100 protein-coding genes and 7 pseudogenes (2 of these 107 cut by a window edge) are annotated in these 114,200 nt (G+C 70.8%); 59 read left to right on the forward strand and 48 right to left on the reverse strand.

Features of this window, described 5'->3' with window-relative positions:
- The 4 genes from LIU39_RS01765 to LIU39_RS01780 form a co-directional block, all read right to left on the reverse strand.
- Positions 1–548, reverse strand: the start of a protein-coding gene (locus LIU39_RS01765; RefSeq protein ID WP_227043776.1) for an MBL fold metallo-hydrolase. Its footprint begins 1,888 nt before the window's first position; 548 of the gene's 2,436 nt are visible here — the first part of the coding sequence; the start codon lies at positions 546–548; its stop codon lies off the left edge, out of view.
- Positions 549–621: 73 nt separating this feature from the next.
- Positions 622–1,209: a non-canonical purine NTP pyrophosphatase gene (locus LIU39_RS01770; protein ID WP_227043778.1), complete on the reverse strand. Its 588-nt coding sequence runs from the start codon at positions 1,207–1,209 to the stop codon at positions 622–624.
- A 12-nt stretch (positions 1,210–1,221) separates the two neighbouring features.
- Positions 1,222–2,103 (reverse strand): SDR family oxidoreductase, encoded by an 882-nt coding sequence (locus LIU39_RS01775; RefSeq protein WP_227043780.1) that lies wholly within the window; start codon positions 2,101–2,103, stop codon positions 1,222–1,224.
- A 202-nt stretch (positions 2,104–2,305) separates the two neighbouring features.
- Positions 2,306–2,980 (reverse strand): DNA methyltransferase, encoded by a 675-nt coding sequence (locus LIU39_RS01780; protein WP_227043782.1) that lies wholly within the window; start codon positions 2,978–2,980, stop codon positions 2,306–2,308.
- A gap of 375 nt (positions 2,981–3,355) precedes the next feature.
- Between LIU39_RS01780 and LIU39_RS01785 the strand changes: the two genes are divergently transcribed.
- From LIU39_RS01785 to LIU39_RS01800, 4 genes are all read left to right on the forward strand, one after another.
- Positions 3,356–3,937 carry an O-methyltransferase gene (locus LIU39_RS01785; RefSeq protein WP_227043784.1) on the forward strand — a complete coding sequence of 194 codons (582 nt, stop codon included), beginning with the start codon at positions 3,356–3,358 and terminating at the stop codon, positions 3,935–3,937.
- Positions 3,934–5,979 carry a DUF2264 domain-containing protein gene (locus tag LIU39_RS01790; protein WP_227043787.1) on the forward strand — a complete coding sequence of 682 codons (2,046 nt, stop codon included), beginning with the start codon at positions 3,934–3,936 and terminating at the stop codon, positions 5,977–5,979. The genes LIU39_RS01785 and LIU39_RS01790 overlap by 4 nt, the downstream gene beginning before the upstream one ends.
- Before the next feature lie 886 nt (positions 5,980–6,865).
- Positions 6,866–7,273 (forward strand): hypothetical protein, encoded by a 408-nt coding sequence (locus LIU39_RS01795; protein ID WP_227043788.1) that lies wholly within the window; start codon positions 6,866–6,868, stop codon positions 7,271–7,273.
- A gap of 396 nt (positions 7,274–7,669) precedes the next feature.
- Entirely contained in the window at positions 7,670–8,548 is an 879-nt protein-coding gene (locus tag LIU39_RS01800; RefSeq protein ID WP_227043789.1) for a COG4705 family protein, read from the forward strand.
- Positions 8,549–8,921: 373 nt separating this feature from the next.
- On the opposite strand, the gene LIU39_RS01805 is transcribed toward LIU39_RS01800, so the two are convergent.
- Complete coding sequence (locus LIU39_RS01805; protein WP_227043791.1) at positions 8,922–9,563, reverse strand: methyltransferase family protein; 642 nt, start codon at positions 9,561–9,563, stop codon at positions 8,922–8,924.
- A gap of 736 nt (positions 9,564–10,299) precedes the next feature.
- Between LIU39_RS01805 and LIU39_RS01810 the strand changes: the two genes are divergently transcribed.
- From LIU39_RS01810 to LIU39_RS01825, 3 genes are all read left to right on the forward strand, one after another.
- Positions 10,300–10,614, forward strand: coding sequence for an ArsR/SmtB family transcription factor (locus tag LIU39_RS01810; RefSeq protein WP_227043794.1), 315 nt, complete (start codon positions 10,300–10,302; stop codon positions 10,612–10,614).
- The gene (locus LIU39_RS01815) at positions 10,611–11,027 is read left to right on the forward strand and encodes an SRPBCC family protein (protein ID WP_227043796.1); all 417 of its coding nucleotides are present in this window, start codon (positions 10,611–10,613) and stop codon (positions 11,025–11,027) included. The genes LIU39_RS01810 and LIU39_RS01815 overlap by 4 nt, the downstream gene beginning before the upstream one ends.
- A 466-nt stretch (positions 11,028–11,493) precedes the next feature.
- A complete protein-coding gene (locus tag LIU39_RS01825) occupies positions 11,494–11,913 on the forward strand; it encodes a GMC oxidoreductase (protein WP_227043797.1) in 420 nt (139 codons plus the stop codon).
- 164 nt (positions 11,914–12,077) lie between these two features.
- Here LIU39_RS01825 and LIU39_RS01830 read toward each other — a convergent pair whose 3' ends face one another.
- Entirely contained in the window at positions 12,078–13,262 is a 1,185-nt protein-coding gene (locus LIU39_RS01830; RefSeq protein ID WP_227043799.1) for a serine hydrolase domain-containing protein, read from the reverse strand.
- A 339-nt stretch (positions 13,263–13,601) separates the two neighbouring features.
- Here LIU39_RS01830 and LIU39_RS01835 point away from each other — a divergent pair, with 339 nt between their 5' ends.
- Positions 13,602–14,924: an MFS transporter gene (locus LIU39_RS01835; protein WP_227043801.1), complete on the forward strand. Its 1,323-nt coding sequence runs from the start codon at positions 13,602–13,604 to the stop codon at positions 14,922–14,924.
- A gap of 51 nt (positions 14,925–14,975) precedes the next feature.
- Here LIU39_RS01835 and LIU39_RS01840 read toward each other — a convergent pair whose 3' ends face one another.
- On the reverse strand, positions 14,976–15,578 hold the full coding sequence (locus LIU39_RS01840) for a TetR/AcrR family transcriptional regulator (RefSeq protein ID WP_227043803.1): 603 nt from the start codon (positions 15,576–15,578) through the stop codon (positions 14,976–14,978).
- A gap of 137 nt (positions 15,579–15,715) precedes the next feature.
- On the opposite strand from LIU39_RS01840, the gene LIU39_RS01845 reads away from it, so the two are divergent.
- The 4 genes from LIU39_RS01845 to LIU39_RS01860 are packed head-to-tail and all read left to right on the forward strand — an operon-like array spanning position 15,716 to position 19,745.
- On the forward strand, positions 15,716–17,302 hold the full coding sequence (locus LIU39_RS01845; protein ID WP_227043805.1) for an AMP-binding protein: 1,587 nt from the start codon (positions 15,716–15,718) through the stop codon (positions 17,300–17,302).
- A gap of 31 nt (positions 17,303–17,333) precedes the next feature.
- A complete protein-coding gene (locus LIU39_RS01850) occupies positions 17,334–18,530 on the forward strand; it encodes an acyl-CoA dehydrogenase family protein (RefSeq protein WP_227043807.1) in 1,197 nt (398 codons plus the stop codon).
- 37 nt (positions 18,531–18,567) lie between these two features.
- Positions 18,568–19,362 carry a CoA transferase gene (locus LIU39_RS01855; RefSeq protein WP_227043808.1) on the forward strand — a complete coding sequence of 265 codons (795 nt, stop codon included), beginning with the start codon at positions 18,568–18,570 and terminating at the stop codon, positions 19,360–19,362.
- Positions 19,359–19,745, forward strand: coding sequence for a CoA transferase (locus LIU39_RS01860; RefSeq protein WP_227043810.1), 387 nt, complete (start codon positions 19,359–19,361; stop codon positions 19,743–19,745). The genes LIU39_RS01855 and LIU39_RS01860 overlap by 4 nt, the downstream gene beginning before the upstream one ends.
- Positions 19,746–19,780: 35 nt before the next feature.
- On the opposite strand, the gene LIU39_RS01865 is transcribed toward LIU39_RS01860, so the two are convergent.
- From LIU39_RS01865 to LIU39_RS01890, 6 genes are all read right to left on the reverse strand, one after another.
- A complete protein-coding gene (locus LIU39_RS01865; RefSeq protein ID WP_227043813.1) occupies positions 19,781–20,848 on the reverse strand; it encodes an ABC transporter ATP-binding protein in 1,068 nt (355 codons plus the stop codon).
- A complete protein-coding gene (locus tag LIU39_RS01870; protein WP_227043815.1) occupies positions 20,845–21,891 on the reverse strand; it encodes an iron chelate uptake ABC transporter family permease subunit in 1,047 nt (348 codons plus the stop codon). The genes LIU39_RS01865 and LIU39_RS01870 overlap by 4 nt, the downstream gene beginning before the upstream one ends.
- Positions 21,888–23,087, reverse strand: a complete 1,200-nt coding sequence (locus tag LIU39_RS01875; protein ID WP_227043817.1) for an ABC transporter substrate-binding protein — start codon at positions 23,085–23,087, stop codon at positions 21,888–21,890. The genes LIU39_RS01870 and LIU39_RS01875 overlap by 4 nt, the downstream gene beginning before the upstream one ends.
- On the reverse strand, positions 23,087–23,563 hold the full coding sequence (locus tag LIU39_RS01880; protein WP_227043820.1) for a hypothetical protein: 477 nt from the start codon (positions 23,561–23,563) through the stop codon (positions 23,087–23,089). Before LIU39_RS01880 ends, LIU39_RS01875 begins: the two co-directional genes overlap by 1 nt.
- 315 nt (positions 23,564–23,878) lie before the next feature.
- Positions 23,879–24,790 (reverse strand): SAM-dependent methyltransferase, encoded by a 912-nt coding sequence (locus LIU39_RS01885; protein WP_227043822.1) that lies wholly within the window; start codon positions 24,788–24,790, stop codon positions 23,879–23,881.
- A complete protein-coding gene (locus tag LIU39_RS01890) occupies positions 24,787–25,665 on the reverse strand; it encodes a phytanoyl-CoA dioxygenase family protein (RefSeq protein ID WP_227043824.1) in 879 nt (292 codons plus the stop codon). Before LIU39_RS01890 ends, LIU39_RS01885 begins: the two co-directional genes overlap by 4 nt.
- Positions 25,666–25,765: 100 nt before the next feature.
- Here LIU39_RS01890 and LIU39_RS01895 point away from each other — a divergent pair, with 100 nt between their 5' ends.
- Entirely contained in the window at positions 25,766–26,434 is a 669-nt protein-coding gene (locus LIU39_RS01895; protein WP_227043826.1) for an adenosylcobinamide amidohydrolase, read from the forward strand.
- Here LIU39_RS01895 and LIU39_RS01900 read toward each other — a convergent pair.
- The gene (locus LIU39_RS01900) at positions 26,414–28,204 is read right to left on the reverse strand and encodes an ATP-binding cassette domain-containing protein (protein ID WP_227043829.1); all 1,791 of its coding nucleotides are present in this window, start codon (positions 28,202–28,204) and stop codon (positions 26,414–26,416) included. The two genes, LIU39_RS01895 and LIU39_RS01900, sit on opposite strands and share 21 nt — an antisense overlap.
- A 290-nt stretch (positions 28,205–28,494) precedes the next feature.
- Here LIU39_RS01900 and LIU39_RS01905 point away from each other — a divergent pair, with 290 nt between their 5' ends.
- Positions 28,495–30,777 carry an FdhF/YdeP family oxidoreductase gene (locus tag LIU39_RS01905; RefSeq protein ID WP_372463787.1) on the forward strand — a complete coding sequence of 761 codons (2,283 nt, stop codon included), beginning with the start codon at positions 28,495–28,497 and terminating at the stop codon, positions 30,775–30,777.
- A gap of 92 nt (positions 30,778–30,869) precedes the next feature.
- Here the strand turns inward: LIU39_RS01905 and LIU39_RS01910 are convergent, their stop codons facing one another.
- From LIU39_RS01910 to moaA, 3 genes and pseudogenes are all read right to left on the reverse strand, one after another.
- Entirely contained in the window at positions 30,870–32,135 is a 1,266-nt protein-coding gene (locus tag LIU39_RS01910) for a molybdopterin molybdotransferase MoeA (protein ID WP_227043831.1), read from the reverse strand.
- Positions 32,135–32,392, reverse strand: a pseudogene (locus LIU39_RS01915) (DUF6457 domain-containing protein); the annotation flags it as partial. The pseudogene LIU39_RS01915 and the gene LIU39_RS01910, both read right to left, overlap by 1 nt.
- A gap of 177 nt (positions 32,393–32,569) precedes the next feature.
- A complete protein-coding gene (moaA, locus tag LIU39_RS01920) occupies positions 32,570–33,646 on the reverse strand; it encodes a GTP 3',8-cyclase MoaA (protein WP_227043833.1) in 1,077 nt (358 codons plus the stop codon).
- A gap of 619 nt (positions 33,647–34,265) precedes the next feature.
- Between moaA and LIU39_RS01925 the strand changes: the two genes are divergently transcribed.
- From LIU39_RS01925 to LIU39_RS01935, 3 genes are all read left to right on the forward strand, one after another.
- The gene (locus LIU39_RS01925) at positions 34,266–36,557 is read left to right on the forward strand and encodes an FdhF/YdeP family oxidoreductase (protein WP_227043836.1); all 2,292 of its coding nucleotides are present in this window, start codon (positions 34,266–34,268) and stop codon (positions 36,555–36,557) included.
- Positions 36,558–36,653: 96 nt separating this feature from the next.
- Entirely contained in the window at positions 36,654–37,580 is a 927-nt protein-coding gene (gene fdhD, locus LIU39_RS01930; protein WP_227043837.1) for a formate dehydrogenase accessory sulfurtransferase FdhD, read from the forward strand.
- A 1-nt stretch (position 37,581) separates the two neighbouring features.
- On the forward strand, positions 37,582–38,511 hold the full coding sequence (locus tag LIU39_RS01935; RefSeq protein WP_227043839.1) for a LysR family transcriptional regulator: 930 nt from the start codon (positions 37,582–37,584) through the stop codon (positions 38,509–38,511).
- Between the two features lie 35 nt (positions 38,512–38,546).
- On the opposite strand, the gene LIU39_RS01940 is transcribed toward LIU39_RS01935, so the two are convergent.
- The 4 genes and pseudogenes from LIU39_RS01940 to LIU39_RS01955 form a co-directional block, all read right to left on the reverse strand.
- Positions 38,547–41,048 (reverse strand): ATP-dependent Clp protease ATP-binding subunit, encoded by a 2,502-nt coding sequence (locus LIU39_RS01940; protein ID WP_227043841.1) that lies wholly within the window; start codon positions 41,046–41,048, stop codon positions 38,547–38,549.
- A 110-nt stretch (positions 41,049–41,158) separates the two neighbouring features.
- Positions 41,159–41,983: a family 1 encapsulin nanocompartment shell protein gene (locus LIU39_RS01945; RefSeq protein ID WP_227043843.1), complete on the reverse strand. Its 825-nt coding sequence runs from the start codon at positions 41,981–41,983 to the stop codon at positions 41,159–41,161.
- A 20-nt stretch (positions 41,984–42,003) separates the two neighbouring features.
- Positions 42,004–42,984 (reverse strand): Dyp-type peroxidase, encoded by a 981-nt coding sequence (locus LIU39_RS01950; protein ID WP_227043845.1) that lies wholly within the window; start codon positions 42,982–42,984, stop codon positions 42,004–42,006.
- 234 nt (positions 42,985–43,218) lie between these two features.
- Positions 43,219–43,796 (reverse strand): annotated as a pseudogene (locus LIU39_RS01955) (DUF1345 domain-containing protein).
- A gap of 181 nt (positions 43,797–43,977) precedes the next feature.
- Between LIU39_RS01955 and LIU39_RS01960 the strand changes: the two are divergent.
- Positions 43,978–45,738: an FUSC family protein gene (locus tag LIU39_RS01960; protein WP_308409332.1), complete on the forward strand. Its 1,761-nt coding sequence runs from the start codon at positions 43,978–43,980 to the stop codon at positions 45,736–45,738.
- Positions 45,739–46,161: 423 nt separating this feature from the next.
- On the opposite strand, the gene LIU39_RS01965 is transcribed toward LIU39_RS01960, so the two are convergent.
- A complete protein-coding gene (locus tag LIU39_RS01965) occupies positions 46,162–47,055 on the reverse strand; it encodes an NADP-dependent oxidoreductase (protein ID WP_227043848.1) in 894 nt (297 codons plus the stop codon).
- A 70-nt stretch (positions 47,056–47,125) separates the two neighbouring features.
- Between LIU39_RS01965 and LIU39_RS01970 the strand changes: the two genes are divergently transcribed.
- From LIU39_RS01970 to LIU39_RS01980, 3 genes are all read left to right on the forward strand, one after another.
- Complete coding sequence (locus LIU39_RS01970; protein ID WP_227043851.1) at positions 47,126–47,767, forward strand: TetR/AcrR family transcriptional regulator; 642 nt, start codon at positions 47,126–47,128, stop codon at positions 47,765–47,767.
- A 196-nt stretch (positions 47,768–47,963) separates the two neighbouring features.
- Positions 47,964–48,428: a winged helix-turn-helix transcriptional regulator gene (locus LIU39_RS01975; protein WP_227043853.1), complete on the forward strand. Its 465-nt coding sequence runs from the start codon at positions 47,964–47,966 to the stop codon at positions 48,426–48,428.
- A gap of 95 nt (positions 48,429–48,523) precedes the next feature.
- Positions 48,524–48,922, forward strand: a complete 399-nt coding sequence (locus LIU39_RS01980; RefSeq protein ID WP_227043855.1) for a nuclear transport factor 2 family protein — start codon at positions 48,524–48,526, stop codon at positions 48,920–48,922.
- Between the two features lie 957 nt (positions 48,923–49,879).
- Here LIU39_RS01980 and LIU39_RS01985 read toward each other — a convergent pair.
- Positions 49,880–50,689 carry an AAC(3) family N-acetyltransferase gene (locus LIU39_RS01985; protein ID WP_227043858.1) on the reverse strand — a complete coding sequence of 270 codons (810 nt, stop codon included), beginning with the start codon at positions 50,687–50,689 and terminating at the stop codon, positions 49,880–49,882.
- Positions 50,690–50,914: 225 nt separating this feature from the next.
- Positions 50,915–51,178: a hypothetical protein gene (locus tag LIU39_RS01990; RefSeq protein WP_227043860.1), complete on the reverse strand. Its 264-nt coding sequence runs from the start codon at positions 51,176–51,178 to the stop codon at positions 50,915–50,917.
- 859 nt (positions 51,179–52,037) lie between these two features.
- Between LIU39_RS01990 and LIU39_RS01995 the strand changes: the two genes are divergently transcribed.
- The 4 genes and pseudogenes from LIU39_RS01995 (at position 52,038) to LIU39_RS02010 (ending at position 54,835) form a co-directional block, all read left to right on the forward strand.
- Entirely contained in the window at positions 52,038–52,895 is an 858-nt protein-coding gene (locus LIU39_RS01995; protein WP_227043862.1) for an isocitrate lyase/PEP mutase family protein, read from the forward strand.
- A 106-nt stretch (positions 52,896–53,001) separates the two neighbouring features.
- On the forward strand, positions 53,002–54,039 hold the full coding sequence (locus LIU39_RS02000; protein WP_227043864.1) for a bile acid:sodium symporter family protein: 1,038 nt from the start codon (positions 53,002–53,004) through the stop codon (positions 54,037–54,039).
- 116 nt (positions 54,040–54,155) lie between these two features.
- Positions 54,156–54,239: pseudogene (locus LIU39_RS35455) on the forward strand (urease accessory protein UreF); the annotation flags it as partial.
- 35 nt (positions 54,240–54,274) lie between these two features.
- A complete protein-coding gene (locus LIU39_RS02010; protein ID WP_227044220.1) occupies positions 54,275–54,835 on the forward strand; it encodes a GTP-binding protein in 561 nt (186 codons plus the stop codon).
- On the opposite strand, the pseudogene LIU39_RS02015 reads toward LIU39_RS02010, so the two are convergent.
- Together LIU39_RS02015 and LIU39_RS35460 are read right to left on the reverse strand one after the other, a co-directional pair.
- Positions 54,754–54,966: pseudogene (locus tag LIU39_RS02015) on the reverse strand (tetrahydrofolate dehydrogenase/cyclohydrolase catalytic domain-containing protein); the annotation flags it as partial. The gene LIU39_RS02010 and the pseudogene LIU39_RS02015 sit on opposite strands and share 82 nt — an antisense overlap.
- A 279-nt stretch (positions 54,967–55,245) precedes the next feature.
- Positions 55,246–55,365: a CGNR zinc finger domain-containing protein gene (locus tag LIU39_RS35460; protein WP_227043866.1), complete on the reverse strand. Its 120-nt coding sequence runs from the start codon at positions 55,363–55,365 to the stop codon at positions 55,246–55,248.
- Between the two features lie 191 nt (positions 55,366–55,556).
- On the opposite strand from LIU39_RS35460, the gene LIU39_RS02025 reads away from it, so the two are divergent.
- From LIU39_RS02025 to LIU39_RS02035, 3 genes are all read left to right on the forward strand, one after another.
- Positions 55,557–57,002 (forward strand): purine-cytosine permease family protein, encoded by a 1,446-nt coding sequence (locus LIU39_RS02025; RefSeq protein ID WP_227043868.1) that lies wholly within the window; start codon positions 55,557–55,559, stop codon positions 57,000–57,002.
- 50 nt (positions 57,003–57,052) lie between these two features.
- The gene (locus LIU39_RS02030; protein ID WP_227043869.1) at positions 57,053–58,219 is read left to right on the forward strand and encodes a C45 family autoproteolytic acyltransferase/hydrolase; all 1,167 of its coding nucleotides are present in this window, start codon (positions 57,053–57,055) and stop codon (positions 58,217–58,219) included.
- Positions 58,220–58,342: 123 nt separating this feature from the next.
- Complete coding sequence (locus LIU39_RS02035; RefSeq protein WP_227043871.1) at positions 58,343–59,047, forward strand: alpha/beta fold hydrolase; 705 nt, start codon at positions 58,343–58,345, stop codon at positions 59,045–59,047.
- A gap of 12 nt (positions 59,048–59,059) precedes the next feature.
- Here LIU39_RS02035 and LIU39_RS02040 read toward each other — a convergent pair whose 3' ends face one another.
- The 7 genes from LIU39_RS02040 to LIU39_RS02070 form a co-directional block, all read right to left on the reverse strand.
- Entirely contained in the window at positions 59,060–59,815 is a 756-nt protein-coding gene (locus LIU39_RS02040) for a polysaccharide deacetylase family protein (RefSeq protein ID WP_372463788.1), read from the reverse strand.
- 353 nt (positions 59,816–60,168) lie between these two features.
- On the reverse strand, positions 60,169–60,702 hold the full coding sequence (locus tag LIU39_RS02045) for an SET domain-containing protein-lysine N-methyltransferase (RefSeq protein ID WP_227043876.1): 534 nt from the start codon (positions 60,700–60,702) through the stop codon (positions 60,169–60,171).
- Between the two features lie 202 nt (positions 60,703–60,904).
- Entirely contained in the window at positions 60,905–61,585 is a 681-nt protein-coding gene (locus LIU39_RS02050; RefSeq protein ID WP_227043878.1) for a restriction endonuclease, read from the reverse strand.
- A gap of 166 nt (positions 61,586–61,751) precedes the next feature.
- Positions 61,752–61,961, reverse strand: a complete 210-nt coding sequence (locus tag LIU39_RS02055) for a hypothetical protein (protein WP_227043880.1) — start codon at positions 61,959–61,961, stop codon at positions 61,752–61,754.
- 253 nt (positions 61,962–62,214) lie between these two features.
- The gene (locus LIU39_RS02060) at positions 62,215–62,406 is read right to left on the reverse strand and encodes a hypothetical protein (protein WP_227044222.1); all 192 of its coding nucleotides are present in this window, start codon (positions 62,404–62,406) and stop codon (positions 62,215–62,217) included.
- A gap of 50 nt (positions 62,407–62,456) precedes the next feature.
- Entirely contained in the window at positions 62,457–62,732 is a 276-nt protein-coding gene (locus tag LIU39_RS02065; RefSeq protein ID WP_227043881.1) for a hypothetical protein, read from the reverse strand.
- 107 nt (positions 62,733–62,839) lie between these two features.
- Positions 62,840–63,655 (reverse strand): S1 family peptidase, encoded by an 816-nt coding sequence (locus LIU39_RS02070; protein WP_227043884.1) that lies wholly within the window; start codon positions 63,653–63,655, stop codon positions 62,840–62,842.
- Between the two features lie 243 nt (positions 63,656–63,898).
- On the opposite strand from LIU39_RS02070, the pseudogene LIU39_RS02075 reads away from it, so the two are divergent.
- The 5 genes and pseudogenes from LIU39_RS02075 to LIU39_RS02095 all read left to right on the forward strand — a co-directional run.
- A pseudogene (locus LIU39_RS02075) lies at positions 63,899–64,137 on the forward strand (phosphotransferase-like protein); the annotation flags it as partial.
- A 177-nt stretch (positions 64,138–64,314) separates the two neighbouring features.
- Positions 64,315–65,760, forward strand: coding sequence for a glyceraldehyde-3-phosphate dehydrogenase (locus tag LIU39_RS02080; protein ID WP_227043885.1), 1,446 nt, complete (start codon positions 64,315–64,317; stop codon positions 65,758–65,760).
- Positions 65,761–65,868: 108 nt separating this feature from the next.
- On the forward strand, positions 65,869–67,599 hold the full coding sequence (locus LIU39_RS02085; RefSeq protein ID WP_227043888.1) for a SpoIIE family protein phosphatase: 1,731 nt from the start codon (positions 65,869–65,871) through the stop codon (positions 67,597–67,599).
- Positions 67,600–67,999: 400 nt separating this feature from the next.
- Positions 68,000–70,654 (forward strand): ATP-dependent Clp protease ATP-binding subunit, encoded by a 2,655-nt coding sequence (locus tag LIU39_RS02090; protein WP_227043889.1) that lies wholly within the window; start codon positions 68,000–68,002, stop codon positions 70,652–70,654.
- Positions 70,655–71,595: 941 nt separating this feature from the next.
- Entirely contained in the window at positions 71,596–72,357 is a 762-nt protein-coding gene (locus LIU39_RS02095) for a GNAT family N-acetyltransferase (RefSeq protein WP_227043890.1), read from the forward strand.
- 103 nt (positions 72,358–72,460) lie between these two features.
- On the opposite strand, the gene LIU39_RS02100 is transcribed toward LIU39_RS02095, so the two are convergent.
- Complete coding sequence (locus LIU39_RS02100) at positions 72,461–73,003, reverse strand: hypothetical protein (RefSeq protein WP_227043891.1); 543 nt, start codon at positions 73,001–73,003, stop codon at positions 72,461–72,463.
- Between the two features lie 302 nt (positions 73,004–73,305).
- On the opposite strand from LIU39_RS02100, the gene LIU39_RS02105 reads away from it, so the two are divergent.
- Complete coding sequence (locus LIU39_RS02105) at positions 73,306–74,172, forward strand: universal stress protein (protein WP_227043892.1); 867 nt, start codon at positions 73,306–73,308, stop codon at positions 74,170–74,172.
- A 17-nt stretch (positions 74,173–74,189) separates the two neighbouring features.
- Here LIU39_RS02105 and LIU39_RS02110 read toward each other — a convergent pair.
- Positions 74,190–74,980 (reverse strand): annotated as a pseudogene (locus LIU39_RS02110) (SDR family oxidoreductase).
- A gap of 133 nt (positions 74,981–75,113) precedes the next feature.
- Complete coding sequence (locus tag LIU39_RS02115; RefSeq protein ID WP_227043893.1) at positions 75,114–75,269, reverse strand: DUF6131 family protein; 156 nt, start codon at positions 75,267–75,269, stop codon at positions 75,114–75,116.
- Between the two features lie 384 nt (positions 75,270–75,653).
- Here LIU39_RS02115 and ctaD point away from each other — a divergent pair, with 384 nt between their 5' ends.
- The 5 genes from ctaD to LIU39_RS02140 all read left to right on the forward strand — a co-directional run bounded on the left by ctaD (position 75,654) and on the right by LIU39_RS02140 (position 80,925).
- The gene (ctaD, locus tag LIU39_RS02120) at positions 75,654–77,360 is read left to right on the forward strand and encodes an aa3-type cytochrome oxidase subunit I (protein WP_227043895.1); all 1,707 of its coding nucleotides are present in this window, start codon (positions 75,654–75,656) and stop codon (positions 77,358–77,360) included.
- Positions 77,357–77,746, forward strand: a complete 390-nt coding sequence (gene ctaF, locus LIU39_RS02125) for an aa3-type cytochrome oxidase subunit IV (RefSeq protein ID WP_227043898.1) — start codon at positions 77,357–77,359, stop codon at positions 77,744–77,746. Before ctaD ends, ctaF begins: the two co-directional genes overlap by 4 nt.
- A gap of 42 nt (positions 77,747–77,788) precedes the next feature.
- On the forward strand, positions 77,789–79,423 hold the full coding sequence (qcrB, locus tag LIU39_RS02130; protein WP_227043899.1) for a cytochrome bc1 complex cytochrome b subunit: 1,635 nt from the start codon (positions 77,789–77,791) through the stop codon (positions 79,421–79,423).
- Between the two features lie 191 nt (positions 79,424–79,614).
- Positions 79,615–80,187: a TetR/AcrR family transcriptional regulator gene (locus tag LIU39_RS02135; protein WP_227043900.1), complete on the forward strand. Its 573-nt coding sequence runs from the start codon at positions 79,615–79,617 to the stop codon at positions 80,185–80,187.
- A gap of 39 nt (positions 80,188–80,226) precedes the next feature.
- Positions 80,227–80,925, forward strand: a complete 699-nt coding sequence (locus LIU39_RS02140; RefSeq protein ID WP_227043902.1) for a nitroreductase — start codon at positions 80,227–80,229, stop codon at positions 80,923–80,925.
- Positions 80,926–80,976: 51 nt separating this feature from the next.
- On the opposite strand, the gene LIU39_RS02145 is transcribed toward LIU39_RS02140, so the two are convergent.
- A complete protein-coding gene (locus LIU39_RS02145; RefSeq protein WP_227043903.1) occupies positions 80,977–81,879 on the reverse strand; it encodes a hypothetical protein in 903 nt (300 codons plus the stop codon).
- Between the two features lie 356 nt (positions 81,880–82,235).
- Here LIU39_RS02145 and LIU39_RS02150 point away from each other — a divergent pair, with 356 nt between their 5' ends.
- Both LIU39_RS02150 and LIU39_RS02155 read left to right on the forward strand, forming a co-directional pair.
- A complete protein-coding gene (locus LIU39_RS02150) occupies positions 82,236–82,451 on the forward strand; it encodes a hypothetical protein (protein WP_227043904.1) in 216 nt (71 codons plus the stop codon).
- 559 nt (positions 82,452–83,010) lie between these two features.
- Entirely contained in the window at positions 83,011–83,655 is a 645-nt protein-coding gene (locus LIU39_RS02155; protein WP_227043906.1) for a TetR/AcrR family transcriptional regulator, read from the forward strand.
- 15 nt (positions 83,656–83,670) lie between these two features.
- Here the strand turns inward: LIU39_RS02155 and LIU39_RS02160 are convergent, their stop codons facing one another.
- Entirely contained in the window at positions 83,671–84,522 is an 852-nt protein-coding gene (locus LIU39_RS02160) for a DUF6214 family protein (RefSeq protein WP_372463773.1), read from the reverse strand.
- A gap of 314 nt (positions 84,523–84,836) precedes the next feature.
- Between LIU39_RS02160 and LIU39_RS02165 the strand changes: the two genes are divergently transcribed.
- Entirely contained in the window at positions 84,837–86,231 is a 1,395-nt protein-coding gene (locus LIU39_RS02165) for an FAD-dependent oxidoreductase (protein ID WP_227043912.1), read from the forward strand.
- A 27-nt stretch (positions 86,232–86,258) separates the two neighbouring features.
- On the opposite strand, the gene LIU39_RS02170 is transcribed toward LIU39_RS02165, so the two are convergent.
- Positions 86,259–86,651, reverse strand: coding sequence for an ArsR/SmtB family transcription factor (locus LIU39_RS02170; protein WP_227043915.1), 393 nt, complete (start codon positions 86,649–86,651; stop codon positions 86,259–86,261).
- 370 nt (positions 86,652–87,021) lie between these two features.
- On the opposite strand from LIU39_RS02170, the gene LIU39_RS02175 reads away from it, so the two are divergent.
- Positions 87,022–87,675, forward strand: a complete 654-nt coding sequence (locus LIU39_RS02175) for an HhH-GDP family DNA glycosylase (RefSeq protein WP_227043916.1) — start codon at positions 87,022–87,024, stop codon at positions 87,673–87,675.
- Between the two features lie 37 nt (positions 87,676–87,712).
- Here LIU39_RS02175 and LIU39_RS02180 read toward each other — a convergent pair.
- Positions 87,713–90,103, reverse strand: a pseudogene (locus LIU39_RS02180) (phosphoketolase family protein).
- Between the two features lie 144 nt (positions 90,104–90,247).
- Here LIU39_RS02180 and LIU39_RS02185 point away from each other — a divergent pair.
- Both LIU39_RS02185 and ligD read left to right on the forward strand, forming a co-directional pair.
- Complete coding sequence (locus tag LIU39_RS02185) at positions 90,248–90,574, forward strand: hypothetical protein (protein ID WP_227043919.1); 327 nt, start codon at positions 90,248–90,250, stop codon at positions 90,572–90,574.
- Between the two features lie 951 nt (positions 90,575–91,525).
- Positions 91,526–92,440: a non-homologous end-joining DNA ligase gene (ligD, locus tag LIU39_RS02190; protein WP_227043922.1), complete on the forward strand. Its 915-nt coding sequence runs from the start codon at positions 91,526–91,528 to the stop codon at positions 92,438–92,440.
- A gap of 21 nt (positions 92,441–92,461) precedes the next feature.
- Here ligD and LIU39_RS02195 read toward each other — a convergent pair whose 3' ends face one another.
- The 3 genes from LIU39_RS02195 to LIU39_RS02205 form a co-directional block, all read right to left on the reverse strand.
- Complete coding sequence (locus tag LIU39_RS02195; RefSeq protein WP_227043924.1) at positions 92,462–93,346, reverse strand: SCO6745 family protein; 885 nt, start codon at positions 93,344–93,346, stop codon at positions 92,462–92,464.
- 240 nt (positions 93,347–93,586) lie between these two features.
- Positions 93,587–95,170 carry an FMN-binding glutamate synthase family protein gene (locus LIU39_RS02200; RefSeq protein WP_227043926.1) on the reverse strand — a complete coding sequence of 528 codons (1,584 nt, stop codon included), beginning with the start codon at positions 95,168–95,170 and terminating at the stop codon, positions 93,587–93,589.
- A 124-nt stretch (positions 95,171–95,294) separates the two neighbouring features.
- Positions 95,295–96,113 carry a SigB/SigF/SigG family RNA polymerase sigma factor gene (locus LIU39_RS02205; protein WP_227043928.1) on the reverse strand — a complete coding sequence of 273 codons (819 nt, stop codon included), beginning with the start codon at positions 96,111–96,113 and terminating at the stop codon, positions 95,295–95,297.
- Positions 96,114–96,489: 376 nt separating this feature from the next.
- Between LIU39_RS02205 and LIU39_RS02210 the strand changes: the two genes are divergently transcribed.
- The gene (locus LIU39_RS02210) at positions 96,490–96,678 is read left to right on the forward strand and encodes a DUF6381 family protein (RefSeq protein WP_227043929.1); all 189 of its coding nucleotides are present in this window, start codon (positions 96,490–96,492) and stop codon (positions 96,676–96,678) included.
- Between the two features lie 141 nt (positions 96,679–96,819).
- Here the strand turns inward: LIU39_RS02210 and LIU39_RS02215 are convergent, their stop codons facing one another.
- Positions 96,820–97,662 (reverse strand): VOC family protein, encoded by an 843-nt coding sequence (locus LIU39_RS02215; RefSeq protein WP_227044224.1) that lies wholly within the window; start codon positions 97,660–97,662, stop codon positions 96,820–96,822.
- 875 nt (positions 97,663–98,537) lie between these two features.
- Here LIU39_RS02215 and LIU39_RS02220 point away from each other — a divergent pair.
- The 4 genes from LIU39_RS02220 (at position 98,538) to LIU39_RS02235 (ending at position 100,907) form a co-directional block, all read left to right on the forward strand.
- Positions 98,538–99,080 (forward strand): type 1 glutamine amidotransferase domain-containing protein, encoded by a 543-nt coding sequence (locus LIU39_RS02220; protein WP_227043931.1) that lies wholly within the window; start codon positions 98,538–98,540, stop codon positions 99,078–99,080.
- Between the two features lie 178 nt (positions 99,081–99,258).
- On the forward strand, positions 99,259–99,675 hold the full coding sequence (locus LIU39_RS02225; RefSeq protein WP_227044226.1) for a DUF2795 domain-containing protein: 417 nt from the start codon (positions 99,259–99,261) through the stop codon (positions 99,673–99,675).
- A 78-nt stretch (positions 99,676–99,753) separates the two neighbouring features.
- The gene (locus LIU39_RS02230) at positions 99,754–100,407 is read left to right on the forward strand and encodes a phosphoribosyltransferase (protein WP_227043933.1); all 654 of its coding nucleotides are present in this window, start codon (positions 99,754–99,756) and stop codon (positions 100,405–100,407) included.
- A gap of 32 nt (positions 100,408–100,439) precedes the next feature.
- The gene (locus LIU39_RS02235; protein WP_227043935.1) at positions 100,440–100,907 is read left to right on the forward strand and encodes a DUF5709 domain-containing protein; all 468 of its coding nucleotides are present in this window, start codon (positions 100,440–100,442) and stop codon (positions 100,905–100,907) included.
- Positions 100,908–100,949: 42 nt separating this feature from the next.
- Here the strand turns inward: LIU39_RS02235 and LIU39_RS02240 are convergent, their stop codons facing one another.
- Positions 100,950–101,606 carry a DNA polymerase ligase N-terminal domain-containing protein gene (locus LIU39_RS02240; RefSeq protein ID WP_227043937.1) on the reverse strand — a complete coding sequence of 219 codons (657 nt, stop codon included), beginning with the start codon at positions 101,604–101,606 and terminating at the stop codon, positions 100,950–100,952.
- A 157-nt stretch (positions 101,607–101,763) separates the two neighbouring features.
- On the opposite strand from LIU39_RS02240, the gene LIU39_RS02245 reads away from it, so the two are divergent.
- From LIU39_RS02245 to LIU39_RS02280, 8 genes are all read left to right on the forward strand, one after another.
- Positions 101,764–102,135: a VOC family protein gene (locus LIU39_RS02245; protein WP_227043939.1), complete on the forward strand. Its 372-nt coding sequence runs from the start codon at positions 101,764–101,766 to the stop codon at positions 102,133–102,135.
- A 162-nt stretch (positions 102,136–102,297) separates the two neighbouring features.
- Complete coding sequence (locus LIU39_RS02250; RefSeq protein ID WP_227043940.1) at positions 102,298–103,401, forward strand: NADH:flavin oxidoreductase/NADH oxidase; 1,104 nt, start codon at positions 102,298–102,300, stop codon at positions 103,399–103,401.
- A gap of 207 nt (positions 103,402–103,608) precedes the next feature.
- The gene (locus LIU39_RS02255) at positions 103,609–104,694 is read left to right on the forward strand and encodes a WD40/YVTN/BNR-like repeat-containing protein (RefSeq protein WP_227043942.1); all 1,086 of its coding nucleotides are present in this window, start codon (positions 103,609–103,611) and stop codon (positions 104,692–104,694) included.
- 95 nt (positions 104,695–104,789) lie between these two features.
- Entirely contained in the window at positions 104,790–105,467 is a 678-nt protein-coding gene (locus tag LIU39_RS02260; protein ID WP_227043944.1) for a uracil-DNA glycosylase, read from the forward strand.
- Positions 105,468–105,489: 22 nt separating this feature from the next.
- Positions 105,490–106,548 (forward strand): LURP-one-related family protein, encoded by a 1,059-nt coding sequence (locus LIU39_RS02265; RefSeq protein ID WP_227043946.1) that lies wholly within the window; start codon positions 105,490–105,492, stop codon positions 106,546–106,548.
- On the forward strand, positions 106,541–107,566 hold the full coding sequence (locus LIU39_RS02270; RefSeq protein ID WP_227043948.1) for an N-acetylglucosamine kinase: 1,026 nt from the start codon (positions 106,541–106,543) through the stop codon (positions 107,564–107,566). Before LIU39_RS02265 ends, LIU39_RS02270 begins: the two co-directional genes overlap by 8 nt.
- A 95-nt stretch (positions 107,567–107,661) precedes the next feature.
- Complete coding sequence (locus tag LIU39_RS02275) at positions 107,662–108,606, forward strand: sirohydrochlorin chelatase (RefSeq protein WP_372463775.1); 945 nt, start codon at positions 107,662–107,664, stop codon at positions 108,604–108,606.
- 400 nt (positions 108,607–109,006) lie between these two features.
- The gene (locus LIU39_RS02280) at positions 109,007–109,363 is read left to right on the forward strand and encodes a nuclear transport factor 2 family protein (protein ID WP_227043951.1); all 357 of its coding nucleotides are present in this window, start codon (positions 109,007–109,009) and stop codon (positions 109,361–109,363) included.
- Between the two features lie 15 nt (positions 109,364–109,378).
- Here the strand turns inward: LIU39_RS02280 and LIU39_RS02285 are convergent, their stop codons facing one another.
- The 3 genes from LIU39_RS02285 to yczR form a co-directional block, all read right to left on the reverse strand.
- Entirely contained in the window at positions 109,379–110,443 is a 1,065-nt protein-coding gene (locus tag LIU39_RS02285) for a lactonase family protein (RefSeq protein ID WP_227043953.1), read from the reverse strand.
- A 153-nt stretch (positions 110,444–110,596) separates the two neighbouring features.
- Positions 110,597–112,096: an FUSC family protein gene (locus LIU39_RS02290; RefSeq protein ID WP_227043956.1), complete on the reverse strand. Its 1,500-nt coding sequence runs from the start codon at positions 112,094–112,096 to the stop codon at positions 110,597–110,599.
- A 220-nt stretch (positions 112,097–112,316) separates the two neighbouring features.
- Positions 112,317–113,804, reverse strand: coding sequence for a MocR-like transcription factor YczR (yczR, locus tag LIU39_RS02295; protein ID WP_227043958.1), 1,488 nt, complete (start codon positions 113,802–113,804; stop codon positions 112,317–112,319).
- 296 nt (positions 113,805–114,100) lie between these two features.
- On the opposite strand from yczR, the gene yczE reads away from it, so the two are divergent.
- A protein-coding gene (gene yczE / locus LIU39_RS02300) for a membrane protein YczE (RefSeq protein WP_443742993.1) crosses the window boundary here: on the forward strand, positions 114,101–114,200 show its start. The gene runs 485 nt beyond the window's last position; only the first 100 of its 585 coding nucleotides appear in the window; its start codon is at positions 114,101–114,103; its stop codon lies off the right edge, out of view.

Consider the following 114,200-nt stretch of genomic DNA (forward strand, 5'->3'; position numbering starts at 1 on the left):
GGCGTCCCCTCCACGCTCCGGGTCTCCTCAATCGGCTGACATGGCGTCAGGAGGAGGTCGAGCGGCGGCCCTGAACCGAGCAGCCGCTCCACCCATGCGGGCGTGACCAGACTGTCGACCATGTGCCACACGAAGGAGTCCGATGTGCGGATGGCCAGGCCGTGTTCCGGCCCGGCGAACGTCGAGGGCGTCCATACCAGTTCGAGCCCCGGGCGGGGGATGAGCGTCATCCAGTCATGCACCACGGTCGTATCGGTGAACCCGAGCCGGCGCAGTGCGTGGTGGATGCGCGGATCATCGGGGTGCAGCACCGGCAGCGCCCGGTCGAGCAGGGCCAGGGAGGCGATGTCGAAATGGTCGCGGTGGGAGTGGGAGATCCACACCGCGTCCGGTCGTGGAAGGGCCTGCGGCACGACGCGACGCGCCGGCGCGTACCCGAGAAGCCCGCCGCGGTAGCACTCCTGCAGGTGCGGATCGCACAGCAGGCTGAAGTCGTGCGCCCGTACCAGTACCGTCGCGTGCCCCGCGATCTCGATGGTGACAGGCATGCCGTTCTCCTCCTCGCTTCCGTGACAGGTGGCCCGCCTTACAGGCGGCGCAGGACCAGGGGGTGCCTGGGCGTCACGCGACGACGTTCAGGCGGGCGGCCAGGCCGCGGAAGGCCCGCCCACGGCAGTACAGGGCGGCCTTCTCCTGCGGTGTCATCTGACCGAGCGTGCGTCCATCGCCCTCGTCCGGTACGAACACGGTGTCGTAGCCGAACCCGGAGTCCCCGTAGGGCCGCTCGGCGATTCGGCCGAGCGTCACGCCCTCGTTGAACATCCGGCGACCGTCCGGGTAGCGCAACAGGGCCACGGTCCGTACCCGCGCCTCGCGCCGCGGTGCCGCCACGCCCGCCAGCTCGGCGAGCACCTTCGCCACGTTCTCCGCGTCGCTCGCCTTCTCGCCCGCGTAACGGCCCGAGCGCAGCCCGGGGGCGCCCCCGAGGGACGCCACTTCCATCACGGTGTCGTCGGCGATGGCGGGCAGCCCGGTCGCCATGGCCACCGCGGTGGCCTTGAGGTGGGCATTCTCCTCGACCGTCGCACCGTCCTCGATCACGTCCGGCAGCCACGGAGGACGAGGCAACAGTTCCAGGCAGCCGTCGAGCAGGGCGGCCATCTCAAGGGCCTTGGCCGGGTTGGCGGTTGCCAGAACGACTTGCAGCACGGGAAGTCTCCTTCAGGCGGGAGTGACAGGGTGCGGGGCGTCCTGCCGTCCGGGCAGCACCTCGGGTTCCGATCGGCTGTGCCCCATGGCCAGGTAGCCGCCGTCCACCGGCAGGTCGGCACCGGTGATGAACGTCGCGCCCGGCCCGCACAGGAACAGCACCGCGGCGGCGATCTCCGCCGGCTCCCCCACACGCCGCAGGATGTGGTGACCGCCAAGGACCGGACCCCATCTCTCACGGTCTCCGCCCGTCATCCGCTCGACTTCCGGGGTCCACACCAGGCCCGGTGACACGCTGTTCACGCGGATGCCGCCGTCGGCCAGGTCGAGTGCCTGGCAGCGGGTCAGCGCCAGCAGTGCGCCCTTGCCCGCGCTGTAGGTCCACTGGCCCGGCTGCGCGATGTGCCCCGAGATCGACGCCACGTTGACCACCGCGGCGCCCCGGGCCCTGCGCAACGCGGGAGCCAAGGCCGCCGTCATCAGCGCGCTGCCCTTGACGTTGACCCCCAGGCTCCGGTCCCACTCCTCGGGCCGGGCCTGCTCGGCGCGGGCGAGAAACGTGGCAGCGCAGTTGACCAGAGCGCGAACCGGCAGTCCCACGGCTTGGGCCGCACGCGCCGCCGCCCGGCAGTCCACCTGCCGTGAGATATCGCCCGTCACCGTGGTGACCGCCGTCCCCGCCAGTTCCTTGGCGGTCTCCCGCATCGTCTCGGCGTCCCGGTCCACGAGCAGGACATGCGCCCCCGCCGCGGCGAAGGCACAGGCGGTGGCGCGACCGATGCCCGAGGCTCCACCGGTGACCACGCAGACCGTGTCCGCGAAGTCCCCATCGGGCCGCTGCGTGCCACGGGTTATGGATCCCGGCTCGCACTCCGGCTCACGCGGCGATGTCATGGGGCCCCTGATGTCGACGAAGAGCGGAATTCCCATTCTGGGCAAATCGCCCAGAAGTCATCGTGTTCGCCCCGTACGAGCTCCGCAACCGCACGGGCGCCGCCCTGCTGAACGTCGGCGCTCCGGACCGCCACACCCTGGCGCCCGGCCGGAAGGAGGGGCACGGCGTCTGCGCGCGTCAACGTGCCGGGCCTCCGGCCGGTCAGGGCTCGTAGCGGAACACCAGCACATGGGTGTGGTGGTAGCCGGGGGCCGCCTTCTCGGGGCCGGTGTGCACGAACACGATGTCCTCGGACAGGTGGAACAACTCGCTCAGCAGCGTGCCGAACTCCCACACCAGGGGCCGGGTCCATTTCCACTCCGGACGGCGCGCCTGGGAGACCTCGACCACCACCGCGGCCCCCGGGAGGAGGAAGCGGGTGAGTCCCGCGAAGATGCGGCGGGCGTCGCCGAGATGGGTCGCGGGTGCATCGGCGCCCTGTGAGGTGCGGAAGCTGGTGTAGGGAGGACTGGTGAACAGCAGCGAGAATCCGGGCCAGGATCCGGTGGGCACGTCCTCCGCGGAGGCGACGACGAGTCGCGAGGGATCGGGCAGCCGTGGCCGGGTGAAGTCGGCGCGTTGGCTGTCGCGTTCGAAACCGACCGCTTCCCGGCCCAGGCGCTGGGCCACCGCCAAGGTGGTGCCGAAACCGCAGAACGGGTCGAGGACCCACTCACCGGGACGGGAGAAGTTGGCGATCACGTATTCAGCCAGCGGCTCGGGGAACCGCATGTCCGTGAGGCCGTCATAGTCGAGGGGTTCCAGGGTTCCGTCGATGGCCCGCCAGGAACGCCGCGCGGGTGAGGGGTCATCGGCTGTCACCAGCTGATCGGGCATGTGCTCGCACCTCACAAAGACAGGGGTTGCCGCTCGGCGCGTCGCCACGACGCCCTCCGCGGCGGAGACCTCGCCTCGAACATCTCCGACCGCGGCACGGTGCGCCACTGCTCTTCCCCTGTCCGGCGGAGAGCGTGCCCACGGTGTGTCACAAGCCGTGTGCGCGAACGGTGCGGCGCGGAACCGCCCCCCGCGGTGCGGCACATCGGCCAGGGCTCGGGCGAGAACCTCAACAAAACAGACTTACTTCTACTTGTCATGTAATTTCGATCTGCAGTCTGCGGCTGCACACCGGTTGCACCCGGCCGCTTCAACCACCGCCGCCCGGCCCGCCGCCCGGCCCGCCGTCCGCGGCTCCCCAGGCAGGAAGGTCACATGGACGACAGCCCCCTTCACCACCCCGCCGCGGCCGCCGGGATCCGTGCGCGCAACACGGCCCTGGGTTTCCACGGTTCCTGCCAGGACCGCACGGGTGCGCTGCTGCGGACCCTCGCCGCACTGAAGCCCGGCGGCCGCCTGTTGGAACTCGGCACGGGAACCGGCGCGGGGACCGCCTGGATCCTGGACGGCATGTCATCGGACGCACACCTGGTCACCGTGGAACGCGATCCGGAACTCGCCGCAGTCGCGAGCGACCTGCTCCGGTCGGACCACCGCGTGGAGTTCACCGTCGACGACCTCCACGAGTGGATGCCGCAGCAGCGAGGGCAGACGTTCGACTTCGTGTTCGTCGACTGCCGCCTGGCCAAGCAGCACCACGAGACCGTGCTGGGCCTGCTCCGGCCAGGGGCCGTCTACGTCGCCGACGACCTGCACCCGGGCACCGGCTGGGGACCGCAGGATGTGGTGGCGCGGGACGAGTACCTCGCCACTCTCGCGGCCGATCCCCGCTTGCGGCCGACCCTGCTCGACTGGTCCAGCGGCCTCGTCGTCGCCGCCGTCGACGGGCACGGATGAGGCCGCCGGGCAGCCGGCGGACGACGAGCGGTCCTCCCGGGCGTCCGGGGCGCCTCGTGCTGCCGCCGGAGGACCGGATCCGCTCACCCCGCACGGGCTGGACCCGGGCGCACTGGGAGGCCGTCGCGGACCACCTGTTGGACTCCTTGCGGCCGTATGTGAGTCCGCTCGGGGCCTCGGTGCGGCCACCGGGGCGGCCGAGTTGGTCCGGGCCGCGGGTCGACGGCCTCGAAGGGTACGCCCGGAGCTTCCTCCTGGCCGCCGTCCGCCTCGCAGGTGCCGATGGTATGGACCCTGGTGGCCGGACGGAGCCATGGGTGCGGGGGCTGATCGCGGGGACCGAGCGCCACGGCCCGGAATCCTGGCCGGACATCGCCGACTTCAGCCAGCCGATGGTCGAGGCGGCGGTGATCGCGGTTGCCCTGCATCTGTCGAAGCCGTGGATCTGGGACCGGCTCGCCCATGGAGTCCAGGAACGCGTCGCCCACTGGCTCATGGGCACGGTGGGCCGCCGCACGCGGCACAACAACCACCTGCTCTTCCAGGTCGTCGTGGCGGAGTTCCTCCACTCCGTGGGAGCCCTGGACGACCGCAGCGGCATCGAGGCCGCACTGGACCGCGTCGACGAGTGGTACCGGGGCGACGGGTGGTACCAGGACGGCCCCAGCTGCCGAAGCGACTACCGCGACACCGACGGGACCGTGCGGGCCCCGGCATCCGTCTACGACGCCGGCGAACGCTTCGACCACTACAACGCCTGGGGCTTCCACCTCTACACGTTGCTGTGGACGCGCATCGCCGGACCGCGGGGCGACGATCGCGCCGCGGTCTACCGTGACCGTCTGCGCGCCTTCCTGGCCCAGTACGTACTCCTCTTCGGCTCGGACGGAGCCCCGGTTCACCACGGACGATCGCTCACCTACAGGTTCGCCTGCCTCGCCCCGCTCTGGGTCGGTGCCTGGGAGGACGCCACACCGCTGTCCCCCGGCGTCACCCGGCGGCTGGCCAGCGCCACACTGCGCCACTTCGTGGAGCATGAAGTACCCGATGACCACGGGCTGTTGACACCGGGCTGGTACCGGGCCTTCCGGCCGATGGTCCAGGACTACAGCGGACCGGGAGAGCCGTACGCGGCGAGCAAGGGCCTGCTGGGCCTGCTGCTGCCGCCGGACCACCCCGTGTGGACCGCGGCCGAGGAAGCCCTGCCCGTCGAGTCCGGCGACTACGCGACGGCTCTCCCTGTGCCCGGCTTCCTCGTGCACGGAACCCGGCGTGACGGTCTCGTCCGGCTGCTGAACCATGGCAGCCATTACCTGACGCCGCCGCCCGCCACGCACCGGGACGACCCGCACTACGCCAAACTGGCCTACTCCACGCGCACCGGGCCGGAAGCCGGAGGAGACACGCGCACAGCGCGGTTCGACAACCACATCGCCCTCGTCACTCCCACAGGAGACGTCTCGCGGCGCGAGCGCATCCACCGTGTGGTGGTCGCCGACGGCCACGCCGCCTCCTGGCATCAGCCGCGGACCGGCGACAGCACCACATCGAGCGCGGGCCGGATCGACAGCGTGTCGGTCGTGTGCGGCCCTTGGGAGATCCGTGTCCACAGGGTGACCGCGCCGGCCGGTCTGCTGCTGCGCGAAGGGGGCTACGCCCTCGCCTGCCGGGAGCGTCCCCTGTCCCGCGTCGCGAGCCGCCGCGCCGTCGCCCGGCGCACCGACGGCCTGGCGAGCGGCATCGTCGGCCTGCACGGATGGGACACGGCGCAGGTGCGGCACGAGTCCGGGACCAATGCCTTCGGGGAGCATTCGTGCGTCCCCTACCTGACGGCGGTCACCGGCGCAGCGGAAGGCTCGGTCCACGTCTCGGGGATCGTGCTCAGCGGAGCCGCTGGTGGGCCGCTCGATGAGGTGCTCCGGCATGACATCACCGTCGCTGTCGACGCCGGCACCGTGCACCTGCGCGTGGCGAGGCACGGCGGCTGGCTGATCCGGCCGGGAACGTCGCGGCCGGTGACCGCCGAGGACAGGCATCCATAGGCCGGCATCCACAGGCCCTCACCAACCTCGGGCTGCCCCCACCCTCCGTGTCTGTTCGCGAATCCCGGCCCGGCTCACTCGGCGGTCACCGCGCTCGGGCACCGCCGCCGGCGCCGCCACGTGGAGCACAGGGATGAATGCCCCGCGTTCGGAATCCATGCGGGCCACCTCACTGCGTGGCGGCACGGGTGCGCGGCTTCCGGGACGTCCGGCACGGGACCAGGAAGCCCTGCCCCAACGGTTCCGGGCAGTGCTCCACCGGGCGATGGCCAACAAAATGAGCCGCGAACTCACAGGAGAAACCACCCCAACCGGCGAATTGACAGCGGCGAATCACCCAACATGCCCTGAACACTGACCAGATGGCGCCCTCTGGAACTCCTGACGAGATGAACTTCGAGGTGGTTGGACCACCCGAGGCTGTTGATCCGGGGGTACGGAGCAGCCCGGCCGAAGCCGTGGGAAGTCGACGACGAGTTGTGGGCGATGGCAGAGCCGCTGTTGCCCAAGGTGACAAGTTGTGGGCAGTGGCAGAGCCGCTGTTGCCCAAGGTTGGGCGTCGGGCACGGCATCCCGGGCGCAAGCGGCATCCGGACGGCTGGCGTTCAGGGCACCCTGTTCGCCATCCAAGGTCCCTGGCCCCGCGCCTATCCGCGCGGGCCTCCAGCCGGCCCTACGAACGACTCGCCCGACTCACCACACAGGACACGCTCCAAGCCGGCACCCGCCGCCTCGCCGCCTTTGCGAGACCCTGACGAACGGGAAGGCAACGCCCACCCACGACGTACCGTCTCATCAGTCGAGAATCAGCTGATCACCGGGCAATTCCGGTAATTGGCAAGGCAGTTAAAGATCCCCACGAAAGGGACGGAACACAATGCTCGACATGAAGAGGCGTTCCCTGCGCATAGCCGCCATCGGCGCGATGGGAGCGGCCGCGGTCGCCCTGGCCACGTCTCCCGCCTTCGCCAAGGGCGGCATCGACCTCACCGTCACACCGCGCACCGTGGCCGTCGGGCACACCGTCAAGGTGGCGGCCGGTGGCAACGATGACGCGGCAGCGTACCTGCGTACCTGCATCCAGCAGCGCACCGGCACCCACGGCACGTGGCACACCGCCACCTGCGGCAAGCTGTCCGGCGCCCGGGAGGACGCGAAGGCCAACGCGTCGGTGAAGGCGGCGCACCGTGGCGCCCTTCAGTTCCGCGCCGTGCTGTACGGGTCCGAGACTCCGCACGACAAGCACCCGGTCGTGGAGCGGACCTCACCCGTCAAGACGGTCACCGTTCGCTGACACGCGGTACGCAGTGGGCCCGACGCGTCCGTCACACGCGGCGGGCCCGCCCCGCACCCACCCTCACACCCGCGCCCCGCCCCGCCCCTCTCGCCGGACCCCTTTGGGGTGCGGGGCATGACAGACCCGTCGATCGACCCGGGCCAAGAGCATGCCCTGTGTGGCCCACGCGGATTCGCCGGCGCACGGCACCCGATGACACTCGATGGCGCGCACACCCAATTTTGTCTACAGCAACGTAGACCGTCTACATTGCTGTAGACACGTGGCGAGTCCACGGCGCCCGGCCGCACGCTCCACACGGGCCGGACGCCCGATGCCACCCTCCGCCGTCACACGAGAACCGATGACGCTCCGCCCTCACGGTGCAGTGCCCACGGTCAACAGGAGTGCGCTTTGCGACAGTCGGAGTCCCTCACCGTGCCGGATGCCTCCCTTGAGGGACGGCAGGTGATGAAGAAGCTCCCCGAGATCACTCTGGCCTTCTGGATCATGAAGATCGCCGCGACCACCCTGGGCGAGACCGCCGGAGACCTCTTTTCCCAAACGCTGCAACTGGGCTACTTCCTCACCACCATTGCACTGTTTCTGGTGTTCCTCGTGACGCTGGTGGTGCAGCTGCGGTCCGCCCGCTACAACCCGTTCTTCTACTGGACGGTCATCCTGTCCACCAGCATGGCGGGCACCACGATGTCCGACTTCATGAACCGGGACGCCAGCGCCGCATATCTCACCCCGGGCACGGACGCACTGGGCTGGGGCCCGCAGGGCCTGGGGCTCGGCTACCCGGTGGGCGCCGCGATCCTGGTTTCCCTGCTGATCGCCATCTTCGCCGCATGGAAGCTCACCGGGCAGACCTTCGCCATCCGCGACATCGTGACCTTCCGCGGCGAGGCCCTCTTCTGGGCCGCGATCCTGGTGTCCAACACCCTGGGCACCTCCATGGGCGACTTCTTGTCCGACAGTTCCGGCCTCGGCTACGCCGGCGGCGCCCTCCTCGTGGCCGGGCTACTGGCCGTACTCGTCGCCCTCATGCGCGTACCGGCCATCCCCAACGTCGCGCTCTTCTGGATCGCCTTCGTCCTCACCCGCCCACTGGGCGCCACCGCCGGCGACTTCCTCACCAAGCCTGCCGCCAAGGGGGGCCTCAACCTCGGCACCCCCGGCTCCTCGGCCGTACTCCTGGCCATCCTCGTGGGGCTCATGGCCTACGCCCACCAGCAGGAGCGCAAGCAAGCCGCGACACGCGACGAGCACCTCGCCCCGCTGCCGTAGCCATGCTCCGCAACGGGCGGCCGAGCGGGACGCGCAGCCGCCGTCCGGGGCCGATTACGGCGACGAGTGCGTACGGCCGTGGTCATGACGACATCCGTACACGCTCGGCACGGGCAGACCGACGGCTCGCTCCCCCTCAAGCCCCCTCCCATCGTCACCGGGCCCGGACCCGCCGGGCAGCGTGCCGGAGGCATCCCCCCGTGTTTCCCTCATCGCCTGACTCAGTGCGGAGCGCAGCATCACCGGCCCCTGGCCAGGATCATCAGCCACTCCAGCAATCCTTCGGGATCCGGTGGCGTCCAGCCCGTCGGCGCAGGCCGTAACAGGGGTCTGATCAAGAGCATTCACCCTCGACATCGGCATTTGGTGCGCACTACGCTCTGGGCCCGCTTCGAGGAGTTCGGACCCGCGCGGGGCGGGTCCACGGGATCAGTGCCGGGACGCGGGCACGGTAATCCTCGTAGGCGGCACCGAATCGGCTTGCCATCATGCCGTCCTCGATCCGGACCCGGCGCAGCAGCCAGGGGACGGCGACCGCCAGGTAGACGATCCAGATGCCGAAACCGCAGGCCAGCATGGAGCCGGTGATCAGCCCGAGAAGGCCGGTGTAGATGGGGTGGCGGACCAGTCGGTAGGGGCCGTCGGTACGTAGCTCGTGGTGTTCTCGGAGCATCGGGATGCTGGCCCACATGGCGCCCAGGACCCAGCGGGCCCACAGCAGCAGAGCGGTGGAGGCGAGCACGAGCAGGGCGCCCAGGAGCGCGAGTTGAGGCTGCCAGTACTGCACGTGACGCCAGAAGGATTGCGGAACACGCCCGATCAATACGGAGAATACGCAGACGCCCGCGATCAGCAGGGCCCGACGGGGCAAGGTGCGGCGCAGGCCCCGCATCCAGCCCCTCGGACCGGCCTTGCTCATCACACCGAAGTAGACAGCGCCCGCGGTCCAGGCCGCGAGGAACACCAGGACGCAGACGCCGGTGAGATCGACGAGTACGGAATGCAGTGAGCCCATGCCCGAAAGACTGCTCCACGCGCAGAACGGTCCACCACCACCCGCGGGTTGAAACCAACGCCCGCCTACGGGTGGAGAGCCTCGGGAGACGGCACTGAGCTGCGCTGCAAGCCCGGTGCGGAACCAACTCGCGGACGTCCACCTGAGCGGGGATGAACCGGGAACTGCCAGCGGCCTTCCGAGAGTTGGGTCCATGCGACCGGAAGCGCCATGCCCCGGTGGCTGCGGTCAGCCCCTGGGCGGGGACAGGGGTAGGGAACGCTGTGCACGTAAGAGCGCTGCGCCGTGCCACCGCCCCCTTTCGGCCAAGTCCACCACGGCACCCCGGCGAGGCCACTCGGCGCAGCGCGGTCAGGATCCGGCAGAGCGCTTCGCAGGAGGCGTCGGCCTGGCCGGAGGCATGGAGGTGCCTTTCCTCGCCGGGGTGTGTCCCGGACACTGGGATCAGGCCGTGCGCGGGAGACCGGATCGTCGTGTACGCGCCCCTGCAAGCTCCGGCGCGCTCCTCGCCGCGCGCCACCGAACGGGTGCCGGAGCGGCTACGGCCCTCGCAGCGGCTGGCGTCAGTTCCCGAGTCCGATGGTCGCGCCGTGCCGGTCCGTTCGTACGCGCTCAAGGAGTAGTCACGGGTCAAGGGGTAGTCACGGGTCGCGGTGTCCCCGCTCCCGAGGTGCGGGGACACCAACGCGTCGGAGAAAGTTGACACGTCGGATTTCCCCGACGCATAGTGGCGGGCATGGCAGAGGTGGGTGTGTTCAACGCGCTGGCGAATCCGGTGCGGCGCAAACTGCTGGAGGCGCTGCGGGACGGTCCGCGTGCCGCGGGTGATCTCGCGGGCGAGTTCGTACTGAGCAGACCGGCGGTCTCCGAGCATCTGGCGGTGCTCAGGAACGCACGGTTGGTGCGTGAGGAGTCGCGCGGACGGCACCGCTACTACCACCTTGAGCCGGCTCCGCTCGCCGAGGTGAGCGAGTGGCTGCACCCCTTCGAGCATTACTGGCGCACCCGGATGAGGGCGCTGAGTGACCTGATGGACGAGGAGAATCCGTGACCGGCACCGACCCGACCGCGATCCACTGCGACCAGTACATCGCCCACCCGCCCGCGGCGGTCTGGAGGGCCCTGACCGATCCCGGTCTGCACGCACGGTGGTGGGCGGCCGGCGATGTGCGGCCCGTCGTCGGCCACCGTTTCACCTTGGACATGGGGCCGTGGGGACAGCAGGAATGCGAGGTGCTCACCGTCGAGCCCGAACGACTGCTCCGCTACAGCTTCGCCCCGGGTTCACTGGACACCACGATCACCTGGCGGCTGAGCCCCGAAGGCAGCGGCAGCCGTCTGTTCCTCGAACACGCCGGGTTCGACCTCGAATCACCCCTGGGCAAGGCCGCGTTCGGCGGTATGGGGCACGGCTGGCCCGACGTCCTCGCACGCATCGAACCGGCCCTCACCGCCGCGAGCTGACAGCGCAGCGCCACCGCACCACCCCGCGGCGCAGCCCGCCGAAACGGTGGACGCGAACGGCCGACCGTGCGTCGCACCTGAGCCGGTCGACCGATGCGCTTGACCGGCCGCGGCTTGTGTGACGGCCCGATCCCTCACGTTCGGCCCGTTGCCGGGCACCGGGATCCCCCACGTAGCGATCGAGGGCGGCGTCGTGCGCCCTCTTCTGTGCGGCCCGTGCACTCTCCGTTCGTGAAACGCGCTCTTCGGCCAACTGGACCGCGGCCGGGGCCACGAGCTGGTCGTACGCCGATGTCCTGCCGTACTTCCGGCGCTCCGAGGACAACCATCGCGGCGAGGACGAGTTCCACGGCGCGGGCGGGCCGCTGATCAGCGCAGCGAGCCCGGAGAACTCCGCGCCCCCGTACCCTTCCGCCACGAGATCCTCGGCCCGGCCACCCGACACGACTTCGCCTTCGGCCCCTGCGTGCTCGCCCGGATCGTGCACACCTACCCGACGACGGCCGAGGGGCGGGACTGCATCGTCGCCGGGATCTGGATCGCCCTGGAGATCGCGGCGCAGTGGGCGGCGGCCGACATCGTCACGGGGGGGGCGTACGGCGACGCGCCGGCATCGGACTCCGACGCGGGCCTCCTCACCTGGGCGAAGCGGTTCGGACAGACGCTCCACCACCCGGCGTCGACCTGCGCCATCGGCACGGTGGTCGCCCCCGAGCTGCACCTGTTCGACGTAGCGGGCCTGCGGGTTGTCGATGCCTCGGTGTTCGCGACAGTACCGCGCGGGAACACCGACGCGCCCACTGTCATGGCCGTGGAGAAAGCGACCGACCTCATCAAGGGAGGCACCGTCAAGGGGAACAACGGCATTGCGGGAACCGCGCTATGACGACATCCCGGCCGACCCATCAACCAGCGGTGGGTGATGGACCGTGCCGTCGATGACCTGGTCCGCAGCGAAGCCGCCCGGGTCGCCTGCGCCTTGGGCGAGCGACGCAAACTGCTGGAGCAGGTGTACGCGGCCACTGCCGGGCAGCAGCCCCTCCGCCGGATTCAGCGTGTGTGCTGCAAGTGGGCGCCGATCTGCAGGAATGCCGGGACGAGGGGGGCCGTGGGGGCGACGGGGGACATTACCTGGGATCCGTAGTGGACGATGACGGTTTCCAACTTGGGGGAAATGAAGAGGCGTTGGCCGTGGATGCCGCTGGCCATGAAAGAGCCGTGGGGATCGTTCAGGATCCACCAGAAGTCGTGGTAGGAGAGGTTGGCGGGGGCGCTGGGAGGTGCGGCGGGGAAGCGGACGTGCTGGGGGTAGCCGTCCGGGGCGTGCGGGATGGCGGCAGTCACGGCGGTGGGCAGGATCTGCCGGTCTGCGATGGCGCCGTCGCAGCGGATCAGTTCGCCGAGCCGGGCCACGTCACGGGCGGTGGCGCTGAATCCTCCGCAGGCGGCTTCGGCGCCTTCACCGTCGAGGACGTAGTAGGCGTCTTCGTCGGCGCCGATGTGGGACCAGATCATGTCGCTGAGCAGGGCCGAGGTGGTGGTGCCTGTGATGCGGCGGAGGATTTCGGCGAGTGCTTCGACGTTGCCGTTTTCGTAGCGGAACTCTGTTCCCGGTGCGGCCGTTGCGCGTGCGGTGGCGAGGTGTTCGCGGATGCTCGTGGGGCCGCTGTAGCCGTAGGGGCGCAGGGATGGCGCGATGACCGCGAAGTAGCGCTGGGCTTCGACGGGTTTGTCGAAGGGGCGCCCGGCGTAGGCGACGTGGGTTCCCATGTGCAGCAGGTGGTCGACGGTGCTGTCCCCGAAGGCGGTGCCGGCGAGTTCGGGGATGTACGTGGAGACTGTCGCTTCGCGGTCGAGTGCTCCCTGGTGGGCCAGGGTGGCGGCCAGAAGACCGATGTACGACTTGGCGGCCGAGGCGTTGAAGTGGACGTCGTGGGGCTGTAGTTCGTGCAGGTAGTTCTCGTAGACGACGGTGCCTCGGTGCATCACCAGCAGGGCGTCGGTCTGGGCGGCCGTGAAGAGGTCCTGGAGCGTCAGGGTGCGGCCGTCGGGTGCGGCGATCGTGAGCTGGTCGATGCCGGCGGTGTCTGTCGGCAGGCTCCGGGCGGGGCCCGCTCCACGCCACACCCGTCGGCTGGGCAGCAGCTCCCGGCCCGCCCTGGTGTAGCGGCGCACCCATTCCGGGTCGGTGTAGCCGCGGGACCAGTGGAGATTCGCCAGCGGTGCGTCAGCCATGTGCGCTCCTCAACATTGCGTGATGGTACGTTGCATGACGGGTTGATCGTTACCATACACAACGTCTAGCTACGGGAGCGCCTGACCCCGAGCCGGCACCTCCATCGGCGCCCCCCTGGGCAAACACCTCGCTTGCCTGGAAGGCGCCTGAAGAGCCATTGACCGGAAGTGGCCGGGCAGCTACGTTTCCGACCCAACGGACTATTAATGGACGTCGAGTTCACTTTCTCGGCAGGGCGCGCGTGGGCGGGAGCGGCGCCGACGCCTGCGTCCGCCGATGCCGGCTTCCCGTGACCGGGCAATCGCCCCCTGCCTCTCTCGAACCGCAGGAGTCTTCCCATGTCCTCGCAGCCATCAGCGCCGCCGGCTCTCGGTGCATCCGGCAGCCTCGATGCGCCGGCGTTCGACCGGCGCCGCGCCTGGCTCGTCACCGCACTGATCGTCACGTTCATGATCGTCAATTTCGCGGACAAGTCGGTGCTCGGGCTGGCAGCCGACCCGATCATGGCCGAACTGGACATCAGCCACAGCGCCTACGGCCTGATCTCCAGCGCCTACTCGATCCTGTTCAGCCTCTCCGGGCTGGTCGTCGGCTTCTGCTCCGCGCGGATCTCCAGCCGCGTTCTGCTGTTCGTGATGTGCCTGGTGTGGGGCCTGGCCCAGTTGCCCGTCCTGATCGTGGCGGCCGTGCCGACTCTGGTGGCCGGCCGGATACTGCTCGGCGCGGCCGAAGGACCGGCCACGCCGATATCAATGCACGCCCTCTACAAGTGGTTTCCGGTGGGGCGGCGCGGCCTGCCGTCGGCCCTGCAGATCAGTGGTGCCGCACTCGGCACGCTCATCGCGGCGCCGGTGGTGACCTGGCTCATCACCCGGTTCGGGTGGCGTTCGGCCTTTGCCGCGCTGGCCGTGATGAGCCTGACGTGGAGTGTGGTGTGGTGGTTCGCCGGGCACGACGGGCCCTACGACCGGCCGCCCGTACGCGTGCGGGCCGAGGCCGGCAGGCCCGCGCGGGTTCCCTACCGCAGGGTGCTGCTGTGCGGCACGGTGCTCGGGAGCGTGACCAGTGCCTTCGGGGCGTCGTGGGCGATGGCCCTCAGCCAGGCGTGGCTGCCGTCGTATCTCAGGAACGAGTTGACGATGGATCCGGGGACGGTGGCGGCGGTGCTCAGCTCCGTTTCCGCCTTCAGTTTCGTGCTGCTGCTGGCACTGTCCCCCCTGGTCGACCTGATGACCCGGCGCGGGGTGTCGCTGCGCTTGTCGAGTGGTGTGCCGCAGGGCCTGGCGGTGGGGTGCGCGGGGGTGGCGATGGCGGTGTTCCCCTTTGCCGGGTCGCTGCCGGTGCGGCTCGGCCTGATCACGGTCGCCTTCGGTGCGCACTCCATCGCGTTCCCGCTGCATTACATGACGGCCGCGGCGGTCGTGCCCGCCTCCCAACGCGGCGCGCTCTTCGGGGTCGTGGCCGCGACGGGGACGCTTCCGGGGCTGCTGGCCCCTTCCCTGACCGGCCGTCTGCTGGATACAGCGCCCTCGGCGAGTGCGGGCTATGCGCAGTCGTTCGCTCTGGCGGCAGCCGTCATGGTCGTCTGCGGGGCGGTGGCCGCCTGCTGCATTCGCCCGGCACGGGACGCCGCGCGACTGGGTGCACCCCAAGCGCGGTGACGGCCGCGGCCGCCCGGGGCACGGTCACGGCCATCACCGGCAGGGCGCGGGTCAGTGCCGATCCGGTGCGGTGAATCCGCTGGCCCAGTACCGGCCGTGCAGGGCCAGGTCCAACAGCATGCGGACGGCCTCTTCGGCGGGCATCGGCGGGGTGTCCTGCTCGGCCCACCAGCGCAGCACGGCGACCTGTTCGCCCACCCAGGCGCGGGCCAGGAGGTCGGCGTCGATGCGCGGCTGAACGTCGTTGCGTCCGGCGCGGGCCTTGAACTCCTTGGCCGTCGCGGCGGCGCAGGAGTCGACGAACATCTGGAGGGGCTTGCCGTCCCCTTCGCCGCGCAGGACGACACGGTAGGCGTCGCGTTCGTCGCTCACGTGCCGCAGCATCTCCAGCAGCGGTTTGCCGGTGAACCCGATGGCGCTGCCGGAGATCGCCGGCTCCAGGCGCTGCGCGAGTTGCTCCAGCAGGTCGGCGGTGACGCGGGCGAACAGGTCGTCCTTGCCCTTGAAGTGCGCGTAGAACGTGGCGCGTGCAACGTCGGCCTGCTCGGTGATGTCTTCGACGGTGAGCGCGCTGAAGCCGCGTTCCAGCACCAGTTCCACCAGTGCGGCACCCAGCGCCCTGCGGGTGCGTCTGGTGCGCCTGTCCTCGGCCATGCGGCCCCCTTTGCCCTGTCGTGGTTCGCGCACAGTCTAGATGGCTCTTGACAGCCAACACGATACCGAACAGGGTGTCTGTAAACAGTCTTATTGTGCAGAACTGGTCCCGGTCCGCCTGCTTGGTTGGAGAGTTGATGAACCTCGGCACGTACCTCACCCGCAGCGCCCGCTACTGGCCCGATGCCACCGCCCTGGTCTGCGGCGAACGTTCCTGGACCTACCCGGAGCTGGACGGCGCGACCGACCGGCTCGCCTCGGCGCTGCTCGCCCGCGGGCTGCGGCCCTGCGACGCGGTCGCCTCCCTGGCCTGGAACCGCGGGGAACTCGTAGAGGTCGAATTCGCGCTCTACAAAGCCGGATTGGTGCGTGCGCCGATCAACGCCCGCCTGGGGCGCGGCGAGATCGAGCACATCCTGCGATACGCGCCGGTGCGCGTCCTCGTGTTCGACGCGGCGCACCGCGCGGACGCGCTGGCCGCCATCGAGGCTGCGGACACCGGCTGCCTTCCCGTGCTCCTCGACGACGGGCCGGCCGCCGCCGCGGGCGCGATGCCCGGCGAAGCCGCGGTTCTCGGCTACCGGGCGCTGCTGGGCGAGGCGGATGCCGGCCCGGTCGCCGTCGACGTGGACGAGGGCGCCCCGTGCGTCCTGAATTTCACCTCCGGATCCACCGGAGCGCTCAAGGCGGCCGTGCAGACCTTCGGCAACCGGCTCGCGAACATGCGCAAACTGCTGATGAGCGACGAGTCCCGGCCCCGGCCAGGCACCCGCTACCTTGCCTGCGGCCCCATCACCCACGCCACCGGCATGACCCTGTTGGCCAACATGTTCGCCGGGGCGACCACCCATGTGCTGCCGAGCTGGAGCGCCCAGTCGTTCGTGGAGACGGTGGAGAAGGAGCGCATCACCGCGACGTTCCTCGTCCCCGCCATGGTCAACATGGTGCTCGCCCACCCGGGCGCGGCCGGGCGTGACCTGTCCAGCCTGACCGGCGTGCGGGTGGGCGGCGCGCCCATATCGCCCCAACGCCTGCGGGACGCCGTGCAGTTCTTCGGCCCGGTCGTGGCGCAGGGCTACGGGCTCGGCGAGACCACCAGCGTGGTGGCGGGACTGAGCAGCCGGGAGATCGCCCAGGCCGCGACGGACGACGCCGAACTGCTGCAGTCCTGTGGACGGGCGATGTACGACACCGAGATCCGGATCGTCGACGAGGCCGGCCGGCCACTGCCGCCCCGCGAGGTCGGCGAACTCGTCGTCCGCGGCCCCGACTGCGTACAGGAGTACTGGCAGGAGCCCGAACTGTCGGCGCAGACGTTCCGCGACGGCTGGGTCCACACCGGGGATCTCGCCTGGATGCGCGAGGACGGCTACCTGTTCCTCGTCGACCGCAAGAAAGACATGATCATTTCCGGTGGGTTCAACATCTACTGCACCGAGGTCGAGGCCGCTCTCTACGAGCATCCCGGCGTCCAGGAAGTCTGCGTCATCGGCGTGCCCGACGAAACGTGGGGCGAGGCGGTCAAGGCCGTCATCGTGGCCCGGCCGGACCACGTCCTGAGCGCCGACGAGATCACGGCGTTCTGCGCCGAGCGCCTCGACCGCTTCAAGAAGCCCAAAACCGTCGACTTCGTCGGCGAACTGCCCCACAACCGCAACGGAAAGCTCGACCGCAAGGCCGTCCGCGAACCGTTCTGGGCCGGCGCCGACCGCCGCGTGAACTGACCGCCATCCAACCGGCAAGGACCACCACGACATGACCTTTTCCCTGCACCCCGCCTACGACGACCCCCAGCTCGCCGGCCTCGTCGGCCGACTGCGCGACTACCTCCAGGGCGAACTGGCCGACCACGAACGCGACCGCGGTCTCACCCACGACAGCCGCCTCACCCGCACCGACCTCGAACCCGTCTGGCGGCGCAGCCGCGAACTGGGCTTCTACGGCGTGCACTTGCCTGAGCAGTACGGCGGCCAGGACCTCTCCTACACCGCGCTGGCTGCCCTCAAGGAAGAAGTCGGCGCCAGTGGACGCGTCCTCGGGCACAGCGTGCTGGGCGACATGGGCGGCCCGCTGCGCGCCGGCGACATCCTGCGGCACGCCACCGCGTACCAGCTGGAGAACTACCTGCTGCCCCTGGTGCGCGGCGAGCGCGCCTGCTGCTTCTCGCTGACCGAGACCGATGCCGGCTCCGACGTCCGCTCCATGCGCACCACCGCCGTACGCGACGGCGGCGGCTTCCGCCTGAGCGGCCACAAGGTCTTCTCCTCTGCGGGCCCCTTCGCAGACTTCGCCATCATCGTGGCCCGGATGGCCGGGAGCGGCGAACAGGAGGGCGAGAAGCCGTCGTTCTCCGCCTTCCTCGTCGACCTCGACAGCCCCGGCTGCCGGGTGGCCGACGGCGCGACACCCATGTCCGGCGAGCACATCGAGAGCGACATCATCCTGGACGACTGCCACGTCCCCGCCGAGAACCTCCTCGGCGAGGAGGGCAAGGGCATGCGGATCGCGCTCGGCCGCGTCACCACCAACCGGCTCCTGCACTGCCCCACCGTCATCGGTGCCACCCGCCGCGCCCTCGACCTCACCCTGGAGCGCACCCGCACCCGCAAGGTCGCGGGGGGCCAGCCCCTCCTCGCGCTCCAGGCCATCCAGCACAAGGTCGCCGACATGGCCACCGAGCTCTATGCCGCCCGCTCCATGACGTACGCGGCGCTCGCGGCGCTCGACCGGGGAGCCGACGTACGCACCGAGGCGTTCATGTGCAAGCTGTTCGTCGCCGAGTCCGCCTTCCGCATCCTCGACCAGGCCGTCCAGATCCACGGCAAGGAAGGGCTCACCCAGGGCAACGAGATCGAGTTCCTGTTCCGCAAGATCCGCATGTTCCGCATCCTGACCGGCACATCCGAGATCCAGCGCAACGGCATCGCGCACGGCCTCGCCTTCATGGCCTGACCCGTCTCCCTCTCCCACCGCAAGGCAAGGTGCACCGATGACAGCCCCCGCCCACCCCGCGGCCCCCGCCTGGTCGTCGCTCACGGGCAGACGCATCCTCGGCCTCTCCCGGCTGCTGCCGGGCCCCTACGCCACGTCCCTGCTCGCCGACCTCGCCGCCGACGTCATCAAGGTCGAAACCCCTCACACCGGCGACCCGCTGCGAGCCGCCCCCGACCTGTTCGACGCGCTCCACCACAACAAACGCTCGATAGCCGTCGACCTGCGCACCGAAGACGGCCGAAGCGCCTTCCTCGACCTGGTGCGCACCGCCGACGCCGTCGTGGAAAGCTTCCGCCCCGGCGTCCGCGACGGGATGGGCCCGGGCTACGCCACGCCCCACGAGGCCAATCCACGTCTGGTGCTGTGCTCGCTCAGCGGCTACGGACAGAGCGGGCCTTGCACACAGAAGCCAGGACACGAGCTCAACTTCCTCGGCCTGTCCGGCTTCTTCACCGTCCCCGGACGCCGGGACGGCCGGATCACCCGTCCCGGCGTCCGGGTCGGCGACATGGCCGGTGCCCTGCACGCGGCCCTCGCACTGACCGCCGCACTCGGTGCCGAAGGCGAAGGCCAGCACATCGACGTATCCCTCAGCGAATCCATCACCGCCTGGTGTTCCCTCTTCGCGCTGCCGCTGCGCGACCTCCCCGATCCCCTCGAAGCGGGCCTCGTCCAGGGCGACAACGACGTCTTCACCACCGCGGACGGACGCCGCCTTTCCCTCGCCACGTTCGAGGACAGGTTCTGGCACCACTTCCGCACCGAACTGGCTGCCGCTTCCCCGCGTTGAACACCCCCGCCTATGACCGGCGCGCCGCCCGCACCTCCGCCGGGCAGGCCGTGAGCGACCTGCTGCACGGCAGCTTCCGGGCCCGCGACTTCACCTGGTGGCAAGAGCGCCTGGATGGCCTCAACGCCCCCTGGGCGCCCGTCTTCGCCACCCCCGGCGAACTCCTGGCCGACCCCCACATCGCCGCACGGCAACTGCTCCGCACTCCCGCCGGCCCGGCCGCCTGCCCGCAGGCCCGCTTCCCCGTGACCTTCGGCGCCGGCCTCGACACCTTCCGCGGCCCGGCCCAGGCCCTCGGCCGGCACGCCGAGGAAATGCTCGGTCAACTCCCCGCCCAGCGGCCGGTGTCCTCGGTCCGTCGGGTGCGGCCTCCGGGCCGGTGAGGCGTCCCTCCGTCGAGGAGCCGCGGTGTCCGAGGTCAGTGCGGCGTGGTGCACCAGCCGCGGAGTGTCCGTGTCAGGTGCTGGAAGTCCCGGACCTGCACGGTCGTGCCGTCCCGGTGCAGAGTCAGCGTGCCGTCCGCCGTCGCCTCGATCCGCAGTGCCGCCCCTCGGCCGTCGGGTGCGGGGGTGAATCCTTCCCGGTACAAGGCCCGCAGCAGGAGCGGGCGCAGGGCGGCGGGGGCGTGGACGGCTGCGGTTCCGCGGGTGGCGAGGTGGGGGCGGAAGCCTGCGGTGGCGGGGTCGAAGTCGAGATGGCCTGCCGCGAAGGAGGCGGCGAGGGCTCCGGAGACGATGAGGTCTTCGGGTGCTCCGGTGTGCAGCCGGGAACCGCGGTCGAGCAGCCAGGCCGCATCCGCCGTCCGGAGGGCCAGTTCCAGGTCGTGCGTGCTGGCGATGACGGTGAGGCCGCGGTCGCGGGCGAGGTCGCGCAGGAGTGCGGTGAGCGCGACTCTGGACGGGACGTCCAGGAAGGCGGTGGGCTCGTCCAGCAGGATGACGTGCGGTTCCTGGGCGAGGGCCCGTGCGATGAGGACGCGCTGGCGTTCCCCGTCGGAAAGCTCGGCCGCCGGGCGGTCGGCGAGCGCGGCGACGCCGACCGCGTCCAGGGCCCAGTCCACGACCGCGCGGTCGTGCGCCGTGAGGCGGCCGGAGAAGCCGGTGTGGGGGTGGCGGCCGAGCGCTGCCACCTCCCGGGCGGACAGCAGGCCCGGGTCCACCTTGTCGGTCAGCACGACGGCGAGGCGGCGGGCGACATCGGTGGGTGACGCGGCGGCGATGTCCCGGCCCGCGATGCTGACGGTGCCCGAGAGCGGGGGCAGCAGGCCGCACAGGGTGTGGAGCAGCGTGGTCTTCCCGGTGCCGTTGGGGCCGAGGAGGACGGTCAGTTCGCCGGGGCGGGCGGTCAGCCGGATTCCGGTCAGCACGGCGTGGTGCCGGTTGCTGCCGCGCCAGGTACGGGAGCGGTGTCCCGCGGTGAGGTCACGGACGACGACACCGGCCCGCTCCGCGGCATCGTCCGGCGCCGCCGGTTCTTCTGCCGTCACGAGATCATGCTCCGCAGGGCGCGTCGTCTGCGCAGCAGCAGAACGATGACGAGCGGCGCGCCGAAGAGCGAGGTGACGGCGTTGATCGGAAAGGTCACCTCGGTGCCCGGGGGCTGGCTGATCAAGGCACAGGTGAGGGCGAGGCAGGCGCCCCCGATCATGGCGCCGGGAACCAGTACGCGGTGGTCGGAGGTGCCCAGCGCGAGCCTGGTCAGGTGGGGCACGGCCAGCCCGAGAAAGGCGACCGGGCCGCAGAAGGCGGTGACGGATCCGGCGAGCAGCGAGGTGCCCAGCAGCACCATGTCGCGGCTGCGCCGCACGTTCACGCCCATGCTCCGCGCGTAACCGTCGCCCAGGAGATGGGCGTTGAGCGTCTTGGTTCCGAGCAGCGCGGCCAGCAGCCCCAGCGCGGTGGCCGGGAGCATCACGTGGAGATCGGCCCAGGTGGTCGCGGTGAAGCTGCCCAGGCTCCACAGCACGAACTGCTGGGCGTTCTCCGGCTGCGCGTACACCATCAGCACGCTGACGAACGCGGCGACGGCCGAACCCAGCATCACGCCGACGAGCAGCAGGACGACCGTGGAACGCACCCGCCGGGCCAGCAGCATGACCAGGAGCAGCACGGCGGCAGCACCGCAGGCCGCCGCGAGCACCACCCCGACCCGGCCTGCCCCCGCCAGGTTCTCGGTGAACGCACCGGCCGTCCCGCCGGCTCCGAGCACCGTGGCCGCAACACCCAGGGAGGCGCCGGAGCTGAGCCCGAGCGCGTACGGGTCGGCCAGGGGGTTGCGGAAGAGGGCCTGAGTCTGCACGCCCGCCGCGGAGATGCCGGCGCCGGCGGCGACGGCGGTCAGCGCCCGGGGCAGCCGTACCTCCTGGACGATCACCGTCCAGCGGGGGTCGGCCGGGTCCTCGCCGAAGAGCACGCGCAGCACGTCGCCCGCCGGCACCCGGTACGGGCCGAGCATCAGCACGAGCACGAACTCCAGCGCTGTCGCGGCTGCCAGACCGGCCAGCACCAGCGTGCGCCGGGGAACTCTCACCCGCGCGGAACCTTCCGGTAGAACGTGAACCTGTGTCCCGGCAGCCGGTCGGGGTGGAGGATGGCCGTCAGGTCGGCGAGGACCAGGTCGGGGTGGAGGACGCCGCGCTGGTAGAAGTCGTTGCCGCCGCCCGGCCCGAGTGCCTTGGTGTTGGTCCACACCTCTCCGTCGGTGACGGCGGCCAGGTGGGCGTAGCGGGGATTGGCCGCGCCCGCGTCGGCGGTCGTCCGCCACTTCTGGTCGGTGAGCCAGATGCGGGCATCGCCGCCCTTGGCGTAGACGGTCTCGAAACCGAGCTGGAGACTGCCGGTGCCGGTCCGCCGTGCCCAGGGGTAGGTCCCGCCCGCGTCGCGTATCAGCCGGCCGACGTAGGAGCCGCCCGCGGCCATGAACCAGGTGCCCTGGTACATGCTGCCGGACAGCACCTTCACGGGCTTTCCCGGCCCGGCCGCCGCTCGGGCGGCTTTGGTGTATCCGGCGACGACACCGTCAAACACCTGACCGGCCCGGCGTTCGGTGCCGGTCAGCGCGGCCATGGCCTTGATCCATTCGGCCCGGCCGAGCGGAGTGGATTCCAGCCACTCGGCGTCGGAGACGACGGGGATGCCGGCTCTGCGGAGCTTGGGGTACTGCGGATCGTCGAACCCTGCCGCGACGAGCACGTCGGGATGCGCGCCGATGACCTTCTCCGTGGTGATGGTTCCGCCGCGTGCGTACTGGCTGATCCGCCCCGCGTCGACCTTCCTGCGGATGTCCGGGGAGACGACCTGGGTACCGTCGGCCACGCCGGTCAGGACACCGGCGGAGCCCGTCTCGGTCAGCAGCGGCAGCTGGGTGGTGGACGCCGAGTACAGGCTGCGGACCGGCACGGTGAGGTGCTGTGCCTTCGCCAGCTCGCCGGTCAAGTGCGGCGCCGGAGCGCCGCACTTGACCAGGACGTAGGACTCGGGGGCCGCTTGGGGATAGGGCTGCCGGACGGTGAGGATCTGGTAGCTCTTCTCGTACCGCAGGCTGAAGTTGGCCGCATGCGTCACCTTCGACTTGACCGGGAAGTAGTCCTTGTCCGGTGAGAAGTGACGTATGCAGCCCTCGCGTCCGGCCTCGGCCCCCGGTTTGTCCGGTCCGCCGCAGGCAGTGAGCACGAGGGCCCCCGCCAGCAGGCCGGCAGCCAGCGGCCGTGAGCTCCGTCGCAGCATCAGGACGGGAACCCGAACGAGGCGACGTACGCCTGACCTGGCGGCCGGTGGAACAGGCGGGTGAGGACGAAGTCGTCGTAGAGGCCGGCGGGGACCGTGGTGTCGGCGGATATCCGTACGCTCAGCCGGTACGGGGACGAGCGCCCTGCCAGGCTCACCGGGCACTCCCACCGGTCGCCCTCGCCCGACAGGCGTCGCTCGGCCAGGGTGGTGCGGGTCCAGCGGCCTGGGTCTGCCGGGTCGGGGGCGAGCAGGAAGACCTCCAGCAGGTGGCCGGGGTAGCCCTGATAGGTGTGCAGGTCTTCGGTCCCCAGCACCAGCGCGGTTTCCTCCGGCGGGCCTATCGCGCCGATGCGCGTCACGGTGAGTGGCAGTTCCACCGCGAGTCCGGAGTACGCGGCGTCACCGTAGATCCCCGGTTCGTCCCCCAGGTGTGTCCGGCCCCGCCAGACCAGTTCTGCGCTTGTCGACTTCATGAGTGTCTCCCCCGCTTCGGACCGTGTCCGGAGAGAAGGGGCGATATACCGGACCCGCGGTCGGCACATGGCCCCTCGAACGCTCCGGAACCTCGTGGTTCACGGCCTGCTCTTGCGTCCTGTCCGAGCCAAGTTCTCACAGCCGCCTGACGACGGCCAGAGTCCGCGGGGCGGTGGCCGAAAATAGCCGCAGGGCCAGTACGGCGGCCTCGTCAGCAACCGCTGGGCAGAGGTGGCCGTCCGCTGCCGGCGGCCGTATCAGGCCGTCGTGATGGTGCCGCGGTGGACCGAAGCCGGCGGACTGCCGTGCGCCGGTCACGACGACGGCTTGCGGACCAGCAGGCGCCGGTAGGTCATGCAGCGGCGCAGGTAGAGGTCGATGGTGAGGTTGACGGCCGTGACGAACTCCTCGATCATCAACCGCCCGTAGGCCGGTCTGCCCGGGGCACCAACGGGATCCCCCGGCCAGTCGGAGATCACCCGTGGCGCGAAGTGGTCCCACATCTGGCGCTCGAAGTGGTCGGCCATGGGGCCGCGGGCCACGTGGCCGAGGTCGAGTGACGCCTCGGCGGGCGGGAACCCGGCGGACATCAGGTCGTCCTCGACCGTGGTGGTGCGGGCGAAGTAGGGGAACTGGAAATGCCGGGTCAGGGCGGCGATGTCCGCGTCGGTGGCGAGCGAGGTGAGCATCCAGTCGTCGACGACGAACCGGCCACCGGGCGCCAGGCTGCGGAACACCCGCTCGTACAAGGCGCGGTGGTCCTTGACCTGGTAGAGCATGTTGATGCTCAGCGCGGCGTCGAAAGGGCCGGCGGGCAGCGACCGCTGGCAGTCGCCGACCCTCACGGCGACGCTGCCGCGTGACGGGCGGTGCGCGCGGTTGAGCCGGCGGCAGGTCTCGGCGTGGACGGGCGAGTTGGTGACCGAGGTGACGTGGACGCCGCGCCGCCCGGCGAGCAGGCGTGCCGGTCCTCCGAGGCCGCCGCCGATGTCCATCACCCATTCACCGGCGGCGAGTTCGGCCAGTTCGGCGATCTGGAGGGTGTGGAGTGCCGCACCGCGCCGCCATTGCCTTCCGTCCGACCAGATCCCCGGGTCGGACACCATCGGCGGGTGCAGCAGGTCACCCGTGAGGTAGATGTGCAGCCCGCCGCCGGGCAGCCCGAGCTGCGCGCCGACCACATCACCTGCGTAGTGCGGCACGGTGCCCTGCCCACCGCGCGTCATGCGGCCCCTCCGGCCTCTTGCGACCAGCGGGGCAGCCGCCGGTAGGTGACGGGCGGGTGGTCGGGTCCTTCGTAGGTGGGCAGCAGCGCGCTGACCGCACTGCCGCACAGCGGATGCCCCGGCTCGTTCCACCAGCCGGCCTCCGGAAGGCAGAACTGCCGTACGTAGTGCGCCCTGAACTCTTCGGGGAGGTCCCGGAAGTCGGGGGTGAAGAGCAGGTCCACGGCGGTGCGCATGGTGTCGGTGTCGTTCGGATGAGTGGCGTGCAGCACCCGTACGTCGCCGATCACGAGGTCGCCGGCATCCGCGTCGATGGTCGTCTCGTCCGGGACCGGCAGGTGGGAGACCGTGTCCTGGGGCTGGTCCTCGATGTGCTGGGTGTGCGGCTCCGGCAGGACATCGTGCAGGTGGTGCCGGGTCCGGTGGCTTCCGGCGACCACCCGCAGGGCGCCGTTCTCACGGCGGGTCCTCTGGAGGTAGAGCATGCAGAACACCTGGGCGGGCTGTCGGGCGTGGCTCAGGTCGTGGTCCCACGCCCACCAGTCCTGGTGCCACCACAGGCCCGGGGAGCGGGGTGGCTTGGCGATGACGTAGCCGCTGATCCAGCGCGGGTCGGTGAACCCGAGCCGCCGGAACGCGTCCGTCAGCGCGTGCGAGGTCAGCACATCGGCGTGCGGATCGTCCTCGACGTGGACGGGTATCAGACTGCCGTGGTGGGCGTAGCGCCGGAAGTGCTGCGCCTTCTCCGAGTGCAGTTTGCGTTCGGCCAGATCGCGCAGTCGCGCCACCAGGCCAGGGGGCAGGGCCCCTTTGATCAGACAGAACCCGTCGGTTGCCAACTGCTCGCGTATGTCAGGGAGTTCTCGTTCCGACATGGGAAGCCCTTTCCCCCGCTGTGGTAAGGCTGGTGCGGAAAGTAACAGTGTGGTGATCTCCCCCTGGAGGTCATTTCCGGACGTTCACGGGACGGGCGGCATGGACATCGAGTTGCGGGACCTGCTGGGCAGTACATCGGTGGTCTGGCTGCCGGGATCCGGTTGGCGGATGCTGTCCTCCGGAGTGCTCGGCGGCGGTCTCGGCCCCCGTACGTGGGTGCTCAACGCCCAGGTCCCCCTCACCTACGACCGCACCGACCCCGCCGTCCACCTCACCGAACTCCGGTCCGCGTGCGGCCTGTCCGGCGACGGAGTGGGCATGCTCACGGCCACCGCGGTGCGGCACTACGTACCGGCGTGCGAGCAGGGCGTCGAGGTGACGGCGACCGTGGGACTGAGCGTGCCGACCTGGGCCGCCGACCACGCCGCGGTTCCCTCGCCCATGCGCCCGGGGACGGTGAACATCATCGCGTCCCTGCCCGTTCCGCTGGACGACGCGGCCCTCGTCAACGCCGTGATCACCGCGACCGAGGCGAAGACACAGGCACTGTGGAACGCGGGGCTGGCGGGCACCGGAACCGCATCCGACGCCCTGTGCGTGGCGGTGCCGGAGAGCGGCGGCCCGTCCGTCCCGTTCTGTGGCCCGCGTTCCGTGTGGGGCATGCGGCTGGCCCGTGCGGTGCACACCGCCGTGTACCGCGGTGCCGTCAACTGGCTGAAACGCCACCCTCAGCACGAGGTGGCCCGGTCAACCCAGGCCCCGGCCTGACCGGTTCGGGGTCATACGCGCCACGAGCACCACGGCGCCGACCGCGGAAGCCGCCAGCACGGACAGGCCGGTGAGCGGCCCGACATCGTGCCATTCGCCCAGCACCAGGCCGCGCAGCACCTCGATCGCGTAGGTGAGCGGGTTCAGTCGCGCCACCGCCGCCAGCCAGCCGGGCATCACCGCAAGGGGCACGAAGGCGCTGCTGGTGAACACCAGTGGAAGCGTCACGAACCCGCTGACCGCGAAGAAGACGGTGTGGCTCGACGTCCGGTACGCCAGCGCGATGAACGCCGCGGACACCGTGCCGACGAGCAGCGCAACGGTCAGCAGCAGGAGGACGGTATGCACGGCACCCGCCGCAGGCCGGGTACCCAGCACCGCGGCCACCGCCATGATCAGCACCGCCTGCGCCGCCCCCAGTGCCGTCTGGAACAGAATGCGGCTGCTGACGACGGAACTTCGCGCCAACGGCATGCTCAGCAACCGCCCCAGATAGCCGGTCTCCTTGTCCCACAGCAACGGGACCGCGGCGCTCACCCCCGCTCCGATGGCGGTGAAGGCGAGGACGCCCGGCAGCATGAAGGCCAGATAGTCGGCGTTGCCCACCGTGTCGGGGCGCATGGCACGGCTGAGCGCGCTGCCCAGGAGGACCAGCCAGACGGCGGGCTGGAGCAGCGTGAACACCAGACCAAGTTTTTCGCGCCACAGTTCCAGTGACCACCGGCGCAGCAGCGCGCCGGTTTCCTGCAGTCGTCCGCGCAGCGGATGCGGCGCGGTGGGCGCGCCACGCAGGACGACGGGCTCGGCATCGCCGTCCTCGCGGGTCTCCGCTCCCTCGCCGCCGGCCAGCGCGCGTCCGGTGTGGAGGAGGAACACGTCGTCCAGCGAGGGCTGTTGGTAGCCGACCTGCGACAGCCGCACGTCGTGTTCCCGCGCCACGTCGACCACCTGGGCCAGCGCCGTCGCCGCGTCCTCGACGTACAGGTGGAGGCCGCCCTCGCGGGGCATCACCCGGCGCACCCACGCCCGGCCGGTCAGCGCGTCCCGCAGCCGGTCCCCGTCATCGGTCACGACCTCCAGGGCGTCCGTCCCCACCGCCCGCTTCAGGCCCGCCGGAGTGCCGCTCACCAGTTCCCGGCCGGCGTCGATGATGGCCAGCCGGTCGCACAACCGGTCCGCCTCATCAAGGTAGTTCGTGGTCAGCAGCACGGACGAGCCCTGATCCCGCAGTGCTTCGACGTGGTTCCAGACGCGGTGGCGCGACCGGACGTCGAGACCGAGCGTCGGCTCGTCGAGGATCAGTACCCGCGGCGCCTGTAACAACCCGCAGGCCAGGTCCAGCCGTTTGAGCATTCCGCCGGAGAACTCGGCCACCCTGCGCCCCGCCTCGTCCGAGAGCCCGACCACCTCCAGCACCTCCTCCACCCGGCTCCGGCGCTCACCGCGCGGCACGTGGAAAAGATCGGCCTCGATCTCCACGCTCTCCCGGGCCGTGAGCAGATGCCGTATCCCTTTCTCCTGGGACACGTAACCGATCCGCCGCCTGACCTGCGCCGCCTCGCGCTCCACGTCGAAGCCGCATATCGATGCCCGCCCCGCGCTGGGTACGAGCAGCGTCGTCAGCATCCGGATCGTCGTCGTCTTGCCCGCGCCGTTGGGCCCCAGCAGTCCGTAGATCTCCCCCGCCGCCACCGTGAGGTCCAGCCCGTCCACAACCGGGCGCCCCTCGAAGGACCGGCTCAGGCCCTGCGTCCTGATCGCATCACTCATGGCGTCAGCATCACACCTCCGCCCACCACCCCGGCCCGGTCCACGGACCCGGGCCTCGGGCCGCGCGCCGGCGGTCCCTTCCAGCGTCGCGAGGGACCGGGCCAGGCCCTTCGCGGGCGGTTGTTCCGTCGCGTCTGCGCTTGCTCGGATGACGTCGCATAGGCATTCCGACGGCCGAGTGGCCGGGCTGGATCAGCGTGCTTAGCCTGGGCGAAATGTCGTTCGTCGGCCCGCGTCCGCGTGGCGGAAGGGTGAGAGTCTTGAGCGCGTCCCCCGAGGAGCAGGAACAGCTGGAGCCCCATGTGGGGCCCGTTCCCACCGGCGATCCGGAATTCCGTCCTTATCACCATCCCGCTGCCGGATGGGGCGCCGCGAAGAGCGTGACCCGGTTCCTGACGCGTGAGCGTGCGCTGGTGGACGGGCCGCGGGCGATCATGCGGATGAACCACGAGAAAACCGGCTTCGACTGTCCCGGATGCGCGTGGCCCGACGACACCAAGGGCCTGCACCTCGATATCTGCGAGAACGGAATCAAGCACGTCACGTGGGAGATGACGCCCAAGCGGGTCGGGCGCAAATTCTTCGCCGCGCACTCGGTGACCGCGCTGTCCGGGTGGAGCGACTACGACCTGGAAAACCAGGGCCGTCTGACCGAACCGATGGTGTACGACCCCGACTCGGACCACTACGTCCCGATCAGCTGGAAGGACGCATTCGAGGTCGTCGGCGGTGCGCTGCGCGGCCTGGACAATCCGGATCAGGCTTCGTTCTACACCTCCGGCCGCCTCGGCAACGAGGCCACTTTTCTCTACCAGTTGATGGCCCGCGAGCTGGGCACGAACAACCTGCCCGACTGCTCCAACATGTGCCACGAGGCCAGCGGCCGCGCTCTGAAGGCGTCCCTGGGAACCGGCAAGGGGACCGTCGACCTCAAGGACTGGGAAAGCGCGGACGCGCTGTTCATCCTGGGGGTCAACGCCGCATCCAACGCGCCCAGGATGCTCACCGCCCTTGCGGAGGCCCATCGACGCGGCGCGCAGATCGTGCACATCAATCCGCTGGTCGAGGCGGCCGCCACCCGCACCATCGTCCCGCATGACTTCACGGACATGGCCCTCTTCAAGCCGACCCGGACCAGCACCCTGAACCTTCAGCCGCGCATCGGCGGCGACATGGCGCTCCTGCGCGGCATGGCCAAGGCGATCCTGGAGCAGTCCGCCACCGACCCCAAGGCCCTGGACCGGGAGTTCATCGACCGTCACACGGCCGGTTTCGATGAGTACCGGGCCCTGTGCGAGGCCACGTCATGGGAGGAGATCGAGAGCCAGTCAGCGGTCGGCCGCGAGGACATCCTCACAGCGGCGCGTGTGTACGGCGAGGCCGACCGCAGCATCGTCAGCTGGTGCCTGGGCCTGACCCAGCACGAACACGGCGTCGACACCGTCCGGGAGATCGTCAACGTCCTGCTGCTGCGCGGCAATCTGGGACGTGAGGGAGCCGGCCCCTCTCCGGTGCGCGGGCACAGCAACGTCCAGGGCAACCGCACCTGCGGCATCGATCACCGCCCCACCGACGCGTTCCTGGACCGCCTGGCCGAGGTCTGCAAGATCGAGCCGCCGCGTGCGCACGGCCTGGACACCGTCGGCGCCATCCAGGCGATGCACCGCGGCGAGGTGAAGGTGTTCGTCGGCATGGGCGGCAACTTCGCCCTCGCGGCGCCCGACACCCCCTACACCTACGGGGCCCTGCGCAACTGCGACCTCACCGTCCAGGTCAGCACCAAGCTCAACCGCAGCCATCTCGTCCACGGCCGCCGGGCCCTGATCCTGCCGTGCCTCGGCCGTACCGAGAAGGACCATCAGCGCAAAGGTGTGCAGAGCACGTCCGTCGAGGACTCGATGAGCATGGTCCACCTGTCCATCGGCATGAAGCGCCCCGCCTCACCGCACCTGCTGTCCGAGCCCGCCATCGTCGCCGGCATGGCCCGCGCGGCCCTGCCCGACAGCCCCACTCCCTGGGAGTGGTACATCGAGGACTACGACCGCATCCGGGACACCATGGCCCAAGCCCTCGACGGATTCGAGGACTTCAACCGCCGCGTGCGCCTGCCGCTCGGCTTCCGCATCAAGCAGCCCGCCCGCGAGCTGGTCTTCCTCACCCCGTCCGGACGCGCCGAGTTCTCCACCGCGCCGCTGCCCGACATCGTTCCCGCCCCCGGCACCCTCGCCCTGGCCACCATGCGGTCCCACGACCAGTGGAACACCACCATCTACTCCGACAACGACCGCTACCGCGGCATCAAGAACCTGCGCACGCTCGTCTTCATGAACCGCGACGACATGGGCGAACGCGGTATCACCGAGCTGGGCCCCGTCGACATCACCAGCACCGCCAAGGACGGCAGCAGGCGCCACCTCAACGGCTTCCTCGCCATCCCCTACGACATCCCCCGCGGCTGCGCGGCCGGCTACATGCCCGAGATGAACGTCCTGTGCGCACTCGGCGACTACAGCACGCAGAGCGATCAGCCGATCATGAAGCACGTCAAGGTCACCGTCGAGGCCGCGGTGTGAGGGGCTATGGCTGCTGTCGGGGTCGGGGGCGGGGCTTCCGGATCGAGCGGCGGGCCAGAGATGCCACCGGCCTGCCTGCGGCCAGGAATCCGTCACTTTCCGGGCAGGTCCAGGACCTCCACGGCGGCCCCTGCGAGCACGCCGCCGGGCGGGACCACCGCCAGGCCGTCGGCGAACGCCAGCCCGCGCAGCATCGCAGGACCGTCGAACGGGAGCGGCGCGACGCCGTGTTCCCCGCGGAGCACCGGCAGCAGGCGGGAGTCCCGCGGGTGCCCCGGAAGCGCGGCGCCGACGGTCGTGCGGCGTGGCTCCGCGTCCGGGTGTCCGCCGAGGCGCCGCAGCAGCGGCGCGGCCAGGGTCACCGTGCCGGCCACGGCGGCCAGCGGGTTGCCGGGCAGGCCGACCAGCCGACGGGTCCTTCCGTCGGCGGCCGGCGGCAGCTCGGCCAGCAGCATGGGGTGGCCGGGCCGTACGGCTACGGAGTCGACCAGCAGCCGGGCGCCCGCCGCGGCGAGGGTGTCGTGCAGGAAGTCCACCGGTCCTGCGGCCGTGCTGCCGGTGGTGACCACGACATCGGCGGCCGAGTGGCGTACGGCCTCCCTCAGCAGTCCCGAGTCGTCCGCCACCGGGCGGCAACTGATCACGTCAGCGCCGCAGTGGTGCAGCCAGGGCGGCAGCAGCGGCCCGAGTGCGTCGCGGACCCGCCCGCCCCGCGGCAGGCCGGACGCCAGCAACTCGTCGCCGAGTACGAGCAGTTCCACGGTCGGGCGACGGTGCACGACGAGCCGGTCGTAGCCGGCCGCTGCCGCCAGGCCCAGCACCGCCGGGGTCACGGTGGTGCCGGCGGGAAGCAGCGGCTCGCCCGCGTCGCATTCCTGGCCGCGCGGCCGGATGTCGCGGCCCGAAGGCACCGGGCCCGGCTCGGCGGAGCGGTGGTGCAGCGTGCCGTTCCGGGCGTCGGCCTGCCCGCGCTCACGGCGCAGTACGGCAGTCGCGCCCGTCGGCAGCCTGGCGCCGGTGGCAATGGGCACGGCGGTGCCGTCGCGCAGCGGCTCGGGCCGCTCGCCGGCCAGGACGGTGGCGCCTCGCACCCGCCACGGCCCCGGTCCTGCCACGGCCCAGCCGTCCATCGCGGACGTGTCGAACGGCGGCAGATCGGTGAGCGCCGTCAACGGTGCGGCGAGCGCCTGGCCGAGCGCGTCGGCCAGGGAGCGGGCGACGGCAGGCAGCGGCTGTCCGGCGCAGCCGCGGGCGGCCGACCTGGCCTGTTCCCACGTCGTGGCGGGGCCTGCTGCCTGCCGCCCCGCCAGGGCCTCCTGTCGGGGTGCGCCGTCCAGGGTGCTCGTGCGTGCCGTCATCATGCGGTCGCCGAGCCGTTCTCGTGCTCGGCCGCCCAGCGTTCGGCCAGCGCCGCCACCTTGCGGTTCGCCTCGGCGACCGCCGTGGGTCCGCCGCCCGCCTGCGCGGCGGCACAGCCGACCAGAAATGAGGTCAGCGGAGCGGCGGGGCGTGCCACACCGTGGGCGACCACCTTGGTCATGTCGAGCAGCTCCGCGACGTCGACATCGAGGTCAACACCCAGTTCGGCCTTGACCGCTTCGATCCATTCACGCATCTGGCTCACCTTGTGTTCGGTCGGGGGCGGGTCTTGTCTTCGAGGCTTGTCGTCGGGTCTTGTCGTCGGCCCACGTCTTCGGGGCTCGGCTTCGGGGCTCGGCTTCGGTTCCGGAGGGTGCGGGGCCGACCGTCGCGGACGTACGGCGAACGGCGAACGGCGAACCGTGACGGGGCATCAGCCGCCGATGGCCGACATCGGGCGTTCCGGGCGGCGGAATTCCGGGCTGTTGATGGCGTGGCCGGGGCCCTTGCCCGCGACCGACGTCCGCCAGGCCGTCTCCAGTGCCGCGTCGTCGGCGCCGCCGCGGAGCAGGGCCCGCAGGTCGGACTCCCCGGTGGCGAAGAGGCAGTTGCGCAGCTGGCCGTCCGCGGTCAGCCGCACCCGGTCGCAACCGCCGCAGAACGGGCGGGTGACGCTGGCGATGACGCCCACCACGGCATCCGTGCCGGCGATCCGCCACTCCTCCGCGGGCGCGTGGTCCTGCCGCCCGACCGGAACGAGCGCGAAGCGTTCACCGAGTCGGTCCAGGATCTCCGCTGCGGTGACCATACGGCCGCGGTCCCAGGCACCTTGCGCGTCGAGCGGCATCGACTCGATGAACCGCATCCGGTAGCCGTGCTCCGCGGCGAAGGCGGCCAGCTCGGCGATCTCGTCGTCGTTGACGCCCCGCACCGGGACCGCGTTGACCTTGACGGGGGCCAGGCCCGCGTCCCGCGCGGCGCTCAGTCCCGCGAGTACGTCGGTGATCCGGTCGCGCCGGGTGATCTCGGCGTACCGCTCGGGGCGCAGCGTGTCCAGGCTGACGTTGACCCGGCTGAGACCGGCCGCGCGCAGGGCGGCGGCGCTGCGCGCCAGACCGATGCCGTTGGTGGTGAGCGACAGTTCCGGGGCCGGGTCCAGGGCGGAGAGGCGGACGATCAGGCCGGGCAGGCCGCGGCGCAGCAGCGGCTCGCCGCCGGTCAGCCTGACCTCGGTGATCCCCAGGCGCTGGGTGCCGATGCGGACCAGGCGCACGACCTCGTCGTCGGTGAGCACCGCGGCACGGGGCAGCCAGTCCAGACCTTCGGCCGGCATGCAGTACGTGCACCGCAGGTTGCACCGGTCGGTGAGAGAGACCCGCAAGTCCGTGTGGATCCGGCCGAAGCGGTCCGTGAGCGGGAGCGGGGCGCCGGGACGTCGCTCGGTGGGGTGGTGCCGGGGCGGCCCGGTCCCGGCGGGATCGGCGCTGTGGTCGGGGTGCGGTCGGGGCATGGGGGCTGCCTTCTTCCTCTGCCCGGGGGCAGTCATGCGGTGCGAGATCGCCGGCGGCGGTGAAATGCCGTCGCCCTGCGGCATACGGACGAGAGGGTGCACCCGTCGCGCGCCCGGATTCCCGGACGCGCCCACTGCTTTCTTTTCGACCGCCGGCATCGAATTACTCGCTCATCGGTCCACCGGTCCATCAATCACCATCGGAGAATTTGCGGAAGAAGTCAAAGAGGGGGTCTCGATTGCGTGATCGGTGGGAGTTGTCCGGACGTGCGGACGTCGTGCGGGCGGGCTCCGGGACCGTGCGTGTCCAGGCGGCACACGCCTCGTCGGACCGGCGGCGGAAGACGATCGGCGAATCGATAAGCCGCACCTATCGCGTCATCGAAAACACCTCTTTGACTTCTCCCCACGAGTTGCCGGAAGCTGCTCTCGCAGCAGGTTCCGGATATTCGCAGGCAGTGCAGGGGAATATCCGGCGCACGATTTCCGGCTCGTCAAGAGGGAAAGCGGGCTGCCGTTTTCCGGGCCGAGGTGTCCTTCACGCGACGGAGTCTTCCGATACTCGCCGCCGACCGGACCTGTCCGCACAGGTGCATGGCAGAAAGAGGCAGACCAGATCATGAGCAGCAACGAGGACCCGCGCGACGACCTGTCGGTCACCCCGCCCAAGACCTGGGCGACCGGTCTTCCCGCGGTGACGCACGCGCTGGAGTACTCGCTGGGCCAGACATCGGTGCGGCGCACCGCGCTGACCCTGCTGAACATCAATCAGGCCAAGGGCATCGACTGTCCGGGCTGTGCCTGGCCCGAGCCGGCACCGGGCAAGCGGCACATGAACGAGTACTGCGAGAACGGCGCCAAGCACATCAACGACGAGGCCACCTCGCGCCGCGTCACCGCCGACTTCTTCCGTGAGCATTCGATCGCCGAGCTGGACGGCAAGTCGGACTACTGGCTCAACCAGCAGGGCCGACTGACCGAGCCGATGGTCAAGCGGCCCGGCGCGACCCACTACGAGCCGATCGGCTGGGATGAGGCGTTCGGCCTGCTCGCCCGGGAACTCAAGGCACTGGCCTCCCCCGACGAAGCCCTCTTCTACGTCTCCGGCCGGCTGAACAACGAGGCCGCCTTCCTGCTCCAGCTCTTCGCCCGCGCGTACGGCACCAACAACCTGCCGGACTGCTCCAACTTGTGCCACGAGTCCAGCGGACGCGCGATGCAGGAGACCCTGGGCACCGGCAAGGGCAGCGTCTCGCTGGACGACATCCACCACTCCGACCTGATCTTCGTCGTCGGGCAGAACCCGGGCACCAACCACCCGCGGATGCTGTCGGCGCTGGAGGAGACCAAGCGCAACGGCGGGCAGGTCGTCGCGGTCAACACGCTGCCCGAGGCCGGGCTGATGCGTTTCAAGCACCCGCAGAAGCCGCGCGGGGTGATCGGCCGCGGCACGACGATCGCCGACCAGTTCCTGCACATCCGGGCCGGCGGCGACCTCGCCCTGTTCCAGGCCCTGAACCTGATGCTGCTCGAAGCCGAGGACGCCGCACCGGGCACCGTGCTCGACCACGACTTCATCCGGACCCACACCACCGGTTTCGCCGACTTCGCCGAGCACACGCGGAAGGTCTCCTGGGAGCACATCCTCGAAGCGACCGGGCTGTCCCGTGAGGAGATCCAGGCCGTTCACGACCGGGTCCTGCAGAGCCGGAAGGTGATCGTGTGCTGGGCGATGGGGCTCACCCAGCACAAGCACGGCGTTCCCACCATCCGTGAAGTCGTCAACTTCCTGATGCTGCGCGGCAACATCGGCAGGCCGGGCGCCGGCGTGTGCCCGGTGCGCGGTCACAGCAACGTCCAGGGCGACCGCACCATGGGGGTGTGGGAGCAGATGCCGCAGCGGTTCCTGGACGCCCTGGAGCGCGAGTTCGGCTTCACCCCGCCCACCCGTCACGGCCTGGACGCGGTGAACGGCATCCGCGCCATGCACGAGGACCGCGCCAAGGTCTTCCTCGGCGTCGCCGGCAACTTCGTACGGGCCACCCCGGACAGCGCGGTCACCGAGGAGGCGATGCGCAAGTGCCGGCTCACCGCGCACATATCGACCAAGCTCAACCGGTCCCACACCGTCTGCGGCGACACCGCCCTCATCCTTCCCACCCTGGGCCGCAGCGACCGGGACGTCCAGGCAACCGGCGAGCAGTTCATCACCGTCGAGGACTCGATGAGCGAGGTGCACGCCTCCCGGGGGAAGCTGCCGCCCGCCTCCCCTGACCTGCTGAGCGAGGTGGCGATCATCAGCCGGCTGGCCCGCACGACCCTGGGGTCGACGCCGCCGCTCCCCTGGGAGGACTTCGAGGCCGATTACGGCACCGTCCGCGACCGCATTTCCCGTGTCGTGCCGGGCTTCGATGACTTCAACAGCAGGGTGGCCGAGCCCGGCGGCTTCCGGCTGCCCAACCCGGTCAACTCGGGGGTCTTCCCCACCCCGAGCGGCAAGGCCGTCTTCACCTGCAACGCGTTCACCATGCCGGATGTCCCCAAGGGGCATCTGCTGCTGCAGACCCTGCGCTCGCACGACCAGTGGAACACCATCCCGTACGCCCCGAACGACCGCTATCGCGGCATCCACAACGCCCGCCGTGTCGTGCTCGTCAACCCCGCCGACCTGGCGGCCCTCGACATCGCCGACCGCGACGAGGTGGACCTGGTGAGCATCTGGCGGGACGGGACGGAGCGCCGCGCGGAGAACTTCCGGGTCGTCGGCTACCCCACCAGCCCCGGCTCCGCGGCGTCCTACTACCCCGAGACCAACGTCCTGGTGCCGCTGGACAGCGTCGCCGACTTCAGCAACTGCCCCACGTCCAAGGGAGTTGTGGTCCGCCTGGAGCCCGCCCGCACCCCCGGCTGAACCGGCACGCAGCGCCCGCCGGACCCGCCCGACCGCATCGCACCGCCGGAGCACGGCTCCGGGAAGACCGGGAAGACCGGGAAGAGGAGCCACATCATGGGACGCGTGACCGCACGGCGGAGGGTGCTGCGACTGCGCGACGGGGTGTCCTCGCAGCGGCCGGACACGCTGGCCGTCGAGGAGCCGATGGAGATCCGGGTCGGCGGCCGTCCGCTCACGGTGACCATGCGCACCCCGGGCGACGACTTCGACCTCGCGGCCGGATTCCTGGTCAGCGAGGGCGTGGTGCACGCTGCCGATGACGTGGCCGGGATCCGCTACTGCGCGGGCGCCACGGGAGGGGGCACCTCCCGCTCGAACGAAGCCGGGAGTGGGGGAGGCGGCAACAGCTACAACGTGGTGGACGTCGTCCTGGCGCCGGGCGTGGCAGCCCCCGACGCGTCGCTTGAGCGGAACTTCTACACCACGTCCTCGTGCGGACTGTGCGGCAAGGCGAGTCTGGACGCGGTGCGTACCTCGACGGCGTGGTCCGTCGCCGATGACCCGCTGCGCATCGGCCCGGAGTTGCTGACGGCCCTTCCCGACCGGCTGCGGGCCGCCCAGCGGGTGTTCGACAGCACCGGCGGCCTGCACGCGGCCGGCCTCTTCACGGCCGACGGTGACATGCTCTGCCTGCGTGAGGACGTCGGCCGGCACAACGCCGTGGACAAGGTCGTCGGCCACGCCCTGCGGTCGGGACTGCTACCGCTGCGCGGGGCGGTGCTGATGGTGAGCGGCCGGGCCTCCTTCGAACTGGTGCAGAAGGCGCTGATGGCCGGAATCCCGATGCTGGCAGCCGTCTCCGCCCCGTCCTCGCTCGCCGCGGACCTGGCCGCGGAAGGCGGGCTGACCCTGGTCGGCTTCCTGCGCGGCACCTCGATGAACGTCTACACCGGCGCCGAGCGCCTGCAAGAGCTGCCCGTGGCCCGACCGCGGCGGGCGGCCCCGATTGGCTTTCCGACGGGGTGTCGGGTAGACCCATGACGTGCTGTTTCGCCAACTCGAATACCTCGTGGCCCTCTCCCGGGAGCGCCACTTCGCCCGCGCCGCCCAAGCCTGCTACGTCTCCCAGCCCGCGCTCTCGGAGGCGATCCGCAAGCTGGAGGACGAGCTGGACGTGCCGCTGGTCCGGCGCGGCCGCAAGTACGAGGGCCTCACACCCGAGGGCGAACGCATCGTGGTGTGGGCGCAGCGCATCCTGGCCGACCGCGACGCACTCAAGGACGAGGTCGGCGCCCTGCGCTCCGGGCTGAGCGGCAGAATCCGGATCGGCACGGTCCCGACCGCGTCCGGCGCCGTGTCCCTGCTGACCGGCCCGTTCTGCGCGGAGCATCCGCTGGTCACCGTGGAGGTGATAGCGGACCTCCAGTCGCAGGACATTCTCCGGCAGCTGCAGAATTTCGAGATCGACGCCGGAATCACCTATCTGCACAAGGGACTTCCGGAGAATTTCCAGGCGGTTCCGCTGTATCGGGAGCGGTACGTGCTGCTGATCACGGCCGCCGACGGCGTGGCTCATCGGACGACGGCCACCTGGGCGGATGCCTCGCGGCTGCCGCTGTGCCTGCTGACCGAAGTCATGCAGGGGCGCCGGGTGCTGGACGAGCTGTTCGCCGAGGCAGGGCTGCACCCGTCGCCTCGGGTCGAGACCGATTCGGTGGCCGCCCTGTTCGCCCATGTGCGGACGGGCCGGTGGGCGAGCATCGTGCCGCACGCCTGGCTGCACGTGTTCGGCGTCCCGTACGGCATGCGGGCGGTGCCGATGGTCGAGCCCGACCGGTCCGTGCCCGTGGGTCTGGTGACCACCGCACGGGAGCCGGTATCGGTCATGGCCCGCGCCCTGGTGGAAACCGCCCGGCACACCGACATCATCGCCGCCCTGGAACGCCTCCCCGGGGATCCCGCGTCCCAGTAGACGCCGCCTGACCGGCCGGCACCTCGCGGGTGCGCCTACTGATCCGCCTCGTCGGAGTCGTTCTTGCGTACGGTGCAGTGGAGCGAGTCGTGCACCACGTCGGCGACGATGGTATCTCCGGGGTCCGCCTCGCCGCTGAGCAGGAGTGAGGAAATGCGGTTGTCCAGCTCGGTCTGAATCGTGCGCCGCAGCGGACGGGCACCGAATTCCGGCTGGTGGCCGTGGGCGACGAGCAGCTTCTTGGCGGCGTCCGTGACGTCCAGCTTCAGGCCCTGTGCATGCACCCGGCGCTTGCTCTGGTCCAGAAGATGGTCCACGATCCGCGACAGGTCGTCCTCGGTGAGGCGGTGGAAGATGATGGTGTCGTCGATGCGGTTGAGGAATTCGGGCAGGAACCGCGCCCGCAGGTCTTCCATCAATTCGCCCTTGATCTCGGACACATTGCCTTGGTGCGCGAGAATACGGTGCGCGCCGATGTTGGACGTCATGATGACGACACAGTGGCGGAAGTCGACGGTACGGCCCTGGGCGTCCGTGAGACGTCCGTCATCGAGGATCTGCAGCAGCGTGTTGAAGACGTCGGGGTGGCCCTTTTCCACCTCGTCGAAAAGCACCACACTGTAGGGCTGCCGGCGGATCTTCTCCGTGAGCTGGCCGGCTTCTTCGTAGCCGACGTATCCCGGAGGGGCACCGACGAGCCGGGCGACGGTGTGCTTCTCCTGGAACTCGCTCATGTCGAAACGGATCATGTGATTCTCGTCGCCGAACAGCAACTCGGCGAGTGTCTTGGCGAGTTCGGTCTTGCCGACACCGGTGGGGCCCAGGAAGAGGAACGAGCCCACCGGGCGGTTCGGGTCGCCCATGCCCGCGCGGTTACGGCGTACGGCCATCGAGACGGCGGTGACCGCTTCGTCCTGGCCGACGATCCTGGCGTGCATCTCCTCTTCGAGATGGAGCAGCTTTTCTTTTTCGCTTGCGGTGAGTTGGGAGACCGGGATTCCCGTGCGGCGGGAAATGACATCGGCGATATCGGCGGCGGTGACGGAAACGACGCCCTCGCGCCGTTCCTCGATCCCTGCGAGTTCGCCTTCCAGTTCGGCGATCTGCCGCTTGACCTGTGACGCCTTCTCGAAGTCCTCACCGGCCACGGCATGCTCCTGCTCACGCCGCAGTTTGGCGATGCGGTCCTCACGGCTGACGACCTCGGTGGAACGGCCGGCACTGCGCAGGCGCACGCGGGCGCCCGCCTGGTCCATCACGTCGATGGCCTTGTCGGGCAGGAATCGATCGCTGATGTACCGGTCGGACAGCTCAGCCGCGGCCGCCAACGCGCCATCCGCGAAACGGACCTGGTGGTGGGCTTCGTATGCGTCCCGCAGCCCTTCCAGGATCTGCACCGTTTCCTCGACGGTCGGCTCCGGAATCAGTACGGGCTGGAAGCGACGCTCAAGGGCGGCGTCCTTCTCGATGTGCTTGCGGTATTCGTCGATGGTCGTCGCGCCCACGACGTGCAGCTCTCCGCGCGCAAGCGCGGGCTTGAGCATGTTCCCCGCGTCCATCGCGCCCTCGCCGGTCGCCCCCGCGCCCACGACCGTATGGAGTTCATCGATGAACAGAATGATGTCGCCGCCGGCTGCCTGAACGTCCTCGATGACCTTCTTCAGGCGTTCCTCGAACTGTCCCCGGTACTGTGCGCCGGCCACCATTCCCGAGAGGTCGAGGGCGACAACTCTCTTGTCCTTCAATGTTTCCGGGACTTCGCCCGCCACGATGCGCTGAGCCAATCCCTCGACGATGGCGGTCTTCCCGACGCCGGGCTCGCCGATGAGTACGGGGTTGTTCTTGGAACGCCGCGAGAGGATTTCGACGGTCTGCTCGATCTCCTCGGCCCGCCCCACCACAGGGTCGAGCTTGCCGGCCTTCGCTTCTTCCGTCAGATCCCGCCCGTACTCGTCCAAGGTCGTGGACGGCTTCTTCCCACCGGCCGACATCCCGTCCGGGCCTGACGCCTGCTCCGCGAGGCCCGCCACCTTCTCCCGATCCAGGCCCTCCGCGCGCAGCAGCCGGGCAGCGCCGGTGTCACCGTCGCCCAACAGCGCACCGAGAATGTGCTCGGGCCCGATGTACGAAACCCCGGATTCCTGGGAATGGGCATAGGCAGCTGCGAGTGTGCGCTTGGCCGCCGGTGTGAGTCCCGGTTCCGCGGACGGCTCACCGGATTCCCGCGGAAGGACCTCAGCGACTTCCGACGCGAGCGTATCGGGGTTCACGCCCACCTGCGAGAGCAATTTCCGTGCCGGCTCGACCTTCGTTGCCGCCCAGAGCAGGTGCTCCGTATCGAGATCGGAGGTTCCGTCCTCAACCGCTCTTTGAGCCGCCAGGTTGAGGAGTTCCTTCGACGAATCCGTCAAGAGCCGCCCGATGGGCACGCGTTGGACGGCCGGCGGCGACGATGCCGGTGACATTCCGAAGAACCGGTTCAACAAGTCGCTGAAGGGGTCATTCGGGCCGAACCCTGAACCGAAGGACATCGACATGGCAGCTCCTGATGCCGAGGGTGTCCCTCCCACTCAAGCGCGATGTCCACTGCTCTGCAAACGGAACGGAACGCCCTACCGGAGCGGCGTGCCCACCGGGCTTCAGTCCCTCACCCTGCGTCGGCTTCTCCACTCGCTTCCGGGCTGAGTGCCACCACGGCTTCATCGGTGTATACGAGGAACGTCAGTGTCTGACGGAAGTAGAGCTCGATATCGGTCGCGTCATGCGCCGTGTATCCGATCGCCAGATCCTCGCCGAGTTTCAGCTCGAAGTCTCCGCCCCGCGTGGACAGCAGACATGCCCCGTCGAGCGCCGGTGCCCAGATCAGGTTGCCGTCCAGCATGCGCCCGAGATGCGCGGCGATCGGGTAACCGTGGTCGGAGGTCTCGCTCACGGCGGTGTACGCATCAGCGCCCAGCAGCAGCGAGTACGGGCCTCCGACACCGGCCAGGCGGAGTGTGGTCAAGGCACGGCTCACGGCATCCGGGAATGCGCGCGGCTCTGCCGGGAGCCTCACCACGGGATGGGACGTACGGCTGCGCAGCCCGTCGATGTGTGCCGCACGGTACCCGTCGAAAATGGCCCGGTCCTCGGCGAATGCCATGGCGCGCGCCGCATCCTTCACCGGCTGCCAGTCGGAATCCTTCGCCCCGCGGTCCACATCGTCGACCGCGGCCCGGCTCACCTTGAACGGCACCCGCAATTCGACCAGGGGCCGCGCCTCGCGCAGCCGTGCCGTCACGCCTGCACCCGGCGCCTCGATGCCGGACATATGCCCCGTTCCCACCGCCGCCAGCTCGGGTCCTTCGGGTTCGGAGACGTCCACGACCCGCCGGCCTGCAAGATTGCGGCGGAAGGTACGGCGGGCCTCATCCTCGATCTCCCCCCATGCCTGCGGGGGAATCGGGGCGAGTTCGCGGTGCAGATTGTTCATCGCGTGAGGCGTGGTCATGGTCAGACTCCTTTCAGGCTGCCAATTCCCAGGGAACCGTCGGCCGTTGCGCCGCCGGGCGCGGCCGGGAGGTCATCGAGGAAGTCGGCGGTCGGCACGTGGAACAGGCATCCGGTGACCGCTGTGGAGAAGTCGAGGATCCGGTCGTGCAGGCCGGGCCGATCATTCGTGAACATGTTCTTGAGCATCTGTTCGGTCACGTCAGGAGTGCGCGCGTAACCGATGAAATAGGTGCCGAACTCCCCCTGTCCGACGTTGCCGAACGGCATGTTCTCCCGAACGATCTTGCGTTCGTTTCCCGCTTCGTCGGTGATGGTGTTGAGTGCGACATGAGAGTCCGCAGGCTTGACATCATCGGGGAGTTCGATATTGGCCATCTTTGTTCTGCCGATAACTTTTTCCTGTTCGTCCGACGGCAGAGCATTCCAGGCCGCCAGATCGTGCAGGTAATTCTGAACAATCACATAGCTCCCTCCCTGAAATTCTGGGTCTTCGTCACCGATATACACAGCGTCGGCTGCGACACTCCCCTCGGGATTCTCACTGCCGTCGACAAAGCCGAGCAGATCGCGCTCGTCGAAGTATTTGAAAGCTTGCACTTCGTCGACCACCGTGACCGCTCCGCCGAGTCGCTCGGTGAGCAGGCGTGCCAGTTCGAAGCAGAGATCCATGCGTTGGGCCCGCACGTGGAAGAGGATGTCGCCGGGAGTGGACGGAGCACGGTGACTCCGGCCGGCCAACTCCACGAATGGATGCAGCTCTTGCGGGCGCGGTCCGCTGAAGAGCCGGTCCCAGGCCGCCGATCCGATGCCAACGACGCAGCCGAGCCCCTCGTTGGGCGCGCGGAATGCGACCGAACGCCGCAAAGCCGATACCTCCTCCAGCAGGCCACGAACCGTGTCTTCACCGCCCGGCCGGATGGTGACCACAAGGAACACGGCGGCTTTCGCCGGCAGGGCAATCACGGGCTGCAACTCAGGCACAGGAGCTTTCCTCCTCATTGGGCGCGCGCAGAACGGACAGGGACGCGACCGGCTCAGCCGGAACAGGGTGCCGTCTCACGAAGCGGCCGATCTCTTCTCCGACCTCGCCTTCCCCATTGTTCGATGTGTAGACATGGTGTCCCGAAAACAAGTCCGGTGCCTCCCGACCGGCCCGGCACAGCGGCCACGTTGCTCCGGGCCGGCCGGGAGCGCGAACGGGGGCGAGTCCGTCGGTCAGCCGGTGACGATTCCCGTGACGAGGTTGATGGTGGTGGCCAGGATGCTGGTCCCGAAGACGTAGGACAGCAGCGTGTGGCGCAGCACCACCGCACGAATCGTCGAACGTGAGACGTCGGTGTCGGACACCTGATAGGTCATGCCGAGGTTGTAACTGAAATAGAAGAAGTCCCGGTACGCCGGCGGCTGATCGGAGTTGAAGTCGATTCAGCCCGCGGAGGTGTAGTACAGGTACGCGTAACGGGTGGCGTACATCAAATGGAGCGCCGCCCAGGACATGAAGACCCCGCCGAGTGCGACCGCGGCCACGGAATGACCGGTGTCGGATTTGCCGAGCAGGAGCAGCAGCACGATGGCGACCAGCCCGCACAGCGCAGCGGCAACGACCACGAGTTCGTCGGTGACGGGCCGAAAATCCTCACGCCGGGCATTGTCGTGGTGGCCGTGGCGTTCATCGGCCACAGCACCATCCAGCCCGCGACGACGAAACCCAGTTCCGTCGCGGCGATGCCGGCGAGAACCCCCAACAGAATGCTGGTCGCCAACCCGACGACGATTCCGGCCACCGCTCCCATCACCACCGCACCACCGAGCCGGGGGACCGCGGACAGGGGCAGCCAGGTATTCACGGGCCGTAACAGTAGTCGTAGTCGTCCCGTGTCCGCAGTTGACGCGGCAAGGCCGACGAATACGTGGACACACAGGCGCGATTCAACGGTCGGAAATCCTGTCGGACGCAAGTGATATATACCGGACATGCCTTCTTCGCGCCGTCCCTTCTCCGCCGGGACCGGGCCTGGCCGCCGGCATTTCGTCGCAGGCGCGGCGCGAGCGCTCTCCCCGCGCGGCGCACTCACGCTGCACAAGGTGGACGGAGCGCTTCTCTTCGCCGTGCGCGCTGCCCTGGCCATGGCGCTGGTGGCGCTGCCGGTGGCACTGGCGGGACGGCCCGAGCTCGCCGTCTACGCCATGCTGGGCGCCTTCACCACCACGTTCGGGCGCAACCTGCCCTACCCGCGCCGCGCTCGCGTTCTCGCGCTGGTCGCGGTGGCCATGACGGCGTGCGTGGGCTGCGGTTCGGCGCTCGCCGCCTGGGTCCATCCGCGGACGTCAGGAGCCGGTGCCGCCGTGGTGGTCGCGGCGACTGCGGTGGTCGCCGGGCTGGCGAAGGGTGTCTGTGATGCGGCACGGCTGAGCGGGCTGGGTGCGGTCCTGCTGCTGTTCTCCTTCGCGGTGGCCGCCAACGGCTCGCCCGCTCCCGCCGATGTCCTCCCGCAGACCACGCTGGCCGCGGCCGGAGCGGCGGCCGCATGGGTGTGGGGCGTATCGGGCCGGCTCGTACACCCGGACCGTCCGCAGCGGCTTGCGGTGGCCACGGCCCTGCGTGAACTCGCGGAGCTGCTGGACACGGGAGGCGACGCCCGGCAGACGCGGCACCGGGCGACCGTCGCGGTCCTGCGCGCCTACCACTCCCTGGGCCTCATGCCGCCGACGCAAGCGCAGCAGGCCGGCCGGACCGGAACCTTTGTGCTCCTGACCGATCTGTCCTGGTCGCTGCTGGTCGGCTCCGCACGCCGGTTGCCCGACGATCCCGACACCACGGCACACCACCTGCGCCGGCAGGCCCGTCTCCTCACCGGCCGACGCCGACGGCTTCCCGCTGTCCTGCCCGAGCTGTCGTTCCCGTCTCCCCCTGCACAGGACGACGTGACGTACCGCGCGGCGGGGACCGCCGCGGCACCGGCCGGCCCCGTCGCCCGGCGCGCGTCCGAACTGCTGATGGGGAACAACCGCCCCGGTGGCTCCGACCCCATCGCCGTCCTGGCGGTTCCCGCACTGCGGATGGTCCTGGGCACCGGGTTCGCGGGTGGCCTGGCCGTGGTCCTGGGCCTGGAGCACGGCTACTGGGCGTCGATCTCGGCCGCCGCCGTGCTGCACTCGGTCAACGTCCGCACGACGGCGCAGCGTGCCGTCCAGCGCACCCTGGGCACGGCCGTCGGGCTGCTGCTCGCCCTCGGGGTGCTGGCCGCACACCCGGCTCCGGTGGCACTCGTCCTGGTGGTCGTACTCCTGGAATTTCTGCTGGAGTACGTCGTGGCCCGCAACTACGGCCTGGGCGTCGTCTTCCTCACGCCGCTGGCACTGCTGCTGAGCGACCTGGCCTCGCCCGCCCCTGCCGGGGCGCTCGTCCACGACCGGGTGCTGGGCAGCGTCCTGGGGATCGCCGTCGGGCTGGTCTGCGCGCTGATGGTGGTCCATGACCGTGCGGCGCTGCGGGTGGAGCGGGCGCTGACCGCGTGCACGGCGGCGGCCGAGCAGGCGGAGCGGTCGTTGTCCGGGCGCTTGGGGCCGCCGCCGACCGTCCAGGTGCAACTGGTGGTGGCGGTGGTGGAGTTGCGCGACGCCGACGACGCCGCAGCGGGCGAACTGTGGCCGGCGGGCATCGACCCCGCCGAACTCGCGACCGCCGAGCAGCGCGCCTACCTCCTGCTGGAGCGGCTCCAGCACCGGCGGTAGCACTCTCTGACAGGGCGGAAGGCAGAGGCCCAAGCCCAGACCCATACCTGCGCCCCTGCCCGTATCGCCGCTGACCTGTCGCAACGAAGACTGAGCACTCTCATCGAAGGTCGAGCAGCCGGCGTTGCCTCCAGCAAGTGCGTCACCCCAGCCGTCCACGAACACGAGCACCTCGGCCGTGGCATCGAACTCGCATTGCTCGCCGAGAAGCTGACGGACTCGCACACCCCCTCCGGCGTCGTCTCCGCCCCGGACAGAAGCCGCGGTCGAGCTGGAGCAGCTGCGCCGGCCACCGGGCTCAACCGGCCTGTGAGCGTGCAGGAGTTCGGCCCGATCGGCGCGGTCGCGGAGCGCGGCTCCCCGGTGGTTGCCCGCGTGCTGGTGGCACGGGCCCCGGATGCGCGTGGGCGCCCAGGAAACGGCTCAGACGACCATGACCCGGCGCCCGCGCGTGTGACCGGCCTGGCTGTCGATGTGCGCCGCCGCGGCCTCGGCGAGCGTGTACGACTTCTCGACCGGGATGTGGAGCTTCCCCCGCGAGATGAGGCCGACGGCCTCGGCGAGCGCTTCCGGCACGCTCCCGGCCACACCGGAGAATCGGACACCGAACTCCGGCGCACCGAGATCGGCGATGGATACCACCTTCTGCGGATCCCCGGTCAGCTCGACGAGCTCGTGGATCACGCCCGAGCCGGCCAGATCGAGAGCCGCGTCGACACGGCCGAGCTGCCGCACCCGCCCGACCCAGCCCTCGCCGTACGTCGTGGCGACGGCACCCAGGCTCCGCAGATAGTCCTGGTTCGCGGCCCCGGCCGTACCGATCACCGTGATGCCGCGGTCGCGGGCGATCTGCAGCACCGCCGATCCGACTCCCCCGGACGCACCGCTGACCAGCAGCGTCTGCCCGGACCGCACACCGACCTCGCGGATGATGCGCAGCGCGGTCTCCACCACGGAGGGGTACCCGGCCGCCTCTTCGAACGTCAGCCCCCCGGGCATACGGGCCCAGGCCGACAGCACGGCGAACTCGGCATAGGTGCTTGAGCCTTCGCCGAACACGTGGTCGCCGGGCTCGACCCCTTCGACGCCCTCACCGACCTCGTCCACCACCCCGGAGGCGTCGAGCCCGACCCCGGCGGGCAACTCGATCGGATGGGCCTTCAGCATCTGGCCTTCACGGACCCTCCAGTCGACGGGGTTCACACCCGCCGCCCGCACGGCGATGCGTATCTGGCCGGGGCCCGCATGGGGCTCCTCGGCGTCCACGAGTTGCAGAACGTCCGGACCGCCGAACTCGGCGAAGCTCACTCTCTTCATGCGGCAGACCGTAACACTAACGGTTAGTTTTTAAGAACCGTTCCGACTTTGCATCTGATAGTTTCAGGCCATGCCCGAGCCGTCCGGACGCCGCGAACGCAAGAAGGCCGCGACCCGCCAGAAGATCGCTGACACCGCGCTGCGACTCTTCCTGGAGCGCGGGTACGACGCGGTGGGCATCCGTGACGTGGCCGCTGAGGCCGACGTGGCCGTCACCACGCTCTTCTCCCACTTCGCCTCGAAAGAGGCCCTGGTGTTCGAGCAGGACGAAGACTTCGAGCAACGCCTCACGCAGGCGGTCACCGGCCGGGCGCCGCACGAGCCGCTCATCCCTGCGCTGCACCGCGAGATCCAGGCCCTGGTGCGACATTGCACGGCGGACGGCGCCGCCCCGATCTGGCGCCTGATCGACGGATCACCTGCCCTGCGGGAGTACGAGGAGTCGATGAGGCTGCGCCATGCAGAGTCGCTGGCAACGGCCATCGCCGCCGATCTCGACCTGTCACAGACCACAACGGCCTGCCGGGCGGTCGCGAGGTTCGCGATCGACGCCTATTCGCTGGCCCGCGAGGCGGCCGATCCGGAGGCCGCGGCGGACGAGATCTTCCGGATGATCGAGGCGGCCTGGGAGGCCGCCTGCCCATCTCGGCGTGCGCGAGGAACTGTTCCTCCAGGCAGGGCAGGGGCCGGTCGGGCTGTTACCAGTCGCTGAACGCCTGGTTTCGACTTCCATCTGCTTGAGCGGCTGGTTCGCCTCGTCCCGGATGAGGAGCTTCGGCTTGCCTGCCGGGACTTGACGCCAAAGGCGCTGAGCACGGGTTCGCCGTACGCGTGCGACGGTTCCCCCACCGTTCCCTCTGCCTCGATACTAGAATCGAACTAGTTGCGAATCGATACCACGCAGAAACGTGGAAGGGTTCCCTGTGGCCAAGAGCGACGAGCGCGTCACCTTCCAGCACGGCCAGGCGTTCCTGGCTGCGATCTCCGAGCGCTGGAACTATCAGATCCTGCGGGAGGTCTTCTTCGGCGTGCGCCGGTTCGGTGAGCTGAGGCGTGCGCTGGGGATCTCGGCGAACATCCTCACCGTGCGGCTCAGCACGCTCACCGAACTGGGGTTGCTGGAGAAGCGGGCGTACCGGTCCGACAAGCCGTGGTACGAGTACCAACTCACGGAGGCTGCCCGCGAGTTGGTCGTGCCGGCCGTCGTGGCGGTCACCCGGTGGGCGGAGGTCCGGGCCAGTGGCCAGGATCTCGACGGCCGGCCGCTGCTGCACACGGCGTGCGGAGACCGGACCGAACCGTATCTCGCGTGCAGCAGTTGCCAACAGCCCATCGAAGCTTCCGCCCTCGTGCCGCTCGACGCGGAGGCGTGAGGCGGGAACCCCGACAAGGTCGGTGCCGAATGAGGTCAGCGCCGAGATCGGCGCCTTCCTCGCCCCTGTCCACCGCGGCCCGGAAGGAACAGACGATGCCGCACACCGCAAGCCCCACGGCGCCCCCTGAGTGGGTGCTGCAGATCATGCACGAGATCGACACGCTCTCCTTCGGCGAAGGGTTCGCGCGCCTGGCCGACGACGCCGAGATGTACTTCGGAACCGCCCACGTGGTCGGGGCCGAGGCCATCAAGGCGTTCTTCGTCGCGATCGACGAGCCACTGGACATCGTCCACGACGTCCTTGAGTCCTGGACCACGGCTGACGGCGTCTGCTTCCTGCGCGGCGAGGCCACCATGGCGAAGAAGACCGAGCCCGGCAACATCGTGCGCGCCCCGTTCATGCACCTCTACCATCTCGACGACGGACAGCCCGCCCGCATCAAGACGCTGCGCATCACCGCAGGACCACTGAAGACGGACGCCGTCCTGTAGACCTGCGCCGGGCCACCGGGCGGGCCGCAGCCCGGTGGTCAACCGGAGCTGCGGCCCTCGCGCGGGTGCGGCCCGGCGCGTCAGTGGCAGCGCTTGGCCTTGCGGCGGTATGCCTCCGCCTTCTTGTCGCGGGACCGCGCCTTCTTCTTGTAGGCGATGGCCTTCTTCTTGTGGCCCAGTCACATCTCGTGCCTCGCTTCGGCCTCGTATCTGTCGGACCTGAGCCGGTACTCGTTCGCCTTGTGCATCAGCTTGTACGGGTTACAGCGGCTGTGGCCGGACAGCTCCGGGGCGGATGCCGTGACGGCTGCGGACTGGGCGGCACTCGCCGATGACGTGCCGAGGGCGGCCGGTCCCGTCACCGCCACCGCGGCAATGGCCACGGACGCGAGTACACGGCCGAAGCTAGGCATAGAGTCCCATCGCGGTGGGCCAGTTGTCGTCGAGCCGCTGTGCGAGGCTCACGGACGCGGTGAGGTGGGTGCCCGCCTGCTCGGCGCGGCCCGCGTACAGTTCGGCGGCTCCCGGTCCGCCCAGGGCCCGCCTCTTCGCGGCGGTCCGCGCGGCCGTCGCCGAGGTGCAGGACCTCGGCGAACCAGGCGTGGCCCTGCCGGTAGCGGCCTTGGGAGATGTCGGTGATGCCCAGGCAGTTCCGCAGGGCGGCGGCCATCCGCGGGTCGCGGGCCGCGTCCGCTTGGGCGAGCGCGGTACGCAGGGCGGTGCGGCACTCGTGGTAGCGGCCCCGGAGGGCGAGGTAGTCGCTCAGCGCCTCGGCGATCCAGCACGCCTGGTCGGCTTCGTCGGCAGGCTCCGGCGGGCTTAGGGTCTCTCGTTCGGGTCGTACCGGCCTCGTGGAGGGCCTCGGCGACACCCGTCCTGACGACGCCCGTCCCGGCACGGGCCTTCTCCCCGCCGGGCGGCCGTCGACCTGGCCTGGCGGCCGCGCGCTGGAACGCGTCAGACCGATGCCGTATACGGCCGGTGTTCCGGCAGCCACGCCTGGGCGAAGGAGACGGCGTCGGCCAGGGAGAGCAGCCGGGAATCGGCCGCCCCTACCTTGCCCCGCTGCGCCGGCCGGACCTTTTCGAAGGCCGCGCCCAGCTCGTCGAAGCGGTCCTCGTCGACCGCGGTGTCGCGCACGGTGATCCAGCGGCGGCCCTGTGGGGTCATGGCCGCGAAGGAGTTGTCGGCCTGCGGCGCGGGTATCCGGTACTCGGCCAGATGGAATGCCGTGCAGGAGTCAAATCCCGCTCCCAGCAAGAGAATTCGCGCCCCGGCTTCTTCCAGGCGGGCGAGCGGGCTGCGTTCGCCGAAGCGGCAGTCCGGCGCGTGGCCCTCCACGACCGCGGCGGCGCGCGGGCCGACGGCCGCGAAGGAAGTCTGCGGGTGAGCGCTGCGCACGGCGCCCGGCCAGTCGCGGACGGTCTCCGGGATGACGCCGACGCCGCGGACGGGTGTGGTCCGCCGGTCATAGGCCGGCATCGACGCACGGATGTCCGCCCACCACGCCTCGGGGACGGGGGGATGTCCCCAGTCCGACGGGTCCGAGTTGCCGCCGGAGTGCGTCGGCACCACCAAGGTCCCGTCGGCCCCGAGCACGTCGAGCAACGCCTGGACGACGGCGACCGGGCCGCCGCTGACCCAGCCGAGCGAGCTGAGCGAGGAGTGCACGAGAAGGGTCTCACCGGAGCGCAGGCCGAGGTCACGCAGCTCGGAGGCGAGCGAGTCGCGGGTACACATCGGGCCGGGCGGGAACGTCGTCGACATATCCGGCGAGTATGCCCGGCCAGGGATCCACGGACCACTGGATCAGGCAGTACCCGCACGACGCCGGCCGCCGTCACTGGTACCGCCGTTCAGCGCCGCGCCCTGCTCCGCTGGAGCGTCCGCCGCGCCGTGACGGCAGGCTGACGGGTACACGCGGGCGGGCCGCCACCGGCCTGTTCAGGGATCTTCGTGCTCAGGCCCGGCGGTCCCGTACCGCTCGGGCGATCAGATCGTGAACGAGGTGCCGGGTTCGGCGGTCCGGACGGCGAGTTGCGGGGCGGGGGCACCGACGCAGGCGAGGGCGTCCCGGTCGAGGGTGAGTTCACCGGCGGCGGGAGGGCGCAGGATCTTGCCGCCCCTGCTGCGGTGGCGATGTGGGTGCCGCGCAGCGTTGACCGGATGGGCCAGTTCGACTCCTACGCCGACGTGGACGAGATCGCTCCGCGGCCGCTGCTGATCACCGGATCCGAGGCGTTCGCGCTGCACCACAGCCGGGACGCGGTCGAGAAGGTGGGCGGCGCCGACGGGTCGTTCACGGTCGAGGGTGCGGCCCGCGTCGGCCGCTCGACGAGGACGGGGCCGTCACTCCGGCCGTCGCCGAGCCGGCCGCCTTCGTCGGCAAGCGCTTGCGACAGCCGCGCCGTTCAACGGCGTCGGCACCCTGCGCCCCTGCCCTTCCCGGAGGCGCCTGTCGTCAGCTCTTCCGGTCAACTGCCTTGCACACCCGTCGGATCCGGTGCCGGGCAAAGGAAAGGCCAGGTGAGAGCGGCCAATTGCCCCCCTGGCCGACGGCGGTGACACAGCGACCGCCCCGCCCTTGCGCATGGCGGATGAACGGCGGAAGCCCCCGTTCGGGGAACAGTTCCCGTACCCGGTCCTCCCGGCCAATCTCAAACGGAGGCGCGGCGGCCGCGTGGTGCCGCAACCGAGCGCCTCGCGAGCGGCGTTGAGAAGCGGGATGCGGCCCGCCGGACGCTCCGGACATGCGCAGATGCCGGAAACCCGGCCGGACGGTACGCTGTTCCGCTCCGCCCGCGGCCCTTGACCTGCGGAATTCCCTCCCGCGTGTGACGGCATCAGAAATGGCGTGAACGACGCCATCCGCCAGTATTTTTACAGAGGGACTACTGTTTCATTACTTCGACTTGACTAATCTGAGGGTGCTGGGCACGTTCCCCACCTGCGGCATCAGGGGGCGCGCCCCGCGCATGGAAGTGGCCGGGGCGCCCTGCCCTGACAGGCACGGTCCCCGGCCACTCGGCACGTGACGTCATGACGCCGACCCCGGCTTTGGCAGGCATCGGGTCGGCAATGAAGCGAGTCAACGCGACCAACATCGGAGGGTACCGTGAATCACCCGCACCGGCTACGGGCTGCGCTCGAAGAGGACGGCACGACACCTCTCATCGGCGTCTTCGACATGTTCTCCGCCTCCGTGGCGGCCCAGCACTACGACGGCATGTTCGTCTCCGGCTTCGGCTTCGCCGCCTCCCACTACGGGCTGCCCGACATCGGCTTCATCGCCTGGCCCGACATGGTGGCCTTCGTCCAGCGGCTGCGACTGGCCTTCCCCCGGCAGCACCTGCTCGTCGACATCGACGACGGATACGTCGACCCGGAGACGGCCTGCCATGTGGTGCAGCAACTGGAAGCCATCGGAGCCTCCGGCGTCATCCTGGAGGACCAGCAACGGCCCCGCCGCTGCGGCCACGTCGACGGCAAGCAGGTGCTCCCGCTGGAGGAGTACCTGGACAAGCTGAACCTGGTCCTGGAGTCCCGCCGGGACCTGCTCGTCGTCGCCCGCACCGACGCCACCGACGAGGCCGAAATCCTCAGACGGGCCGAGGCGTTGGCCAAGACCGACGCCGACGTGATCCTGGTGGACGGCGTGCGCAGCGTCGAGCGGATCCACCGGGTACGCGAGGTCATCGGTGACAAGCCGCTGCTCTTCAACCAGATCGCCGGCGGCAAGTCGCCCCGCCTGTCGCTGAGCGAACTCACCGCGCTCGGCGTCGACGTGGCCATCTACAGCACCCCGTGCCTGTTCGCCGCCCAGACCGCGATCGACCAGGCGCTCTCGGTGCTGAAGGAGGACGACGGTCGCCTGCCGGAGCACTCTCCGCAGAGCGTCGGCGTCGCCGACTGCCTGGCCCTGCTGGAGAAGAACATCAGCCGCTCGCACGGCAGGGTTCCGGCCGCCCGGTGACCCGCGCGCCCCGTTGACCCGGCAGGCATCCGGTCACGGCCGCCCCGGGCGGGAAACCTCCGCCCGGGGCGGCCGCCGGGACCGCCTCACACCCTTGGGGAACACCATGTCCAGCTGGCCGCGCGGCGCGGTGCGCCGCATCGACTGGTACCTCGTCGCACTGTTCGCCGTCATCGGATGCGCGACCCTCCTGCCCGCCTCCGGGGCGACCGCCGACGGCCTGGCCCTGACCGCCCGTGTCATGGTCGGGCTGCTCTTCTTCCTCTACGGAGCGCGGCTCTCCCCCCGCGCCGCCTACGACGGCCTGCGGCACTGGCGGCTGCATCTGCCCATCCTCGCCCTGACCTTCCTCGTCTTCCCGCTGGCCGGGATGGCCGTCGGCCTGCTGCCGCACTCGGTGCTCGGCGGCGACCTCGCGACGGGCATCCTGTTCCTGAGCGTGCTGCCCTCGACCGTCCAGTCGTCCGTCGCGCTCACGTCCATGGCCCGTGGCAACGTCGCCGCCGCCATCTGCTCCGCGTCATTCTCCACCCTGCTCGGCGTGGTGCTCACCCCGCTGCTGGCCGTCCTGTTGCTCCAGCAGGGCACGTCCGGCGGCCTGACGTTCGCCCCTTCCCAGGCACGGGACGTCGTCCTCCAGCTCCTGGCGCCCTTCCTCGTCGGCCAAGTGGCGCGGCGCTGGATCGCCGGATGGATCCAGCGGCACCGCCTGCTGACCACCCTCTGCGACCGTGGCTGCATCCTGCTCGTCGTCTACTCCGCTTTCAGCCAGGGCATGACAGCCGGCATCTGGCAGCGGATCCCCCCGGCGCGGCTCATCACGCTGGCGCTGGTGTGTCTCCTGCTGCTCGGGGTCGCCCTGGCTCTCACCTACGGCACCACGCGCCTCCTCCGGCTGCCGCGCGAGGACCGGGTGACCGCCGTCTTCGCCGGATCCACCAAGAGCCTGGCCGGCGGTCTGCCGATCGCCACCGTCCTGCTCCCGGAGAGCGAACTCGGCCTCCTCGTCCTCCCGTTGATGCTTTACCACACCCTCCAGCTGGTGCTGTGCACCTGGCTGGCCCGCCGCTGGCCGTCAGCCGACGTGCCCGATACCCCCGCCCCGTCTCTCGTGGCGGCCGCACCGAGGGAACGGCCAGGGTGATCGGCCCGCGTCGTTCCACGCCGCTCGTGCGGCCCGGGGAAACGAACCGCTCCGGGCCGCACGACGAGTTCCGCATCCGGCACGCCAGGCTGCGAGTTCACCGGTTCGTGTGGCACGCGCTGCCCGCCGCGTCCGCGCCGCTGCTGGACATCACCGCCGAGCAGCACGCGGCCTGGCCGGTACGCCTCTTCGCCTCCTGATCCACCCGCACCGACCACGAATCACCGGAGCCCCCATACACCTCGACCACGACCATGCCTACCCCGAGCGGCACAGCTACAGCGCCGCCGCCCTGACCCGCCCCGACGGGAGGCGCCGGGCACTGCGCATCGGCCTGGGCGGTCCGGTGGGCACCGGCAAGACCGCCACCGTCGCGGCGCTGTGCCGCGCGCTGCGCGGGGAACTTTCCCTCGCGGTGGTCACCAATGACATCTACACCCGCGAGAACGCCGAATTCCTGCTGCGCGAGGCGGCACTGCCCGCCGAGCGCATCCAGGCCGTCGAGACCGGCGCCTGCCCGCACACCGCCATCCGCGACGACATCTCCGCCAACCTGGAGGAGGAGCGCATCGTGACCCCGTCCACGTCCTTGTGCGGAGCGATGGCTTCGAATGCGGCCCGTTCGTCGATGTGCGGGCCGACGGGGTGCTACAGCAGAGTGCCGTACACGTCGGGGTCCTGCGACAAGGCCGTGAGGGCGTCGACCAGCTCTGCCGTGGTGGTCGTGGACGGCAGCGCGAGGTGCCGGGATCGGATGCCCGCTTTTTCGCATCGGGCGCGCTTCATGCGGACGTAGGTCACGGATGCGGGATCGTCCCCCACCAGCACGGTCGCCAAGCACGGTTCCACGCCGGTCTGTTGCGCGAAGGCCGCTGCGGTGGCCACGCTGCGTTCGACGGTGCGGCGGGCGAGGCTGGTGCCGTCCATGAGACGGGCGGTCCTGGTCCGGGGCACGGGGCTGCTCCTGCACGTTCGCGGTGACTCGCCCGGGCGCACGGCACTGACGGGAACCGTCGGGCCGCTCCCCGGTGGCGCCCCCTCAGCGCCAGTCACGGCCTGAAAGCCATGGTAAGGACACGAACGGCGAGCGCCATGGGCCAGCGATGGTGAGCGGGGACGGCGATCAGCCGACTCCCTCTCGACCAGCAACTCGACTCCCTGCGTGCGGTGTTGTCCCGTAACGACGCGCAGGCGGCAGTGCCGGCGCTACGCCTCGCCTCCGGTCTCAGCGTCGTTCCGCGCCGCCTTGAGGTCGGCCTTTTTCACCTTGTTTCCGCAGGTCGCCATGGAGCACCAGCGCCGTCGCCCGCCGCGGCCGGTGTCCATGAAGAGTCCGGCCGGGCCACTCCCGCGGGACGCGGAGCCCGAGATCCCGGCACGACGATTTCCGTTGTCTTACGCGGGCATTCCAGCAAACCCTTGACGCCGCGCGGCGGCCACTGTGGGATCCTCGCTATTGGTCATACAGCCAATAGCGCTGGGGTCACGGAGGCTCCGCTGCTTCTCGGGAGGACGCGATGGCGACCGAAGACCTGACGGACACCGCAGGGAACACTGCGGGCGTGGCCGCGGACCAGGCCGGTCAGCTGGAAGCCCACGGGATCGACCACATCCCCGACGGTGAGCGCCACGGCCGCCCCCGGCAGCTCTTCTCGGTGTGGGCGGCGCCCAACGTGAGCTATCTGAGCCTGGTGGTGGGTGGCGCCCTGGTCCTCATGGGGCTCACACTCGGGCAGGCTCTGGTGGTCATCGTGGCCGGCAACCTGCTGTGGGGGCTCACCGGCGTCCTGGCCGTCAGCGGACCGGCCGCGGGCACGACGGGCTCGGTCATCTCCCGTGCGATGTACGGGACCGTCGGGAACAAGGTCGTCATCGCGCTCACCGGCTGGCTGATCTCCGCGGCCTACCTGGCGCTCAACTGGTCCGCCGCCTCGGTCGCCGGTATCGGCCTGGCCGGGCGCATCGGAGCGCCGGACAGCCCCGTGGTCGACGCCGTGATCATCTGTGGGATCGCCGCGGCCACCCTCGTGGTCGGCGTGTACGGCCACGCCACGATCGTGCGGCTCCACGCCGTGCTGAGCGTCGCCCTCACCCTCGTGTTCGTGGTGGTCAGCGGGTATGTGCTGGGGCACACCGACTGGTCGTACCGCCCCGCCGAGCCGCTGCACGGCGCCGGGCTGTGGGTGACGCTGGCCGGCGGCTTCGCGCTGATCGCCTCCACCCCTCTGTCGTACGGCAACAGCCCCGACCTGGCGCGCTATCTGCCGCGCGGCAGCAAGCCGGTGGCGGTGGCCGGCTGGACCGCGCTCGGGGCCTTCCCGCCGAGCGTGCTGTTCACCGGCATCGGCGCCCTCGCCGCCACCACCCTCGACATGAGCGACCCGCAGGCGGCGCTGGAGAAGATCCTGCCGGGCTGGTTCGTCCCGGTGTTCGTCATCGCGGTCGTCCTCAACACCGTGGCCAACAACGGCCTGACCGCGTACAGCGCGGGCCTCACCCTCCAGTCGATCGGCGTGCGCCTCGGCCGGGTCCTCGCCGTGCTGATCATCGGCGTGCCGGCCACCGCGATGACGCTCTACGCCCTCCTCCTTTTCGACTTCCTGACCAGCGTGAACACCATGCTGGAACTCGTCGTGGTGGTCACCGGACCGTCCGTCGGTGTGTACGTCACCGACATCTGCATCTGCCGCAACCGCTACGACGGCAGGCAGCTGCTCGACGAGCGGCGCGGCAGCCCGTTCTGGTACGACGCGGGAGTGAACCGGGCGGGTGTGGCGGCGTTTCTCTCCGGTGCCGCGGCCGGGGTGCTGTGTGTCCGCACGAGCTTCTGGACAGGGCCCGTCGCGTCGTTGTCCGGTGGCGCGAACCTGTCACTCGTCGGAGGACTGGTGGTCTCCGCGGCTGTCTACTGGGGGCTGGGCCGCACCCGGCGCCGCTCGGTGATCACCGTGCCGGGCAGCTGACCGCCACTCCCGCCGTCGTCCGCACATTCCCTACGAGAAGAAGGCCGTCCATGCATGCCGATGTCCTTGTCCGCGTGGCGCACGTCGAGACGCTCGACGACGCCCATGACCCCGCGCAGCCCGCGTCGCAGGTCGTTGCGGTGCGCGACGGGCGCATCCTCGCCGTCGGCGGCGAAGAAGTGGCCGCGTCCTTCCGCGGCCCCGCGACCGCGGTGCACGACTTCCCGGGCGGCGTGCTGCTGCCGGGGCTGACCGACGCGCACGCGCATCCGGTATGGGGGTCGAGCGAGACCGGCAGCGGCATCGACCTGTCCGGCGCCGACAGCCTGGAGGCGGTTCTCGCCACCGTCGCCGACGCGCTGCGCGAGCGCCCGGACGACGCCTGGGTCACGGGATACGGCCTCGACCTGAACCACTTCCCCGGCACGCCCGGCGGAGCGGTACTCGGGGAACGCTTCCCCGGACGCGCCATCTCCTTGATGACCCGGGACGCGCACGCCCTCGTGGTGAGCCCGCGCGTGGTGGAGCTCGCCGGTCTGACCGGCCGCGAGACGTTCGGCGACACGTCCTCCGTCGAGGTCGGCGCCGATGGCCGCCCCACCGGCCACGTCGTCGAACTCCAGGCGATGGACCTGGTCTTCGCGCACTACCCCGAAGTCCCCGTCGGCACCGCGGCCGGGTACGTGCTGGCCCTCGTCCTCGAAGAAGCCGGCAGCGTGGCGGAGGCCGTCGAGATCGTCCGCAGCGCCCCGATTGCCTCATCGGGCTCGTTCACCGTCTTCGACGCCACCGATGCCGTCCTCCTCGACCTCAGCCCCGACGGCGTGTTCGCGCTCGAACCCGACAACGGCACTCTCGTGCGCACCAACCACTTCCTCACACCGACCCCGGCGGCGAATGAGAAGACCTGGCTCTACCAGCCGGACTCCGGCAATCGCTACGCACTCATCCAGCAGCGCCTCACGGACACCGCCCCGCCCCGGTCCGCCGACGAACTCGTCGCCCTCCTCGTATCGGGCGAGGGCGAAGCGGCCCTCACCTGCCTGCCCGACATGAGCCTCCCCGAAGGGCAGCGGTGGGCGAGCCTCGCCACGGTCATCCTCGAACCCGCCGCCCGCACCGCCCGCATCCTGGACGGCACCCCGGCCGACGCCGTCACCCGCCCCTGGCGGTTCCTCCACGCCCAGGACAACGGCGGTGACAGGACCACCACTTGACTCCCGGGAGAGGCCGATGCCGTGCGCACTCCCCGCATGATTGCATAGCGCCTGCAAGGAAAATCCGTCCGCTCCGAGGGCGGCACCGGCGTCGGCCGGTGGCGGGGAACCAGGGAGGCAGCAGTGGCGAACGTCGTTTTGGTGCACGGGGCTTGGGGAGACGGGTCGGTCTGGCAGGGGGTGACGGCCGTCCTCCAGCGCCAGGGGCACCGGGTCCTGGCCCTGGACCTGCCGCTGACCTCCCTGGAAGCCGACATCGCCTGGACGAGGCGGCAGTTGGCGACCCTCGACGGACCGGTGACGCTGGTCGGGCACTCCTACGGCGGCGTGGTGATATCCGGCGCCGCACACCAGAACGCCCAGGTCACCGCGCTGGTGTTCGTCGCGGCCTACGCACCCGACACAGCCGAGACGCTCATGACGCTCAACGAGCACGGCGGGGCGTCCCCCGGCAGCGCCGCGATCCGGTTCGGCGAAGACGGCTGGACAACCCTCGACCCCGACCTGTTCGGTGAGGCACTCGGAGCCGATCTCCCGGAGGCGACGATCCGGACGCTGGCGGCCGCCCAGAGGCCGACCCACAGCACGTGCTTCTCCAGCCCCTCCGGACACGGCGCATGGCGCGACCTGCCATGCGCCTACGTCCTCTCCGTCGACGACCAGATCCTCGACCCCGGGCTCCAGCGATGGCTGGCCGAACGGACGAACGCCACGCTCACCGAACTGCCCGCCGGCCACCTCTCGCCCGTCTCGCGTCCCGATGAGGTGGCCGCCGCCATCTACGGGATGCTCGACGGCGACAAGTCGGCTGAGCCGGTGCGAGCTTGACACCACGTCAGCTCACGCATGGGCGGCTGCCCCGGCAAGGGAACGCAGATCGGTGATCCGGTATCCGCGGGCGTGGAGGGCGTCGATGAGGCGTGGCAGGGCCTGCACGTCCAGAGCGGGCCCGTGTCCTTCGGGAGTACCGACGTGCATCTGGATGATCTCGCCCGGCGTCAGGTCGGCCAGGGCCCGGTCGACCGCCTTCCCGACCGTCATGCCGCCTGCCGTCCCGAGGTAGCCGTTGGTGTCGGCGGTGAACTCGATGTCCGCGTAGCCCAGCGCGTTGACGTCGGCGATACGCCGCGGCGTGGTGGCGCTGTAGGGGAAGCGGAAGAACGGCAGCGGCGTCGCCCCGCTCGCCCGGCGGATGGCCCGGTCCGCCCGCAGGACCTCGTCCGCGGCTTGCCGTGTCGTGAGATCGCCGAACTGTCGGTGGCTGTAGGAGTGGTTGGCGATCCCCTGCTCTGCGGCCATCGCCCGCACCGCTCCCGGATGGCGTTCGGCGAACCGCCCGGTGAGAAAGAACGTGGCCGGCTCCCTCCGTCCGCGCAGTACGGCCAGCGCCTCAGCCACGCCGGTCTCGTCCCACGCCGCGTTGAACGTCAGCGCGACCACCCGCCGCGTCGTGGGAATCCGCCGGATTTCGGAACCGAAGAGTTTGCCCACCGGTCCAGGAGCCCATCGCGCGGGCGCCAGGGCGGCAGATCCGGGCCCTGTCGATCCGGACCGTGCCGCGGAGTCCGTCACCGTGGTGAGCGGTGCGGTACGCACAGGACGGCCGGCCGGTGCGGCAGCGGTCTCCACGACGAGGAGCGCGGCGGCGACCGCGAGGCCGACGAAGGCCCCCGAATGCCGCGTCCCCGGACGGCTCGATGTCCTGCGTACCCCATACCTGGAGACGGCCCGTAAGGCGGCCCCGAGAGTGAATCGGTTCATACCGTGCCAACGCGTCCATCCGCGGACTGACACGGTCACGCGCCACGGGACATCGCCTCGCCGGGCGGAGAGAGCGGCTCTCCGCCGCTCTCTCCGCTTGGGCAGGGCAGCAGGGTGGGCGAGTTGGAGCATGGCGCGCAGTGGGAGGCAGCTGTGGGCAAGGGCATCAGCTCCCCCTGCCCGGAACGTCAGCTGTCCGTGTCCGGGGCCGCGCCCGTCGGGGTGTCGGGGAGGTACGGGGCGACGAGTCCCCGGTAGGCGTCCCGGCGCTCGGGCGGCAGGTCTCGCCAGCCGGTGATGCGGCCGCGGCACAGGGCGGTCCGGCACTGGCAGCGGCCGGGGAAGTGCTCGACGGCGTAGTTGCGCATCGCGTAGTCGAAGGTGATCTCCTGGCCGGCCCGGATGGGGACACGGGCCAGCAGGTCGTGCGCGCCGGACGCGTTGAGTCCGATGCCGCAGTTCGGGTCGCAGGAGTGGTTCACCTTCGGCATCAGACCGCCGTGGCGGACGTAGCGGTGCAGGGCGATCTGGGAGGCATGCGCGTCATTGCGGGCGAGTTCCGCCGTGATGACGCCGGTCACCACCAGGTCTCCCGTGTGGAAAGGCCGGGTGGCGAACACTCCGCCCCCTTTGCCTGCGGTCTCCCGCAGCTCCGCCCCCTGGCTCGGGGCCGCCATCTCCCGCTCGGCCAAAGATGGTCTGACGACGTCCTTGCGGTCCATGCGTAAGCCTTTCGACGGTCGAGCGAACACGTCACGGCTGTATCGGGGTTCACCGAAGTGCTCCCCAACAACACACAACAGTCCCGGCCTCCGTCTGGCAAGGCCCATACCGGCCTGAACACCCGCCGCTGGTAAGGGGATTGCCGAGTCGGCCGCCGAGGACGCCCTCCGGAGGGTCTGGCCGACGGCGGTCGCCACGGTGTCAGGTGGTCCAGGGTGGGCGGCCGCCCGAGACCCAGCGGCCGAGAGCGCGGCCGTCGACCAGGCGCAGGGGGTGGTCGAGTTCGGCGTTGGCGCGTTGGGCGTCCTGGGTGAAGGCGCTGGTGGTGACGATGAGGGCCTGGTCGCAGCGGTGGTAGGCGCGGTAGGTGCCGTTCACGGCGTAGATGACGGGGGCTCCGACGCGGTTCGACGGGGCGTAGCGCTTGCACTGGACGGCGATGCGGCGGCCGTCGGCGAGCTGGACCAGGACGTCGAGGGCGCGGTCGTTGGCGCCCCCGGCGACGGTGGCGGAGCGGACGGCGGGGTCGCGGCGGGCGAGGTCGGCGATGGCGTGCTCGAACTGCGTGCCGGTCATGTGCTGGTAGGCGGCGATGCTGTGGGTGAGGTCCGTGCGGGCGGTGGTGCGGAGCAGGGGCAGACGGATGCGGCCGGCGCGGGCGAGGAGGACGAGCACGGCGACGGCCAGGGCGAGGGCGGCCAGGATGCCGGTGGTGACGGGGTGGGTGCGGATCGCCGCGATGACGGTCGCCAGCACGAGGACGGCGGGGATGGCGCGGCCGGTGGCGGCCTTGCGGGTTCGGCGGCGGGCGGTGCGGCGCCGGGGCCTGGCGGCGGGGCGGCGGGTGCTGCCGGTTCGGCGGCGTCGGGTCGGTGTGGCCATGTGTCCCCCGGGTGCGGTGCGCGGTCCTTGCGGTTTCGGGTGGCTCGGGCGCGCCGTGGGCGGGCCCGAGCGGGGTGTCCGGTTGTCGCTCATCGGCCGGTGTGCGATGCGGCGGCAGCTCGGCTGCGCGTTCGCCGGGCAGGGGCCCGCGCGTCGTGCGGGGGCATCACTGGCCGGCGCGCGAAATGCCGCGCACGAGCTGCGTCAGGAAGTCCAGGATCCCGTGTCCCACCGCCGTCGGGGCGATCAGCACCCCGAGTGCCGGCACGATGAGGACGGTCAGCTTCTCGTCGCGCCGGCTTCTGGACTGCGTGCGGCGGCGCAGCCGCAGGAACACGATGATGGCGAGCAGTACCGCCATATTGATCGTCAGCAATCGCCCTGACCTCCCGTCGGACCATGGGCGCCCTCGCCCGCAGGCAGGGACGTCCCCCCGCCCTCCTGTGTAGCCCGAGCCCGGGGGCGCTGCGGCGGAGTTGCCGGTGAATGGCAGAAAGCGTTCCGGTGGCCGGATTCCGCAGGTGAACGGGCTTACGAGGGCAGACCGGGCGGCCGCACGAATGCGGCCACGGCCCGCAGCCGGCGCCGGAACCTCCGTGCGCCGCCCGGCCGTTGGGCGGCGGGGCGGCTCAGAGGTAGACGACGCGGACGACGGTGACGGTCAGCACGGTGGCGCTGACGTAGTAGCGGACGACGACGCCGCCGACGGTGGCCTCGCGACGGTCGTCGTCGGCCCTGACCGGGGCGGAGCGGTGGCCGTAGGGATCGGCGGCCAGGGCGTGCATCCCGGTGTCGAAGGTGTCCCGCAGGGGGCGGGGCATCGCGTGGCGGGCCTGGTCGGCGGGCGGGGCGTACTGGATGCGGCAGCGGCTCACGTCAACTCCGGGCCGGATGCGCCGGTTTCGGCGGCGCCGATGTCCTCGCCGCGGGCCAGGCGTTCGAAGAGCGCCTCGTCCTCGTCGTCGGCGCCGGTGGCGGCCAGGGCCCAGCGCACGAGGACGGTGGGGAGTTCGGGCGCGGGTACGTGCGCGATGTCGCGGTCGAACTCGGCGGCCCGGCCGGCGTCCATGGTGTCGCGGATGGCCGCGATGGTGCCGGGCAGTTCCACGAGCCGGCCGCCGATGACGGTCTTGAGGGTGGCGTCCATGATGACCTCCTTGCGCCCTTACGCTACGCCCGGCGGACGGGCTGAACGGCCGGGTACCAACCGGGTCCGCAGCCCCTGGTCCAACAGCTCGCCGATGGCGGCCGTGGTCAGCCGTTCCCGGCGATCGTCTTCCGGATCCAGCCCGCGTAGGCGGGCACGCTGCTGTAGAGGCCGGGCCCGCCCACGCAGGGCAGGTCGGGGGCGCCGGGGCCGGACGTGGTGCCGATCAGCTCCCACCGCCCGCCCCTGCCCCGCTGGATCTGCGGTCCGCCGGAGTCCCCGAAGCACGCCATGGCGTCCGGCACCCGGCTGACCGTGCACAGCCGGGTCCTGCCCGCGTAGCCCGGGGCGCACTCGGTGTCGGCGCCCCTGCGGGTGTCGAGTTCCTGGAGCCGGTCGGGGAACACCACCTTGGTGAGGTCCGTCGTGTCGACGACGGTGCCGAAGCCCAGGAGCCGGGTCGGGGTGCCGGGCGGTCCGGGCCGTCCTGCGATCCGGATGGGCTGCTCGGTCACCGGGCGGTCCAGGCGGATCAGCGCGACATCGTTCCGGTTGGGCCGGCCCAGCGCGTAGCCCGGGTGCGTGACCGTCCTGTCGATGGCGCGGACCGTTCCTTGGGACTTCCGCTGCCCGCTGCCGATGCGGACGATGCCGTCCGGCTTCACCAGCGTCGGATCGACGCAGTGGGCCGCCGTCAGCACCCACTGCGGATCGACCAGCGACGCCCCGCAGACGCCGTCGTCCAACACCTTCGGGGCCGACACCGGGACCGTCGCCATGAACGGGTAACGCGCCGTGGAATCCTTCCCGTTGACGATCGCGCCGGCGCTGCCGGTCATCATGGTGGCGCACACCGCGCCGGCCAGCGCGACGACACCGGTGGCCCGCACCGCACGACGCCGCACCCGCTTCAGACTGAACACAAAGCTTTCCCTTCGAGTGGCATTGCTGTCCCTTCGACCGGCCTTCCGGACGCGTCCAGCCTGCGCGTTCACGCTCCGCCGCGCCATCCGGGCAACGGGCCTCTGCTTCATGGGGACAGCCCCCGGGGCGATGACCTGCCGTGGGCCCCGCTGAGGGGCCCATGATGATCAGATGCCGCCGTCAGCAGTGAAGGAGCCGGTCCGTGCCCGGAATTGGTGAGGAGAGCCGCGTGCCCGAGCCGACTGCGTCCTGGACCGGTCCCGACCGGGGCCGGGAGCGGGCGGATCATCTTCCTGAACGGGACGTCCAGTTCAGGTAGGTCCAGTATCGCGAGGGAGCTGCTGCGGATCCTGGACGAGCCGTACTTCCACCTGCCCGTGGACGCCTTCCACGCGATGCGGTCCCGCCGCGAGGTCTCCCCGACGAGCTGCCCCGTCTTCTGCGACGCACCTGGAGGGGCTTCCACCGTGCCGTCGCCGGACCCCGCTGACGGCCCCCCGGACAGAGCTGACCCGCGACGACCAGGTTCGATGACACGGCGACCGGCGAGGACGCCCGACGCCTGCGACCCCGGCTTCCCGCTCCCCCGGCACCCTTTGCCCGACCGAAAAAGCGAGCGGCTACCATATGAGCACCGCCTAGCTCGAAAGTTAAATCTGTGACTGTCAATGACGACTCGTTCACCAACTGGAAGAACCGCGAGGAGATCGCGGAGTCGATGATCCCGATCATCGGCAAGCTGCACCGGGAGAGGGACGTCACGGTCCTGCTGCACAGCCGCTCCTTGGTGAACAAGTCGGTGGTCAGCATCCTCAAGAGCCACCGATTCGCCCGCCAGATAGCCGGTGAGGAGCTCTCGGTCACCGAGACCCTGCCCTTCCTCCAGGCCCTCACCGAGCTCGATCTCGGCCCCTCACAGGTCGACATCGGCATGCTCGCCGCCACCCACAGGGCCGACGACCGCGGCCTGTCGGTGGCGGAGTTCACCGCCGAGGCCGTCGCCGGCGCCACGGGCGCCAACAAGATCGAGTGCCGCGAGGGGCGCGACGTCGTCCTCTACGGCTTCGGCCGCATCGGCCGGCTCGTCGCCCGCCTGCTCATCGAGAAGGCCGGATCGGGCAACGGGCTGCGGCTGCGCGCAGTCGTCGTCCGCCAGGGTGGCGAGCAGGACATCGTCAAGCGCGCCTCGCTGCTGCGCCGCGACTCCATCCACGGTCAGTTCCAGGGCACGATCACCGTCGACGAGGCGAACAGCACCATCATCGCCAACGGCAACGAGATCAAGGTGATCTACGCGGGCGACCCGTCGGAGGTCGACTACACGGCGTACGGCATCAAGGACGCCATCCTCATCGACAACACCGGCAAGTGGCGCGACCGCGAGGGCCTGTCGAAGCACCTGCGCCCCGGCATCGACAAGGTCGTCCTGACCGCGCCGGGCAAGGGCGACGTCCCGAACATCGTGCACGGCGTCAACCACGACACGATCAAGCCGGACGAGCAGATCCTGTCCTGCGCGTCCTGCACCACCAACGCGATCGTCCCGCCGCTGAAGGCGATGGCGGACGAGTACGGCGTCCTGCGCGGCCACGTGGAGACCGTCCACTCGTTCACCAACGACCAGAACCTGCTGGACAATTACCACAAGGCGGACCGTCGCGGCCGCTCGGCGCCGCTCAACATGGTCATCACCGAGACCGGCGCCGCATCCGCCGTCGCCAAGGCACTGCCCGACCTCGACGCGCCGATCACCGGCAGCTCCATCCGCGTCCCGGTACCGGACGTCTCGATCGCGATCCTCAGCCTGCGGCTCGGCCGCGAGACCACCCGCGACGAGGTGCTCGACCACCTCCGCAACGTGTCGCTGACCTCGCCGCTCAAGCGCCAGATCGACTTCACCACCGCCCCCGACGCGGTGTCGAGCGACTTCATCGGCTCGCGCCACGCCTCGATCGTCGACGCAGGCCCCACCATGGTCGACGGCGACAACGCGATCCTCTACCTCTGGTACGACAACGAATTCGGCTACTCCTGCCAGGTCATCCGCGTCGTCCAGCACGTCTCCGGAGTGGAGTACCCGACCTACCCGGCGCCGGCGGTCTGATCCCGGCAGCACTCAGGTCCAGGGGCGGGGCGCGGATGCGCCGCGGCGGTGATCGTTCGACGATTGACCGGGCAGCGGGTGGTCCGTGCCCCGCCTCAGGAGGTTGACGTGCAGGCCGATGCGAACGCAGGCAGCCCGCTGCCATTCGGCAGATCCACTCTCGCCACCCTCTTCGACGGTGCGCCGCACGGCGTCGCCCTCTTCGACACCGGCCTGCGCTACCTCTACGTCAACCCGGCGCAGGCGCTCATCAACGGCCTGTCGGCCGACGAGCACATCGGCCGGAGCATCGCCGCCGTACTGCCGGATTCCGACGAGCGCCAGGACGTGCTCCGGGCGGTGCTCCGCGACGGCCGGCCCCGCGACACGACGTTCAGCGGCCTGACGCGTGACCTGACGGGACGGGACCGGCGGTACTGGCGCGGGAGCTACTACCGGATCGAGGCGGACGGCAGCTGCCTGGGCCTGATCGGGGTGGTCCTTGAGGTCAGTTCGGCCGCTCACCAGCGGGAAGACCTGGAGCGCACCCGGCGCTACCTGACGATGCTGGACACCGCAGCCACCAGCATCGGCACCACCCTGGACATCGACACCACCTGCCGGGAGCTGGCGGAGTTCGTGGTGCCCACGCTGGCCGATGTCGCTTCCGTCGAGGTCTTCCCGCCGGACATCGGCCACGCCGTGCGCCGCCCGCCACCCGGAGTGCTCCGGATGCGCCGCGCCGCTCTGGCCGTCGCCCCGGGCCTCCGCGAAGCCGTCACCGGCATGTTCCAGGAGCCGGGCGAGTACATCGACTACCAGGAGGATTCGGTCGTACAGCGCTCCCTGGCGACCAACCAGCCGGTGCTGGCCCATCCCACCGGCGAACAGCTCAGCCGGTCCGGCCCGGCGCCGGAGCGGGCCGCCGTCTACCGCGCCCTGGGGCTGCACTCGATGATCGTCGTCCCGCTCACCGCACGGGGAAACCCGCAGGGCGTACTCGGAATCGGCCGCACGGGCGACTCCCCCGCCTTCACCGAGGAGGAGGACGTGGTCGTCGCCCGCGAGCTGGCCGGACGCACGGCCGTCGACCTCGAACACGCCCGCCGGTACGCGCACGAGCACGGCATCGCCCTGGAACTCCAGCGCGCACTCCTCTCCGAACCGCGCGGCCAGCACCCCCACATCGAGATCGCGACCCGCTATCTGCCGGCCGAACGCGATGTGCTGGTCGGCGGGGACTGGTTCGACGTCATCCCGCTCAAGGACGGCCGCCACCTCAAGGTCATGGGCGACGTGATGGGGCACGGCGTGGAGGCCGCCGTCGCCATGAGCCATTACCGCTCCCTGCTGCGCCTGCTGGCCGAGGACGAGCAGCCGCCGCACCGCATCCTGGAGCGGCTCGACACCATGGTGGAACGCTCCGGGCTCGACCGCGCCGCCACCTGCCTGATCGCGGTCGTCGACCGGCTCGCGGGGGTGTGCGAGGTGGCCAGCGCCGGGCACCTGCCCCCCGTCTTCATCGATCCGGACGGCGCCGGCGCACGCATCGCCGAGCTGCCCGTCGGCCCACCCCTGGGCACCGGCTACGGATCGTACGAGACCCAGGTGCTGCCGTGCGGACCCGGAACCGTGCTGTTCATGTACACCGACGGCCTGGTGGAGCGCAGGGACGAAGCGATCGACGTGTCCGTCGAACGGCTGGCGTCACTGCGGGTACCCGCGAGCGGACGCCTGGAGGACCTGCTGGACGAGGTCCTGACCCGGTTCGGCACGGACGCGGAGGACGACATCGCCGTACTCGCCTCCCGCATCCGTACGGACGGACCGACGGCGGGACAGACGGGCGAGCGGAGCTGACGGGCCGGCCGGCAGGTGACGTGGGGCGCGACACGGGAAGCCCAACACCTGGCTGACACCTGGGCTTTCCGGCCCGGCATGGCGTCACGCTGCGTAACCTGCGCCGCTCGGCCACGTGCCCCGGCCCGCAACGTCCCGACGCCCCCGACCGCCGTACGGCCCGGCCTCCGGGACCTGCCTCCGGCCGCCCGGCCGCGGCGCCCGCGTGCGGAGCGCCGTCGTGGCCCTGATCCTGAAGCAGTGGAGGGCGTACGCCGGGCCTGCGCGGCGCGGGCAGTCGGAGGCGCCGCGGAGCGGTACGGGTGTGTGGCCGGGCTCCACCCGGGCACCCGCGAGGGCAGCAGCGCAAGGAACCCGAGACGCAGCATGTCGCGGCACCGTGACAGCGGAACGGACACACATGAGCAACGGATTCATGGGTCCGGGGGGCTACGACCCGGACCCGTTCGGCGACTTCCTCGGACGATTCTTCGGCCGCCCCGACGAGGCGGGCCGCACGCCACGGCAGGCGGACATCGCCCGCCTGATGAGCGAGAGCGCCCGGAACCTGGTCACCACCGCAGCCACCTACGCCGCGGATCACGGCAGCACCGAGCTGGGCACCGAGCACCTGCTGCGGGCCGCGCTCTTGGCCGAACCGACGCGCAGCCTGATGCGGCAGTCCGGCGCGGATCCCGACGCGCTGGCGGACGATATCGACCGCAGCGCCGGGACGGGACCGCAGCAGTCCCGCGTCGCCGTCACGCCGGCGGTGAAGCGGGCCCTGCTGGGCGCGCACGACCTGGCGCTGGGCAGCGGCGCGTCCTACATCGGCCCCGAGCACGTACTCGAAGCGCTCGCGGCCAATCCGGACTCGGCCGCGGGCCGCATCCTGAACGTCTTCCGCTTCGACCCGCAGGCCACCCCACAGGGCGGCTTCGGGCACCAAGGGGGCCTCGGCCATCAGACCGCAGGACCCGAGCAGAGCCCCGCCGCGCGGCACGAGACGCCGACCCTCGACAAGTACAGCCGCGACCTGACGGACCTGGCCAGGTCGGGCCGTATCGACCCGGTCATCGGCCGCGAGCAGCAGATCGAGCAGACGATCGAGGTGCTCTCCCGGCGCGGCAAGAACAACCCGGTCCTGGTCGGCGACGCCGGCGTCGGGAAGACGGCGATCGTCGAGGGCCTGGCGCAGCGCCTCGCCGACGGGGAAGTCCCCGACATCCTGGCCGGGCGGCGGGTCGTCTCGCTGGATCTGACGGGTGTCGTCGCCGGTACCCGTTACCGCGGCGACTTCGAGGAGCGGCTCAACAACATCATCGAGGAGGTCCGCGCGCACGCGGACTCCCTGATCGTCTTCATCGACGAGCTGCACACCATGGTCGGGGCCGGGGGCAGCGGCTCGGAAGGCGGCTCCCTGGAGGCGAGCAACATGCTCAAACCCGCCCTGGCCCGCGGCGAGTTGCACGTCATCGGTGCCACCACGCTGGAGGAGTACCGGCGCCACATCGAGAAGGACGCCGCGCTCGCCCGCCGCTTCCAGCCCATCCTCGTACCCGAGCCCTCGGTCCCCGACACGGTCGAGATCCTGCGCGGTCTGCAGGACAGATACGAGGCGCACCACCAGGTCAGGTACACGAACGAGGCGCTGCTCGCGGCCGTCGAACTGTCCGACCGGTACCTCACCGACCGCTTCCTGCCGGACAAGGCCATCGACCTCCTCGACCAGGCGGGCGCCCGGGTCCGGCTGCGGTCGGGCACCTCGACCACCGACGTGCAGGCACTCAAGCGCGAGGCGGAACAGCTGGTCAGGGACAAGGACCAGGCCGTCGCCGCGGAGCAGTACGAACGGGCCACCGAGCTGCGCGACCGCATCGCCGACCTCACCGAGCGGATCGGCGCGGGCACGGGCGCCGAAGAGGGTTCGGGAGACGGCCGGATCGTGGAGGTCACCGCCGAGGACATCGCGGACATCGTGTCGCGGCAGACCGGCATCCCCATCAGCAACCTGACGGAGGAGGAACGGACCCGGCTGCTGGGCCTCGACGCGCGTCTGCACACGCGGGTCATCGGGCAGGACGACGCCGTCGACGCCGTCTCGGAGGCGATCCTGCGTTCCCGCGCCGGGCTCTCCGACCCGCAGCGCCCGATCGGCAGCTTCCTCTTCCTCGGCCCGACGGGGGTGGGGAAGACGGAGCTGGCCCGCGCGCTGGCCGAGGCGATGTTCGGCAGCGAGGAGCGCATGGTGCGGCTCGACATGAGCGAATACCAGGAGCGGCACACCGTCAGCCGGCTGGTCGGCGCGCCTCCCGGGTACGTCGGCCACGAGGACGCGGGGCAGCTGACCGAGGCCGTACGCCGCCACCCGTACTCGCTGGTGCTGCTCGACGAGGTGGAGAAGGCCCACCCCGACGTCTTCAACATGCTGCTCCAGGTACTCGACGACGGGCATCTGACCGACTCGCAGGGCCGCACGGTCGACTTCAAGAACACGGTCATCGTGATGACCAGCAACCTCGGCTCCGACGCGCTCAGCGGCGGCCGCGGGGTCGTCGGCTTCGGCCCCGGCGACGGCGCCGCCGGTACGGGCGATGCGGCGCGGGACCGGGCGCTCGGCACCCTGCGCGAGCACTTCCGCCCGGAATTCCTCAACCGGCTCGACGAGATCATCGTCTTCCGGCGGCTCACGGACGAACAGCTGCGCCAGATCACGAGTCTGCTGCTGGAGTCGACGCGCCGCAGGCTCCGTGCCCAGGACATCGGGATCGAGTTCACACCGGAGGCCGTCGACTGGCTCACCCGTCGGGGCCACCAGCCGGAATACGGAGCGCGGCCGCTGCGGCGCACCATCCAGCGCGAGATCGACAACGCGCTCTCCCGGCTACTGCTCGACGGGGCCCTGTCCTCCGGCGACCACGTACGCGTCGAGATCGAGGACGACAGACCGGCCTTCCACACCAGCCGCGGCACTCCTGACCAGGAACGCGGCCAGGACGGGCGGGGCGGTGCCGGTCGGGGTGCCGACGGGCGGGACGCCGCCCAGGGGACCGAGGGCACCTCCGGGAGTCCCTGACCGCAGAAGTCCCTGACCGGCGTCGAAGCTCCTGCTCGGCATCTGCGGCCGACATTGGTGGTCGGTATCGGTGGTCGGTATCGGTGGTCGGCACGGCGGAGGCCCCTGATCAGGCATCCCCCGGCTGCCGCTGTCGGCTGATCAGTCACCTTCCGGCTGGAGGTCGACGAGATAGGCCACCACCCGCACCCCACCGAGCCTCGCAGCATACCGGTCGGTCGGCCAGGGAGGGCAGCCCCATCGGAGGCTTGCGGTGCACATCCGCCAGGAATCCCTGGAGCAGTTCCTCGCCACTCCCGGCTTCGGCGCTCTGATCCGCCACCCCGGCCACCTCCTCTGCACCCGGGTCAGGGCTACGGGCGGCCCATGCCCATGCCATGCGCCTGTTCCGACAACTGCCGGCGCCACACCGGAGACCGGGCCCGTCCTGAGCAGATCCGGGGAGCCGGCCGCGTAGTGGTCGGCTCGCGCTGCCGTCACCTTCCCGGGCAGTTCCGGGGAGCCGGCCGTGTGCTGGCCGGCGCCCGCTGCCGTCCGCTTCCCGCCGGTCCGACGACAGTTGGCCGCCTTCCAGGATCGAGGGGGGAGCGACGGGTCGGCAGCCGGACGTTCCCCGGGGCGCACGGGCACCGTGCACGGGATCCGGGGCCAGTACGTCGCCCGGCGCACCGCTGCAACTGCGCCCATCACGGCGCGGAGAACGTCGGAGACACAGACCTCCACTCCCCCACCACCCGAGGCCGCGCCACGCCCGGGTCCGTCCCGCCCATAGGTGACGAATTTGCCCTGGCCCTGGGGCAGTGTGCAAGAGTGTTCGTCCGGTCGGCCGGGCGTGCCACGTGTGCAGCCGCCGCCGGATCCCCAATACCTCAGACGGTGTCGGTCGCGTCCCGCGCGCGCCCGGACTGTCGCCTTCCCCTGACGCCCTTCCCCAGAGAACGATGCACACAACGACTCTTCTCCCCCCGACGGCAGACCTGTTCACTCAGGGCCTGGAGCTCCAGACCGGTTCCGCCCTGCTGCGTTTCGGCGCCGCGCGGCCGCGCCCCGCGGGCCGGATCAGCTGGTCCGGCGACGGCGCCGCGGCCTGGCTCGACGCTGGCCGCGGGCACGTCTGGAGCGTCGGCCGACCGGACGCCTGCGCCGGCCTCGTCCTGCGCGCCGCGCATGAACTTCCCGATGGTGTGCGGGAGTTCACCGGCCCTCGTGGTACCGACGCGCTGATCGCCCGCCATCTTCCGGTGACCTCCGCAGTCGAGTGGGTCTTCCGTTGGACGCCGGAGGCACCGCCCGTCCAGCGAGCCGAGGAGCGAGTGGTCGCGCTCGGCCCGGCTCAGCACGAGGAGCTGCGCGCCTTCCTCAGCGAGCACAGCCCCGCCCATTCGACCGGCCCCGGCTCGTCCGACGTACGCCTGTGGGCGGGCATCCGCAACACAGACGGCCGATTGGTGGCCTGCGGCGCCCTTAGCACCCTGCGCGACAGCGGCGCCCCGCTGATGGCATCGGTCGCCACGGACGCCCGACAGCGCGGCCAGGGTCTCGGCGCCGGGCTGACCTCGTGGCTGACCCGGTACGCCGTGCACCGTCACGGCTTCTGCACACTCTGGCAGCTCGCCGACAACGCCCCCGCCGAACGCCTCTACACCCGCCTCGGCTACCGCAACGAAGACCCCTGCGTAACCGCACACCTCGCTGCCCGCTGACCAGCAGCGGGCAGCGGCCCCCACCGAGGCCGCCACGGGCCGAGCTGCACCGACCCTGCCAAGGCAGTCCCGTCCAGGGCCACTTCAGGACCGCTACACCGCTTCAGGCCCGGTCGGCAGCATGCTCCTTCAGGAAGGCACCTGCGTGCGCGGCGGCCTCCTCCTTGGTACCGAAGGAAGAAGTGGCCTCGGCCTCCCCCCGTATACCGTCCGCGCCATGCCCGGCCCACCGCCAGCCACCGCACGCCGGACTCCAGGACAACTCGGCCGTCCCGCCGAAGAGTTCGACGGTGCTCGGCTCCCGCTTGCCCTCGGAGGCCGGCCTGTCGATGGCCTCGGGCCACTTCTTGCGTGCGCCCTGCCGGGTTATCCCCCAAGCGGCTCCCATCTGTTCGTAGCTCGCGCCGTAGGAACCTGCGGTGCGAGCGGCCTGCGCCGCCAACCGCCCGACCTCCACATCCACCACCTTCCAGGCGGCGAGTACCGACAGCGCCACCTCGGCGGGATCCGCGTCCCACATGCGGTCCACGGGAAGCCCGGTCGACCGGGCGCGCAGAGCCGAGGCGAGTGGGTTGAGTGCGTCGTATAGGGCCTTGTCCAGGGCTACCAGTTCCGCGTCGGTGGTATCCGTCTCAGTCGGCTTCATGACGACAACCATAGTTCCCATAAAGCTTCACGACAACAAAAGTTTCCTACTGGCATATGCCATTTCAGCGCTGCGCGATCCGTCCGCCGTGGCCGCCAACCCTGCACCGGCCGCCCCTGCTCCCCGCCCGTTGCCGCCTCACCGCTCCACCGGATGACCCGTGGGTTCGGGCGAAGGACAATGAAGGAGACCCGGTTCGTGCACAGGCACGCCGAGTCGGCGGAGGAACGTGGGCGCTCGGGAGCCCGCGCTCCCGAGGATGCAACAGCCTTGGCGATCGTCGAGGAACACGGAGCGCGACCATGAACAACGTCATCACCGTCGGCTTGGACGGCACACCCGAGTCGTTGTCCGCCGCCCAGTGGGCCGCCCGGGAGGCCGGTCTGCGTCATGCCCGGCTGCGGCTGCTGCACGCATGGGCGCTGCGGGCACACGGAGCGCCGCACTCCGGCGATGACGACGAGCAGGCCGCCTGGGCCCGTCGGATCGTGCACGAGGCCCGCGCCGCCGTCCAGGCGCGCTGCCCCGAACTCCCCATGGAAGACGAACTGGTGGTGAAGGACCCGTTGGAAGCCCTGCTGGATGCCGCTGGACGGTCGGATCTCCTCGTCCTCGGCTCACGGGACGCGACCCCGATGGCCCGCTACGTACTCGGCGAGGTGGGGCTTCAGGCGATGTCGCACTCCGATGTCCCCACGATCCTCGTCCGCGCCCAGCAGAACCCCGAATCGACCGCACGGAACGGCTGCGTGGTGGTGGGCGCGAGCCTGCACGAACCCTGCGAGGCGATGCTCGCGTTCGCCTTCGACACCGCGGCGCGGTGGGGCGTCCCCCTGCGCGCCGTACTCGGCAGGCACCTCCCCGCATACGCGTACAACCGCGGCGGTGGCGTGGAACCGTACGCGGTGGAAATGGCTACGAAGGACGCCCAGTGGGAGCTCACCGAGGCGCTGCGTCCTTGGCGGGAGACCTTCCCGGACGTGCCCGTGGAGCACTGCGTCATGATGGAGAGCGCTGCCCCCGCACTGCTGCACTGCGCCGACGATGCGGGCCTGCTCGTCGTGGGCCGCCGGCACAAACACCGGGCACTGCGCCCGCCCATAGGTCACGTCGTCCACGCCGCGGCCCATCACGCCCCGTGCCCCGTGGCGGTCGTCCCCCACGAATGAACTGCGAGGCAGGGGTGTTAATCGAAGCCGCCGTTGCTCTTCAGGAGTTGGCCATTGATCCACTGGCCTTGTGGTGAGCACAGGAAGTCCACGAGGTGTGCGGCGTCCCGCGGGGTGCCCAGGCGCCCGAGCGGCGGCCGGCCGATGCAACTCTCCTGCTCCTCCTGGGACATCCAACCCGTATCGGCAGGCCCGGGGTTGATCACATTGGCGGTGACGCCGAGGTGGGCGAATTCCTGGGCCGCGGCCAAGGTGATGCGGTCCAGGGCCCCCTTGCTCGCACCATAGGGAAGGTTGCCGACGGTGTGGTCACTGGAGAGGCTGACGATCCGGCCCGCTCCATGGGTGCCGCGAAAGCGCAGGCCGTACTCGCGGATCAACAGCCAGACGGCACGTGCGTTGACGGCGAAGTGCCGGTCGAAGCTCTCGACGGTGGTGTCGAGCAGGCCGGAGTCGACCGACTCGCAGTGGCACATCACCAGGGCGGTGATACCGCCCAACCGGCGTTCCGCCTCCTGGAAAATCCGCGCGGGGCGTCGGGATCGATAAGATCCGCTTCGATCGCCGCCGTCCTCGCGCCGTGCGCAGCCAGAGCACTGACGATCGCGCCGGTTGCCCCTCGTTCCACGCCCCAGGCCATGCGCTTGTCGTAGGGGGTCCAATACGTGAAGGCGATGTCCCAGCCCGAACCGGCCAGTTGACGGGCGACGGCGGCGCCGATGCCGACGGTCCGGCCCACGCCGGTCACCAGCGCGAGCGGACGGGATCCGCCGGAGGTCGCTACCTGGTTCTCATCGGTGGCGTTCATGGGAGGGGATGGTCCAGTGCAGCCCCCGATGCCGGCAACCGCTGTGCCCCGCAAGAAGGCTGCTCTCTTCTTCGGCCGGACGTGACGCCGCCACCCGGCCGTCCCACGGCACGATGCCAAGCCCTCGCCCCCGTCACCAGTAGTGGCGCCGGCCCCTTACCGCGTGCCCCAGGGATCCCATGATCCAGAGTGCCGCTCCGACGACGACCAGCACGCAACCGATCGTCCACAGGATCGAAATACCGGCGACGAATCCGATGACGAGGAGAATAATTCCGAGAATGATCACGGTGGCAACCTCCTGATTCCGTAGTTAATTCTACCGCGCGATGCCTCATCTGTCGCCTTCGCAAAACCCTTTTACCGAAGGGATTTCATGATTCCCACTCCACGAAATCCCTTGAAGGAAGTGGAATTTTTGCCGCTTGACGCTCGGGCTCCGTTGCCGCATTGATCCGACAGGCGAACTACCCGACAAAGCGCCCAGTCGGACCCCGCCCCGCCGCCCTCGCGGCGTGGCGGAGCACAGGGGCGTTACGCGCCCGCCAGGATGGCGACGCTTCCATCGTCCGGCGCCGCCCGGCACCCAGGCCGAGGGCAGAACAGGGAGCCACGCACGGACTCAGGCCGCCGCCCGATGAGGCATGGCCTGACATTGCATCCCGGAGGCGCCATGTACGTAACGGAGAATGAACCGGCCGAGGCCGTTTCCACACCGGAGCAGAGGGTACGGACCGGCCGGAAAATGCTCGGCTGGTTGACGACGACCGACCATAAAGTCATCGGCAACATGTATTTGGCGACCTCCTTCTCCTTCTTTCTGTTCGCCGGCCTGCTGGCCATGGCCATGCGTGCGGAACTCGCCCGGCCTGGATTGCAATTCGTTTCCAATGAACAGTACAACCAGTTGTTCACGATCCACGGCACGATCATGATGCTTTTGTTCGCGACCCCTACCTTTACCGGCTTCGCCAACGTCGTCATGCCCCTCCAGATCGGTGCCCCCGACGTAGCGTTTCCACGTCTCAACGCTTTCACTTACTGGGTGTATCTGTTCGGCGGGCTCATGGTGGTCTCGGGGTTTTTGACGGCGAACGGTGCCGCATCATTCGGCTGGTTCGCCTACGCTCCGCTGAACGGCGCCGTGCGGACACCCGGAACGGGAGCCGACCTGTGGACCATGGGCCTGGCCGTGGCCGGTCTCAGCACCATCCTGGGCTCCGTCAATTTCATCACCACGGTCGTCTGCCTGCGAGCACCCGGCATGACGTTGTTCCGTATGCCCATCTTCACCTGGAACGTGCTCTTCACCTCCATTCTCGCCCTGCTGGCCTTCCCGGTCTTCACGGCCGCCCTGCTCGTACTGGAGGCCGATCGGAAATTCGGTGCGCATGTATTCGATGCGGCGAACGGTGGAGCGTTGCTGTGGCAGCACCTCTTCTGGTTCTTCGGTCACCCCGAGGTCTATATCGTCGCCTTGCCTTTCTTTGGGATCGTGACGGAGATCCTTCCGGTTTTCAGCCGAACTCCGGTGTTCGGGTATATTTCGCTGATCGGTGCCACTGCCGCGATCACCGGCCTTTCCGCTACGGTGTGGGCCCATCACATGTTCGCCACGGGCGCCGTACTCCTCCCCTTCTTCTCGCTCATGTCTTTCTTCATCGCCGTGCCCACAGGCGTAAAATTCTTCAACTGGGTCGGCACCATGTGGCATGGTTCGCTGTCGTTCGAGACACCCATGCTGTGGTCGATCGGATTTTTGGTGACGTTTCTTCTGGGCGGCCTCTCCGGAGTGCTGATCGCCTCGCCGCCTTTGGACTTCCACATGACGGACAGCTACTTCATCGTCGCCCATCTCCACTATGTACTGTTCGGCACCATCGTTTTCGCGACCTTCGCCGGATTCTATTTCTGGTGGCCCAAGATGACCGGCCGCATGCTCGATGAACGGCTGGGCAGAATTCATTTCTGGGCGCTCTTCGTCGGCTTTCAGTGCACCTTCCTCGTACAGCACTGGCTGGGCGAGAGCGGCATGCCCCGCCGCTACGCCGACTACCTGGAAGCCGACGGCTTCACCACGCTCAATACGATCTCATCCGCCGGCGCCTTCCTCCTGGGATTGTCCACGCTTCCTTTCCTCTACAACGTCTGGAGAACCAGCCGGTACGGGGAAAAGGTCTCTATGGACGACCCCTGGGGGTGGGGCAGATCTCTCGAATGGGCAACGAGCTGCCCGCCGCCTCGGCACAATTTCGTTGCGCTGCCTCGCATCCGTTCGGAAGCGCCGGCTTTTGACCTCCATCACCCCGAGGTCGGATCCCCGGCCGGAACATCGCACAACGAACCACCACACTCCGGAGATAGCGAGGTGGACCGATGAAGGCGGAGTCCTTTGTCTTCGCCGGGGTCACCCTGTTCTTCGCCATCACAGCCACTGTGTACGGCTGGCTGGCAAGGGAGCCCGCCGGGCTCGCGGCGCTCATCGTGGCCTTCTTGATGTCCGCCCTGATCTCGTTCTTCTTCTGGACCCAGCATGTACGGCGCGGGCAGCGGCTACAGGACCGCAAGCAGGTCCGGATCGAGGAAGCCGCCGGCCCGCTCGGGAATTTCTCCCCCCGCAGTTACTACCCGGTTCTCACCGCCGCGGGCTCGGCTCTGCTCGGGCTCGGCATCGTCTACGGGCTGTGGCTCTTCCTGATCGGGGTCGGCGTACTCGCCGCGGGGATCGCCGGTTTCACCTTCCAGCACAACGACCTCGGATCGTGACAGCACGGCACGGCATGGCGGTGCGTCGATTGGAGACTGTGGATGCTTTTCGCTCGGCAGAAGACAGGACAACGAAATGCCGCGCGCGACGTGTTCGGGCGTGCCTTCACGTCGATTGACGGGCGTCTGCCCGCAGCAGAGGCAGGGAAGGGTCTGCTCAGAAAAGCGTTCCCCGATCACTGGTCATTTCTTCTCGGCGAACTGGCACTGTACAGCTTCCTGGTGCTGCTGCTGACGGGCGTCTATCTGACGTTGTTCTTCCATCCCGGGATGTCCGAGAGCCCGTATCACGGTCCTTACGTGCCCCTTCGAGGCATCCGCATGACCGATGCCTACTCCTCGGTCTTGCACATCAGCTTCGAGATTCGCGGCGGACTTCTCATCCGCCAGATCCACCACTGGGGCTCCGTTGTATTCGTCGCAGCTATCGGCGTGCACATGTTGCGGATCTTCTTCACAGGAGCCTTCCGGAGGCCCCGTGAAATCAACTGGTCAGTAGGCGTCACGTTGTTCATGCTCGCCCTCTTGGAAGGGTTTTGCGGCTACTCATTGCCCGATGATCTCCTGTCAGGAACGGGCCTCCGAATTGCCCAAGGCGTGATGCAGTCGATTCCCATCGTCGGCAGCTATCTGACCTTCTTCGCCTTCGGTGGGGAATACCCGGGGACGGACATCATCCCCCGGCTGTACGTCACCCACATTCTCCTGGTACCGGGCATCCTGATCGCGCTGCTGGTAGCGCATCTCATCCTGGTCGTCCACCTCAAACACACACACTGGGCCGGGCGCGGAAAGACGAACAGAAACGCCGTGGGACAACCCATGTATCCGCAGTTCATGGCGAAGTCCACGGGCCTGTTCTTCATGGTCTTCGCGGTACTCACACTGCTCGGCGGGCTGGCCCAGATCAATCCCGTGTACGACTACGGCCCTTATCGGACCGACCAGGTGTCCACGGCCTCACAGCCCGACTGGTACATCGGGTTCCTGGAAGGTTCCCTGCGGCTGATGCCGCCCTTTGAAACGAACCTGTGGGGCCACACCGTCATGTGGAACGTGCTGGTACCTGCCGTCGTGCTCCCCGGCCTCATTTTCCTGTGCCTGTACGCGTATCCCTTCTTCGAGAAATGGGTCACCGGCGACACCGGCGAACATCACTTGTGCGAGCGGCCCCGCAATCGCCCCACCCGCACGGGCCTGGGAGTTTCCGGCGTGACGTTCTATGCCGTGCTGCTCCTGGCGGGCGGAAACGACGTCATTGCGCAGACATTCGACATCTCGCTCAATTCCCTGACGTGGACGTTCCGGGGCGCTCTCGTGCTGGCTCCGCCCGTTGCCTTCATGGTCACGAAGCGTCTGTGCCTGGCGCTTCAGGATCACGATCGAAAGCGTCTTGTCGAAGGGGATGAGACCGGGCAGATCCATCAGTTCATCGAAGGCCGGATGGAAGACGAGCACGTGGCGCTGTCGACTTCGGTGCGCTGCACCCTGCTGGTGCGCGAGAGCTCTCGCCCCCTACCGCCCTCCCCGGCCGGAGGCCCGCTGCGCCGGACGGAACACCTACGGTCAGCGCTCAGCCGGTGGTTCTACCAGGACACGGTGGAGATGCCGGCCTCCGAAGACCAGCGCAGGGAGATCGCCGCCAGGACGGCCGGACCAACCCACGACGACCTCTGACGCATCGGTCGACGCGCCCACTGAGGCACCGGACCACCAACCGGCGAACGACGCGCGCGTCCACACCCCCTCACCCATCTGACGTTGACCTTCACCGTACCGATCGGTACGGTGAAGGTCGTTCCGCTAGTACCGAACGGTACGCCGCGCTGCTCACGTGCGCGTCCGGGGACACCAGGGAGGCACGACCCATGGAAGTGCGGTCACCAACAGGGCAGCGGGTCTGGGGTGTTGCCTGCGATCTCTTCTACCGGGAGGGGATCCGCGCGGTCGGCGTCGCCGAGATCGCCGAGCGCTCCGGTGTCGGAAAACCGAGCATCTACCGGAGCTTCGAGTCCAAGGAACAGCTCGCCGTCACCTACGTGCAGGCGCAGGCCGCACCCTCGCACGCCTGGCTGGACGCGGCGCGCGCCGCGTGTCCCGATGACCCGAAGGCCCAGCTGCGCCACGTGATCGACGCCCTCGCGGACCGGATCAGCGAACCGGGCTTCCGCGGCTGCCCGTTGGCCAACGCCTGCGTCGAATTCCCCGACCGCGACCATCCCGTGCACCGTACGGCCGGCGCACTGAAGGCCGAGTACCTGGAGATGCTGGCCGAACTGGTCGCACCACTGCCGGTCCGTGACCCCCAGGGCCTGGCCTACATGCTCCAGATGCTGGTGGAAGGCGCCAACGTCAGCACGCAGATCTTCTCCGCCGAACGGTCCGCAGCGGCGCTCAAGGAAGCCGCGGAACGCCTCATCCGGTCCTTCATGGACCGATAAGCCCGGCAGCCCCGCACCCGAACGAGGAACGACAACGCCATGGCCACCGCCCCCACCTCGACCGCAACCCTGCGCGCCCACGCGGAGCAGCTCATCCGCGGCCGCCGCGCCATCCGCGCCTTCCGTCCCGACCCCGTGCCGCAGGAAACCCTCCGCGCCGTGTTCTCCCTCGCAGGCGCGGCGCCCTCCAACTCCAACACCCAGCCCTGGCATGCCGAGGTGGTCAGCGGCGCCGCCCGCGACCGGCTCAGCGCGGACCTCCTCACCGCCCACGCCGCCGCGCACAGGACTCCCGACTTCCCCTATCGCGACGACATGTACAGCGACCTCCACCAGAAGCGCCGCAGCGCGGCAGGCGCCGCCATGTACGACGCCCTGGGCATCCACCGCGCCGACCACACGGCCCGCGCCGCGTACGACGCCGAGAGCCTCAACTTCTACGGTGCCCCGCACGTCGCCCTGCTGTTCCTGCCGCCCACAGCCGAGGTCCGGATGGCTGCCGACATCGGCATGTACGCCCAGACGCTGCTCCTGGCCCTGACGGCGTATGGCATAGCGAGCTGCCCGCAGGGCCTCCTCAGCTTCTACGCCGACACGGTGCGCCGCTCCCTGGGCGTCGCGGAGGACCGCAAACTGCTGCTCGGCGTCTCCTTCGGCTACGCGGAACCATCCGCTCCGGTGAACGGCATCACCATCCCCCGCGCGGACCTGAGCGAGACGACCCGTTTCACCGAATAGAACCGAGCGGATCGGAGAAACGGCGCCCATGATGTCGAGCAGGGAACAGGCTCACTCGTCGGCGGACGGTGTGCTTGCCGGGGCTTCGCCGATGCCGTCGTCGAACGTGATGGTGAGGGGAGCCGCGCCGCAGGGACCGGCCCGGCGCAGTTCTTCGGCGATGCGGTCGTAGAAGCCGGTCGCCATGGCCCAGGTGCCGTCGAGGTGATGGGCCCGGCCCGTCTCACGGAGGCAGATGAGGACGCCGATGAGCGAACGGCCGGAGAGGACTGCGCTGACACGGCCGTTGCCCTCGTCCGTGACGGTGGGAGTGCTGCCGAAGTGCTCGTGTCGCCCCGCCCGTTCGGCCACGAATTCCCAGGCGTCCCGGTGGCAGACCAGGAAGACGCTGCCCACCTTGGACGCCCTGAGCATCAGCGCGCCATGGGCCACGGGCTCGGACGGCTGCGGGGACTCGCCGGCGGGGCCGCCGGAAAGGTCGTGGGCCGCGTACTCCCTTGCCTCTCGGACGAGTTGATCCACGGGCTCGGGAGTGGGACCTGCTTCTCCGTCAGGTGACGGCTCGGGGGAGGCCGCCGGATCAGGAGGTGTCTCCAGCGCCTCCACGGGGCGCTCCTCCACAACGGGGGCGGGCATTCCCTGAGCCGGGTGCGTCGTGCGCCGCACGAGTTCGTCGAGGGATTCCTGGAACGCGGCCACGGCATCCCGGATGCCCTGCATCTCCTGCCGTGTCGCCGCCACGGCCGTGGTCGCGTCGGTGAGGGCGGTGCAGGTGCCACGGACGTGGTCGCGGGTCTCGCGCTCACCGTCGTGGAGCGCGGCGGTTTCCGTGGTGAGGGCCTGGTGCAGCTCTCTGCGGGTTTCGTCGAGGCGTTGACTGAGTGCTGCGACATCGTCGGTCAGTGCTTTGCGGGTGTCGACGAGGGCTGTCATGAGGTCGTTGTTGCGCGCCACAGGCACTCCGTACGGGGCGTGATCGATCAAGTCCGTTCGTAGTCTGCCCAGGTGAATCGCCCGCTGATGCGGTTACTGCACATCAAGCCGCGGTCGGGCCGAAAGCCGTCCCGCACGCCTGATCGAGGGGTGCGGCCGGGGCTGCACATGACGCTGTCGGTGCAGACAGCGGGGCCGAAGCCGGCGCATTCCAGGGCTGGTTGCGTCGCGTTCAGGGAGGTGCGGTGGCGGGGGCCGTGCGGATGAGCGTCTGCGCGCGACGGGGGGATTCGGCAGCGCGGGGGCGCGGCGCGTGGGGGGGCGCCTGGGCAGCCCGAGCTCATCCCGCCCCTCGCCCGCGCCGCGAGCACGGTCGGGTGGCCGGCCTCTTCACGGAGGCCCACAAGTCCCCGGAGCAGGCGCTGAGCGACGGCAGCAACAGTCTCGCCCTGGAGCGGCTCCCGTCGCTGCTCACGGACCTGACGGCGCCGGACCGGACCGTCAGGGCACCCGATGCACGCCGCGACGTACTCCCCGGGCCCCCGTCGGCTGCTCCCGCCCGCCCCACCCCACGGACACACAAGAGCCCATGATGAGCGCGGTGTTGGGGATCATCCCGGCCCGATCCGAATCGACCCGGCCGCCGGGAGAGTCCTGTGTGACATCGGGGGCCTGACCGTGATCGAGCACGTCTGGCGCCGGGCGTCGCAGGCCCGCCACCTGGACAGCTGGTCCTCCTGGCCGCCGTCACCCTGCTCGCGACACCGGAAGCTTCCCGCCTCGGGGGGCCTGCCCCGTCACGTTGCGGCCCGGCCTCCCTCAACTGCCGCTACCCGGCGAACCGTTCGACCACGGTGACACAGGAACCGAATGGAAGGACGCCCCTCGTCACGAGCGGGATGACGAGCGAACGATCGGCGCGAATCGACGCCGGCGAGAGTCAGCGCCATCAGCCGGCGCCATCGGCGGGGGTCGGCCTCCCGACCCCCGTCACGCGAGGTCAAGAGGCCGACCGTGATGCCACCCGCTTCGGGCGATCCCCCGCGTCGCCCGAATCAGGTGGCTCGGCCGGATCCCGTGCCTCGGGCAGACGGGCATCCGGCGACGCCCCGAGTATACTGGCTCCGAGCCAGTCAACGCAGGAGTTACAGCATGTCCCCCCGCAGCCCATCGGTCAATGAAGAGTTGCGGCGGCGTTCCCGCGAGCGGCTGCTCCAGGCGACCGTTGATCTTGTGGGTGAACGCGGATACGAGGCGACGACGCTCGGGGACATCGCGCAACGCGCGGGCGCGGCCCGCGGACTGATCTCGTACTACTTCCCCGGCAAGCGCCAGCTGCTGCAATCCGCCGTGCACCGGCTGATGCATCTCACGCTCCAGGAGGCGCTGGAACGGGAGCCGCGACCGGACGGGCCCTCGGCGGGGCGCGAGCTGTTGGCGCGGGCCATCGACGCGATCCTGGGGCTGACCCGCGATCATCCCTTGCTGATGCGGACCCACATGGCGGGGATCCTGACGGCCGACGGGTTCATCCAGTGCCCCGAGCAGCAGCGGCTGGCCCAGCTGCTGCGCGAGACGGTCGTGGCGTACGGCTCGACCGATCCGGACGCCGATTACCCACTGCTGCGCGCGCTGTTGATGGGCGCGGTGGTTCCCCTGCTGCTGCCCGGTGCACCCACACCGTTGCCCCGCCTGCGCGCCGAGCTCTTCCAACGGTACGGGCTGGCCTGGGAGTTGGGGTTCCCGCCGGACGCGTACCCGTCCGGCGGGATGCCGTCGCGCGACTCCGCTCCCTGATCCGGGCGGAAGACCCTAGCGTTTGTTGTGACGTGGCGCCAGGAATCCCGCGTCGCGGGCCGCGGCGATCAGTCTCAGTGACCGGCGCCGGCTGCGCCTGGTGGCGTCCATCACGGCCGCCACCGGATCCCGGCCGTCCCGCTGTGCCTGCCGATACGCGTCCGCCGCGGCCTTGCACCGCTCCCTGCCCCGCACGCGGACCGCACCTTGTACGGCCGCGGAATCCGGGGCACTTTCGACGACAGCGGCCGCCTCGGGCTCCGTAGCGACAGGGGTGCCGGCCTCGGGTACGGCAGCCGTTCCGGCGGAGGCGGTGGTGCCCGTAACGGTGTCACTGTTGGCATTCGTGTTGGTGTTGGTGCTGATGTCACTGTTGACGCCGGGGCCGTTGTTGGTGTCGACGCGTGGATCGGTGTCGGAGGTGGCGTCGGCAGGGTCGGTGGCGGGTGCGGCCCGTAGTTCTCCCGCGCCATATGTCGCGGCCGCTGCGGGAGCCGCGATTCCACCGGCCGCGACGGCCTCCCCTGCCGCCTCGTGCTCCTGGGCCGGCTCGGGACGGGGTTCCGGTTCCGGGGCGGGGTCCGGTGACCGTTCGCCTTCCGGCAGGGCCGCGGTCTGCGCCTGTGTCAGCGACTCACCCCGTGGCGTTGCCGGGGGTGCGGGTACTGGGCGTGGCCTGCGGGGGCGGCCTGTGGCGAGCCGGCAGGCGTCGTCGAGCGGGCCCTCGATCCAGTGGGCGAGGGCGGCGAAGCCGTCGAGCGCGAGCGGCGGGTCGGCGCGCAGGTCCTCCACCGTGATGGCGTCGTCCGAGACCGTGACCAGCACATCGATACGGGCGCCGTCGGCGAAGGTGAGGCGGGCGCTCACCCAGGGCGCCAAGGGGTCAGGCCGGGGCGACGACGGGGTGCCGAGGTCGGGGGCGCCGTTCGGACCGTCGGGGGGCGCGGCCGAGCCGTACGCTCGCAGCTCCCAAGTGGGCCACTCCGAAGCGTCACTGTGAGCTTTATATCGGTCATTAACGGTATAAAAGTCGCTTTCCGACACGAGGGAAACGTAGCGCCCAGCCCGCCCGGCCCAGTCCCGCGGCACGCTCATCGCACCGGGACAACCCCGATAGCGCAGCTCCCGCACGCGGCGCCCGGCGGTGCGATGCTGGGGGTACTTCGCGAGAGGGGCCACCCGTGCTTCGTGTCGCAGTGATCGGTTCCGGGCCGAGCGGTGTCTACACCGCCCAGTCCCTGATCGAGCAGCAGGCCGTACCGGACATCGAGGTATGCGTCCTCGACCGGCTGCCGTGCCCGTACGGCCTGGTCCGCTACGGCGTGGCTCCGGACCACGAGAAGATCAAATCGCTGCAGGGCACGCTGCGGAACGTGCTGGAACATCCCCGGGTGCGTTTCCTGGGGAATGTGGAGGTGGGCGCCGGAGGCGTGACGCCTGAGCAGCTGCGGGAGATCTTCCACGCGGTGGTCTTCTGTGTGGGCGCCGCCGCCGACCGGCGGCTCGGCATCCCCGGTGAGGGCCTGCCCGGCAGCCATGCGGCGACCGATTTCGTCTCCTGGTACAGCGCCCATCCGGACGCCGCGGAGACCCGCTTCGCGCTGACCGCACGGTCGGCGGTGGTCGTCGGCGTGGGGAATGTGGCGGTGGACGTGGCACGGATCCTGGCGCGCGGCGCCACCGACCTCGCCGGTACGGACATGCCGCAGAACGCCTTGCGGACGCTCGCAGGGAGCCGTGTGACGGACATCTGGATGGTCGGCCGCCGAGGGCCCTCCCAGGCCAGGTTCACCACCAAGGAGCTGCGGGAGCTGGGCGCGCTGCCGGGCGCCGAGGTCCGTGTGGACGTCGCCGAGCTGGCGCTGGATCCCGGGTTCCGCGATCCCGGTGCGCTGCCGGCCGCGGTCCGCCGCAATGTGGAGGTGCTCCGCGGCTGGTCACAGGGGACCGGGCCGGCGGATGGCGCGGCTGCGCGGCCCGGCGTACCGCGGCGGCGGATCCGTCTGCGGTTCTTCCTGCGTCCCGTCGAGGTGCTGGGTGACGCCGTCACGGGCGTGCGCGCCGTCCGCTTCGAGCGGACCGCGCCGGACGGGCACGGCGGGGTGACCGGCACCGGCGCGTACGAGGACATCGCTGCGCAGGTGGTGCTGCGTTCGGTCGGTTACCGGGGGACGCCGCAGCCGGGGCTGCCGTTCGACGAGGCGAGCGGGACCGTCCCGCACCGGGAGGGCAGGGTGCTGCGCGACGGCGTACCGTGCCCCGGTGTGTATGTGGCGGGCTGGATCAAGCGGGGCCCGACCGGGGTCATCGGCACCAACCGGCCGTGCGCGAAGCAGACCGCGGCGGCCCTGCTGGAGGACGCGGGCGCGCTCGCCGTGCGTACGGTGGCCAACGATCCGGTGGCCGCGCTGCGGCGGGCGGGGCAGGACCCGGTCCCCTGGTCCGGCTGGTTGCGCATCGAGGCGGCGGAGGCCGCGCTCGGCCGGCGGCTGGGGCGCGGCAGCGTCAAACTGGCGGACTGGGAGGGCCTGTTGGCGGCGGCGCGCACGGACGACGGCGGGGCCGCGGTGCGGTGAGACGCGCGGGCCCGGGTGTCCTGCGGGTCAGCCCGAGTGTCCCGTGGGGCAGGTGTTGCCCAGGCGTTCGGCCTGGAGGTCGGCCGCCCGGAGGATGCCGTCGATCAGGCCGGGGAAGAGGTCGTCGAGGTCCGTGCGGCGGAGCGCGTTCATCTTGGCGGTGCCCCGGTAGATCTGCTGGATGACGCCGTGTTCGCGCAGCACGCGGAAGTGGTGGGTACAGGTGGACTTGCTCACCGGCAGCTCGGTGTCCGCGCAGTTCAGCTCGCCGTCGGCGGCGGCCAGCCGGCAGACGATCCGCAGCCGCATCGGGTCGGCGAGCGCGTGGAGCACATCGGCCAGCCGGATGGCCTCGCGGCGGGGGTGCTCCAGCACCCGCGAGCCGCTCGGGACGCCGGCAGGCGTCGTATCGGTCTGCATGGCGGCTCCTGACGTGCGGCTACGAGGTTCTGCGGGCCGGATCGGTCCGCACCCGTCTCCATTGTACGAGGAGCATCGTAGTTCGGAGTCCGCTGCCCTGCGGTGCCCGTGAACCGCGACTCGCGGCGGGCCCGGCCCGGTGGGCGGCGAGTCGTCTGCCGCTTGGCGTCCGGTGAAGGGCGAGGCCCCGTCCCGTATCGCTCTGTCCGACGCGCGCGGGCGGGGCTGGGCGGGCTGTGAGACAACGGAAGGGGGATACCGGCGGACGTGCGCGAACGAGGGGTGATGACGTGGTGGTCAGCTCGCACAGTGGACGGCCGGCGGTCGGGCCCGAGCGCCGGGGCGCGGCGCGGCCGTGCGGGGGTGCGTCATGAGCGGGGCCGGGCACCAGGCCGTGGCCCGCCGCCTCACGGAGCGGCACGGCAGGACGTACGCGGTGGATGCGGGCATCCGCATGAAGGACACCCCGCAGCCCCTTTACCAGCTGCTGGTGCTGTCGTCCCTGCTCAGCGCCCGAATCCGGGCGTCGGTCGCGGTGTCGGCCGCGCGGCAGCTGTTCGCGGCGGGATTGCGGGCGCCGGGGTCGATGGCGTCGGCCACCTGGCAGCAGCGCGTCGACGCGCTCGGCGAGGGCGGCTACCGGCGCTACGACGAGCGCACGGCGACCCAGCTCGGCACCGGTGCCGAGCTGTTGCGGGACGGGTACCGGGGCGATCTGCGGCGGATGCGGGACGCGGTGGACGGCGACCGCGCGGCGCTGCGCGGGGCGTTGCAGGAGGTGCCGGGGATCGGTCCCGCGGGGTCCGCCATCTTCCTCCGTGAAGTGCAGGGTGTATGGCAGGAGTTCGCGCCGTTCCTCGATGAGAAGGCCCTCCGGGGCGCCGGGCGGCTGGGGCTGCCCGAGGACCCCGCGAAGCTGGCCGGGCTGGTGGGTGCCGGGGAGATCGCGGGGTTCGCGGCCGGGCTCGTCCGGGCGGCACTGGACCAGCACGTGGTGGATGACGTGCGGGAGGCGAGCGGTTGAGGCGTGCGGACACGGCGCCGGCAGGGGCTCGTCTCCGTCAGCCGTCCCAGGTCCACTCGACGACCTCCGGCAGGTCCGTACCGTGCTCCCGGATCCAGGCGTGGTGCCGGGTGCGGACGTCGGCCATGGCCTGGCGGACGGCGATGGCGCGGCCGCCGAGGCCCGGCACCCGGTCGACGGCGTCCATCACCAGCCGGTACCGGTCGAGGTCGTTGCGGACCACCATGTCGAAGGGTGTGGTCGTCGTGCCCTCCTCCTTGTAGCCGCGCACATGCAGCTGCTCGTGCCCGGAGCGCCGGTAGGTGAGCCGGTGGATCAGCCAGGGGTAGCCGTGGTAGGCGAAGATGACCGGTGTGTCGCGGGTGAAGACGGCGTCGTACTCGAAGTCCGGCATGCCGTGCGGGTGTTCGTCGTGCGGCAGCAGGCGCGCCAGGTCCACGACGTTGACGACCCGGACCGCGAGATCCGGAAGGTGCCGGCGCAGCAGGGACGCGGCGGCGAGGGTCTCCTGGGTGGGCACGTCGCCGGCGCAGGCCAGGACGACGTCGGGGTCACGGCTGCCGTTCTCCGTACCGGCCCATTCCCAGACGCCGACGCCGCGCGCGCAGTGCGCACGGGCCTCGTCCAGCGACAGCCAGTCGAAGCTCGGCTGTTTGCCCGCCACGATCACATTGACGTAGTCGCGGGAGCGCAGCGCATGATCGGCCACGGACAGCAGGGTGTTGGCGTCCGGCGGCAGGTAGACGCGGACGACTTCGGGGCTCTTGTTCAGGACGTGGTCGACGAAGCCGGGGTCCTGGTGGGAGAAGCCGTTGTGGTCCTGGCGCCACACGTGCGAGGTGAGCAGGTAGTTGAGGGAGGCGATGGGGCGGCGCCAGGGCAGCCGACGGGCGGTCTTGAGCCATTTGATGTGCTGGTTGACCATCGAGTCGACGATGTGCGCGAAGGCCTCGTAACTGGCGAAGAGACCGTGCCTGCCGGTCAGGAGATAGCCCTCAAGCTACCCTTGGCACAGGTGCTCCGAAAGCACCTCCATGACCCGCCCGTCCCGGGACAGGTGCTCGTCGGACGCGAGGAATTCGGCCTGCCATGCCTTGCCGGTGGCTTCGTACAGCGCCTCCAGCCGGTTCGACGCGGTCTCGTCCGGGCCGACGACGCGGAAGTCGCGCCGCCCGGCGGTCGCCGCCATCACGCGCTCCAGGAGGCCGCAGAGCACCCGGGTCGGTTCGTGCAGCTCCTTACCGGGGGCGTCGACGCGCACCGCGTGGCGTTCCAGCGGCGGGATCGGCAGGTCGCGTACGAGCAGGCCGCCGTTGGCGTGCGGGGACGCGCCGAGCCGGCGGTTGCCGTCCGGCACGCAGGCGAGCACCTCCGGCCGCGGCCGGCCCTCGGCGTCGAAGAGTTCCTCCGGCCGGTAGGACCGCAGCCATGCCTCCAGCTGCCGCAGATGGCCGACGTCCTCACGGACGTCGGACAGCGGGACCTGGTGGGCGCGCCAGGTGCCTTCGACGGGCCTCCCGTCGACCTCGTGCGGGCCGGTCCACCCCTTGGGCGTACGGAGCACGATCATGGGCCAGCGGGGGCGGTCGGTCGCCCCTTCCTTGCGGGCGCGGCGCTGTGCGCGAGCGATGCGATCCAGGGCACGGTCCATGGCTGCGGCCATCGCGCGGTGGACCGTCTCGGGGTCGTCGCCGGTGACGTGGATCGGCTCGTGGCCCACGCCGCGCAGCAGTGCGTCGAGTTCGTCCTCGGGGATACGGGCGAGGACCGCGGGGTTGGCGATCTTGTAGCCGTTGAGGTGCAGGATCGGCAGCACGGCGCCGTCGTGCACCGGGTCGAGGAACTTGTCGGCGTGCCAGGATGCCGCGAGCGGACCCGTCTCGGCCTCGCCGTCACCGATCACGCAGGCCACGAGCAGTCCGGGGTTGTCGAACGCCGCGCCGTACGCATGGGCGAGGGAATAGCCGAGTTCGCCACCTTCATGGATCGATCCGGGCGTCTCGGGGGCGACGTGGCTGGGCACCCCGCCGGGGAACGAGAACTGCCGGAACAGCTCCGCCATGCCCGCCCCGTCCCGGCTCACGTCCGGGTAGGTCTCCGTGTAGGTCCCGTCCAGCCAGGAGTTCGCCAGCACGGCCGGACCGCCGTGCCCCGGCCCCCAGACGCACAGGGCGTCCAGACCACGGGCCTTGATGACGCGGTTGAGGTGCGTGTGCACGAGGTTGAGCCCGGGCGACGTGCCCCAGTGGCCGAGCAGCCGCGGCTTGATGTGGTCCGGGCGCAGCGGCTCCTGGAGGAGGGGGTTGGCTCTCAGGTAGATCTGCCCGGCGGCAAGGTAGTTGGCCGCTCGCCAGTGCGCCTGCAACTCCCCCAGTTCCTCGGGGGCGAGGACACTCGCCACGGTGGCTTTCTCCTGTGGGGTGGGCATAGGAGGAATCTCCTGGGGGGGGGGGGGGTGGGGCTCCGGAGGCGGTGGTTGGTGGTCGGTGGAGGTGTGCCGAGTGGGGGACGGTCAGAGAGTGTGTGGTGCCGGAAGGAGTTTCTGCTCTGTCCGACAGGAGAACGGTTCCTGATGGCGCTCCTGTTGGCTGCCGCCGATTTGCACCTGGGCGACCTTGGTGAAGGCCGTTTCGGTGAAACCCTCCTCGGTGCGGGCGTGTACTCCTTCCACGAACGTGTCGGCGTCGTCGCCGCAGGGGACGGCATCAGCGACGCATGGTCGACGTATCGGCGACGTCCTTCCAGCCGTACGAACCGGGTAGCCTCGCCGAATCCGGCGACATGGGACGCGCCCTTCATCGGCCTCCGGATTCGCGGCGGGTCCGGCTCGGCACCCGTTCCGCACCGGCTCGTTCCACACCCGTCCTTCCGCCGCGCGGCGTTCGCGGGCTACCCGTGAGCCTTGTGGTGAAGTCCGGCCGTCGGCGGCACCACGAGCCCGCTCGTCGGCCCGGGGCGGAGTCCGGGCGGCTGTCCAGCCGACGCCTGCGCCCGTCCAGCCGTCCTTGCTTCCGGCCGTCCGTTCCACCCTGTGCCACGCGGATCGTGGCCACAACTCGGACGGGGCGTGGTCTCCGTACCTGCCCCGCGGCGTCGGAACGGAGAGGGCGGCACGGGTCCGTTGGGAGCGGAGGGCCCGGCATCGCTGCGGAGCACCGGTCGGCGCGGGCAGGGTGATCCGTCCCGGCCCCGGCCGCCCGTCCGACTCATCCGCCCCGTCCGGCTGGTCCGCCCCGTCCCGTCCGTCCGGCTCAGTCGGGAGGCTCGGGCGCACCAGGTTCCGGTTCCCGTTCCGGGTCGTGGTCCGGTCGAGGTCCGGGTTCCCTGCCGGGCTGCTGGTCCGGCTCAGGGGGTTGTGGCCCCCGGGGCTGGGGTTCGCGGGGAATGGGGCCCGGTCCGCTGGGCACGGGGGCCGGCCCTCCGGGAGACGGTTCGGTGGTCATCATTCTTCCTTCCTCCCTGCGATACCTCGCGGCTTCGCGGCCGTCGACCCCTATCACGGAGCCACTCACCACGCCGCTCGCACGTGCCCGAAGCGGTTCAGCACGCAGGGTGTTTCAGCGGGCCGTCCCTCCCGGTTTCCCGGTGCCCGGCGATCCACACGTCACGTACACGGGGCATCTCGGCTCCGCCCCCTCATGCCCGGCCCGACGATCCGCATCCCGCGGCCCGGCCCCGCACGGCGTCTCCCCACATGCTCCGGTCTCCCCCTCCCCTCCCCACCTCTCGCCGCCGGCCACCCGCGACCGCTGCCCCCGCCCCGCCCGCACCACGACCTCCCCACTACGGTCCACGCCACGCCCCCGCACGCCTGGGCTTAAGATCTCGCCGAACGGGTACCCCGGCCCGCATGAGCAACACGGAGAGCGTGCGGGCGGGTCGCCGCACGGTGGAGATCCACCGGCCGGAGAAGGTGCTGTTCCCCGACGACGGCTTCACCAAGGCCGATCTCATCGGCTACTACCGGCAAGTGGCGACGTACATGCTCCCTCACCTGCGGGGCAGGCCACTGATGCTGGAGCGCCTTCCCGAGGGGCTTGGCGGTCCGCACTTCATGCAGAAAGACACCCCCGATCACTACCCGGACTGGATCCGGCGGGCCGAGGTCGGCAAGGAAGGCGGCACGGTCACCCACACCGTCTGCGACAGCACGGCCGCTCTGCTGTTCCTCGCCGACCAGGCATGCATCACCCTGCACCGCTGGCCCGCTCGCGCCGACCGCCCGCGGCGCCCGGACCGGCTGATCTTCGATCTGGACCCGCCGGGTACCGACTTCGAGCCGGTCCGCCACGCCGCCCGGCAGGTCCGCGCTCTCCTCGAAGAACTCTGCCTGCCGGCCACCCTGATGACGACCGGATCCAAGGGACTGCACATCACGGTCCCGCTCACCGGCAACGCGGACTTCGACACCTCCCGACTCCTCGCGAAGGACATGGCCGACGTGCTCGCGCAGCGCCACCCCGAGCACCTCACCACCGCGGTACGCAAGGACGCCCGCGGCGGCCGCCTCTATCTCGACATGCAGCGCAACAGCTACGCGCAGACCGCCGTCGCGCCCTGGTCCGTACGGGCGAAGCCGGGCGGTCCCATCGCCACCCCGATCACCTGGGATCTGCTCGACGATCCCGAACTCACCCCCCGGAGCTGGTCGTTGAAGGACGTGGACGCGGTGCTGGCACAGGCCCGCTCCGATCCCTGGACGGGTGTGCTCCGCCACGGGCGTTCTCTGCGCACCGCCCGTAAGCGACTCGACGCGTTGCGCTGACGGCGCCGCGCCCGCCCCCTCTCACACTCCGCAGCCCTCGCCCGAGCCGTCCGTTGCGGGAGCCGGCAGGCCCATCGGGTTCGGGAACGGCAGGGTGCCGGCGGCCAGGACGCGATGAGCCACGGGTCTCAGCTCACGCAAGAGCCGGTCGGCTTCGGCCTCCGGGAGCGGGCGCAGCAGCCGTGCCGCGAGCCGGTTCGTCGAATCCTCGATCCGGGCCCGCTCCGCCGCGCCACGTCCCGTCGCGCCGCCCTGCCCGTCCACCAGGCCGCGGGACCGCAGCCGTTCCTCCGCCGCCGCCCACTCCTCCTCGCTCCACCCGCGGTCCTGCCGCATGGTGTCCCTGGGCACCCTGCCGCAGGCGACGGCGAGCACCAGCGCCTCGCATCCGTCCAAGCCGTGGTCGGCGAGCACGGCCAGATGCGCGTCACCTCTGAACTCGCGTAGCGCAGTGGCCAGTTGCCACAGCGCTTCCACCGGGTCGGCGCGGTCGCACAGTGGGCGGTTCGCCGCGAACAGCGGGCGGGCGAGGGCCGGCGCGTCCTCCACCATCGTCCGGAGTGCGGGCGTCACCCGGCCCGCGGATGCCTCGACCGCCGGGTCGATCGCGCGCAGGGCGCCGGCCGCGCTACGGGCCCGCGCATCCAGGACACGCGCAGGGGCAACCGACTGCCAGGCCGCGGGCAGGGAGCGGGCGAGCATTCCGGGGGCGAAGACTCCGAGTATCGCCGTGGCGAGCGTGGCGTCCACGGCGCCCAGCGGGGCCGTGCGGGCGGCGAAGTACCCCATCCAGAAGCCCTTGAGGCCGATGGCCCTGCCCAGGCCCCGGCAGCCCTCGTCGAAGTAACTGACCGCGTGCAGCGGCTCGGTCAGCAGCCACAGTGCCCGCGCCGTCTGCCGCGGCACCTGCGCGTGACCGTCCTCTTGCCTCTGCGCTTGCCCTTGCACGATTCCCCCGCCTCCCTGCTGATGTGCGTCTTCGCAGCTCCATCGCCTCGCACGTTACCGTCGCGTACATCGCCGCCGGAACAGGTACCGGCGAAGGTCAGGGCAGACTCGGGGATCGCCCTGAGACAGCGGCGGTTCGGGCGGGCGCGATGCCAGGGAATTTTCCGGGCGCCGAGGGGAACTCGCCGCCCCGCCCGGTCAGACCGTGAACCGGTCCGGATCGGCGGCCGCCCAGTCGCGCTCCCACTCCTCCGGCGGCTCGGCCAGCAACTGCCCGGGGCTGAGCCACGCGTACAGCTCTCCGTACGAGCGGACGGTCAGCGGATCCAGGCGCCGGCGCAGCTGGTGCGGGCCGAGTTCGCCGGGGGACCGTACTCCCATGGCCGCCATGATCTGCAGGGCGCTGCGGACCGTGGCCTCCTGGTAGCGGTGCACCCGCCGGAATTTGTCGTCGACGTCGAGTGCCCGTGCGCGCCGGGCATCCTGGGTGGTCACGCCGACGGGGCAGGTGTTGGTGTGGCAGCGCTGGGCCTGGATGCAGCCGACGGCGAACATCATCGCGCGGGCCGCGTTGGTGTAATCGGCGCCTTGCAGCAGCCGTTTGACGAGGTCGGCGCCGGTGGCGACCTTGCCGCTCGCGCCGAGCTTGATGCGGTCCCGCAGGCCGGTCCCTACCAGGGCGTTGTGGACGGTGATCAGGCCCTCGGTCAGCGGGGTGCCCAGGTGGTCGGCGAATTCCAGCGGCGCCGCGCCGGTGCCGCCCTCCGCGCCGTCGACGACGATGAAGTCCGGCGCGACGTCCTCCTCCAGCATCGCCTTGCAGACCGCGAGGAACTGGCTCCTGGAACCGACGCAGAGCTTGAAACCGGTGGGTTTGCCGCCCGCCAACTCGCGCATCCCGGCGAGGAACCGGACCAGCTCGCGGGGCGTGCTGAACACCCGGTGGTAGGGCGGCGACACCACGGTCCGGCCTTCGGTTACCTCGCGGACCCGGGCGATCTCGGCGTTCACCTTGCGGCCGGGCAGGACGCCCCCGATGCCGGGTTTGGCGCCTTGGGACAGCTTGAGCGACACGCATTTCACGTGGTCGTGCGCCGCCTTGTCGGCGAACACGCGGGGGTCGAAGCCGCCATCCGGGGTCCGGCAGCCGAAGTATCCGGTGCCCAGCTCCCACACGAGGTCGCCGCCGTGCCTCAGGTGGTACTCGGAGATGCCGCCCTCCCCGGTGTCGTGCGCGAACCCACCTTGTGCGGCCCCCTTGTTGAGGGCCAGGATCGCGTTGGCGGACAGCGACCCGAAGCTCATCGCCGAGACGTTGAGCAGGGCCATGTCGTAGGGCCTGGTGCAGTCGGGGCCGCCGATACGGACGCGGGGCGGCTCGTCGGGGACCGGCTGCGGAGCGATGGACGGCACCAGGAATTCGTATCCCGCTACGTAGACGTCCCGTTCGGTGCCGAACGCCTCCTCGGCCTCGGTGCCCTTGGCGCGCTGGTAGACGATGCTGCGCACGTCGCGGTCGAAGGGGCGGCCGTCAAAGCTCCGTTCGACGAAGTACTGCTGCATCTCCGGCCGGATGCGCTCCATCACGTACCGGAGATGGCCCACCACGGGGTAGTTGCGCAGCACCGAGTGCTTGCGTTGCAGCAGGTCCCCCACGCCGATCACGGCCGGCAGCAGCAGGAAGGCGGCGGGCAGCCACCACCACGCTGAGAACAGTACGGCCGCCGCCACGGCAGCCAGGGCGGCGCATACGGTCAGTGCGACACATGCCAGTCGGAACATCTGGCGAGTCAACCGCACGTCCCCGCTGTGGCACCGGGTGCGGCACGCCGGTCTTCTTCGGCGGGGAGACGGTACGTCGCGTGGAGCGGCTGTCCACGGGCGAAGGCGCCGGGCCGCGCGGGTGTCAGGGCTGCGGGGCGAGGGCCTGCTCGCGTACGTAGTCGCACGATCTGCGGAGCAGCCGGGAGACGTGCATCTGCGAGACGCCGACGCGGGAGGCGATCTCGCTCTGCGTCAGGCCCATGAAGAACCGCAGGTAGAGAATGCGGCGCTCGCGCTCGGGCAGCATACGCAGGCCCGGGGCGGCGGCCTCCCGGTCGTCGACGAGTCCCAGGGCCGGGTCCTCCTGGCCGACGAGGTCGCCGAGCGTCTGCTGGGTGCCCTCGCCGCCGAGCGGACGCTCCAGGGAGAGGGCGGTGAAGGTCTTCTGCGCGTCCAGGCCGATCAGCACGTCGTCGTAGGACATGCCGGTGTGGGCCGCGACGTCCTGGACGGTGATTGCGGCGTGTCCGGGGCGTACGGAGAGCTCCAGCCGGGCGCGGTGCACCTGGGCGCGCAGTTCCTGGGCGCGCCTAGGGACGTGCACGGCCCACAGGTCGTCCCGGAAGTGCCGCTTGATCTCGCCGATGATCGTGGGGACGGCGAAGGCACCGAACGCCGTACCGGCCTGCGGGTCGAAGCGGTCGATGGCCTTGAGCAGGCCGAGGGCGGCGACCTGGCGCAGGTCTTCGTCGCTCTCCCCGCGGCCGCTGTACCGCCTGGCCAGGCGGTGGGACATCGGCAGCCATGCGCAGACGATCTCCTCGCGCAGCCGCTGCCTGCGGGGGCCGTCCGGCAAGGTGGCCAGTTCGTGGAAGGCGGCGCTGGTGTCCGGATCCAGTTGCGGATGCCGGCCGGGTCGGGCAGATGCCGGATTCCGGCCGGGCGTGGTAGGAGAAGCCATCCCGCACACCGCCTTCCGATCGGTGGTCCCGCAGCCGCGGCAGCCTTCCGGCCTGCCCGTTCCCTCACTTGGTTCCCGTTTCGTCCCTTCCACTCTGCAACAGTCCCGCAGCCTGCGCGACAGGGTCGTGACCGAGGTCGGCCGACGACTGTGGAATGGCCTCCGAGCAGGGCGTTCGCCGCTGTGGGACGCTGTGGAACGGTGCGGGGAGTGGGCTGGAACGAACGGGCTGCGCCCCTTGGGCCCCCGGGACGGCCCGCCCCCGGGCGGCGTCGCGCAGGGTGACCGTGACGGCCGGAGCGGGTTCGAGGTGCCGAAGCGGGCGTGCCCTGGTTCGCTGAGGGTGGGTGCCATCCCATCCATCCGAGGAGTGATCATGAGCGGCGACGAAACGCGCGGCCGGCTCCAGCAGATGCGCGAGAAGGCGCAGCAGCTGGAGGAGGAGGCCCAGCGCACCAATGATCCCGACAAGCGCGAGCGGCTCAAGGCCAAGGCCCAGAAGCTGCAGAGCAGGAGCGAGCAGGAGAGCGGCATGGGCAGCGGGGACATCCACCCCTCGCTCTGACGCTGCCCACCCGCTCCGGCCCCGCCGTGAGCACGCACGCGACCGGCGGCCTCCGTTCCGTCAAACCTGGGAACGGAGGCCGCCGGCCGCGTGTATGCGCGAGACGTACGGAGAGCAGCTCGGCGCCCCGTGCCGCGCCGGTCACCGACTCCCGCTGTCGGCCGCCGCCTCCTGCTCCTGCGTCGCTTCGGACACCGTGAAGAGCGCCCCCTCGTGGTCGCTGATCACTGCCCGGTGGCCGGAACCGCCCGCCACCGGGGCCGTCGACCGCACGGCGCCGCCGGCCGCCACCGCCGCGGCCGTCACCGCTTCGAGGTCCCTGACCCGGAAGTGCACGTGCCAGCGGGGCCGCATCTGCGGGTCGGGCGCCTCCTCCACACCGCCGCCCCGCAACGCTGCGACCAGGTGCTGCTCCTGCCGGACGATGACCTGGTCGTGCTCGTAGGTGACATCGCAGCCGCCCGGCTCCGTAGTGGCCCAGTCGAAGACCTCCGCGTAGAAGATGGCGGCCGCGAACGCGTCGCGGGTGCGGAGTTCCAGGAACACCGGGGCGCTGCCGTGGCCGACCGACCAGCGGAGTGTCTGGCCTTCCCAGAACCCGAAGACCGCACCGTCGCGGTCGGCCGCAAGGGCTGCCCGCCCGGTGCCGAATTCGAGCGGGCCGACGGCGACCGTGGCACCGCGTTCCCTGACCCGCCCCGCGACGTCGTCGGCGCTGTCGACCGCGAAGTACGGGGTCCATGCCACGGCGCCCCGGAGTCGGTCGGAGAGCTGCGCCATCCCGGCGACCGGCCGCCCGCCGTCCAGGGCGACGCAGAATTCGTCACCCAGGCTCCCCTGGCGGAAGCGCCAGCCGAGGACGTCGGCATAGAAGTCCTGGGCCGCCCGGAGGTTGCGGGACATCAGGTGCACCCAGCAGGGCGCGCCGTGCACGGGGACGATGTGCCCGCTGCCGACGGGTGTGCGGTGTTCTGCGGTCGTCATGGTGGGCGTCTCCCTTCCCGGACGGGCCGTGGAACCGGACGGGGCCGTGGGGCGCGGCTGATGCTGTCGAGCGGCGGGCGGTCCGGGTGGCACGGGTCGGAGCATCCTGCGCGCGCCGCCTGGTGGCCGCGCCGCAGCTTGCGGGCCGCGGGCCCGTCTTCGACGGTACGCCCCCGGCCTGCCCACGGCCCGCTCGCGCGAGCGGGCCGGCTGCGCGACCGCTCCTCGGTGACCGTCCGCAACGGCTTTTCCGTCGCCCGACTGGCCGAAGCTCCGTCCTCGTCGGCGGCCTCCCGGCCCGGACCCCGGCCTCGCTCAAACGGGGCGTGAACCTCTGCGTGCGTGAACCTCTGCGTACTGACGCTCATCCTCGGAGCGGCCCCCACCGGGGCGCACATCGGGCCCCGCATCGGTACGCCCCGCAGGCCCGCGGAGTGGCGGGGGCCCCGGGCCACAGCGGCACTCCCGGTGGCCCGCCGCCCGGACCGGTTCATGCCGTGCGCCGGGATGCGATCTCGCCGTATCCGGAGTCCGATGGAGGCACCCGGGCACGCACGCAGAGCCCGCGGGGGCGAACTCAAGATCCGCCGAACAGCTCATCGGGACGCCGAGCACGGAAGGGATCCCGTCGAATACCACGATTCCTCTCAGGTCAGGATGACGTGCGCCGGCGGTCGAAGCCAAGATCAGGCGCGAGCCGGTGGAAAAGGCGCCGGTGAAAAAGGGCCGGGAGGCACGGCAGAAACCGGTCACCGGCAATGCGTCCGAGGCGCGCCTGAGATGGTGCGATATGCGCCCGACGGGAATGTCTCGGGATGCGGTGGGAATGCGGCCCTGAGTGGACGGAATGATGCACCACCGAGAGGACGGACAGCATGCAGATCGCGTTTCTGGTGGCCCCCGAAGGGGTCGAGCAGGTCGAATTGACCGAGCCGTGGCAGGCCGTCGTCGATGCCGGTGCCGTGCCGCATCTGGTATCCACCGCTCCCGGGTCCGTGCAAGCCTTCCATCACCTGGACAAGGCGGACACCTTCACCGTGAACCGGACGCTGGACAAGGCGCAGGTCGAGGATTACGACGGCCTGGTGCTGCCCGGCGGCGTGGCCAATCCGGACGAGCTGCGCATGGACGAGCGGGCCGTCGCCTTCGCGCGTGGATTCTTCGGGGCGGGAAAGCCGGTCGCGGCCATCTGCCATGCCCCGTGGACGCTGGTGGAGGCCGATGTGGTGCGCGGCCGCACGCTCACCTCGTGGCCCAGCCTGGCGACCGATATCCGCAATGCGGGCGGCACCTGGGTCGACGAGCGGGTGAAAGTCTGCACCGACGGGCCCAACACCCTTGTCACCAGCCGCAAACCGGACGACCTCAAGGCGTTCTGCACCACGCTCGTGAACGAACTGGGCGCCGGGCGGCGGTAATGCGGAGTCGGCTGCGCGCGGACGGTCCGCCGCTGTACGGAACATCCAACGGCTGCGCCGGCACACGGTGTTAGCTCGAATGAATAACGGGCACCCGGTGAAAGAGAGGGCGCGCCGGGGAGATGGAATACCGGCGCGACATCAATTCAGCTCAGTTCTCGTGAATCCGGAGGAAACCATGGTCATGGAGCACGGCGCGGACAAGACCGGGCCCGCCAGGGACGACGTGATGAAGAAGCAATTGCGGGCAGAATTGACGGCGGACCGGTCGCTGCGGGCGGTGGAGGAACGGGAACTCCAGCCCGCGGGTGAGGACCAGCCGGAAGTGGCCCGAGCGCCCGACACCGTGTTCCGGGGCGGAACTCCGTTCGGCATGACCGAGGAGGACGTCGGCATACGTTCGGAACTCGCCCAGCATCTCGGCCGCAGCATTTATCCGGCCGACAAACCCACCGTCATCAACAAACTCCGGCGGGACCACGCACCGGACCGGCTGGTCGCCCTCGCGGAACGGCTCCCGGCGGACGAGCTGTATCCGAACGTCCAGACCATCGCCGAATCCCTGGGTCTTGCGACGGAACACCGCCGGAGCTGAAGCGTCGCCCGGTCACCGGCCGGGCCGGCGCGCGGACCGGCCGTACGCGGCGGCGGAGAGAGTGAGGTGCGGCGCGATATGCGGTACTTCGACCGTCGGCATGCCGGGGAGGCCGTCGCCACCCGGTGTCTCGCGCTGATGCGGACCGGCGGGTTCACCGCCCCACTGGTGCTGGCGCTGCCGCGCGGCGGCGTTCCGGTGGGGGCGGAGGTCGCGCGGGCTCTCGGGGCTCCGCTGGATGTGCTCGTGGCCCGCAAGATCGGTGTTCCCGGCCGGCCCGAGGTCGGCGTCGGGGCCCTCGTCGACGACGAACCGCCGGTCTTCGACACGGCGGCGCTGGCCGTGCTCGGCCTGTCCGAGGAGCGGCTCGCCCCCGATGTCGAACGGGAACGGGCCGAGCTGCACCGGCGCGAGGCGGCCTACCGGGCGGGCCGGCCCCCGCTGAACGTGACCGGCGCCGTGGTCCTGCTGGTCGACGACGGGCTCGCCACGGGTGCCACGGCCCGCGCGGCGCTGCGCCATCTGCGGCGGTTGCGGCCCGCCCGCCTGATTCTCGCCGTGCCCGTGGGCGATGCCGCTGCGGCTGCGGCGCTGTGCGAGGAGGCGGACGATGTTGTCTGTGTCCACCAGCCGCAGCATTTTCACGCGGTGGGCGAGTGGTATCTCGATTTCGACCAGGTGCAGGACACGGAAGTCATCGGCATTCTGCGTGGGTTCGGCACCGCAGCGTGAGACCACCGACGCACCCGGAGAAGGAGGGCGGCATGTCCGACAACGCGATGGGCGACGAGGTGTACCAGCCCTCCGCGTCCGATCCCCAGGACAATCCTGACGATCTGGATATGGAGGACGCACTAGACGAGCCGGGACTCGACGAGATGCTGGACGAGGGCTATTCGCCGCCCGAGCGCCCGCTCGCGGTGAACCGCGGGACGACGGCGCAGGAGCAGCACGACGGGGAAACCCTCGACCAGCGGCTGGCCGAGGAGAACCCGGATGTCGCGCTGCCCGACGGCGACGGCATCGGCGACCTGCCGGACGACGGCGAGGCGTTCGACGACCAGGTCGGCGGCGAGCGGGCCGGGCGACTGGTCGGCGCGGACGAAGGGTACCCGCGGCACACCAACGACGTCGTCGCCCACGATGTCGGCATCGACGGCGGTGCCGCGTCGGCCGAAGAGGCCGCGGTCCATGTCTGCCCGGACTCCGTCGGGAGCACGGACGACAGGTGAGCCGCCCCATGGCCGACCCGCCTCCCGGCGTTGCGGTGTGACTCACCGGCCGTCATCGGACTCATCGGCGGCATCGGCCACCACCTGCCTGAGCGTCCGGCCGCTGCGTACCGAGCGGGCGCGCATCGGGTCGGGCGCCCCGTGGTGGGCCGCGTGCGTGTCGTTCTCCTTGACCAGCAGCCAGGATTCCCGGTCGCCCGGTTCCTCACCGGTACGGAACCGGGTGAGCGCATAGCCGCCGTGCAGCTTCGTGCCGTCGAGCCAGAAGGCGGCGTGCCCCCTCTCCAGGGCCTCGGCGAAGCTGCCCGCCCGGTCCTTGCGCTTACCGGGGAGCGGCCGGTAGGTGCCCTGGTCCCAGACGATCACCGGGCCCGCGCCGTACTCCCCGGGGGCGATGACGCCCTCGAACTCCCGGTAGTCGAGCGGATGGTCCTCGGTGGGCACGGCGAGGCGCTTGTCGTGCGGGTCGGCGGACGGGCCCTTCGGCACGGACCAGGACTTCAGGACCCCGTCGACCTCCAGGCGGAAGTCGAAGTGCATCCGGCGCGCGTCATGGATCTGCACGACGAAGCAGGGCTGATCGCCGGAGGTCGCCGGCCGGCCGCGCGGTTCACGCGTCCGGTCGAAGTGCCGCTTGCCGTGGTAGGCCGCCAGGCTGTCGGCGGCGCCGTCGTCCTCCGCGCCGGCCTTCTCGCTCACGTCCGTCCCCTCTCCGCGTCCGTTCCGACCCCCAGGCCCATGTTTGCGCCGGTGCGCGGGCGCGGCTACCGCAGGACGTTGCGGGCGCACGAGGCCCGTGACGCAGGGCGGAACGACCGGCCCGCCACGGCACGCCCCCACTTCCCCGGGAGGAAACATGCCCCTCGCGAAGATCCGCACCATCGTCCTGGACTGCCCCGAGCCGCTGGCCCTCGCCGAGTTCTCCGCAGGAGTGCTGGGCGGCGAGGTGAAGGGCGGCGCCGACGCCGACTGGGTCGACCTCTTCGTGGACGGGACCGTCCGCCTGTCGTTCCAGCGCGCGAACGGCTTCGTACCGCCGGGCTGGCCGCGCGCCGAGCACTCGCAGCAGCTTCATCTGGACCTGGACGTCGACGACTTGGAGGCCCGCGAGGCCGAGGTCCTGGCGCTCGGCGCGAGGGCGCTCGACCTGGAGGACGAGGGCGGCGAGCGGGACTTCCGGGTCTACGCGGATCCGGTGGGACACCCGTTCTGCCTGATCAGGCCGTAGTCCGAGGCTGCGGTCCGGGGCGTCACGCCGATCCCGGCCTCCCTCACGTCAGCGCGGCTCGTACGAGAAACATCGTAGTTTGACACTCAGCGTATTACGGCGTTTATCGTATGAGGGCGGGCTCGATCGGAGCCCGCACGTCGTGAGGTACAGGAGCCAGCCGTGAGCGCACTGTTCGAGCCCATCCGTCTTCGGTCGCTGACCATCCCGAACCGCATCTGGATGGCTCCCATGTGCCAGTATTCGGCGGCCCCCGAGGGCCCCGCGGAGGGAGTGCCCGGTGACTGGCACTTCCAGCACCTGGCGGCCCGCGCGGCGGGCGGCACCGGACTCATCCTCACCGAGGCGACCGCGGTCAGCCCGGAGGGGCGCATCAGCCCGTACGACCTGGGGCTGTGGAACGACACCCAGACCGAGGCGTTCCGACGGATCACGGCCTTCCTGAAGTCGCAGGGAACCGTGCCCGGCATCCAGATCGCGCACGCCGGGCGCAAGGCGTCGACCGAGCGGATGTGGGTCAACCGCGGCGGGGCGATCCACGCCGACGAGCCGTACGGCTGGACGCCCCTCGCCCCGAGCCCGGTGCCGTTCGACAACGGCGCACCGACCCCGGAGGAGCTGTCCACCGCACAGATCGACGAGATCGTCGGGCAGTTCGCCGCCACTGCCCGCAGGGCCCGCGAGGCCGGCTTCGACGTCGTCGAGATACACGGCGCGCACGGCTACCTGATCAACCAGTTCCTCTCCCCCTTCACCAACCGGCGCACCGACGAATACGGCGGGTCCTACGAGAACCGGACGCGCTTCGCACTGCGGGTCGTGGACGCCGTACGGGAGGTGTGGCCCGACGAACTGCCGGTCTTCTTCAGGATTTCGGCCACCGACTGGCTCTCCGAGAACGACGACGATGCGCGCGAGGGCTGGACGGCCGATGACACCGTCCGCTTCGCCGCGGACCTGAAGGCGCACGGCGTCGACCTGCTGGACACCTCCACGGGCGGCAACGCGCCGAACGCCAGGATCGAGGCGGTTCCCGGCTACCAGGTGCCGTTCGCCGAGCGGGTCAAGAAGGAGACCGGGCTGCCGGTGGGCGCCGTGGGCCTGATCACCGAGGCGCGGCAGGCCGAGCAGATCGTCGCGGACGGACAGGCCGACGCCGTGCTGCTCGGCCGGGAGCTGCTGCGGTCGCCGAGCTTCGCCCTGCAGGCGGCCCGCGAGCTGGGGACCGGCATCCGCGTACCCGAGCAGTACCAGCGAGCCGTCTGAGGCGGCCGGCGCCAGGCCGGCGCGCGTCGCACCGGCGGTCGGTGCGACGCGCGCCCTCCGCGTGGCGGCGGTACGTGGCTCTCCGGTGTCGTTTCCCTCGGGCCGCGGCCGTGTGACCTGCGCCGATGCCGTTTCGGGACGCCGTTGTCAGTGGTCAGGTGCAGACTGACGGCATCTGAGACAACGGCGTCCCGGAGGTGTTGGGGCATGACTGACGTACTACTCGCAGTGGGCACTCGCAAGGGCCTCTTCGTCGGCCGGCGAAGAGGCCGCGACTGGGAATTGAGCGGCCCGCATTTCCCCGCGCAGGCCGTGTACTCCCTCGGGATCGACACCCGGCGCGCTGCCCCGCGCCTGCTGGCCGGGGCGGACAGTCCGCACTGGGGGCCTTCCGTCTTCCACTCCGACGACCTCGGCGAAAGCTGGCAGGAGCCGGCCAGACCCGCGGTCACGTACCCGGAATACACCGGCACTTCGCTGGAGCGGGTGTGGCAGCTGCATCCGGCGGGGCCCGCGGCCCCCGATGTGATCTACGCCGGCACGGAACCCGGTGGCCTGTTCCGGTCCGACGACGGCGGCGAGACCTTCGCCATGGTCCGGTCACTGTGGGACCACCCCAGCCGGAAGCACTGGATGCCGGGCGGCGGCGGGCTCGCCGTGCACACCGTCATCACGGACCCGCGCGACGCGGACGCGGTGACGGTCGCGGTGTCGGCGGCCGGTGTCTTCCGCAGCACGGACGGCGGGGCCACCTGGGATCCGTCGAACAACGGCGTGAAGGCGGTCTTCCTGCCGGACCAGCACCCGGAGTTCGGTCAGTGCGTGCACAAAATCGCCCAGGACCCGGTGGACCGCGACCGGCTGTACCTGCAGAACCACTGGGGCGTCTACCGCAGCGACGACGCCGGCGTCAGGTGGACGGACATCGGCGCGGGGCTGCCCTCCGACTTCGGCTTCGCCGTGGCCGCCCATCCGCGTGCCGCGAACACCGCCTACCTCTGCCCCATCACCGCCGACATGGACCGGGTGCCCGCCGGACACCGCTGCCGGGTGTACCGCACGTCCGACGCCGGGGCCGACTGGGAGCCGCTCTCCCACGGCCTGCCGGAGGAGGACCACTACGGCACGGTGCTGCGGGACGCCCTGTGCGTCGATGACTCCGACCCCGCAGGGGTGTACTTCGGCAACCGTAACGGCGAGGTCTACGCCAGCGCGGACGACGGCGACAGCTGGCGGCAGCTCGCCTCGCACCTGCCCGATGTGCTGTGCGTGCGGGCGGCCGCCATGACGTGAGCGAGCGGCGGGCCGACTATCGGCAAGCGGGCGGGGCCAGGGGGGGAGGGGCCACGGATTGATATCGGAGGACGCTGGGCCAGTAGGGTGATCCCGTGGCTGCACGACCTCTACAAGACATTGTCGAACCGGGATGGGCCAAGGCACTTGAGCCCGTCGCCGGACGGATCGCCTCGATGGGCGACTTCCTGCGGGCGGAGATCGCCGCGGGACGTACGTACCTCCCGGCAGGCAGCAATGTGCTGCGCGCCTTTCAGCAACCGTTCGACGACGTACGGGTGCTGATCGTCGGACAGGATCCGTACCCGACGCCGGGGCACGCGGTGGGGCTGAGTTTCTCCGTCGCGCCGGACGTCCGGCCGTTGCCCGGGAGTCTGGAGAACATCTTCCGCGAGATGCACTCCGACCTCGGCCTTCCCCGGCCGTCCAACGGCGACCTGACCCCCTGGACCAGACAGGGCGTACTCCTCCTGAACAGAGCGCTGACGACCGCGCCCCGCAAACCGGCGGCGCATCGGGGCAAGGGCTGGGAGGAGGTCACCGAGCAGGCGATCCGCGCACTGGTCGGCCGCGACCGCCCGCTCGTCGCGGTTCTGTGGGGCCGTGACGCGCGCAATCTGCGTCCGCTGCTCGGCAATCTGCCGGCCGTCGAGTCGGCGCACCCCTCCCCCATGTCCGCCGATCGCGGGTTCTTCGGCTCCCGTCCCTTCAGCCGCGTCAACGACCTTCTGGTGCGGCAGGGAGCCCAGCCGGTGGACTGGAAGCTGCCCTGATGCCGGGCGGTACTGTTCCGGCATGACGAACGCGAGCATCCCTGCGGGCTGGTATGCCGACCCGCAGGGCACCCCCCACCAACTGCGCTGGTGGGACGGCGCCCGATGGACCGAGCACACCCACGCCGAGCCACAACGGGCCCAGCCGCAGCAACCCCAGCCGACCGCTCAGCAGCTCCCCCAGCAGCAGCCGTCCCCCGCCCAGCCGGTCCAGACCGCCCCGCAGACCGCAGGGCCCGCGCCCCAACAAGCCCCGCACCAGGCGCCGTACCGGCAGGAACAGGCACCGTACGGACAGCAGCAGGCACCGTACGGGCAGCCGGGGTACGCGCAGGGGCAGCCCGCGCAGCAGGCGCCCGGACAGCCGATGCCGCAGCCGTACCCGCCCCAGCACGCGCCGGGAGCGCCCGGCGGCAATCCGGAGGGCGTGCAGCGCCAGGTCCAGCAGCAGGCCGGGGTCGCGCCGGGCGGTCCCGGCGGCGGCAGCCTGTTCACCGAGCCGGTCCTGGTGGTGAACCAGAAGGCCAAGCTCATCGAGGTCACCAACGAGTACAGCGTCTTCGACCAGCACGGCAACACCCTCGGCACGGTCGTCCAGGTCGGCCAGAGCACGGCCAAGAAGGTGCTGCGGGTCGTCTCCAGCCTGGATCAGTACATGACCCACAAGCTGGAGATCCGGGACGCGTACGGGCAGCCGCAGCTGGTGCTGACCCGGCCCGCGAAGATCCTCAAGTCCAAGGTGATCGTGCAGCGCCCCGACGGCCGGCCGGTCGGCGAGATCGTGCAGCAGAACGCCATCGGCAAGATCAACTTCGGGATGATGGTCAACGGGCAGCAGATCGGCGCCATCAAGGCGGAGAACTGGCGCGCATGGAACTTCGCGATCGTCGACCACACCGAAACCGAGATCGCCCGGATCACCAAGACCTGGGAAGGTCTCGCCAAGACGATGTTCACCACGGCGGACAACTACGTTCTCCAGATCCACCGGCAGCTCCCCGACCCGCTGCTCAGCCTGGTCGTCGCCACGGCGCTGACCGTCGACACCGCACTCAAGCAGGACGCCCGCGGCCTTGGCTGAGCCGCCGGACTCCGCGGAGCGCCGGCCCGCCGCACCCGGCCGCCATGTTCTCGGCGTCGATTCGGGCGGCTCGGGGCTGCGGATCGCCGTCGCCTCCACGGCCGACCCGCGTGCCGTTCCGGCGGCCACCTACGCATCGGACGAGCCCGTACGCACCGGCCCGCGCGGCATCGACGCCCAGCAGCTGCTGTCCCAACTGCTGCCCGCCGCCGAGCGGTTGCGGCGGGATGCCGGAGCGGACGGCTTCGCCGCCGTCTGCGTCGGCGCCGCCGGAATGGTCACGCTCGGACAGGACCTGCGGGCCACCCTCCCCGCGGCGCTGGCCACCGCCTTCGGCGCCCGGCGGCTGGCGCTGGCCGCCGACGCGGTGACCGCGTACGCCGGCGCGCTCGGCCAGCGGCCCGGTGCCGTCATCGCCGCCGGCACCGGCCTGATCGCGCTCGGCGCGGATGTGACGGGAGGCTGGCGGCGGGCCGATGGCTGGGGGCATCTGCTGGGCGACTGCGGCAGCGGCGCCTGGATCGGCCGGGCCGGGCTGGAGGCCGCGCTGCGTGCCCACGACGGGCGCACGGGTGGCTCGCGGGCACTTCTGGAGTGCGCCGAGGCGGAGTTCGGGCCGGCCGGCGGGCTGCCGGGGAAGCTCTATCCGCGCCCCGACCGGCCCGCCGTCCTGGCCTCGTTCGCCCCCCGGGTCGCGCAGTGCGCGGACGGCGACGAGGTCGCGGCGGGCATCCTGCGGGACGCCGCACGGCACATCGCCGACGCGGCCGCCGCGGTCTGCCCGGCGGACGGCGCGGGGCCGGTGGCGTGGACCGGCGGGCTGTTCCGCATGGGCGAGCCGCTGCTCGGCCCGCTGCGCGCCGCCCTCGCCGCGCGGCTGCCCGGGGTCGTCTGCACCGAGGCCGCGGGGAGCCCGCTCGACGGTGCGCTGACTCTCGCCGCCGCGCTGGCCCGCGAGGAGCTGACGCTGCCCGCCGACGGGGAGTTGTTGCAGATCACACGGTCCGTGGCGGGCTGAAGCCACCAAGACGCGCGGGATAAATCGGGACGGATACCCCCTGACCGAACCCTCCCTCGGCACCGGAGTGCTCCGAGGCGTTAGCATGCGGCGCCATGAGTTCCCCCACTGGGCCCGCACCTGGCTCGCCCCGCTTTGACGACGATTCCCTGAGCCCGGCACCCGGCCTGCCTGTACGTATGCCGCGCCCGCGGCAGTCCGGCCGCCACCGCAAGCCGGAGCCGCTCGCCGCCCCCGAGGGCGCCCCCGTCCTGGTCCTGGCCGTGCCCGGCACCCCCTCATCCGCCGCCCGCAGCCTGGCGGATGAGGTCTCCAGCATCGCCCGCTCCGAACTGCCCGGCCTCGACGCCCGGATCGGGTACGTGGACGGGGGCGACGCGGAGTTCCCGGCGCTGGAGGCCGTGCTGGCACAGGCCGGCGCCGAGCACACGGCGCGGGCCGGCGCCGCGGACCAGGCCGGCCCTGCCGCGGTGGTCGTGCCCCTGCTGGCAGGGCCGGACAGTTCGCTGCTGCGACGTATACGCCAGGCCATCATGAACAGCGGCTCCGGCGCCGAACTGACCGACGTCCTGGGCCCGCACCCGCTGCTCGCCGAGGCGCTGCACGTCCGGCTGTCCGAGGCGGGCCTGGCGCGTGCCGACCGTGCGCGGCTGTTCACGGTCGCCACCGCGGCCGACGGCATCATCCTGGCCACCGTGGGAGGCGAGGAGGCCGTGCAGGCCGCCGGGATCACCGGCATGCTGCTCTCGGCCCGTCTCGCGGTGCCGGTGCTGGCCGCCGCGCTGGACGAGGACGGCGCGATCTCCCGCACGGCGGAGCAGCTGCGCGGGTCCGGCTCGCGACAGCTGGCGCTCGCGCCGTACCTGATCGGGCCGGAGATCTCCGACGGGCTGCTGGGGGCGGCTGCCGCGGAGGCCGACTGCGCGTCGGCCGAGGCCCTGGGCGCCTACGGCGCCGTGGGCCGTCTGGTGCTGTCGAACTACGCGGCCGCGGTGGGCATCACCCTCCAGCCGGCGGGCCAGAGCACGCCGGTCCGCTAGGCCGGATCGTCGCGCCAGGGGGCGGGGCCCCGGCGCAAGGACACCGGGAGCGCCGCAGCGCTCCGCATCGCAGGGCCGCTCCGCGCAGAGCGCGGGGCGGCCCTCGCGCGTTCCCCGTCCCGTCTCGTCGGCCGAGATCGCCAGACGCCTGTCAGACGGCTTGCGACAGGCGGGCGGTAACCGGGTGGGGCCTGGTGGACGCGCGTCCACCAGGGGAGGCGTCAGGGCCTCACAGGGCGGCCCTGGGGTGCGCGGGGCGGGCCGCGGACGACGATTCCGGCCGGTCAGGGCCACCGTCCCGGCCGGTCGGGCCGTCGCCGGCGGGGTGGTGGCCGCCACGGGGCCGGGCTACGTTCGTCGTGCGGAAGGGCGAACGGCCCCCGCGGGAGGGAGTGACGGCATGTCCTCCGTCGACGTCGTGCGCGCCTGCTTCGCCGCCTACCTGGCTCAGGACCGCGCGGCCATGGACCGGCTGCTCGCCGAGGACTTCACCTTCACCAGCCCGCAGGACGACCACATCGACAAGGCCGCGTTCCTCGCACGGTGCTTCCCCACTGCGGACCGGCTGCGCTCCCAGGCCATCCTCGAAGCCGTGCCGCTCCACGGGGACGCCACGGAGGACGGCGACGTGGTGGTGCGCTACGCGTACGAGCTGAAGACCGGGGCGCGGCACCGCAACGTCGAGGTGCTGACCGTACGGAACGGCCGGATCGCCGAGACGCAGGTGTACTTCGGCGGACGGTTTCCGCAGGGCTGACGGCGGCGTACCCGGTCAGGCGAAGACCACGCAGGAAACGGCGGCCGCGGCGAGGGATCCGGCCCGGACCGGCAGGCCGGTTTCCGGGTCGACGGTGAACCATGTGACGTCGCCGGAGCGCTCGTTGGCGGCGTAGAGGTGCCGGCCACCGGGGTGGAGCGCCAGGTCACGGGGCCAGTGACCGCCGCAGGGAACCGTGCCGGCCAGGGTGGCGCCCCCGTCCGACGGGTCGAGGGCCAGTACGGAGATGCTGTCGTGCCCACGGTTGGCGGCCCAGGCGAACCGGCCGTCCCGGGAGACGACCAGTGCGGAGGGGAAGCTCTCGGCTGCCCCGGAGGCCGCCGGTACGGCGTCGTCCGGGAGCAGCCCGGTCTCCCCCAGTGGCGTCAGGGTGCCGCCCGCCGCGTCCCAGCGGCAGACGGTGACCGTCGGCGCCAACTCGTTGATGACGTAGGCGAAGCCGCCGCTCGGGTGGAAGGCGATATGGCGCGGTCCGCTGCCGGGGCGCAGCGGCACCTCGGCATGGACGAGCGGCGTACCGCTCGCGGGGTCCAGGGCGCAGCAGCGGACCGAGTCGGTGCCGAGGTCGACGCTCAGCAGCCAGCGGCCGGAGGGGTCGGCGCGTACGGCGTGCGCGTGCGGGCCCTCCTGGCGGTCGGCCCGCGGGCCGTTGCCTTCGTGCCGCAGGACGGCGGCCGGTCCGCCGAGCGTGCCGTCGGGGCGTACGGGGAGGGCGCTGATGCTGCCGGAGGTGTAGTGGGCGGTCACCAAGTGGCCGGAGATCAGGGCGAGATGGGTGGGGTCGGCGCCGCCGACGGGGACGGGCGGTCCCAGGGGCTCGGGGCCTTCGGGGGTGAGGGCGAAGGCGGCGGCCGCGCCGTCGGCGGTCTCGCTGACCGCGTAGAGGTGGCGGCCGTCGGGGCTCGGGGCGAGGAAGGAGGGGTTGGGCAGTTCGGCCGTGGCGTGCAGCGGGGTGAGGGCGCCGGTTCCCGGATCGACGGCGGCGGTGGTGAGGCCCGCGCCGCCCGCCGTGGTGAACGATCCGATGTACGCCCGCAGGCCGCGCTCCGTGGTCCCCACTGCTCCGCCCTTCGTCACCGATCCGCCCCTCGCCCCGTCCGGGCGGCTGCCCGGCTGCGGCCCTTCGCCGTCCCGGCCGCCCGCGCGGATACGGCGACGCTAACAGCAGGGGCCGGGGCGCATCGGGCGGATGGGAGACTCCGCCGCCCCGGCTCAGGCCCCCAGCGGCGCCCGCGGCCGGCTGCGCAGCGGTGCGGCCAGTTCCGCGAGTGCGCGTTCCAGACCGTGCAGGTGTGCCAGCGCGGGCTCCGCCGCGGCCTGCTGCGCTGCCGGAACAGCCTGGTCGGCCGGGGATTCTCCGGGCGCGAAGAGCGCCTCGACGGCGAGTTCCACGCGTCGGCAGGCGGCGGTCAGGCGTGCGTCGTGCGAGGCGTCCGGGTCGGCCGCGACGGCTGCGAGACCACGGACCTCGCGGGCGCAGTCGTCGAGCAGCCGCAGCACGTGGGCGGCGCGCGCCTTGCGTGCGCGCAACGGGTTGATGGGGTGCGTCAGCGGGGCCAGCGACTGCCGGACCTTGCCGAGCAGCGACTCCAGCTCGGCGACCCGCGGCGCCGGGTCGGCCGTCGGCGATCCGGCCAGCCGTGCGGCGCTCTCGGCGGCGCAGGCGTGCACGCCGCGCAGCGCGTGCCGGACCCACGCGTCCGTGGTGACGTGCGTGGTCACCGGCAGGACGACCAGCACCGCCAGGGCCGCGCCCAGAGCTCCGGCACCGGTCTCGGCGACCCGCAGCACGAGCAGCCCGGGGTCGAGGACGCCCAGCAGTCCGTAGAGCAGCCCGGCCAGGACCGTCACGAAGAAGACCATCCAGCTGTACGACACCGCGGCGGTGTAGAAGATGCCGAAAACGCACGCCGCGACAAGCACCGCGGTCGGGAGCGCGGCGCCGTGCAGCGGCACCGCGACGAACAGTCCGACGACGATGCCGAGGACCGTGCCGAGGATCCTTCGGAAGCCTCTGACCAGAGTCTCTCCCCGCGAGGCGGTGTTCACGAAGATCCACCAGGCGGCGCCGACCGCCCAGTACCAGCGGTCGGCCGACAGCAGCTGCCCCGCCACGAGGGCGAACGCGCCGGCGGTGGTCGCCTGGAGCGCCTGGCGCGTCGTCGCCCGTGCCAGCCCTCTGCCGCTCGGCGGGGCCGTCACGGCGGGCAGCGTCAGGTGCCGCTCGTAGCACCACAGCCCGAAGCGGACCGTCGAGGAGACGAGGAGGGCGAGGACGATGGCGACGTACAGCATCGGCAATTGCCGGGGCACGGTGTGCAGGAACTGTGCCGCGAACATCGTCATGAAGGCGAAGGTCCCCAGCGCATGGCCGCGTGGGCCCCAGCGCCTGGCGTAGACACCCGCGAAGACGGTGGCGAGGAACGTCAGGTCCCGCAGCAGCGGAAAGTCGTGCAGGGCGGCGGCCAGCGCCAGCACGGGGAGACCGACGGCGGGCAGGAGTGCGGTCGTGACGGCCTGGCCCTTGACCGTGGTGTCCAGGACCGTGAAGAGCGCGAGGAGCGCGGCGAGCCCGCCGACGACAGCGGCCGGCAGTGAGCCGCCGACCAGCCCGGACAGTGCCGCGGCCGGTCCGATTCCGAGTACGGCCCGAGTGGCGCTCCGCAGGCGCATCCGCCCCGGATCCGGAGCGACGATCATTCTCTTCAGCACGCTTGCCACCCCAACCTCCGCTACGGCATGAAAAAGGCGCCGCGGGATCCGCAGCGCCATCGACAGGACCATCAGACCATCCTGGCCACCCTTGGCTCAACAGAAGACGATCACACTGCGCCAATGGTCCAGTGATCTGGCGTCGCGGGCCGCCGGGAAAGGGCCATCGGACGACCGTGCGCCGCGGCGAGCGGGGTGAGCGGTGCTCGGGTGGCCGGTTTCAGGCCACCCAGTGGGGGCGCCGGGTGGTGGACGAGGATGTGGGCTCGTCCTCCAGTGACCTGGCCATCCGGCGTACGGCCTCGCGCAGGGTGTCAGGGGCGGTCGTGTAGGGGATGCGGAGTCGCTGTTCGAAGATGCCGGGGTCGGTGGCGAAGTAGCTGCCGCCCTCGATCCGCACGCCGTAGTCCAGTGCGCGGTCGGCCAGTGCCGAGGCGATGGGCTTGCCCAGGTCGACCCACAGGGACAGGCCGCCGGGCGGCAGCTGCCAGCTCCACTGCGGAATGTTCTCGGCCAGCGCGGCGGCGAGGGCGGCGCGCTGCCGGCGCAGCTGTTCCAGGCGGGGCGGCAGCAGTTCGTCGGCGCGGGCCAGCAGGGCGAGGGCCAGGAGCTGGTCCAGGACGGAGCCGCCCATGTCGGTGGCGACCCGCTGGCCGGCGATTTCCGTGACCAGCCGGGCCGGGGCGCGCAGCCAGCCGATGCGCAGGCCCGCCCAGTGCGTCTTGCTCATCGAGCCGATGGTGATGATCTGGCCGGCGCCGCCCGGTGTGGCGTGCGAGGCGAAGGGCTGGGGGGCCGGGACGTCGAGGGCGAGGTCGGTCAGCGTCTCGTCGATGACCAGCCAGGTGCCGGAGCGTTGGGTGGCCCGCAGCAGGCGGATCCGCTCGTGCTCGGGCATCAGGCAGCCGGTCGGGTTGTGGAAGTCGGGGATCAAGTAGGCGAGGCGGGGCACTGCCTGACGCAGCGTCGACTCGGCGATCTCGATGTCCCAGCCGATGTCGGTCATGGGCATCGACACGGTGCGCAGCCGGGCTCTGCGGACGGCGTCCAGGGCGTTCGGGTAGGACGGGTTCTCGACCATTATCCGGTCGCCCGGACGGCACAACAGGCCCAGGACCAGCGTGAATGCGTGCTGGGCGCCGGAGGTCACCAGGATCTGTTCGGGCACGGTGGCCAGGCCGCGGCGGGTGAAGCGCTCGGCGATGGCGGCGCGCAGTTCCGGCAGGCCGTAGGGGTGGTAGCCGGGGGTGTGGGCGTGCGCGGCGAGGTGCGGGGTGACGTGGGCGAGGGCGTCGATGAGCGTCTGTTCGGGCAGTCCGGGGGCGGCGCGGGCGAGGTCGATCGCGGTGTCCTCGGCGCCGAGGAGCCGGGTGACGCCCTTGGGTTTACGGCCTTCCGGCAGGTCCGTCCAGGTGCCGGAGCCCTGGCGGCTGTGGGCGAACCCGCGCTCGCGCAGCAGGTCGTAGACGGCGGTGATGGTGGCCCTGCTGGTGTGCAGGGCGGTGGCGAGTTCCCGCTCGGCGGGGAGCCTGACGTGCAGCGCGACCCGCCCCTCCAGGATCAGTGCGCCGATCGCCTCGGCCAGCCGGCGGTAGGCGGGCCGCACTCCCGTCAAGTCGGGGAGCATGGCGGCGAGCTGACGGCTGCCCAGCGTCCGGTCGCTGCGCTCTATCCCGTCCACGGGCTGCAGCGGGGTCGGATCAGCCATACCAACCATTCCTCTCCGATTGGCCATGTTAAGCGGGCCAATCAGTCTACAGACTCGCCTTATTGGCCTGACGGAAAGACAAGTACCTTGTGGAGGCGAGTGTGGATCAGAAGATCACCGACGGCTACGAGCGCGGGCTCAAGCAGCGTCGGGTGGCACGCCTCAGGGCCCCGCTGAGGTCCCGGTCGAGCCCGTCGCTGCCCCCGCTCACCTACGTCCGCGTCGCCGAACGTCCGCTGCGACGCCTCCCCCAGCTGTTCATCGGCCTCGCCCTCTACGGATTCAGCCTCTCGGTCATGGTCCGGGCCACGCTCGGCGTCAACCCGTGGAGCGTGCTGTACGAGGGCCTTGAGCGGCACACGTCCCTGAGTTTCGGCGCGATCAGCGCGGTCATCG

It is taken from the genome of Streptomyces pinistramenti (assembly GCF_020564935.1).
GTDB lineage: Bacteria > Actinomycetota > Actinomycetes > Streptomycetales > Streptomycetaceae > Streptomyces > Streptomyces pinistramenti.

Coding starts and splice junctions, on each gene's coding strand:
- LIU39_RS01775 (WP_227043780.1), bottom strand. CDS start 2,103: ATGACATCGCCGCGTGAGCCGGAGTGCGAGCCGGGATCCATAACCCGT.
- LIU39_RS01780 (WP_227043782.1), bottom strand. CDS start 2,980: ATGCCCGATCAGCTGGTGACAGCCGATGACCCCTCACCCGCGCGGCGT.
- LIU39_RS01785 (WP_227043784.1), top strand. CDS start 3,356: ATGGACGACAGCCCCCTTCACCACCCCGCCGCGGCCGCCGGGATCCGT.
- LIU39_RS01790 (WP_227043787.1), top strand. CDS start 3,934: ATGAGGCCGCCGGGCAGCCGGCGGACGACGAGCGGTCCTCCCGGGCGT.
- LIU39_RS01795 (WP_227043788.1), top strand. CDS start 6,866: ATGAAGAGGCGTTCCCTGCGCATAGCCGCCATCGGCGCGATGGGAGCG.
- LIU39_RS01805 (WP_227043791.1), bottom strand. CDS start 9,563: ATGGGCTCACTGCATTCCGTACTCGTCGATCTCACCGGCGTCTGCGTC.
- LIU39_RS01810 (WP_227043794.1), top strand. CDS start 10,300: ATGGCAGAGGTGGGTGTGTTCAACGCGCTGGCGAATCCGGTGCGGCGC.
- LIU39_RS01830 (WP_227043799.1), bottom strand. CDS start 13,262: ATGGCTGACGCACCGCTGGCGAATCTCCACTGGTCCCGCGGCTACACC.
- LIU39_RS01835 (WP_227043801.1), top strand. CDS start 13,602: ATGTCCTCGCAGCCATCAGCGCCGCCGGCTCTCGGTGCATCCGGCAGC.
- LIU39_RS01840 (WP_227043803.1), bottom strand. CDS start 15,578: ATGGCCGAGGACAGGCGCACCAGACGCACCCGCAGGGCGCTGGGTGCC.
- LIU39_RS01845 (WP_227043805.1), top strand. CDS start 15,716: ATGAACCTCGGCACGTACCTCACCCGCAGCGCCCGCTACTGGCCCGAT.
- LIU39_RS01850 (WP_227043807.1), top strand. CDS start 17,334: ATGACCTTTTCCCTGCACCCCGCCTACGACGACCCCCAGCTCGCCGGC.
- LIU39_RS01855 (WP_227043808.1), top strand. CDS start 18,568: ATGACAGCCCCCGCCCACCCCGCGGCCCCCGCCTGGTCGTCGCTCACG.
- LIU39_RS01875 (WP_227043817.1), bottom strand. CDS start 23,087: ATGCTGCGACGGAGCTCACGGCCGCTGGCTGCCGGCCTGCTGGCGGGG.
- LIU39_RS01880 (WP_227043820.1), bottom strand. CDS start 23,563: ATGAAGTCGACAAGCGCAGAACTGGTCTGGCGGGGCCGGACACACCTG.
- LIU39_RS01885 (WP_227043822.1), bottom strand. CDS start 24,790: ATGACGCGCGGTGGGCAGGGCACCGTGCCGCACTACGCAGGTGATGTG.
- LIU39_RS01890 (WP_227043824.1), bottom strand. CDS start 25,665: ATGTCGGAACGAGAACTCCCTGACATACGCGAGCAGTTGGCAACCGAC.
- LIU39_RS01895 (WP_227043826.1), top strand. CDS start 25,766: ATGGACATCGAGTTGCGGGACCTGCTGGGCAGTACATCGGTGGTCTGG.
- LIU39_RS01900 (WP_227043829.1), bottom strand. CDS start 28,204: ATGAGTGATGCGATCAGGACGCAGGGCCTGAGCCGGTCCTTCGAGGGG.
- LIU39_RS01910 (WP_227043831.1), bottom strand. CDS start 32,135: ATGACGGCACGCACGAGCACCCTGGACGGCGCACCCCGACAGGAGGCC.
- moaA (WP_227043833.1), bottom strand. CDS start 33,646: ATGCCCCGACCGCACCCCGACCACAGCGCCGATCCCGCCGGGACCGGG.
- LIU39_RS01925 (WP_227043836.1), top strand. CDS start 34,266: ATGAGCAGCAACGAGGACCCGCGCGACGACCTGTCGGTCACCCCGCCC.
- fdhD (WP_227043837.1), top strand. CDS start 36,654: ATGGGACGCGTGACCGCACGGCGGAGGGTGCTGCGACTGCGCGACGGG.
- LIU39_RS01940 (WP_227043841.1), bottom strand. CDS start 41,048: ATGTCGATGTCCTTCGGTTCAGGGTTCGGCCCGAATGACCCCTTCAGC.
- LIU39_RS01945 (WP_227043843.1), bottom strand. CDS start 41,983: ATGAACAATCTGCACCGCGAACTCGCCCCGATTCCCCCGCAGGCATGG.
- LIU39_RS01960 (WP_308409332.1), top strand. CDS start 43,978: ATGCCTTCTTCGCGCCGTCCCTTCTCCGCCGGGACCGGGCCTGGCCGC.
- LIU39_RS01965 (WP_227043848.1), bottom strand. CDS start 47,055: ATGAAGAGAGTGAGCTTCGCCGAGTTCGGCGGTCCGGACGTTCTGCAA.
- LIU39_RS01970 (WP_227043851.1), top strand. CDS start 47,126: ATGCCCGAGCCGTCCGGACGCCGCGAACGCAAGAAGGCCGCGACCCGC.
- LIU39_RS01980 (WP_227043855.1), top strand. CDS start 48,524: ATGCCGCACACCGCAAGCCCCACGGCGCCCCCTGAGTGGGTGCTGCAG.
- LIU39_RS01985 (WP_227043858.1), bottom strand. CDS start 50,689: ATGTCGACGACGTTCCCGCCCGGCCCGATGTGTACCCGCGACTCGCTC.
- LIU39_RS02000 (WP_227043864.1), top strand. CDS start 53,002: ATGTCCAGCTGGCCGCGCGGCGCGGTGCGCCGCATCGACTGGTACCTC.
- LIU39_RS35460 (WP_227043866.1), bottom strand. CDS start 55,365: ATGGACACCGGCCGCGGCGGGCGACGGCGCTGGTGCTCCATGGCGACC.
- LIU39_RS02025 (WP_227043868.1), top strand. CDS start 55,557: ATGGCGACCGAAGACCTGACGGACACCGCAGGGAACACTGCGGGCGTG.
- LIU39_RS02030 (WP_227043869.1), top strand. CDS start 57,053: ATGCATGCCGATGTCCTTGTCCGCGTGGCGCACGTCGAGACGCTCGAC.
- LIU39_RS02045 (WP_227043876.1), bottom strand. CDS start 60,702: ATGGACCGCAAGGACGTCGTCAGACCATCTTTGGCCGAGCGGGAGATG.
- LIU39_RS02050 (WP_227043878.1), bottom strand. CDS start 61,585: ATGGCCACACCGACCCGACGCCGCCGAACCGGCAGCACCCGCCGCCCC.
- LIU39_RS02060 (WP_227044222.1), bottom strand. CDS start 62,406: ATGCCCCGCCCCCTGCGGGACACCTTCGACACCGGGATGCACGCCCTG.
- LIU39_RS02065 (WP_227043881.1), bottom strand. CDS start 62,732: ATGGACGCCACCCTCAAGACCGTCATCGGCGGCCGGCTCGTGGAACTG.
- LIU39_RS02090 (WP_227043889.1), top strand. CDS start 68,000: ATGAGCAACGGATTCATGGGTCCGGGGGGCTACGACCCGGACCCGTTC.
- LIU39_RS02095 (WP_227043890.1), top strand. CDS start 71,596: ATGCACACAACGACTCTTCTCCCCCCGACGGCAGACCTGTTCACTCAG.
- LIU39_RS02100 (WP_227043891.1), bottom strand. CDS start 73,003: ATGAAGCCGACTGAGACGGATACCACCGACGCGGAACTGGTAGCCCTG.
- LIU39_RS02105 (WP_227043892.1), top strand. CDS start 73,306: ATGAACAACGTCATCACCGTCGGCTTGGACGGCACACCCGAGTCGTTG.
- ctaD (WP_227043895.1), top strand. CDS start 75,654: ATGTACGTAACGGAGAATGAACCGGCCGAGGCCGTTTCCACACCGGAG.
- ctaF (WP_227043898.1), top strand. CDS start 77,357: ATGAAGGCGGAGTCCTTTGTCTTCGCCGGGGTCACCCTGTTCTTCGCC.
- qcrB (WP_227043899.1), top strand. CDS start 77,789: ATGCTTTTCGCTCGGCAGAAGACAGGACAACGAAATGCCGCGCGCGAC.
- LIU39_RS02135 (WP_227043900.1), top strand. CDS start 79,615: ATGGAAGTGCGGTCACCAACAGGGCAGCGGGTCTGGGGTGTTGCCTGC.
- LIU39_RS02140 (WP_227043902.1), top strand. CDS start 80,227: ATGGCCACCGCCCCCACCTCGACCGCAACCCTGCGCGCCCACGCGGAG.
- LIU39_RS02155 (WP_227043906.1), top strand. CDS start 83,011: ATGTCCCCCCGCAGCCCATCGGTCAATGAAGAGTTGCGGCGGCGTTCC.
- LIU39_RS02170 (WP_227043915.1), bottom strand. CDS start 86,651: ATGCAGACCGATACGACGCCTGCCGGCGTCCCGAGCGGCTCGCGGGTG.
- LIU39_RS02175 (WP_227043916.1), top strand. CDS start 87,022: ATGAGCGGGGCCGGGCACCAGGCCGTGGCCCGCCGCCTCACGGAGCGG.
- LIU39_RS02185 (WP_227043919.1), top strand. CDS start 90,248: ATGGCGCTCCTGTTGGCTGCCGCCGATTTGCACCTGGGCGACCTTGGT.
- ligD (WP_227043922.1), top strand. CDS start 91,526: ATGAGCAACACGGAGAGCGTGCGGGCGGGTCGCCGCACGGTGGAGATC.
- LIU39_RS02200 (WP_227043926.1), bottom strand. CDS start 95,170: ATGTTCCGACTGGCATGTGTCGCACTGACCGTATGCGCCGCCCTGGCT.
- LIU39_RS02205 (WP_227043928.1), bottom strand. CDS start 96,113: ATGGCTTCTCCTACCACGCCCGGCCGGAATCCGGCATCTGCCCGACCC.
- LIU39_RS02210 (WP_227043929.1), top strand. CDS start 96,490: ATGAGCGGCGACGAAACGCGCGGCCGGCTCCAGCAGATGCGCGAGAAG.
- LIU39_RS02215 (WP_227044224.1), bottom strand. CDS start 97,662: ATGACGACCGCAGAACACCGCACACCCGTCGGCAGCGGGCACATCGTC.
- LIU39_RS02220 (WP_227043931.1), top strand. CDS start 98,538: ATGCAGATCGCGTTTCTGGTGGCCCCCGAAGGGGTCGAGCAGGTCGAA.
- LIU39_RS02225 (WP_227044226.1), top strand. CDS start 99,259: ATGGTCATGGAGCACGGCGCGGACAAGACCGGGCCCGCCAGGGACGAC.
- LIU39_RS02230 (WP_227043933.1), top strand. CDS start 99,754: ATGCGGTACTTCGACCGTCGGCATGCCGGGGAGGCCGTCGCCACCCGG.
- LIU39_RS02235 (WP_227043935.1), top strand. CDS start 100,440: ATGTCCGACAACGCGATGGGCGACGAGGTGTACCAGCCCTCCGCGTCC.
- LIU39_RS02245 (WP_227043939.1), top strand. CDS start 101,764: ATGCCCCTCGCGAAGATCCGCACCATCGTCCTGGACTGCCCCGAGCCG.
- LIU39_RS02255 (WP_227043942.1), top strand. CDS start 103,609: ATGACTGACGTACTACTCGCAGTGGGCACTCGCAAGGGCCTCTTCGTC.
- LIU39_RS02265 (WP_227043946.1), top strand. CDS start 105,490: ATGACGAACGCGAGCATCCCTGCGGGCTGGTATGCCGACCCGCAGGGC.
- LIU39_RS02275 (WP_372463775.1), top strand. CDS start 107,662: ATGAGTTCCCCCACTGGGCCCGCACCTGGCTCGCCCCGCTTTGACGAC.
- LIU39_RS02280 (WP_227043951.1), top strand. CDS start 109,007: ATGTCCTCCGTCGACGTCGTGCGCGCCTGCTTCGCCGCCTACCTGGCT.
- yczR (WP_227043958.1), bottom strand. CDS start 113,804: ATGGCTGATCCGACCCCGCTGCAGCCCGTGGACGGGATAGAGCGCAGC.